Source organism: Streptomyces sp. NPDC048650 (genome assembly GCF_043199095.1).
In the GTDB taxonomy this organism is placed as follows: domain Bacteria; phylum Actinomycetota; class Actinomycetes; order Streptomycetales; family Streptomycetaceae; genus Streptomyces.
Genome location: NZ_JBICVM010000003.1, coordinates 57,672 through 169,149 on the forward strand (window position 1 = coordinate 57,672; position 111,478 = coordinate 169,149).

The window sequence follows — 111,478 nt, forward strand, 5'->3', positions numbered from 1 at the left end:
GTGCCGGTGGCGTCGTAGCGCCCTAGGGCTGTGCGGGCCGGGTGCGGGAGGCGGCCAGTTCGGCGTAGCGCTCCGCCAGCGGGTGGGCGTTGCGGGCGGGCAGGGCGAGATGGACGGGCACGGGCGGCGCGTTCTTCAGCCGTACGTAGCGGATCCCGGGGTGGGTGTGCCGCTGGGCCACCGTCTCGGGGGCGACGCCGACCCCGTGCCCGGCGGCGACCGCCTCCAGCCACTCGTCGAAGTTCCCCGCCGTGCAGGCGAGTTGCGGGCGCCGGCCCTCGGGCCACAGCTCGGGCCGGGTGCTGCCGGTGACGGTGTTGACCACCAGCGGCAGCTCCGCGAGCTCCGCCCAGTCCAGTACCCGGCGTCGGGCCACGGCCCGGACGGCGGCGGCGTCCGCCGCGGCGAGGCCCGTCCCGTGGCCCGAGGTGCGCGGAACGGCGCGGCCCCCCGGGCCGGTGCGGCCGGCCGTGCCGGCGGGCGTGCGGGGCAGGGCGGCGACCCGCGGCTCGTGCAGCAGGAGCAGGGTGCGCAGCCCGGCGTCCCGGGGGACGTCGCCGCGCAGCACCACCACGTCCGATGCGCCCCGCTCCAGCCCGGCGAGCGGCGAGTCCCGGCGCACCAGCCGGACCCCGGCGCCGGTCGCCGCCTCGAAGTCCGCGGTGAGTGCGGTGCAGGCGGCGGGCAGCAGCGAGGCGAAACCCAGCCGCAGGACCGCGGGCCCGGCGGGGGAGCGCAGTGCGGCGGCCAGCCGGGGCAGCAGCGGGGCGAGGTCGTCGTAGAGCCGGCGGCCCGCCTCGGTGAGCTCGACGCGGCGGGTCGTACGGTCCAGCAGCCGGGCGCCGAGGGCGGTTTCCAGCGCGCGGACGGTGCGGGTCAGGGCGGGCTGGCCGATCCGCAGCCGGTCGGCGGCGTGGGTGAAGCTGCGCTCCTCGGCGACGGCGAGGAAGCCGCGCAGATGGCGCAGCTCGACTCCGTCGAGGGCGAGGCCCGAGCCGCCGCCGTCCCTCCCGTCGTTCGTGCCGTCATCCACGCCGTCGTCCACGCCGTCACTCGTGCCGTCACTCGTGCCGTCATTCATGCCGACCGAGCATAAGTGGCGTGGCCCCGGCATTTCCGTGGCGGTCCGGAGACTGCCTACGTTTCCCCCGTCGGTTCACCCCGGAGCCCCCGCATTCCACGCCCGGCGCTCCGGACGATCACGGGAGTTGAGCACGGTGGGCAAGGTCTGGCTGCTGACCCTGGGGGCGTTCACCCTCGGTCTGGACGCGTACGTGATGGCCGGGTTGCTGCCGGTCCTCGCGGACGACATCGGCACCCGGGTGTCCCTGGCGGGCCAACTGGTCACCGTCTTCACGCTCGCCTACGCGATCTCCGCGCCGCTGGTCGCCGGACTCCTCTCCGGCGTGCGTCCGCGGGTGCTGATCATCGCCGCGCTCGCGGTCTTCGCCCTCGGCAACGGCGCGACGGCTCTCGCTCCCTCGCTGGGCGCGCTGCTCGCCGCCCGGGTCGTGGCGGGTGCCGGAGCGGGCGTCTACTCGGCGCTGTCCACGGCGGCCGCCGCCGCGCTGGCCCCGGACGGCCGGCGCGGGAGGGCGCTGGCCCTGGTGATGGGCGGGATGAGCGCGGGCACCGTACTCGGGGTGCCGATCGGGGTGCTGCTGGCCGAGCACACCGGTTGGCGGGCCACGATGTGGCTGGTGACCGGGCTCGGCGCGGTGGCGCTCGGTGGACTGGTGGCGCTGTTGCCGCAGCTGCCGGCCGGGCCCGCGGTGCCCGCCAGGGCGCGGCTGGCCGCGATCGCGGACCGTGCGGTGGCGCCGATCGTCACGGTGTCGTTCCTGGCCGCGGTCGCCAGCCTCGGGCTGTACACGTATCTCGCGCCGGTGCTGGCCGCCGCGGGCGGGGTGGACCGAGTGGCGCCGTATCTGTGGGCCTGGGGCGCCGGCGGGGTGCTGGGCAGCGTGCTGGCCGGGCCGCTGGTGGACCGCACGGGCCGGGCCCGGACGCTGGTCGGCGTGGTCCTGGCGGTGATCGTCGCGGCGCAGGCGCTGCTGTCCGCGCTCGCCTCGGCGGCGCTGCCCGGTGCGGTGGTCGCGCTGGTGGCGTGGGGCGCGGCGGGCTGGGCCCTCCAGGTCCCCCAGCAGCACCGGCTGCTGGCCCTGCGCGCGGACCGCGGCACCGTCGCCCTCGCCCTGAACAGCTCGGCCCTCTATCTGGGCAGCGCGGTCGGCTCCGCACTCGGCGGTCTGGCGCTGGCGTCCGGCACCGCGGCCGAAGCGCTGCCCTGGGTCGCGGCCGGCGTGGCGGCCGCCGCACTCGTCCTCCACACGGCGACGGGCCGACGCTCCCGGGTTGCCTCGCGCGTGAGTACCCTTGGCAGTTATGAGCACTGTTGAGCCCGAGCGCGGGGCAGGTACGGGGACCCTCGTAGAGCCGACACCGCAGGTGTCGCACGGCGACGGCGACCACGAGCGCTTCGCCCACTACGTCCAGAAGGACAAGATCATGGCGAGCGCGCTCGACGGCACCCCCGTCGTCGCGCTGTGCGGCAAGGTCTGGGTACCGGGGCGCGACCCCAAGAAGTATCCGGTCTGCCCCATGTGCAAGGAGATCTTCGAGTCCATGGGCGCCGGTGGCGACAAGGACAAGGGCGGCAAGGACGGCGGCAAGAAGTAGCCGGCCGCCGGGGGTGCCCCCCACCGCGCGTACGGGCCCGGGTCCTTCACGGACCCGGGCCCGTCGCCGTCGGCGGCCGCGCGCCGCCGGCCACGGACTGAGAGGCCGTCATGCCCGACTCCCGTCCCTGCCTGATCCCGGCCGCCCGCACCTTCCGGTGGGCGCCGCCCGGTCGCGCGCTCACCGTCCTCGACGAGGAGACCCTCGTCGAGGCCCTGCCCGGCACCGAAGGCGTCGCCCGCTGGCTGCGCGGCACCGTCGGCGCCGCCACCGGACTCCCGCTCGCCCCGGGAAACGACGACGACAACCGCATCGTGCTGCGCATCAGCCCCGACGTCCGGCGCGAGAGCGGCCCCGAGGGCTACCGCTACGCCGACGACGGCCACGGCATCCGGATCGACGGCGGCAGCGCGGCCGGAGTGTTCTGGGGTGCGCAGACCCTCCGCCAGCTGCTGGGCCCCGACGCCTTCCGGCGCGCCCCGCTGGACGCGGCCCGGCGCGCATGGCACCTGCCGACGGTGGTCGTCGAGGACGCGCCCCGCTTCGGCTGGCGCGGCATGATGCTCGACGTCGCCCGGCACTTCCTGCCCAAGGACGGGGTGCTGCGCTGCATCGACCTGCTCGCCGCCCACAAGCTCAACGTCCTGCACCTGCACCTCACCGACGACCAGGGCTGGCGCATCGAGATCCGCCGCTACCCGGAACTGACCCGGACCGGCGGCTGGCGCGAACGCACCAAACTCGGCCACCGGGCCTCCCCGCTGTGGGACGAGCGCCCGCACGGCGGCTGGTACACCCAGGACGACATCCGCGAGATCGTCGCCTACGCCGCCGCGCGCCACATCACCGTCGTCCCCGAGATCGACCTCCCCGGACACTCACAGGCCGCCATCGCCGCCTACCCGGAACTCGGCAACGCCGACGCCGTCGACACCGCCGCCCTGAAGGTCTGGGACACCTGGGGCATCAACCCCAACGTGCTCGCCCCCACCGACGCCACCCTCCGCTTCTACGAGCACGTCCTGGCGGAGGTCCTCGCGCTCTTCCCCTCCCCGTTCGTGCACATCGGCGGCGACGAGTGCCCCACGGACCAGTGGCGGGCGTCGGCCACCGCCCGGGCCCGCACCGCCGAACTCGGTCTGCCCGACGAGGGCGCGCTGCACGGCTGGTTCGTCCGGCACTTCGACCGCTGGCTGGCCGCGCGCGGCAGACGGCTGATCGGGTGGGACGAAATCCTGGACCAAAACCCCGAACCGGGCACCGGGCCGCCCGAAGGCGGGACGGCACCGGGCCTGACGGAGGGCGCGGCCGTCTCCTCCTGGCGCGGCTACGCGGGCGGCATCGCGGCCGCCCGCGCCGGCCGTGACGTCGTCATGTGCCCCGAGCAGCAGGTCTACCTGGACCACCGGCAGGGCCCGTCCCCCGACGAGCCGGTACCGCTCGGCTTCGTGCGCACCCTGGAGGACGTCTACCGCTTCGAGCCCCTGCCGCCGCAGCTGACGGACGAGCAGGCCGCCCACGTCCTGGGCACCCAGGCCAACGTCTGGACCGAGGCCATGGACAGTCAGCAGCGCCTCGACTACCAGGTCTTCCCGCGCCTCGCGGCCTTCGCCGAGGTCGCCTGGGCGCGGCTGCCGCGCCCCGCCGACCGCGACTTCGACGACTTCACCCGCCGGATGACCGCGCACTACGCCCGCCTCGACGCCCTCGGCGTCGACTACCGCCCACCCGGCGGCCCGCTTCCCCGGCAGCGCCGCCCCGGTCTGCTCGGACGCCCGATCGACGGGGCGCCCCCAAACGTGTGAGCCCGTGGGCAAGGGGGCCGCCCGCGGGGCCGGACCCTGGGACGGTGGTTGCCCCGCACCGCCGTACGGGCGATGAGCGCCCACGAGGTGCGCACCGTTCGCCGACCCGCGCGGGCCCGCCGCGCCCCCGGCAACCGGCGGGCACGGCCGGACCGGAACGCCGCACACGGGCCGGACACCGCATCGCGGACCCTGGCGCCGGGGGGCCGGGAAGATGTGCCAGAGTTGCCACGTCCGGGCCGTGAACACGTACCGTACGGCGGAGCGGAACAGCCGGGACACCGGGGAAGGGGCAGCTGGCTTGACCACCCACGCACCGCAGGCGTCACAAACGGTGACATTGCCGGCCTCGCTCGACGAGGCGGTGGCGGCGCTCACCGCCATGCCCGCCGCCGTCCCGGTCGCGGGCGGTACGGACCTCATGGCGGCCGTCAACGCCGGACTCCTCAGACCCGCAGCCCTGGTGGGCCTCGCCCGGATCAGCGAGATCCGCGGCTGGCAGTACCTCGACGGCCACGCGCTGCTCGGCGCCGGACTCACCCTCGCCCGCATGGGGCGCCCCGACTTCGCCGCGCTCATCCCGGGACTGGCCGCCGCCGCCCGCGCCGCCGGCCCCCCGCAGATCCGCAACGCCGGCACGCTCGGCGGCAACATCGTCACCTCCGCCCCCACCGGCGACACCCTCCCCGTGCTCGCCGCGCTCGAAGCCACGGTGATCATCGCCGGGCCCGGCGGCGCGCGCCGCGAGATCCCGGTCAGCCACCTCCTGGCGGGCCGCGAGATGCTGCACCCCGGTGAACTCGTCGGCTTCGTACGGGTGCCGCTGCTGCACGCCCCGCAGACCTTCCTCAAGGCGACCGGCCGCACCGGCCCCGGCCGGGCCACCGCCTCCGTGGCGCTGGTCCTGGACCCGGCCCGGCGCGGGGTGCGCTGCGCGGTGGGCGCGGTCGCCGCGATGCCGCTGCGCCCCCTGGAGGCCGAACAGTGGGTGGCCTCGCTCATCGACTGGGACGGCGAACGCGCTCTGGTGCCCGAGGCCCTGACGGCCTTCGGCGACTACGTGGCCGCCGCGTGCATCCCCGACCCGGCACCGCCCCAGGACGGCTCAGAGCCGGCGACCCTGCCACCCGCCGCGCTGCACCTGCGCCGTACGGTGGCGGCCCTGGCCCGCCGCGCACTTGGGAGGGCGCTCTCGTGAGTGAGCGCAGCGAACAAGTATTCAGGAGGTGCGCGCCTCGCGAGTGCGAGGACGAGCGAAGCGAGGTCTCGGCATGAGCGACGACAACCACCCCCCGCAGCAGCCGCACCCCGACCAGGGCTGGCAACCGCTGCCGCAGGGCGGCGAGTACGAGTCGGAGGCGACGGCCTTCGTCCAGCTCCCCGAGGGCTTCACCACCGGCGTGTACGGCAACGTACCCGGCCGCTACAACGCCCCCGGCGCCGACCCGCTCGCCGCCCCCGGCCACGGCTACACCCCGCCGTCCTCCTTCACCCAGCACGCCGCCACGCCCCCGGTCGCGGATGCCGGCACCGACCCGGCGTCGACGGGGCAGTGGACGATGCCCTTCGCGGACCCGTCGGTGGGATACGCCGACCCGTCCGCCGGATACCCGGCCCACCAGGGCCACGCCGGCCACCAGGACCCGGCCGCGCACTACCAGGGCGGTGCGCCCGGCACGGCGCAGCCGTGGGGCGGCGACCACGTGGACTGGCCGGTCGCGGGCAGCGCGGAGGCAGCGGGCGCGGCCGGCACCTGGTCGGTTCCCGCAGCGGCGGACGACGGCCTGGAGGAGTCCGGCGAGTACCTGGTCGGCGACGACGGCCCGATGGGCTACCAGGGGCAGGCGCCCCACCAGGAGCCCGTTGCCGCCGACTACCAGGGCGGCGGATACCACGACACCTACGGCGGCGGAGCCCCCGCGGACCACGGCGGGGCCGCAGGCACCGGGCACTGGAACTTCGCGGCCGGGCCGGGCGCCCCCGCCGGCGGCCACGAGCACGGTGGAGCCGCCGTCCACGACCCCTTCGGCGCTCCCGCCCCCGCCTACCCGGCGGCGGACGGCGCCCCGGCGGACGGCGGCACCCCGGTCGCCGGCGACCTGTACGCGACGGGAGTGGTCCCGACGGACGCCCCCGCCGCCGGCGCCACCGGGCACTGGTCCCTGCCCGCCGACGCCCTGGCCCAGTGGCCGCCCGCCCCGCAGGAGGACGCCCACCGCCCGGAGACCGCGGCGCCCGGCCCGGACTCCGGCGCCGGCCAGTGGGCGGCCCCGGCAGTCGAGGGCGAACAGCCCGGCCAACCCCGGGAGTTCGCGGTTCCCCGGGAGGCCGACACGGGCGCCGTACCCGCCGGCGGGTACGGCGCGTACGAGACGTACGAGGAGGCCCCGGTCCCGGCCGCCGAGGAGCGTCCCGCGGGCGGCGCCGAGCACCCGGCCCAGGAGGCCGATGCCCACGCGCCGGCCGGCCCGGACCCGGTGGCCGCCCCGGAGCCCGACGGCGCGGCCGGAAGCGGCACCACGCCCGCCCCGGAACCCGCCGAAGCCCCGCACGCGCCCCTCGCCACACCGGGGACGGCTGCCGCCGAACCGGTCGCTGCCGCCGAACCGGCCGGCCACACCGGCGAGGTCGCCGCCCCCGACGGCCCCCCGGCCGTCCCCGCCGTCACCCCCGAGCCCACCGCCCCCGCCGCCGACGAGCACCCGCACGACGAGCACCCCGCCGCCTCCTACGTCCTGCGCGTCAACGGCACCGACCGCCCCGTCACGGACTCCTGGATCGGCGAGTCGCTGCTCTACGTCCTGCGCGAGCGCCTCGGCCTCGCCGGCGCCAAGGACGGCTGCTCACAAGGCGAGTGCGGGGCCTGTTCCGTCCAGGTGGACGGGCGGCTCGTCGCATCCTGCCTGGTGCCCGCGGCCACCGCGGCGGGCAGCGAGGTCCGCACGGTCGAGGGGCTCGCCCAGGACGGCGTCCCCTCCGACGTGCAGCGGGCGCTGGCCGCGTCCGGGGCCGTCCAATGCGGCTTCTGCGTACCGGGCATGGCGATGACCGTCCACGACCTCCTGGAGGGCAACCACGCCCCCAGCGAGATGGAGACCCGCAAGGCGCTGTGCGGCAACCTCTGCCGCTGCTCCGGCTACCGGGGCGTGCTGGACGCCGTCGAGGAGGTCGTCAAGGCCCGCACGGAGGCGGCCGAGGCGCCGGACGTCACGGACCGCACCCCGCCGGACGCGCCGCCGGAGACCCTCCGCATCCCCCACCAGGCGGGTCCCTCGGACCCCGTCGGGCACAGCCCGCACGACCAGGATTCCCCCGGCCACCACCCCGCGCAGGGGCCGGGCGCCGATCCGCAGACGGGAGGCACCGCATGAGTGGTACGACGGACGGCGCCGGCACTGCCACCGCGACCCCGGCGGCGGGTGTCCCGATCCCGCCCGTGGAGCCGCCGCCGCTCGGCCTGGGCGTCTCCCTGCCGCCCGCGGACGCGCCGGCCAAGACCCAGGGCACCTTCCCGTACGCCGCCGACCTGTGGGCCGAGGGGCTGCTGTGGGCCGCAGTGCTGCGCTCGCCGCACCCACGTGCGCGGATCGTGTCGATCGACACCAAGCCCGCGGCGGAGATGCCGGGTGTGCACGCCGTGGTCACCCACGAGGACGTCCCCGGCGACGCCGCGCACGGCCGGGGCGTCCCCGACCGCCCGGTCTTCGCCAAGGACGAGGTCCGCCACCACGGTGAGCCGATCGCCGCGGTGGCCGCCGACCACCCCGACACCGCGCGGCTGGCCGCCGCCGCCATCGCCGTCGAGTACGAGCTGCTGGACGCCGTCACCGACCCCCAGCTGGCCTTCGAGGCCGAGCCGTTGCACCCCGACGGCAACCTCATCCGGCACATCCCGCTCCGCTTCGGCGACGCCGACGCGATGGGCGAGGTGATGGTCGAGGGCCTCTACCGCATCGGCCGCCAGGACCCCGCCCCCATCGGGGCCGAGGCCGGACTCGCGGTGCCGCGCCCCGACGGCGGCGTGGAGATCTACACCGCCTCCACCGACCCGCACACCGACCGCGATCTGGCCGCCGCCTCCTTCGGCCTCGACCCCGAGCGCGTCAAGGTCGTGGTCACCGGCGTCCCCGGTGCCACCGCCGACCGCGAGGACCCCGGCATCCAGCTCTCGCTCGGCCTGCTGGCGCTGCGCACCGGCTGCCCCGTGAAGCTCGCCGCCACCCGTGAGGAGTCCTTCCTCGCACACGCCCACCGCCACCCCACACTGCTGCGCTACCGCCACCACGCCGACGCCGAGGGCAGGCTGGTCAAGGTGGAGGCGCAAATCCTGATGGACGCCGGTGCCTACGCGGACACCTCCGCCCAGGCGCTGGCCGCCGCCGTCTCCTTCGCCTGCGGCCCGTACGTCGTGCCGCACGCCGTGGTCGAGGGCTGGGCGGTACGCACCAACAACCCGCCCTCCGGCCATATGCGCGGCGAGGGCGCGATGCAGGTCTGCGCGGCCTACGAGGGCCAGATGGACAAGCTCGCCGCCCAGCTGGGGCTGGAGCCGGACGAGATCCGGATGCGCAACGTGCTGGCCACCGGCGATCTGCTGCCCACCGGGCAGACCGTCACCTGCCCGGCCCCGGTCGCCGAACTCCTGCGCGCCGTCAAGGAGGCGCCGCTGCCCGAGCTGCCCAAGGACGCCCCCGAGGCCGAATGGCTGCTGCCGGGCGGACCCGAGGGAGCGGGCGAGCCGGGCGCGGTACGCCGCGGCGTCGGCTACGCCCTGGGCATGGTGCACATGCTCGGCGCGGAGGGCACCGACGAGGTGTCCACCGCCACCGTCAAGGTCAGCGGTTCGGTCGCCACCGTCATCTGCGCCGCCGTCGAGACCGGTTCCGGGTTCTCCACGCTGGCGCGGCAGATCGTCCAGGAGACGCTGGGCGTCGAGGAGGTGCACGTCGCGGGCGTCGACACCGACCAGCCGCCGGCCGGACCGGCCTGCCACGGCCGCCACACCTGGGTCTCCGGCGGCGCCGTCGAACGCGCCGCCAAGATGGTCCGCACCCAGCTGCTTCAGCCACTGGCCCACAAGTTCGGTATGTCCACCGAGCTGCTCTCCATCACCGACGGCAAGATCACCTCGTACGACGGGGTGCTCAGCACGACCGTCGCGGAAGCCCTGGACGGCAAGGAACTCTGGGCCACCGCCCAGTGCCGGCCGCACCCCACCGAGCCGCTGGACGACGGCGGGCAGGGCGACGCCTTCGTCGGCCTCGCCTTCGCGGCCATCCGCTGCGTCGCCGACGTCGACATCGAGCTGGGCACCATCCGGGTCGTGGAGATGACCGTCGCGCAGGACGTGGGCCGGGTGCTCAACCCGCGCCAGCTGCGCGCCCGTATCGAGGCCGGCGTCACACAGGGCCTGGGCGCCGCCCTGATGGAGAACCTGCGCACCACCCGCGGCCAGGTACGCCACCCCGATCTGACCGGCTACGCACTGCCGACCGCGCTCGACGCGCCGGACATCCGCATCGTCGAACTCGTCGAGGAACGCGACGTGGTGGCCCCGTTCGGCGCGAAGCCCGCCAGCGCCGTTCCGGTGGTCACCTCCCCGGCGGCCGTCGCCTCCGCGGTCCGCGCCGCCACCGGCCGCCCCATCGGCCGCCTCCCGATCCGCCCGCAGGCGGCGGTGGCACAGGCGGTACAGGCATAGGGCCACCGGGGCGGTTGCCTCGGCTCGGTTCGACTTGGGGCGACTGCGACTGCGACTGCGACGGCGACGGCGACGGCGACTGCGGCTGCGGCTCGGCCGTCCCGGCTCGGGTTCTTCCGGCCCCTACGCCCTGGTGGAACCGCTGCGGCCTCCAGGCAGGGGAGAGCTGCGCGTGCTCGGACCCGGTCGCTCTGCTGTCCGTGGCATCGACTACGTTCGCACCCGCCCGGATTGCCCAGCCAGGGAGACACTCGGACAGTGCCCACGCCCACCGGCCCCCGAAGCGCACCCGACCGATTTCGCGTCGGCACCACGCTGGGGGCGTTCCTGCTGGTCGCGATGGAGGCACCACTGGCCTTCGTCACCCTGGTCCAGCTCATGCCCCGCGAAGGGCCTCACGAGTTCGACGCGGCCGTGGAGTTCGCGCTGCTCACCAAGCTAGGCATCGGCTGGGCCGTCCTTGTGGTCGCCCTCGCCCTGCCCTTCGTGAGGACGCGAAGGCTGCGCCCGTGGTGGTACGCACCACCCCTCGCCATGCTCGCGGCGCTGGCCGTCCGCCTTCTGGTCTTCCCGCCCTACGGGAGCTGATGGAGGCCGTGGCGGGATTCGAACCCACGTAACTCGCTTTGCAGGTTTGTCCGTGCTGGTCAGAGCGTGATCCGCGGCCGTTCAGCCTCGTTCATCCCCGTACTCCTGTCCGTGGCGTGAACCCTCATGAACGGCATCGAACGGCGGTGAATGAGACGGAAACTGAGACGGTGCCGAGACCACTGACCAGGCAAGTCAGTCCGTTCTAGGCGCGCGGCTTCGGGCTCGATGCCAGAGTGTCGGCCACAGTGGTCATGTCGGCGACCACTGCATCGGCTCCTGCCTCAGCCAAGGCGATGCCCTTGTGCGACTTGTTGGCGAAGCCGATGGACATCGCTCCAGCGGCACGAGCGGCTTCGACGTCTGTCACTGAGTCCCCGATGAGTGTGCACTTGTAGGGGTGCACGCGAAGTTGCGCGGCGGCGAGCAGCAGCGAATGGGGGTCGGGCTTCATCAGATCCGGCCGGTAGGCGGCGCGTCCAATGACCTCATGCACCAGGTGGCGAAGGCCGTGCAGCATCAGGAACGCCCGTACGCAGGCCGTGGAATTGTTACTGACAATGGCGACCTTCCGCCCGGATGAGTGCGCCGCTTCGAGGGCGGCGACCGCACCGGGGACGGGCGGCCCCGCGACCTTGACGGCCGACACTTCGGCTTTGGTCAGTGATTCTTCGATTGCCCGGATGACCGGCTCGCCGCCCTGGTCGGCAAGACGCAGGATCTCCATCGGGTCGTCGACACCGTGCGCCTTACCGCCAAGTGTCGCGTCGTGCTTGGCGACAATCTCCGTGAGTTCCCGCGCGACGCCGGGGGCGGGCCGACCCGCGAACACGTCGCAGATCGGCCCGTCGAAGTCGAACAGGACTCCGCTGGTGGCTCCGGCGATCTCGGCGAGCTTGCTACTTCCCATCAGGGTCGAGGTCCCTTCCGATGGTGTTCCAGACGCTGTCGAACCACATGCGGGCCTGCTCAACCTGCTGAGCCCCACTCGACGACTCGCCCTCGTTCACGGAGTGGTGGAACAACGTGGCGTCGGCTCCCACCAGGTCGTAGATCTCTATGGCCTCTCCCTCGGCCACCACCTTGTTGGGCCGGATGGGGTAGTACCCGAAGAATGCGTCTTCCTTGTTGATCACGTACAGCTTGAAGAACTGCGTGCCGCCGTGGACCCGCACGCTCACGTTGGTTTCCGCCACCAGCCCGAGAACGCTTAGCTCGTGGATCGAGTTGGCGATGCTGCGGGTGAAGCCGACCATCATGTCGTGCATGCGACGGCGTAGGCGCGGGTCGTCCGCTCCGTCTTCGCGACGCACTGGCGCGGCGTGCGGCACCGACATGTCCGGCACCAGGATGCGGATGTTGATGTTCGACGGTGTCAGCCGGCCGACGCGGATCTTGTCGATGGGCTCCTGAAGCGCACTGTGCAGCGTCTCGCTGGAGAACCCGGCGAAGTCGATCGAGACCTCCGAGCTGGCAAACGCCTGCTCGACGTATGGGCGGAGACCGGCCGGCCGTTCGGTGCGGTTACGGACGTACACGCCGCTGCCCTTGCGGGATACAACGAGGCCCTCGTCCTCCAGGTCGCGGAGCGCTCGCTGGATCGTGGCGCGGGCGAATCCGTACAGCTCGGTCAGCTTGTTGTGCGACGGGAGCTTAGCCCCGGGGCCTAGCTTCCTGGTCCGAATGGCGGCGCCAAGACTGCTCGCCACCTGCTCATACGGCGGCCGGTCGTCGTCCGGATCCAGAGGTTCGGGCGTGAAGGTCATGCCCCGATGCTACGTCCTCCTCCCTTGATCAGGACAGCCAGGCTAGTCAGGTGTTGACGTGACTAGCCAAGCTGGCTACGTTGTACTCATCTCAACCAGGCTAGCCAAGTTGGTCAGGATGAGGTGGCCTCCTTGGCCTGCACAAACGCGTGGTCTACGCCGCCCGGACGGCCCCGTGAAACGGGTCGAAAGGAAGCGGTCGTTGCTTGTGAACTGAACAGCGTGATCCACCACCGCAGTACCGGCCGTGATGTCACCGGCTGGAGGTGAGTGGAGACCCGTCGTGTGGCGCCATCACCTCTGTTGGTGGCAGTCGGCACGTGCGATGACCCGTCAGACGCCCAGCACTTCGGGGTGGCCCGGTGCAGTACCAACCGGGCGCTCATTGCTGATGGCAAGTACGGATGGCCGGCACCCCACGACGCAAAAGAACGACGCGGCACCAACCTTTCGTCGCCATGACGTCCGGGAGGGGACTCCCCGGACCGAGCACGGCCCGCGTCCATGCGAGACCCGCGGCCCCTGGTAGGGCCACCGCGTTCGACCAACTCCGCAGCGCTTGGCGCTGCGGCCGGTTGCCTCCTCCGCCCGTCCAGCCCACGGCTGTACGGGCGGGGCTGAGGGGAGCCGCGACGCTCCAACGGCGAATGCGCCGCCCGGGGGGCCACCCGGACGGCGCGCGCCACAGGCACCCGTAGAGAGGAACTGCCCGTGATCGCCAACAGCATGACACCCCGCACCCCGGGGACGCACTCCTCCGCCCCCGACCCGGACACGGGCGAGGCCCTCCGCTTCGTCCTGGCGGGAGGTGAGCGGTGATGAACGAGAACCCCGAGCAGCAGGCCGCCGAGCCCGCGTGGCAGCACCACATGGAAGAGGCCAACCGCGCCGCCGCCGCAGCCGAAGCTGCTGCCGACGCGGCCGCGGCCCTTCAGGGCGGTGAGCGATGAAGGAGCCCGAGCCCCAGCACGAGCGTCTGCCGGACACCGCCGAGCCGATGCCGCCGTTGCCGCAGCGTGAGCCCGGCAAATCGCTCTGACCCACGCACCTGTCTCCAGCCGGGCGTCCGCGCACCACACCGACCGCGGGTGCCCGGCCCTTTCGATCTGCATCCGAGGAGAGCTCATGAAGTCGCGCAAGGGATACCAGGCCATCGACGCCGACGGATTCACGTGGCTGGGCGACTGCTCCCAGTGGGCCGACCAGGCCCGTGCCGCCGGCCTGACGGTTCGGCCGATCCGCATCTACGGCACGCGCCGCTGGCAGTGCTCGGCGTGCGAGCACCGCCAGCCGCACTGACCAGCTGCCGCCCTGATGGTCGCAGGCCGGGTTCGACTCCTGGCTGGGGCACTTCGGCCGCCACTCGGCGGCTGCGCCGGCGCCTTTGGCGTGCGGCTTCCACTCTGCAACGGCGCGCGGCTCCGGGATGCACCCCGGAGCCGCTGGTGGGCCGTTCCATTCGAGAGGAGCACGACCCGTGACCGACCTTACTTCCAGGCCCGTCCTTGACTCGTACATCCGGGTTTCGACGACGGAGACCTACCGTGCCGGCGTTGATCTGATCGCGGTGGAGCGGGCCGTCAACGACGTGCCGCCGGCCGGGATGACCGAGGACGAGAGGGCCATGGCTGCCCGGATCCTCGCCGAGCACGGCGTCTCCCAGGCCGCGATCGCCCGCCGTCTTCCCCGCCCTCCGGCCCGGCGAGCCGCCACCGGACGCCAGCCCAAGCATCCGGGGTGTGGCACCAACGGTGGATACGGACGGCACCGGCGGCGCGACGAGATTCCGTGCACGGCTTGCCGAGCGGCTCGTGCGGCGGCGGCTCGTCGCTACCGGCAGACCGGAACCGCGAAGGAGCAGGCGGCATGAACGAGTCCCTGAGCCCCGCCGAACACCTGCAGGCCGCATCCGAGGCGGTGCGCCGGCACAACCACGCCGCCATGGACGGCGGATACGACAGCACGCCCGAGGCCAGCCGCGCCGTGATCGCCCTAGTGGAGATGTGCGCGCGGCTGCAGCAAGCAATCGACCACATGGACGGGCGCGTGATGCGCGACCTGACCGCTGGAACTCTCGCCCCGGACGACGGGACCGTGCCCGGGATTCACGCGTACGGCGCCGAGATGGCGTTCGCGGATGCACGCGTCGCCCTGGACGATCTGCGCGGCTACCTCCAGGAGGCCAGCGGCCATCTCTGCCACTTGGGCATGGTCCACGAGCCCGAGGAGACCGAGGCATGAGCGACGAAGTCTCCGCCGCCGAAGCTGGTGCATCGAAGCGCGTCGACGGCCGGTCGACGGGCGTCAACGGCCCTTCGACGCCCGTCGACATCGGCTATGTCATCGCCGTGCTGGCGGGCGTCCTGACCGTTGTTTTGACGGCTGCGGCGTTCTGGCTGTCCTACGAGCATCTGCAGGAGGTCGCCGCCCGTCATGGCATGGCCGACGCGCAGGCCCGATCGTGGGCCTGGCCCGCCACCGTCGACCTGTTCATCGTCATCGGTGAACTGCTCATCCTGCGGGCTTCCCTGGCCCACCGGGTCGACGGATGGGCAATCCTGCTGGCTGCAGCAGGGTCCGGCGGCTCCATCGCCCTGAACGTGGCGGGCGTCGGCGACCACGCTAAGGGCCTCGATTATGTGGTCGCGGCCGTTCCGCCCGTCGCTGCGCTCCTCGCGTTCGGTGCGCTGATGCGGCAGGTCCACGCCTATCTCGCCGCCCGCATCTCGACGCCCGTCGAGGCGAACGCCGACGCCGTCGACCGCCCGTCGACGCCCGTCGAAGAAGACACCGTCCTGACCGACAAGCCGGTCACCGTCTCCGCCCCGCCCCTGGCCGTCCCGCTCCCCGAACCTCTTCCAGGCGCGACGGATACCGAGGCGCCGTCGACGCCCGTCGATGCACTGGTCGACCCCGTCGAGGAGACCTCGACGCCCGTCGACCTGTGCATGCCGGTGATCTACCCCAACCGCGTCGACCAACTGATCCGCGCCCTGTACGGCACGGACTTCACCCAGCCGAACACCGCCCGGATGACCGAAGCGATGGCCGCGGCTGGCCTCGGCACCTCCGAGTCCACCGCCCGCACCGCCCGCGCCCGAGTTCGCGCTCGCGAGCCCCAGCTCGCCGACTTCCCCACCGCCATCGCCATCTGAACCACCACGCCACCTCACCGAGAGGTTCTGCGGTGCTCCCGGCCTGCTTTCCAGGGCCTGACCGGGAGCGCCGCCTTTCCGACCGGGGTGCCGGCTGCTTTCCAGGGCCTGCCGGCACCCGGTCATCTCCCCATGACAAGGAGCTGTACCAGCATGGCATTGCGCCGTATCTCCATCGCGCCCGAAAGCCACCCCGACCCCCGCCACGAGACGACCTACCAGGCCTCCCGCGGCGGCTGGGTCAAGACCGAGCCCAAGCCCGTCCCCGCCACCCCCAAGACCAAGAAGGGGGAGCGGTGATGGCGTTCTTCGGACTGTTCGGCAACGACCGCGCCATGGCCGACACCGCCTACAGCGGCCGCGAGTCGGCCTCCGAGAAGACCGCGCGCAAACGTCGCGAGGCCCACCACCGCAATGCACGGGCCGCCGATCGGCAGGGCCAGGCATGGGAGGACGCCGAGCGCGCCCGCCAGGACCGCCGGAGCAGGTGGGGCCGGTGAACCGCACCCTGCACGCTCTCCTGCGCCACCGGCGCAAGGTCCGGTGCCTTGCACGCAGGACCGCCGCCGGTGGCCCCGTCACCCGCACCCGCCTGCCCGGTCACCCCGCCGAGCTCAGCGCGGCGATGCCGGCCACCCTGCCCCCCGGCTACGTCGCCGCCCGGCCCCCGGTCATCGCCGGGCCGGACGGTGACGAACTGCGAGTGCGGGCCTGGCTGCACCACCGCATCGGGGGTGCGGCATGACGACGCCGCCAACCAACCACCCCGAGGCCGAGGCGGACACCACGCCCGAAGCCGAGGCCGAAGCCGAGGCGACGACGGCCCCGACGAATCGGCTGCGCTGGCTGGCGTTCAACGCCGCGGCGGCCGCGGCCGGCCACCTGGCCATCTGGTCGGTGACCGGCGACCCGATGGGCGGTGCTCACCTCGTGGCCCGCATGTCCGCCTCCATCCCGCAGTTGGGTCGCTTCGCCCTGACCGGCGTCGCGGCCTGGGCCGGGTGGAAGGCCGCCCGGCTGGTGCGCCTCCACCGCCTGCCGGGAGGACCGGCGCTCTGCACGGCCGCCGCGCTCGGAGCCGCCTCGTGGGGGCAGGGCACCGCCCCGCTCATCGCGGACGTCATGACCATCACGCACCCGTGGTCCACCCTCCTGGCGCCCTTGCTGGCCGTTGCCCCGCTCGGTGCCGCCTGTTGGTGGCTGCTGGACCGCAACGCCTCCAACTTCTGGCCGCCGCTTCGCTGGGTCGCCCGCATCCCCCTCGCCACCGTCGTCCTCTCCTCCGCCCTCTACGCCCCAGGAGCCCTCACGTGATGACCACCGAGACCACCACCGTCGTTCTGGCCGCCGGCCCGGTCCTGGGCAGCGTCGGGATGTCCGGCCTGACCCTGACCACCGGCATCACCCTGCTCGCCGGTCTGCGCGGCAGCGACCGCATCAGCCTCGACCGCGACAAGGCCGGCGGAATCGGCATCGCCTTCGGCACGCTGGCCATCGCCGCCGGCTCCATGTGGGGCGACGTCGCCAAAGGTGTCGCTCAGGTCCCGACGTCCCTGATCCAGGGGAGCGCGGCCGGTGACGTCGGCCTGGGCGGCGTCGCCCTGGCCCTGACCGCCTGCACGTTCGTCTTCAAGTGGAAGCGTCTGGTGTGGCCGTCCTTTCTGGGCATTTCCGCCGGGGTCATCTACGCGCAGGCGGGCGGTATCTGGGCCATCGGCTCGACCCTGGCCGTCAAGCTCGCCGGTGTCCTGGGGGCGATGTGAGCGCGCTGACCGAAGTCCAGGCCCTCACCCGGGGGAGCAGCGTCGCCCTGACGGCGCTGATGTCCGGCTCCATGGTCCTGGCAGGCCGGATCTGCCGGTGCGCAGGCCGGGGGGTGGCCTGGGCCTGGGACCAGGCCAGCATCGACGGGTCGGCCACAGCCGCGGCCCAGGCCAAGGCCGACAAGACCGCCCAGGCCGCCAAGACCCGGACGAGCAAGTCGAAGAAGGCCGGCGCCGACGAGCACCAGGGCGAGGACGAGCCGGAGGAGCCGGAGGAGGTGAAGGCGCCGCCGGTGGCGCCGGTGCGCCGTCCTGCCCTGGAGACGCTCGCGATGCTCGCCCTGGGCGGCCTCCTGGCCGCCGGGGCGGTCGGCACCCTCGGAACGGTCGCCGCGCCCTACCTCCACCACCTGACCTCATGGCGCGGACTGATCGCCGGTGTCGGGGGACTGGCCTGGATGGTGGCGGCCTGGATGGTCGCTCCTCCCCCGGCACCCGCCGAGGACGAGGACCAGGAGCACGAGGATGTCCAAGACGGCGCTGAGGACAAGGACGAGGGCCTGTCCCTTGGTGACCTGCTGGGCCGTCACGTTCTGGAGCAGCTCGTCGAGCTCGAGGAGCAGGGTCGGCCCGGCCTTCACGTGACCGCGCTCCTCACCTCCGCCGTGGACGTCGGCCTCCTCGCCCCCGACGCGATGGACAAGACCGCGATGCGCACCTGGCTGGAGGCGACCGGGCTGCCCGTCACCAAGTCCGTGAAAGTGGCTGGAGCGGTCGATTACGGAGTGCGTCTCGACCGGGTGAGGGAGGCCCTGGGCATGGGCCCCGCCGAGGCCCTGGAGAAGGCCTTCGGGGGAGCCCCCGTCGGCACCGCCCCGGCCACCCCCGCCGAGGCCGTCATCGAGGTCCCCGCCGAGCCCGCTGTCGAGCCCGTCCAGGCCCCCCGACTGACGCTGCTCAAGCCCCTCCCCGACAGCCGCTCCCAAGAGTCGGCCCAAGGAGCGGCGTAGCCCCGTCTACCCGCTCGTCTACCTGCGGTTTCTACCACCCAGCTACCGCCCATCTACCGGGCCCGCTACCCCCGAATCTCCCCGCCCCGAGAGGGGCTGGAGCCAGACCGAGGAGCCGCGCAAGCGGCACCACGACCACTACCGCTGAGGAGCATCCGTGTACGAGGACGACGACTTCAACGACTGCGAACTGTGCGCGATGGAGGACGAGACCTACGCCTATCCGCACTGCTGCGGCTGCGGCGCCGACGGCTCCAGCGAACGCCCCGACTGCAACTGCGAGTAGCAACAGCCAGGGCGGCCGCTGATCTTTGGCGAGAGAGCGGCCGCCCTGATCTCCAACTCCAGCATGAAGAGGAGACACCCAGAATGACCCAACCCACCGACATTCGGCGAGTAGCCCTCGCCCTGGCCGCCGCCGACATTCCGGCGCTGCCTTTGCGGGCCGAGAAATTGCCCTTCGGAAACTGCCGGGCCTGCAAGAAGAGCACCTGCGGGGACCGGCCCCACATGAAGGCCGCCGGCCCCTGCCGGTGCCCCCGGCCCTGCCACGGCTGGGCCGCCGCCACCACCGACCCCCGCGTTCTCACCTCATCGGCCTGGGCGTCCGCGTGGCGTGAGGCGGCGGCCGTCGCCTATCACCCCGGCGGGGCCGGACTGACGGTGCTCGACCTGGACGACGCGGCGGCCGTCGCATGGGCCCGTGAGGCCCTGCCCGCCACCCGCAAAGTGCTGACGACGCGGGGTGAGCACTGGATCTACCGGGGTGAGATGCCCTCCGCGAACGCTGTACGGCCCGGCGTCGACATCAAGTCGACCATGTCCTACGCCCGGTGGCTCGGGCCCGGCAACGGCACCATGACCGCCCTGCCGGACACCGTGCGCGCCGTGATCGTCAAGGAGCCGTCGCCGGTCCGGCCCGCACGCGGCGCCATCACCGTGCCCGGATCGGTCGGGGGCGGGCCGTGCCCTCACCGCACGCCCACCTACCTGGAGCGTGGCATCGCCATGGCAGAGCAGCGCATCACTAATGCGTGCAGTGAGGTCCACACGACCGTCTTCCGCACGTTCCTCGCCGTGCTCTCCACGCACGGCCGGTGTGGCTGCCTGACCGCGACCCACGTCGCGCGGCTGTTCACCGCCGCTCAGGCCAAGGGCGAATCGCCCCGGCACTGCACCGACGCCTGGACCAACGCCCACAGCCGGCTGGGACTGTGACCGTGGCCGACGACGAAAAGAACCCCGCCCGCGAGGTCATCACCGACTACGCGCAGGCGCACTTCCGGTACTTCCGCACCGCCGACGGAACCGTGTACGCGCAGAAGAACGGCCACCCCGTCGCCCGCCCGATCCGTTCCCAGGGCACGACGGGAAGCCACCGCCAGGAACTCATGGTCGGCCTGTACAAGGACGGGCGCGGTGTATTCAACGGGACCGCCATGAAGGAGGCGTTGGACTTGATCGAAGCACTCGCGCTGGAAGAGGACGTGCAGCCCGTCCACATCCGCGTCGCCCCCGGCTTCGACGGAGCAACCTGGCTGGACCTGGGCCGCAACGACGGACAGTCCGTACGCATCCACCCCACCGGCTGGGACATCCTCACCCCCGACCCGCAGGAGGTCCGCTGGCGGCGCACCCAGCTCACCGGGGAACTGCCCCTCCCGGCCAAGGACACCGACGGCAAGGGCATCGACCTCCTCATGCGGCTGTGCAACTTCGCCACCGCCGAGACCGAGGTCTTGGCCCTCGCCTGGCTCGTCGGCTGTCTCAGCCCGTCCGTGCCTGTCCCCGCCCCGTTTCTCACCGGTCCCCAGGGCGCGGGCAAGTCCACCGGGGGGCGGATGCTCCTGCGGATCATCGAGGGCATGAGCGGCGACCTGCGGCGCGCCCCGAAGGACGAGGAGAACCTCCTCGCGGCGGTGGCGGCCGGATGGATCACTGCTCTGGACAACCTCTCCCACATGACCCCGGACCTGTCCGATGCCATGTGCTGCATCGTCACCGGTGCCGAAAACGTCAAGCGCGCTCTTTTCACTGACGGGGACGTGTTCCGCGTCGGCTACCGCCGGCCCCTGCTGCTGACGGGCATCGATGTGGGTGTCATCCGGCCCGACCTCGCCGAACGGCTCCTGCCGCTGCGGCTGGAGCGGCCGAAGGTCCGGCGCACGGAGGCGGAGCTGTGGGCGGAGTACGCGGAGGTTCTGCCCGTGGTGTTCGGGTCTCTTCTGGACTTGGCGGTCCAGGTTCGCGCCGCCGAGGCGGAGACCCCCACCGATCTGCGGATGGCGGACTTCGCGCACGTGTGCGCGCAGATCGACGCGGCAAAAGGTCTGGGGGCGCTGAGGGCTTACCGGGCCAGCCTGGATGACCTGAACGACGACGTCATTGAGGGAGACCTCCTTGCGCAGACCGTGCTCAAGCACGCCGACGGCCTTACCGCGGGCGAGGAGGCGCGGCTGACGTCGTCCGGGTGGCTGTACTGCCTCACCGGCCTCTACGCAGGGGACGAGTGCCGTCCTCTGCCCAAGGGCTGGCCCACCACGGGCAAGGTCCTCTCCGACCGCCTCAAGCGGCTTCAACCGACCCTCGCCGCCCGGGGTGTCCTGATCGACTGGGGCCGCACCAAAGAGGGCCGCTACATCGAGATGACCCGCCGCCCCACCCCACCGCCACACCAGCAAGACCCGATGCTCTGACCAGCGCACCACAATCGCGGAAACAAGCAAGAAGAGCACCACCTCGCACCACGCCGGGGGTGCTCTTCTTGCTGTTCGGCGCCATGCGCCGCCCGATGGTCGCGCCGCGCAGCGGCTCCTTCTTCAGGCCTTGAGCCGCAGAGACCACAACAGACACCCCCTTCTTTTTCCTAAGAGAAGAGACGCTGCGTCACCCGCGTCACCCAAGACCAGAAACCGGCCCCTGACCAGCCGCAACAGCGGTGACGCAGAACGGCCGGGCCTGCGTCATCCTGCGTCACCTGCGTCACCTGCGTCACCCGGCGACGAAAGCCAGCGTCACCCGATGACGCACCCCAGAACCCCTACGTCACCCAAAACCGCAGGCCAGAAGCCTGAATGACGCAGATGACGCGGTGACGCAGAAATCCGTACCTCGGACAGCCAGCCCTGATCGAAGGGGATCTCGACATGGACACGTCCAACATCGCTGCTGTTGATTCCACCCTCGTCCTGCTCACTGTCGAAGAGGCCGCCCGCCGACTCTCCATCGGTAGGACCACCTGCTTCGCCCTCATCCGCACCGGCGCGCTGGAGTCGCTGCTGGTCGGCCACCTCCGCCGCGTCCCCGCCGACGCGCCGGCCGCATACCTCGCCCGCCGACGCGCTGAGCGGCACGCGGCCTGACCCACCCCTCACCGGAGCGCCACCCCACAACCGGGGTGGCGCTCCGGTCGTTTCTCCACAACCTGAAGGAGCCCCGCCCGTGGCGGACGACAAGAAGCGCACCCGGCGCGCCAACGGTGAATCCTCCATCTACCTGGGCAAGGACGGGAAATGGCACGGCCGCGTCACCGTCGGAGTACGGGACGACGGCACGCCCGACCGCCGCCACGTCGAGCGCAAGACCCGAACCGAGGTGGTGAAGGCTGTCCGGAAACTGGAACGGGATCGCGACGCCAAGACCATCCGCAAGGCGGGCCGGCCCTGGACGGTCAAGACGTGGCTGACGCACTGGATCGAGAACGTCGCGCCCCTCGCGGTCAACGACAACACGATGGTGGGGTACGGCGTCGCCGTGCGGAAGCACCTCACCCCCGGTCTGGGCGCTCACCGCCTCGACAGGCTCAAGCCCGAGCACATCGAGGCGTTCTACTCGAAGATGCAGGCCAACGGCAGCAAGCCCGCGACTGCTCACCAGGCGCATCGCACACTGCGGGTCGCACTGAATGAGGCCGTCCGGCGCGGACACCTTGGCAAGAACCCTGTTGAGCTGGCCAAGGCGCCGAAGGTGGGGGAGTACGAAGTGGAGCCCTACAGCGTGGAAGAGGTGCAGCGCCTGCTGAAGGCTGCCGATCGGCACCGCAACTCTGCGCGCTGGGCCGTTGCTCTCGCTCTCGGGCTGCGGCAGGGAGAAGTGTTGGGACTGAAGTGGGAGGACGTAGACCTTGACGGCGGATTCCTGGTGGTCCGTCGCAGCCGTCACCGCCCTCAGTATGCCCACGGATGCGAGGAGCCCTGCGGACGCAAGGCCGCCGGGTACTGTCCACAGCGGCGGCGCACCAACCCGGAGACATCCACCACCAAATCGCGGGCCGGCCGCCGGGCGGTCGGTCTCCCCGAACAGCTCGTAGACCTGCTGCGGGCCCATCGCGTGGCGCAGGACGCCGAGCGTGAAGCCGCCGGGAAGCGCTGGGATGAGGGCGGTTGGGTGTTCCCCAACGAGCACGGCCGCGTCCCCTCCCACCGTGAGGATTGGGCCGCGTGGAAGGCTCTGCTGACTGAGGAGAAGGTGCGTAACGGGCGCTTGCACGACGCTCGCCACACGGCCGCGACGGTTCTGCTCATCCTCGGTGTGCCTGAGCGGGCCGTCATGGGCCTCATGGGATGGTCGACTACGGCCATGGCCGCCCGGTATCAGCACATGGTCAACGAGGTACGGGTCGACATCGCGAGGCAGGTCGACGGTCTGATCTGGAAGCCCGAGACGGACAGGCCGGACGATGACGACGACGGCGCGGCCGGCGCCCTCGTACCGGCCAACTGAGACGGCAACTGAGACGGACGGCCAATAGGGTGGCACCCCGCTTGGGGTGCCGCCCTTTCGTTTTGCCTGGTCAAGCCACCAGAGGCCGTGGCGGGATTCGAACCCACGTAACTCGCTTTGCAGGCGAGCCCCTGAACCACTCGGGCACACGGCCGGGTCGTGCTGCGGTGTTGCGGTGTTGCGGTGTTGCGGTGTTGCTGTCGACACTACGGCGCCGGGCGGGGGGCGGGGCAAGGGCTTGCGGCGGGCTGCCATGAGGCTGCAACACGGGGTTCATGGAGGGGGCGGCGCCCCCTCCATGAACCGGCCGGGCGGGGTCAGTCCTGCGGTGCGTCGTCCCGTACCGCGACCAGGCCGTTGAAGACGCCGGAGTAGGCCGTGCCGTCCGGGCCCAGTGTGATCGGGGCCCAGTTGTTGTCGTAGAGCGGTCCGGTGCCGGTCAGGCGCTTGAAGCGGGTGCGGCCGGTGCGGAAGTCGACGGCGGTCAGATACCAGGCGTCGATGCCCAGCCGGTTGGGCTCCTTTGTGCAGAAGTACAGCAGCCCGTTGGCGGTGGAGAGCTTGGCGACGCTGGAGGGGGCGCGTTCGCCGCTCTCCCACACGGTGTCGCAGCCGCTGCCGTCGGGGCGGATGTCGATCCTGCTGACGCCGCCGACCACCGACTTGCCCAGCAGCAGCGACGTGACGTTCTCGTAGCCGTAGTTGTTCTCGACGACGAGGCTGTTGCCGTAACCGATGAGGGAGTTGTCGGTGGTGGATGCGCCGGAGCCGAAGACCGGCACCCTGCAGACCAGGCGGCCGGCGTCCGGGCCGGTGCGGTGGAGGACCAGGACGTTCATCCGGTCGTCGGCGTTGTCGGTGATCGCCACATAGGGATGGGCGGCGTCGCCGAGGAGGGTGGGCGTGGTGCCGGAACCCTGGTTGACGGAGCCGGGCTTGCTGCCGGTGCCGCGGTCGTAGGCCCGCCGCCACTGCACACGCGGAGTGCCGTCGTCGTCCGCGCGCAGGCTGTAGAGGGCGTGGTCGGAGACGATGGAGACCCCGTCCTCGGCCGCCGAGAAGCTGTTCTGGATCTCCTCGCCGGGCAGCCGCACGCTGCGCACCGCGCCGCTGCCCGGTGCGATGGTGCCGATCCGGCCCTTCCGGGTGACCCACCAGATCCGGCCGTCCCAGTCGGGCTGGACGGACGTGACCGGATCGCAGTCACCGCGCGGATGGAGGTTGGTCCAGCCGATGCAGTCGTGCGGGACGTAGGGGGTGAGATCCCAGTCGTCGTCGACCGTGAAGTGCCAGGAGCCGTCGGCCGCCCGGGAGTGGGACAGTCGCAGGACGTGCTGGCGGGAGTCGGCGAGGACGACCCGGTCCTGACGGTCGAGGAAGAAGTAGGCACCGCCCGAGGTGTCCTTGAAGATCTTGGAGAAGTCCAGGCGGGTCAGGGCCTCGACGGTGGACGGGCGCTGCGGCAGCCGGTACTCCGCCAGGGTGTCCAGGCTCCTGGGGTCCAGCAGCTTGAGCCGGAAGCCCCGGAAGGTGCCGCAGACGGTCAGTAGGCGGCCGCCGCGGTCGAAGGCGACGGTCGCGCATTCGCCGCCGAGTGCCGCCATCCGCCGGCTGCTGACGGCGGGGTGGTCGCCCAGCGGTCCGGGGAAGGGGTGGGTGTCGCTGCTCGCGCCGTCGCCGTGCATCCCGGCCCGCCCGTTGGGCGCGAGGTAGGGGTGCTGCGGCGGGGCCTGGTCCGCGGGGAGCGGGTCGGCGGTGGCCGGCGCGCCCTCGTATCCGGGTACCAGCCGGTGACCGGGTGCGGGCGGTATGCCCGCCGCCTGCGCGGCCGGGGCGAGCGCCACGGTGGCGGGGAGGGCCAGGACCAGGGCGGCCAGAGCCGCCCCGGCGCGCGCCCCGGGCCATCGTCCGCGCCGCCCGCCGTGCCCCTCACGAACCCCAAAGAGCCTTGTCTGCATGCGAGTTCCTTCATCCGTCGGCAACGGCGGACGAGGCTAAGGCGGGGGAGGCGAGGAGTCCATGGCTTCCGGCGCCCTGGCACGGAGCGTTCATACGCCCGCCATCGGCGCAGGTGCGTACGCGGGCACGGTGGGCCGGCCGGGCGCCCGGCCCGGGGCGCGCTCACGCCGTCCGCAGGAAGTCCTCCACCACCGACCCGAACAGCTCCGGCTCGTCCACCCACGGGTAGTGCCCCACCCCGTGGAGCGGCCGCACCGTCGCGCCGGGCAGCGACGACGCCACCAGCTCGCCCGCCCGCATACCGGTCACCGCGTCCCGGTCCCCGGTCACCACCAGCACCGGGCACGTCACCCGCGCCAGCCCCGCCAACAACGCGAGCCGGGCCTGCTCGTCCACGCCCTGCCAGAACCCGGCCCGCGGCACCGGCCCCAACTGCGCGCCCTCCGCGGCCGCATGGGCCCGCTGCGGCTCCTCCCACCGCCCGTAGGCCAGCGGCGCCGCGGCGAACAGCAGCTCCCGCACCTCGCTCAGATCGGACGCCTCGGCCAGCTGCTGCACCGCCGCCGAAGCGGCCGGCCACCACTCCTCGTCCGCCCGCGCCTCGAAGATCTCCCGCGCGTCGTCGGTGAGTTCGCCCTGCAGCCGGGAGCCGGGGCACACCAGCACCAGCCGGGTCGGCCGCTGCGGGTACATCGCCGCGTACGCCTGCGCCAGCGTGGCCCCCGCGTCGTGCCCGAGCAGCGCGAACCGCTCCAGGCCCAGATGTGCGCGGAGCGCCTCCAGGTCCTCGGCGAGCCGGGGGAAGGCGTACCGGGAGGGATCGGCGGCGGGCGGCGAATCGCCGGTGCCGCGGCTGTCCGGGATGATCAGCTGCCGGTGCGCGGCCATCTCGCCGAGGTCGCCCAGATAGGCGGCGTCCCGGCCGGGCCCGCCGGCCAGGCACACCAGCGGCGGCAGCGCGGCGTCGGCCGGGCCGAGCACGCGGTAGTGGAGCTCGGCATCGTCGTACGTACGGAAGTGCGGCATAAGGACAGCTTGCCCGATACGGATCGCGCCCCGACGGGCTCGGCGCCCGACCGCGGCGTAGGACCCATGACCGAGGGGATCCCCACCCCCGGACAGGGGTGCAGCCGCAGTACGGCCCTTACCCTGGCCCGATGACCGCTGACCACCCCCACCCGGGCGACACCGGAGTCGCCGCCCCCGACGACCGCCCCGCCCCACCGGGTCCACCCCGGGCCCCGGCGGCGGACGGCACCGACGGGGTCCTCGCCGGCCCGTACCGCGCGCTGACCCTGGGCATCGTCTCCGTCATCTCGCTGGTCGCCTTCGAGGCGAGCGCCGTGAACACCGCGATGCCCGTCGCCGCCCGCGCCCTGGACGGCATCGGGCTCTACGCCTTGGCCTTCTCCGCCTTCTTCACGGCGAGCCTGTTCGCCATGGCGCTGTCGGGCGAGTGGAGCGACCGGCGCGGGCCGCTCGCGCCGCTGTTCACGGGGATCGCCGCGTTCGGGGCCGGGCTGCTGATCGCCGGCGGCGCGGGGACCATGGGGATGTTCGTCGCGGGCCGCGGGGTGCAGGGCATCGGCGGCGGACTGGTCATCGTCTCCCTCTACGTCGTGGTCGGCCGCGCCTACCCCGAGCGGCTGCGCCCGTCGATCATGGCGTCCTTCTCCGCGGCCTGGGTGGTGCCGGTGATCGTCGGCCCGCTGGTCTCCGGCACCGTCACCGAACACCTCGGCTGGCGCTGGGTCTTCCTCTCCATCCCCGCCCTGATACTGCTGCCGCTCGCGGTGATGCTCCCGGCGCTGCGCAAGCTGCCGCACACCGACCCCGGCGACGCCGCCGGCGCGCGGCACATCCTCGGCAGCCGGCGCTGTCTGCTCGCGCTGGCCGTCGCGGCCGGCGCCGGTCTGCTCCAGTACGCGGGCCAACACCCCACCTGGCCGGCGCTGCTGCCCGCGGCCGCCGGGGCCGCGCTGCTGGTGCCGGCCATCGTGCGGCTGCTGCCGCGCGGCACGTTCCGGGCGGCGCGCGGCCTGCCGTCCGTGATCCTGATCCGCGGCCTGGCCACGGGAGCGCTGGTGGCCGCGGAGAGCTTCATCCCGCTGATGCTGGTCACCCAGCGCGGCCTGTCCGCGACCCTCGCCGGCCTCTCCCTCACCGGCGGCGGCCTGACCTGGGCGCTCGGCTCGTACGTCCAGAGCCGCCCCCGCTTCGAGGCGCACCGCGAGCGGCTGATGGGCCTGGGCATGGTCTTCCTGGCCGCCGCCGTCGCCGCGGTCCCGCTGGCGCTGGTCGACGGGGTCCCGGCCGCGATCGTCGCGGCGGCGTGGACGCTCGGCGGCTTCGGCATGGGCCTGAACATCTCCAGCGGCGGCGTCCTGCTGCTGAAGCTGTCCCGGCCGGCGGAGGCGGGCAGCAACTCCGCGTCCCTCCAGATGTCGGACGCCCTGGGCAATGTCACGTGCGTGGGGGCGAGCGGTGCGCTGTTCGTGGCGTTCGGCGGCAACGCCGGAGCCGCCGGAGCCGCCGGCGCTGCGGACGCGGTCCCGCCGACGGCCTTCGTGGCGGTGTTCGCGGCGATGGCACTGGTCGCGCTCGCGGGCGCCGCCGTCGCGGGCCGGCTGCGCCCGAAGTCCTGAGGGGCGCGCTGCACTTCCAGGGCGCAGGGGCCCTGCGGCGAGCGTCACGGGTCCGGCACTGTGACCGGATCCACACGGTGCGCCCGACCGCTCGCGTACGTCCCACCGGCCTTCCCCACCCCTCCGACCGAAGGGACCGGGACCGCAGGACGGAGTCCCAAGATCCGGTCCCGCAGCTGATCAGCCCCGCGCAGCGGCACCGCCCGCCGCGGCCCCCCACGGCGATCAGCCCCCCACGACGGGACGGTCGGGCACGTGGGCCGGCGGCACAACGCAGCGGATAGGCTGACGCGGTTGCCGATCGCCGACTCAGCCCGACGGAGACCGTGACTACCACCACCAGCGCCACCAACAACCACCACCTGTCCCCGGCCTTCCCGGGACGGGCACCCTGGGGTACCGCGAACAAGCTGCGCGCCTGGCAGCAGGCGGCCATGGACCGGTACATCGAGACCCAGCCCAGAGACTTCCTCGCCGTCGCCACACCCGGCGCCGGCAAGACGACCTTCGCACTCACCCTCGCCTCCTGGCTGCTGCACCACCACGTCGTGCAGCAGGTGACGGTCGTCGCACCGACCGAACACCTCAAGAAGCAGTGGGCGGAGGCGGCGGCCCGGATAGGGATCAAGCTCGACCCCGAGTACAGCGCGGGCCCGCTGGGCCGCGAGTACCACGGCATCGCGATCACCTATGCGGGCGTCGGCGTCCGGCCGATGCTGCACCGCAACCGCATCGAGCAGCGCAAGACCCTGGTCATCCTGGACGAGATCCACCACGCCGGTGACTCCAAGTCGTGGGGTGAGGCGTGCCTGGAGGCGTTCGAGCCGGCCACCCGGCGGCTCGCGCTGACCGGTACGCCCTTCCGGTCCGACACCAACCCGATCCCGTTCGTGACGTACGAGGAGGGCAACGACGGAATCCGTCGCTCCTCGGCCGACTACACCTACGGCTACGGCAACGCGTTGGGGGACGGCGTCGTCCGGCCCGTCATCTTCCTCTCCTACAGCGGCAACATGCGCTGGCGGACCAAGGCGGGTGACGAGATCGCGGCCCGGCTCGGCGAGCCGATGACGAAGGACGCCGTCTCGCAGGCGTGGCGGACCGCCCTGGACCCGCGCGGCGACTGGATGCCCAACGTCCTGCGCGCCGCCGACCAGCGGCTGTCCGAGGTCCGCAAGTCCATTCCGGACGCGGGCGCCCTGGTGATCGCCTCCGACCAGGAACAGGCCCGCGCCTACGCCAAGCTGATCCGCGAGATCACCGGGCGCGGCGCCACCCTCGTCCTGTCCGACGACTCCGGCGCCTCCCAGCGCATCGACGACTTCGCGGCGTCCGACGACCGGTGGATGGTCGCGGTGCGGATGGTGTCGGAAGGCGTCGACGTGCCGCGCCTCGCGGTCGGGGTCTATGCGACGACCATCTCCACACCGCTGTTCTTCGCCCAGGCCGTGGGCCGCTTCGTACGGTCGAGGCGGCGCGGCGAGACGGCCTCCGTCTTCCTGCCCACCGTCCCCATGCTGCTCGGCTTCGCCAACGAGATGGAGGTCGAGCGCGATCATGTGCTCGACAAGCCGAAGAAGGACGGGGAGGAAGACCCCTACGCCGAGTCCGAGCAGGAGATGGACGAGGCGAACAAGGAGCAGGACGAGGACACCGGGGAGCAGGAGCAGTTCTCCTTCGAGGCACTGGAGTCGGAGGCGGTCTTCGACCGGGTCCTCTACGACGGCGCCGAATTCGGCATGCAGGCCCATGCGGGCAGCGAGGAGGAGCAGGACTACCTCGGCATCCCCGGGCTGCTGGAGCCGGACCAGGTGCAGATGCTGCTGCAGAAGCGGCAGGCCCGGCAGATCGCGCACAGCAAGAAGCGGCCGGACGCCGAGGCCGATCTGCTGGAGCTGCCCGCCGAGCGGCGGCCGGTGGTCTCGCACAAGGAGATGCTGGAGCTGCGCAAGCAGCTGAACACGCTGGTCGGCGCGTATGTGCACCAGAGCGGGAAGCCGCACGGTGTGATCCACACCGAGCTGCGGCGGGTGTGCGGCGGCCCGCCGAGCGCGGAGGCCACCGCCGGCCAGCTCAACGAGCGGATCAAGAAGGTCCGGGAGTGGGCCACGCGGATGCACTGACCTGCCGGGACGAGCCCCTCGGGCGACCCCCGCCGGCAGCCTCTCCGGGACCAGCGGCCCGAACCGGACGCCGCGTCCCACCCCTTGGGCGGCGCACCTTTCAGGGTGCGCCGCCCTCCGCCATTCCTGGGACCATCCCGGATAATCCGGGCGCGAAAGCCCGGATTCTGGACGGACTCTTCCGCTGACCGGACTTGCTCGCTACTGTCCCGGTCACGCACACGCCCCGTGGCAGCGCCGCCGCGGAGCGCAGCCGGTGCCATGTGGCCGGCGGCCTCTTGCGCGCGCTGCAGCGGGACCTGCAGCGCGTCGCGCCCGAGCGCCGCCACTCAAACCAGGAGGGGGCGTCGTGACAGCGGAGACCTCCCAGACGCTCGACCGGGGACTGCGGGTCCTCAAGCTGCTCGCCGACACCGACCACGGGCTGACCGTCACCGAGCTCTCCAACAAGCTCGGCGTCAACCGCACCGTGGTCTACCGGCTGCTGGCGACCCTGGAGCAGCACGCTCTGGTGCGCCGCGACATCGGTGGCCGGGCCCGAGTCGGCCTCGGCGTACTGCGCCTGGGCCGTCAGGTGCACCCGCTGGTCAGAGAGGCGGCGCTGCCCGCGCTGCGCTCGCTCGCCGAGGACGTCGGGGCCACCGCCCACCTCACCCTCGTCGACGGCGCCGAAGCGCTCGCCGTCGCCGTGGTGGAGCCCACCTGGACCGACTACCACGTCGCCTACCGCGCCGGGTTCCGCCATCCGCTGGACCGCGGGGCCGCCGGCCGCGCCATCCTCAAGGCCCGCCAGGGCCGCATCCAGGACGCCGGACTCGCCCTGACCCACGGGGAGTTGGAGGCCGGCGCCAGCGGCGCAGCGGCGCCGCTGCTGGGGGTGAGCGGCATCGAGGGCAGCGTGGGCGTGGTGATGCTCGCGGACACCGTCTCCGACCGGATCGGGACACGGGTCGTCGAGGCGGCCCAGGAGGTCGCCGAAGCGCTGCGCTGAGGCCGCGGACCGCCCCGGCGCCGGGGCCCGTACCCCGGTGCCGTCCCCGGTGCGCATCCCGCCTCCGGTGCCGCGCCCCGCCGTGCGTCCCGGCACCATGTCCTGTGAAGGCGCCGTGGCCGTGTGGTGAGGCCGCAGCGCCTTGAGGGGCTGGTGGTGCGGGGGTCATCTAGGCTGGCGGGGTGTCTGCACGCACCCGCACCCTGGCGGTCTGCACCGCCCTCGTCCTCGCCCTCCTCGTCGCCGTGGCCCTCGTGCCGCTGCCGTACTCCGTCGCCTATCCCGGAATGACGGCGAACGTGCTCGGCCGCGACAAGGGCAAGCCGGTGATCACCATCACCGGCGCCGGCACCCGCAGGACGGCCGGGCAGCTGCGGATGACCTCCATCGTCGCCACCGGCCCGGACGCCTCGGTCCACCTGTCGGACATCCTGCGGGCCTGGTTCCGCACGGACGAGGCGGCGATGCCGCGCGAGGCGGTCTATCCGGTGGGCGGCAGCACCGAGGAGATCGCGGAGCACAACGCCCGGCAGATGCGGCAGTCCCAGGACAGCGCCACGGCCGCCGCGCTGGACCGGCTGGGCAGGTCGCCCAAGGACATCAAGGTCAAGCTGAGCCTCGCGGACGTCGGCGGGCCCAGCGCCGGGCTGATGTTCGCCCTCGGCATCGTCGACAAGCTCTCCGGCAGCGGCAAGGGCGGCGATCTGACCGGCGGCCGGACCATCGCGGGCACCGGCACCATCGCCGCGGACGGCAAGGTCGGCGCGGTCGGCGGCGTCGCGCTCAAGACCCAGGCCGCGCACCGCGACGGCGCCACCGTCTTCCTGGTCCCCAAAGCGGAGTGCGCGGACGCCCGCGCGGAGCTCCCCAAGGGCATGCGGCTGGTCCCCGTCACCACGCTCGACGGCGCCGTCAAGGCCCTGACCGCCCTCCAGACCAAGGGCGCCCCGGTCCCGAGCTGCTGACCGGCCCGTTGCGTTGCGGCACCGGACGGCCAGGTTGTCACGGCCCGGCGGCATGGGCTTGGATCATGGCCTGTGAGTACCTTCCAGCCGCCACCCGGCCCTCCCGGCCCTGGCTACGGCCCCACGCAGCCGCAGTACGGACCTCCGCAGGGCATACCGCCCCAGCCCTTCGCGCCCCAGCCCGCGGCGCCCTTCCACGCCCCTCCGCAGTCCGTGCCGCCGCAGCCGGGACAGCCGCAGGGCCCGCCCCCGCAGGCACTCGCGGACCCCGGGATGCGCCTGCTCGCCCGCTTCATCGACCAGCTGATCCTCAGTGTGCTGCTGTCGTTCGGCGTGCTGCCGGTGCTCATTTTCAGCCGCAAGATCGGCCTCGTCTACGACGAGGAGGTCCCCCTGTATCTCGGAGCCCTCGCCTGGGTGCTCCTCATCGGCCTCCTCTACGAACCACTGACGACGGCGAGGGGCGGCGGCCCCGGCAAGGCCATCTGCGGCCTGCGCGTCGTCCGCCTCGAGACCGGTCGGAAGATCGGATTCGGCACCGCCCTGGGCCGTTGGCTCGCCTACCTGGGCCTGGGCATGGTGCCGATCCTGGGACTGGTCAATGTGCTGTCCTGCACCTGGAACGCACCGTTCCGCCAGTGCTTCCACGACAAGGCGGCCAAAACGGTGGTCCTCAAGCGTCAGTGGCAGTGACGCGGCAGGGACGCGGAAAGGCGGCGGAAAGGCGGCGGTGACGAAGCGGAACCGCCGTCATCCGACCTTGATGAACCCCTCCTTGACCAGCCAGTCCCTGGCGACGTCGTGCGGGTCCTGGCCGTCCACGTCCACCTTGCGGTTGAGCTCCTGGGCGACGCGGTTGTTCAGTGCCCTGGTGACCGGCGCCAGCAGCGGCGCGATCTGCGGGTACTTCTTCATCGTCGCGGCGTTCATCTCGGGCGCCGCGTTGTAGTTCGGGAAGAAGTGCTTGTCGTCGGCGAGGACCTTCAGGCCCATGACCTTGATCCGGCCGTCGGTGGTGAAGACCTCGCCGAAGGTGCAGGACTTGCCCTGCGCGGCCTCGGTGTAGACCACGCCGCCGGTCATCTTGCGGATGTTGCCGGAGGGGATGTTCATGCCGTACGTCTTCGCCATCCCGGGCAGACCGTCGTTGCGGGTGGCGAATTCGTTCTCCACGCACAAGGTGACCGCGCCGGGGTTCTTCTTCAGCAGCGCCGCGACGTCCGAGAGTTTCTTGACCGGGTACTTCTTGAGGTTCTCGGCGTTCAGTGCCAGCGCGTAGGTGTTGTTGAGGCTGGACTGCGGCAGCCACACGATGCCGTTCTTGCGGTCCGCGTCGCGCACCGCCACCCACTGCTTGTGGATGTCGGGGATCGGCTTCACATGGCCGAGGTGGGTGATCCAGCCGGTACCGGTGTACTCGTACATGCCGTCCGCGGTGCCGGTGCGGACCGCTTCCCGGGCGCCGATGGTGCCCTGGATGTTGGTCTTGTCGATGACGGTGGCGCCGGCCGCCTTGAAGACCAGGCCCATGATCTGGCCGAGGACGATGTTCTCGGTGAACTCCTTGGACGTCACGGTGAGGGTGGCGCCCTTGAGCGGCAGGCCCCGGCCGACCGTGCCGGGCTTCACGTCGTCGGACATCGGGCTGCCGCTGACCAGCCCGCAGCCGCTCAGGACGGCCGCGGCGAGCAGCAGGCCGGACAGGGCGACGGCGGTGGTGCGCGGGCGGGTGCGTCGGGTCGCTCGGCGGTGCGCCATCAGTTCGTCCCCTCCAGGCCGCGCGGCCGCAGCAGCAGTTCGACCAGCGAGGCCAGCCATTCGACGAGCAGCGCCAGCGCCACGGTCAGCACCGAGCCGAGGATCAGTACGGGCATCCGCTGGGTGATGATGCCCGCCGAGATCAGGTCGCCCAGACCGCCGCCCCCGCCGAAGGTCGCCAGCGTCGCGGTGCCGACGTTCAGCACCAGCGCGGTGCGCACGCCCGCCAGGATCAGCGGCACGGCCAGGGGGAGTTCGACCTTGGTCAGCACGCCCATGGGGGACATGCCGATGCCGCGGGCCGCCTCCGTCAGCGTCGGGTCGATGCCGCGCAGCCCGGCGATGGTGTTGGCCAGCACCGGCAGCACGGCGTAGATCACCATGCCGACGATGGCCGAGCGGGCGCCGATGCCCAGCCAGATGACCAGCAGGATCAGCAGACCCAGGGCGGGAATGGCCTGGCCGAGGTTGGCGAAGGCCATCGCGACGGGGGCGGCCTTGCGCAGCTTGGCGCGGGTCAGCGCGATACCCAGCGGGATCGCGATGATCAGTACGAAGAAGGTGGAGACGGCGGTCAGCTGGATGTGCTGGCGCAGCGCCAGCCACACCTTGCCGTTGTCCACCGCCTGGTGGGCGATGGAGTCCAACCTGGCGCCGCGGAACCACAGCCAGGTGGTGAGCAGCGCCGCCACCAGGAAGACCGGCATGAAGGTCCACTTCTGCCAGCTGATCCGGCGGGTGCCGGGGCGCGGGGCGCGGGCCGGGGTCTCGCCGGCGGCCGACTCCCGCTCCGCCATGTCGGTGTCGTCCAGGTGGGCCAGCCCGTCCACGCGGTGCTCGCCCGGTGGCCGCTCCCCGCCGGGCGAGCCGCCGCTGCCGCGTGAGGTCATGCCTTGACCCCCGTGGCGCCGTCCGCACCGCCGTCCAGGCCCTCCTGGGCCAGTTGTGTCTGGCGTTGACGCTGTTCCTGGAGTTCGTGCTGGTGGCCCAGGGCCTCCAGCCGGTCCGCCTCCAGCAGTTCGTGGACGTTGTTCATCAGCGTCTCCATGTCGACCACACCGGTGTACTCGCCGCGCCGCCCGGTGACCGGGACCCGCCCGGCGTTGTCGGTGAGCACCGCCTCCAGCGCGTCGCGCAGCGTGGCGTCGCGGGTGACCGTGTCGGTCACCAGCGTCCCGGCGCGCGCCAGCGATCCCTTGGCGCGCGCGAGGTCGCTGCGGCGCAGCCATTTGTACGGGCGGCGGTTGCGGTCGAGCAGCAGGACTTCGTTGGTGGAGCCGGAGCGCAGCAGGTCGAAGATGTCCTGGAGGGGGTCGTCGATGCCCGCGGTCGGGAAGTCGACCACGCCGACGTCCCGTACGCGGGTGAGATTGAGCCGCTTGAGGGCGGCGCCGGCGCCGACGAACCCGGAGACGAAGTCGTCGGCGGGGTTGGTGAGGATGGCTTCGGGGGTGTCGAACTGCGCGATGTGCGAGTGCTCGCGCAGCACCGCGATGCGGTCGCCGATCTTGATGGCCTCGTCGAAGTCGTGGGTGACGAAGCAGATGGTCTTGTGGAGCTCGTGCTGAAGCCGGATCAGCTCGTCCTGCAGGTGGTCGCGGGTGATCGGGTCGACGGCGCCGAACGGCTCGTCCATCAGCAGGACGGGCGGGTCGGCGGCGAGCGCGCGGGCGACGCCGACGCGCTGCTGCTGGCCGCCGGAGAGCTGCCGGGGGTAGCGGTCGTGGAACTCGCCCGGGTCCAGGCCGACGAGGTCGAGCATCTCCGCCACCCGGTTCTTGGTCCTCGACCTGGACCAGCCGATCATCTTCGGTACCAGCGCGATGTTCTGGGCGACCGTCATGTGCGGGAAGAGGCCGGAGGCCTGGATGGCGTAGCCGACCTTGCGGCGCAGTCTGACCGGGTCGATGTCGGTGACGTCCTCGTCGCCGATCCGGATCCGCCCGGAGCTCGGCTCGATCAGCCGGTTGATCATCTTCAGGGTGGTGGACTTGCCGCAGCCGGAAGGGCCGACGAAGATCACGATCTCGCCGGCCTTGATCTCCATGTTGACGTTGTCGACCGCGGGTCCGGGGCTGCCCGGATAGATCTTCGTCAGGTTCTCCAGCCGGATGCTCGCGCCGGTGGTCTCGGACGCTTGCGCGGTGCTCTCGGTGCTGGTCCCGGACGGCTCAGGCACGGATCCCCCTGGAGATGGTCAGACGTCCGATCAGGACGTACGCGGCGTCGAAGAGGAGAGCGAGGATGACGATCCCGACGGTGCCGGAGAGCACCTGGTTGAGTGAGTTGGCGCTGCCCAGCGAGGCGATGCCGCGGAAGATCTCGTTGCCCAGGCCGGGCCCGGAGGCGAAGGCGGCGATGGCGGCGATCCCCATCAGCATCTGGGTCGCCACCCGGATGCCGGTCAGGATCGGCGGCCAGGCCAGCGGCAGTTCCACGCGCAGCAGCCGGGCGATCCGCGACATCCCGATGCCCTTGGCCGCGTCGACCAGCGCCGGATCCACCCCGCGCAGCCCGACGATGGCGTTCCGCACCACCGGCAGCAGCCCGTACAGGGTCAGGGCGATGACCGTCGGGGGGACGCCGAGGCCCACGATCGGGATCAGCAGACCGATCAGGGCCAGCGAGGGAATCGTCAGGATGGTGGCGGTCGATGTGGTGGCGAGGCTGCCCGCCCATTCGCTGCGGTACGTCACGACGCCGATGAGCACTCCCAGCAGGGTGGCGAGCACCATGCACTGGAAGACCGCGCTGGCGTGCTGATACGTATCCGTCAGCAGCTGGGCGTGCCGGGTGCCGACGTACTCCCAGAAGCTCACTCGGCGATCTCCTCGGTCAGTCCCCCGATGCTTGCTTCACCAGGGGGATGATGCGCAACGGAACCGGATTTTCCATGACGATCGCCGTTGACGCCCGCACAATGCCATCAAAACCCACGACACGGTCGATCACACGCTGCAGATCTGCGTTGGAGCGCGCGACCAGCCTGCACAGCATGTCCCCATGTCCCGTCGTTGTATGCAGTTCCAGCACTTCGGGAACGGTCGCCAAATGGGCGCGGATGGCGCTTCCTTGCCCCTGTTTGATCTCCAGGGTCGCGAAGGCGGTCACCGGATAGCCGAGCGCCGCCGGGTCCACATCGGGTCCGAAACCCCTGATCACGCCATTCGACTGAAGCCGGTCCAGGCGTGCCTGCACCGTCCCGCGCGCCACTCCCAGCCGCCGCGACGCCTCCAGTACGCCGATCCGCGGCTCGCGCGCCAGCAGTTCCAGCAGCGCGCCGTCCAAATGATCGATCGCCATCGCCGCATCCTCCGAATTCAATGGTCATCATGTACAGATAGCCCGGCGAAACCGCCCTACCGCTATACGTAATGCCCAGTGGATACGGAAACTATTGCGCACCTTGTGGATCGGAGGGACTCTGCCGCCATGGCAGACACCACGATGCACACCCAGCCCACCACCCCCGGCACGGCCCGGCAGGCGGACCCCTTCCCGGTCAAGGGGATGGACGCGGTCGTCTTCGCCGTGGGCAATGCCAAGCAGGCCGCCCACTACTACTCCACCGCCTTCGGCATGACCCGCGTCGCCTACCGCGGACCGGAGACCGGCAGCCGCGAGACCGCCAGCTACGTCCTCGAATCCGGCGGCGCCCGCTTCGTGTTCACCTCCGTCGTCAAGCCGACCACCGACTGGGGCCGCTTCCTCGCCGACCACGTCGCCGCACACGGCGACGGCGTCATCGACCTCGCCATCGAGGTCCCCGACGCCCACGCCGCCTACGCCTACGCCCTCGAGCACGGCGCCACCGGCCTGACCGAGCCCTACGAGACCAAGGACGAGCACGGCACCGTCGTCCGCGCCGTCATCGCCACCTACGGCCAGACCCGCCACACCCTCGTCGAGCGCACCGGCTACGCCGGCCCCTACCTGCCCGGCTTCGTCAGCGCCGACCCGATCGTCGAACCGGGCCGGCGCCGCTTCCAGGCCATCGACCACTGCGTCGGCAACGTCGAACTCGGCAAGATGAACGAGTGGGTCGCCTTCTACAACAACGTCATGGGCTTCACCAACATGAAGGAGTTCGTCGGCGACGACATCGCCACCGAATACTCCGCCCTGATGTCGAAGGTCGTCGCCGACGGCACCCGCAAGGTGAAGTTCCCGCTCAACGAGCCGGCCATCGCCAAGAAGAAGTCCCAGATCGACGAGTACCTGGAGTTCTACGGCGGCCCCGGCGTCCAGCACATCGCCCTGGCGACCAACGACATCGTCGCCTCGGTGCGCGCCATGCGCGCGGCCGGCGTCCAGTTCCTCGACACCCCCGACTCGTACTACGACACCCTCGGCGAATGGGCGGGCGAGACCCGGGTGCCCATCGAGACGCTGCGCGAGCTGAAGATCCTCGTCGACCGCGACGAGGACGGCTACCTGCTCCAGATCTTCACCAAGCCGGTCCAGGACCGCCCGACCGTCTTCTTCGAGATGATCGAACGCCACGGCTCCATGGGCTTCGGCAAGGGCAACTTCAAGGCCCTCTTCGAGGCCATCGAGCGCGAGCAGGAGCGCCGCGGCAACCTCTGAGACACCACGGGCCCGTCGGGGCCGCCCAGGGCCCCACCCGCCCTGCCGCGGCCCCGGCGACCCCACCGCCCGCACACCGGCCCGCCCGCGGCCCTTCACCGGCCTCCGCGATCTTCCGTGTACGGCCCACGGATGCGACGCTGACCGTATGGACCTCACGGAGCTCACGACACGACTGCGCGCCGGCCTGCCCGCGGACGCCGTGCTCACCGACCCCGACGTCACCGGCGCCTACGCCAACGACATGGCCAACTTCTGCGAGGCCGGCACGCCCGCCGTCGTCGTGCTGCCGCGCACCGTCGAACAGGTCCAGCACGTCATGCGCACGGCGACCGGGCTACGGGTCCCCGTCGTCCCGCAAGGAGCGCGGACGGGAGTGTCGGGCGCCGCCAACGCCACCGACGGCTGCATCGTCCTCTCCCTGGTCAAGATGGACCGCATCCTGGAGATCAACCCCGTCGACCGGCTCGCGGTCGTCGAGCCCGGCGTCATCAACGCCGTCCTCTCCCGCGCCGTCAACGAACACGGCCTCTACTACCCGCCGGACCCCTCCAGCTGGGAGATGTGCACCATCGGCGGCAACATCGGCACCGCGGCCGGCGGCCTGTGCTGCGTGAAGTACGGCGTCACCGCCGAATACGTCCTCGGCCTGGACGTCGTCCTCGCCGACGGCCGCCTCCTGACGACCGGCCGCCGCACCGCCAAGGGCGTGGCCGGCTACGACCTCACCCGCCTCTTCGTGGGCTCCGAGGGCAGCCTCGGCGTCGTCGTACGCGCCACCCTCGCCCTCAAGCCCAACCCGCCCCAGCAGCTCGCCCTCGTCGCGGAGTTCGCCTCCGTGGCCGCGGCCGGCCGGGCCGTCTGCGAGATCATGGCCCGCGGCCACGCCCCCTCGCTCCTGGAACTGATGGACCGCACCAGCATCCGCGCCGTCAACGCCCTGGCCCGGATGGGCCTGCCCGAGACCACCGAAGCCCTCCTCCTCGCCGCCTTCGACACCCCCGACCCCACCGCCGACCTCGCCGCCGTCGGCGCGCTGTGCGAGGAGGCCGGAGCCACCCAGGTCGTGCCCGCCGAGGACGCCACCGAGTCCGACCTGCTCCTCCACGCCCGGCGGCTGACCTTCACGGCCCTGGAACGGATCAAGCCCGCCATGCTCATCGACGACGTCTGCGTCCCCCGCTCCCAGCTCGCCGCCATGCTCGAAGGCACCACCGTCATCGCCGAGAAGTACGACCTGACCATCGGCGTCTGCGCACACGCCGGGGACGGCAACACCCACCCCCTGGTCTGCTTCGACCCCGCCGACGCGGACGAGGAGCGCCGCGCCCGCGAATCCTTCGACGAGATCATGGCCCTGGGCCTCTCCCTCGGCGGCACCATCACCGGCGAACACGGCGTCGGCGTCCTCAAGAGGGACTGGCTGGCCCGCGAACTGGGCCCGGTCGGGCTGGAGTTGCACCGCGGCATCAAGGACGTCTTCGACCCGCTGGGCATCCTCAACCCGGGCAAGGTGTTCCAGTGACCCGCGGCAGAGCCTCCTCGCCGGCCCGACACCCCTCGTCACCGCCGCCCAGGACGGGGAGTTCCCCGTCCGCGCACCCGTCGCGAGAAGATCAGTAGGCTTCCCGGCATGGACACCACACTCACCTCCATAGCGCTCGTCGTGCTCGCCGTCGGCGTACTCGCGTCCTCCGTGGACCGCCGCTCCAAGCCACTGGAGCGCCGCCTGGCACGCCTGGAGCAGAAGGTGGACCGTCTCCTGGCCCACATCGGCGCGGAAGAGCCCGAGGACCCCCGTATGGCCGAACTCGACGGGCTGCTCGTGGCGGGCAGGAAGATCCAGGCGATCAAGATGTACCGCGAACTGACCGGCGCCGGACTCGCCGAGGCCAAGGAGGCGGTCGACCGCCGGATGCGTTGAGCGCGCCCCGGGACCAGGATGTCCGGAAGGGCCCCCTGCCCACCCGATGCCGACCAGGGAGCGAGCGCCGATGGCTGCGACCGAAGCGAACCACGCCACCGAGACCGCCGAGGCCACCCACGACGTCCTGGTGCTGGGCGCCGGACCCACCGGCGAGAACGTCGCCGACCGCGCACACGCCGCCGGACTGAGCGTGGCCATCGTGGAGAGCGAACTGGTCGGCGGCGAATGCTCCTACTGGGCCTGCATGCCCAGCAAGGCCCTGCTACGCCCCGTCACCGCCCGCTCCGAGGCGCGGCGCGCCCCCGGCCTCGCCGACGCAGCGGCCGGCCCGCTCGACGCCCCCACCGTCCTCGCCCACCGCGACGCCGTCGCCTCCTACTGGAAGGACGACGGCCAGGTGCGCTGGCTGGACTCGGCCGGCATCGAACTCGTCCGCGGCCACGGCCGACTCGCCGGACCCCGCCGGATCTCCGTCGACGGCCGGACGCTCACCGCCCGGCACGCCGTCGCGGTCTGCACCGGCAGCCGCGCGGTGCTCCCCACCGTCCCCGGCCTGGCCGCCGCCAAGCCCTGGACCAGCCGGGACGCCACCAGCGCCAAGACCGTGCCGGGCCGCCTCGTCGTCGTCGGCGGCGGCGTCGTCGGCGTCGAAATGGCCACCGCCTGGCGCGCCCTGGGCGCCTCGGTCACCCTCCTCGTCCGCGGCGACGGACTGCTGCCCCGGATGGAGCCCTTCGCCGGACACCTCGTCGCCGAATCCCTCGCCGAGGCCGGCGTGTTCCTGCGCACCGGCGTCGAGGTCGCCGAGGTGCGCCGGGAGGCGCCCGGCGGCCCGGTGACCGTCGCCCTCGACTCCGGCGACGAGATCGTCGCCGACGAACTGCTCATCGCCACCGGCCGCGCCCCCCGCACCGACGACCTCGGCCTGGAGACCGTCGGCCTGGAACCCGGCTCCTGGCTCCCGGTCGACGACACCTGCAAGGTGACCGCGGTGCCCGGCGACTGGCTCTACGGCGTCGGCGACGTCAACCACCGCGCCCTCCTCACCCACCAGGGCAAGTACCAGGCCCGCATCGCCGGCGCCGCGATCGCCGCCCGCGCCCGGCAGGTCCCCATCCTGGCCACCGACCGCTGGGGCGCACACGCCGCCACCGCCGACACCGCCGCCGTCCCCCAGGTCGTCTTCAGCGACCCCGAGGCCGCCTCGGTCGGCCTGACCGCCGCCGAGGCCGAACGCGCCGGCCACCGCATCCGCGTCGTCGACCAGAACCTGGGCGAGGTCGCCGGGGCGTTCCTCTACGCCGACGGCTACCGCGGCCGCGCCCGCATGATCGTCGACCTGGACCGTGACGTCCTCCTCGGCGCCACCTTCGTGGGCCCCGGCGTCGCCGAACTGCTGCACTCGGCAACGGTCGCGATCGTGGGCGAGGTGCCCATCGAGCGACTGTGGCACGCGGTGCCGTCCTACCCGACGATCAGCGAGGTGTGGCTGCGGCTCCTGGAGGCGTACCGGGGCTGACGCCCCATCCGCCCACCGCACCCCTACGCCCCGGCCTCGGGAAAGTCGTCCGGCACCCGGGGACCGCCGCCCCCCGTCTCGTCGCGCGGCGCCAGCGCCAGCAGATCGCTCAGCCCTTTGTCGATGCCCAGATGCCCCTGCTCCGACCCCGGCGGCACCACCCGCAGCGTCCGCTCCAGCCAGGCCGAGACCGCCGACGCCGGCGCCTCCAGCAACGCGTCGCCGTCCGGCGAGGTCAGCGCCATGCAGACCAGGCTGCGGCCGTCCAGCTTCGTCGGCCACACCCGCACGTCCCCCTCGCCGCACGGCCGGAACACCCCCTCGATGAGCAGTTCGCGGGCGAACGTCCAGTGGACGGGGGAGTCCGAACCGATATGAAACGCGACATGGACGGCATAGGGGTCCTCCGTCCGGTACGTCAGCCGGGCCGGGACCGGAATGCTGTGCTCCGGTGACAGGACCAGGCCCAGTTCGAGTTCTCGCTCCACCACGGTGTGCATCGCGTCCGCCTTTCCTTCGCTCTCTGTGTACGCGCCCGTGACGGGCCCGTACACAGAGAGAGCCGCCACCCGCCGGACCCTTACGCGACTTCGCACAACTTTTTTCCCGGGCCTCTTCCAGGTGTTCGTGGCCGGGCATCCGTACGGATGCGGCCCGGGGTCTGATAGATGTGGACGCCGCGTTGCGGCAGACTGCATCCCACACCCACAGGCCGAGTACAGATACGGGACTTCGGACATGAGCGCCCCTACCTCAGGATCCGCCGGCGACAGCCCCACGCCAGGCTTCTACCCGGACCCGTCCATCCCCGGCTACATCCGGTACTGGAACGGCGCCGCATGGGTGCCGGGCACCAGCCGCCCGGCCCCGGCCGACGGCGAGGCGATGCCCGCCCCGCCGCCCGGCGCGGCCCCGGCCCCCGCACCGTCCGCCCTCGAGGAGACCGGCCCGGTCTTCTTCGACGAGGACACCGGCGGCGCCTCGACACCGGCCGTACGCCACAGTGGCGAGACCGCGCCCGCCGTAGCCGACTGGGACGACCCGGCCCGGCTGCACGGCACCAGCCCCGAACCCGCCGCCGCCTGGCAGGCCGACGCCTCCCGGCAGGCCGGCTTCGGCGGCGAGGGCGGGTCCCGGATCTCCTGGGGCTCACCCGAGCCCGGCCAGGCACCGCCCGGCACCCCCTCCGGCGCGGCCTCCTGGGGCGCGGTGCCGCCGCAGCGCGACGACCGCGCCGCCCCGGAGCCCGGCGACGCGACCGGCACCCCCGCGCCCCGCCGGCCCCAGGTCCCCGCCGACGGGACGGTCGCCATCCGCGCCGTCGACCCGAACCGGGACGCCGGGCGCGGAGCCACCGACCAGGGCACCACCGCGATCCGCGCCGTCAAGCCCGGCCGCGGGGCCACCCCCGGCCAGGGCACCACCCCCGACCACGGCACCACCGCCTTCCGCGCGGTACGCCCCGAGCAGGGCGAGCCCGCCAAGGGCAACGCGACGATGGCGTTCCGGCTGCCGCCCGGCGGCGCGGCCGGGCAGCCCGCCGGGCAGCCCGCCGCCGGTGACGCGGGCCCGCAGGCCCTGCCGTCCGTCGGCGGCCGCCAGCAGCCGGCCGGGCAGCAGCCCGGCGGGCAGGGCCCCGTTCCCGCCCAGCAGGGCTTCCCGGGCCAGGCGGCCCGGCCCCCGCAGGCATCCGCCCCGCCCGCCGGCTTCACGCCGCAGGGCGGCGCCGCGCCCGGTGCGGGTGCCGCCCCCGGCGCCGACGGCGTCATCCCGTGGAAGCCGCCGACGGCCGACGTCTTCTTCGCGGCCGCGCAGGCCGCCCAGGGGCACCCGGCCGGCCTCGGCCGCCGCCTCGCCGCCCGGCTGATCGACTCCGTGGTGCTGGGCGCCGTCACCGCCGCGGTCGCCGTCCCCCTGTGGGGCACCGTCACGGACCACATCGACGCCAAGGTGGAGGCGGCCAAGCAGTCCGGCCGCCAGGTGACGGTCTATCTGCTGGACGGCACCACCACCCCGGTCTTCGCCGTCATCCTGGCCGTCCTGCTGATCGGCGGTGGCCTCTACGAGATCCTGCCGACCCTCAAGTGGGGCCGCACCCTCGGCAAGAAGCTGTGCGGGGTGCGGGTGCTGGACATCGAGAGCCACGACACCCCGATGCTCGGCGCGGCCGTCAAGCGCTGGCTGCTCTACAGCGTGCTCGGCATCCTGGCCGTCGGGATCGTCAACGCCGTGTGGTGTGTCTTCGACCAGCCGTGGCGCCAGTGCTGGCACGACAAGCTCGCCCGCACGTTCGTGGCCTCGGACACGGCGGCCGACTCGGACTGACGGCCCCTCACCCGCCCGCGGGCCGGGGGCGTGTCCGGCGAACGGACGCGCCCCGTGGCCCGTCCGAGGCCCCCTCACCCCCCGAACGGACTTCGCCGGATGCGGGGGGCCGCCCGAGGCGGTCGACTCGGGCCATGAGCAGCGATCAGCCTCCCGGCCCCGCCTCCGGTGAACCGCCGGAGAACGATCCGTTCCGCAAGAACCCACCCCCGCCACCGGACGGCGGCGGCCCCTACAACGGCGCGCCCCGCCAGGACGGCACGGGCGGCCAGGGCGCCGGCCCGGGTTCCGAGCAGCCGTACGGTGGCGGCCCCTACGCCGACAACCCCTACGCCGACAACCCCTACGGCGGGCAGTACGGCGCGGCCGATCCGCTGGCGGGGATGCCGCCACTGGCGAACCGCGGCCGCCGGCTCGTCGCGCGGATCATCGACGCGATCATCATCGGCGTCCCGGTCACCCTGATCATGAACGCGATCGTCGGCTGGGTGAACTACACCAGCACCAGCAGCGTCGAGACCAGCAAGCAGGCGACCGTCTCCGGCGTGACCATGCTGGCGTATCTCCTCTACGAGGGGCTGATGCTCACCAGCCGGGGCCAGACCGTCGGCAAGATGGCGATGAAGATCCGGGTCGCGATGCTCTCGAACGGCGCGATCCCGGCCGGCCAGGCGGGCTGGATCCGGGCCGCGGTCTACACGCTGCCGGAGATCGTGCCGTGCTGCGGCTTCGTCTTCTGGCTGGTCAACGTCCTGTGGTGCACCTGGGACAAGCCGTATCAGCAGTGCCTGCACGACAAGGCCGCCAAGACGGTGGTCGTCTCGACGGCCTGATGAACCCGGTGGCTCAGCGCGAGTGTTCGCGCACCCGGGCCTCGGCCGACGCCGGTACGGCACGCAACGGAGCGGGCGCGGACGGCGACGTGGCCCGTACGGCACGCCGGCGCACCGCCCGAGGCAGCCCCGGCATCGGAGCCGTCATGGCGACCAGCAGCCCGAGCCCGAGCCCGGCGAGGGCGATGACCGCGACCCCGATCCCGGTCTGCGTCTGTGAGAGCAGCAGCATCGCGAGCGTGGAGAGAAAGACGGTGGCCGAACCGTAGACGAGCTGTGTGGCGGTCGGACGAGGCATGGCGGAATCCGTCCTCGGAAGGGTCGGCAGCGGGAGCAGGGTCAAGGGCGCGCCATCAAACGAGCCTACGGTCCTTACTGCCCGAGCGGAACGCCAGGTAAGCGTGACCTAACCCACGGTCCCGGTGCACAGGGGGCGCACGGTGCCTGCCGGGATCCGTACGACGAGGAACAACGTGGGGCGCACGGCCTGTTGGGGCGGGGGCGCATGCCAAAGCGGCATATGCATCGGCGATCAGAGGAGAGATGAAGGATGATGCGAACCGCTCCCCGTACGGCCGTGTGGCTCCGCCGTCCGGTGTCCGATAGCCGTAACTCGCGGGCCGAGTAACGTACTTCCCTGAACATGTCAAAGTCAAGATCTGTCTTTTTCACCGCGCTTCCGGTCGAATGCCGTCGAACAGTGACCGCTCGAAGGGGAGGACAGCGCCAAGTGAGACACCACAGAAGGGTGTTCAGACCGGCCGCCCTGGCCACGGCAATCGCCGCGATCGGGGCGGCCGCTCTGTCTTCGGGAATCGCCACGGCCGACACCCAGGGGCCGCCGCCCGTCGCGAAGAGCCATGACCCGGCCCCGGAACGGGCCGTCGACCACGACCTCAAGGGCCCGTTCAGCGACCGCCAGGCAACCCGCCGCAAAGAGGCGCTCGAACAGGTCATCTCCGGAGACGCACGCCCCACCGAGCGTGGCGGGTCGCAGATCGTCAAGCTGGACTCCGGCAAGTACGTGGAAATGGCCCGCCAGAAGACCGACAAGATCTTCACGATCCTCGTCGACTTCGGCGACAAGGTCGACGACACCACGATGTTCGACCCGGACGGCGACGGCCCCCAGCCGCCGGTCAAGAAGTACGGCGGCGACCCCGGACCCGCGCACAACCGGATAGCCGAGCCGGACCGCAAGAAGGACAACAGCACGGCCTGGCAGAAGGACTTCGACCAGCGGCACTTCCAGGACCTCTACTTCTCGCACGACAAGAAGAAGCAGTCCCTGGCCAAGTACTACGAGAAGCAGTCCTCGGGCCGCTACTCCGTCGCGGGCGAGGTCTCCGACTGGGTCAAGGTCGACTCCAACGAGGCCCGCTACGGCTCCAACTACTGCGGCCAGACCAACTGCGCCAACGCCTGGGACCTGATCCGCGACGGCGTCAACCAGTGGGCCAAGGACCAGAAGTCCAAGGGCCGCACCGACGCCCAGATCAAGACCGACCTGGCCAAGTACGACCTGTGGGACCGCTACGACCACGACGGCGACGGCAACTTCAACGAGCCCGACGGCTACATCGACCACTTCCAGATCGTGCACGCCGGCGAGGACGAGTCCGCGGGCGGCGGCGTCCAGAAGACCAACGCCATCTGGGCCCACCGCTGGTACGCCTACGGCTCCGACGCCGGCCGGACCGGCCCCGGCAGCAACAAGGCGGGCGGCACCCAGATCGGCGACACCGGCATCTGGGTCGGCGACTACACCATGCAGCCGGAGAACGGCGGACTCGGCGTCTTCGCCCACGAATACGGCCATGACCTGGGCCTGCCGGACGAGTACGACACCACCGGCGCCGGGGAGTCCTCCGTCGACTTCTGGTCGCTGATGTCGGCAGGCTCCTGGCTGGGCTCCGGCAAGAACGCCATCGGCGACCTGCCCGGTGACATGAGCGCCTGGGACAAGCTCCAGCTGGGCTGGCTCAACTACGGCAAGGCGAAGGCCGCCACCAAGTCCGTCCACAAGCTGGGCGTCGCCGAGTACAACACCGGCGACAAGCAGGCGGTGGTCGTCGAACTGCCCGCCAAGCCCGTGACGACGGAGATCGTCAAGCCCGCGGAAGGCACCCGGCAGTGGTGGAGCGGGATGGGCAACGACCTCAAGAACACCCTGTCGCGGCCGGTGGACCTGACCGGCAGGTCCAAGGCGTCCCTGAACCTCAAGGGCTGGTGGGACATCGAGAAGGACTACGACTACCTCTACGCCGAGGTCTCCACCGACGGTGGCGCCAACTGGACGCCGGTCGACGGCACCGCCAACGGCAAGGCCATCCCGCGTGACGGCGGCGACAAGCCCGCCCTGACCGGCACCGTCGAGTCCCACCAGGACCTCGTCTACCCGCTCGACGCCTATGCCGGCAAGAAGGTCGACGTCCGGTTCCGCTACCAGACCGACGGCGGCGCGGCCCAGAAGGGCTTCACGGCCGACACCCTCAGCGTGGTCGCCGACGGCAAGCCGCTGTTCACCGACAACGCCGAGGACGGCGACAACGGTTGGACCAGCAACGGCTTCTCCCGCGTCGGCGCGTCCTTCACCAAGGACTACCCGCAGTACTACATCGCCGAGAACCGCCAGTACGTCTCGTACGACAAGACCCTCAAGGCCGGCCCGTACAACTTCGGCTGGACGACGGCCAAGCCCTCCTGGGTGGAGCACTTCCCGTACCAGAACGGTGTGCTGATCTGGCTGTGGGACACCTCGCAGCCGGACAACAACGTCGGCAAGCACCCCGGCTACGGGCAGATCCTCCCCGTCGACGCACACCCCACGGCCTTGAAGTGGGCCGACGGCAAGCTCATGCGCAACCGCTTCCAGTCCTACGACTCGACCTTCACCCGGCACCGCACGGACGCCCTCAGGCTCCACAAGGACGGCAAGCGGGTCAAGATCAAGTCTCAGCGCGGCGTGACGCTCTTCGACGACCGGCACGGCGTCTACTACGACAAGTCGAACCCGACGGGCGGCGTGATCGTTCCTGACACCAACACCCGGATCAAGGTCGCCGAGGAGTCGTGGAACGGCCACTGGGTGTCCCTCGTGGTGGGCCCCGCAGGTAAGTAAAACTTAAAATCGCAGGTCAGAGGCGAATCGGCCGTTACCCCTTGGCGGGTGGCGGCCGTTCGCGTTTAGATGCGTCCTACGAGTTCCTTGTTGACGCGAAGTCTCACGGGGGAGATATGACAATGACCGGCGGCGGCTTCATCAGGCTTCCTGGCGGAAGCGTGGTGGTCGCCCTCTCGCTGCCCAGACCGCCCCACGGCGCCCGCCTGGGCCCGTACGACTGCGACTGCCGCGTACGGGTCCTGGTCCACGCCGCAAACCGCCAGCGCGCCCTGACCAGGCTGCGCAACCACGGACTGCGGGCCGTCTACCTGCGCGGCAATTCCGAGCCGCCGACACCGGACGAGGTGACGGCCGTGCTGCACCATCCCGACGGCCTCGTCTGGCGCGAGGCTCCCGACGACGACACCGAGTCCTGGCACCCGATACGCGCCCTGCTCCGGGCCCCGGTGCGGGCGGCCGGCTGAAGCGCGCACGGCGCACGGGCGCCGAGCGCCACGGGGCGGCCGGCCACAGACCACGCGGGCGGGCCGACAGCACATGGCCGGTCGAAGTTCCGGTCAAATTTCCGGTCGAAGTTCCATAGGAGGCCGATCCCGGCCTGCCTCCCGCCTCCTGCCCCGCCTCCCGCCTCCCGTCCGCCCCGCGGGCGGTCGGCCGCCTGCCGGCCGCCCGTCGGGCCCGGCCGCCGCGGTCCGTCGGGCTCAGCCGCCGACGACCACCGGCTTGCCGGTCAGCTCCGCACCCGCGGCGCGCAGCTCCTCCAGCGCCCGCTCGGTGGTCTCCGCGGCCACCCCCGCGGTCAGGTCCAGCAGGACGTGGGTGCGCAGCCCGGCCCGCAGCGCGTCCAGCGCGGTGGCGCGGACGCAGTGGTCGGTGGCGATGCCGACCACGTCGACCTCGGTGACCTCGCGCTCCCGCAGCCAGTCCGCGAGCGAGCTGCCGCTCTCGTCCGCGCCCTCGAAACCGCTGTACGCGGCGGAGTGGGCGCCCTTGTCGAAGACTGCGTCGATGGCGCCGGAGGCGACGGCCGGCGCGAAGTTCGGATGGAAGCTGCTGCCCTCGGTGCCCGCCACGCAGTGCACCGGCCAGGTGTGCTCGTAGTCCGGAGTGTCGGAGAAGTGGTCGCCGGGGTCGATGTGGTGATCGCGAGTGGCCACCACATGGCGGTAGCAGCCGCCGGCCGCCTGGCCCACGAGATCGGTGATGGCCGACGCGACATCCGCACCTCCCGCCACCGCGAGGCTGCCGCCCTCACAGAAGTCGTTCTGCACGTCAACGACGATTAATGCCCGGTGCATGGTGCGTGCCTTCCCGCTGGAAATCGGATGAGGGGCGCGGAGCGCTGGTGTGACCGAGGGTAGCCACTCGATGGGGATAGCGGGAGTGGCTACCCGCACCCCGCTGAGGCGCGGACGCTCGACGAGAGGCCCGCACGGAGGAATGCATCCCTACAGAGAGTGATGCATTCCGGGAATCAATCACTCTTAGTAATCGTTGCCGAAGATATGAGGTGCTCCACGAGGCAGCCGGGAGGCGGGGAGACAGAGGTAGACGGGAATCGCGGAGGCGGAGGTAGACGGGAATCGCGGAGGCAGGTGGGGAGGCGGGGGGCGGACGGGAGACGGGGGCGCGGCTGAGGGGCACGGAGACCCACTCCCGCCTCCTCCCGCCTCGCCGGCTGCCTGAGGGGCACGGAGGTCCATGCCTGGGGCCGTCGGAGAGGCGGCGGGGGCGGGGACGCCCACGAGCCACAGTTCGCCGCGCACACCCCGCACGCCTGGGGGCGGCGTGGCGCGCACCCCCGGCCGGCTGGTCCGTGCCCCGGCGCCCCGCCCTGGCGGGCCGGGCCGGCCGGCCGGCCGGCTCCCCCCGTCCGGGCCCGGCCCGCCCAGCGCTCACGCACTCCGCCCCCGCGCGGCTCACACGTACTCCGCCCCCGCCCGGGCTCACACGTACTCGGTGGGGATGACCGGCTCGCCCCGCGAGAGCTGGCTCGCGGAGAGCGGCAGTCCGGCGCGGGCGGCGATGTGCCGCGCGCGGGCGGCGTCGAGCGGCTCGCGGGCCACGACCTCGCCGCCGCGCACCAGCGGCACCAGCAGCTGCCGGTCGGCCAGGTCGTCCGGCACCGGTCCGGTGCCGAGGACCTCGGCCTCCGCCACCCCGTCCTCGTCCAGCCGCCGGGCCGCCCACTTGCGGCCACCCACGGACGTCTTGCCGCCCAAGGACTTCTTCGCCACCGGCCGCAGCGGCGCATCCGGCGCGTTGTCGTCGGCGCGGGCGACGAGCTTGTAGACCATCGAGCAGGTGGGGTGGCCGCTGCCGGTCACCAGCTGGGTGCCGACGCCGTACGCGTCCACCGGGGCGGCGGCCAGCGAGGCGATGGCGTACTCGTCCAGGTCGCTGGTCACCACGATCTTCGTCTTCTTGGCGCCCAGCTCGTCCAGCTGCTGCCGCACCCGGTGGGCGACCAGCAGCAGGTCCCCGGAGTCGATCCGTACGGCGCCGAGGCCGGGCCCCGCCACCTCCACGGCCGTGCGGACCGCCTCGGTGACGTCGAAGGTGTCCACCAGCAGCGTGGTGCCGCCGCCCAGCGTTTCGACCTGGGCGGTGAAGGCGTCCCGCTCGGTGTCGTGCAGCAGGGTGAAGGCGTGTGCGCTGGTGCCGACGGTGGGGATGTTGTAGCGGAAGCCGGCCGCCAGGTCGGAGGTGGAGTGGAAGCCGCCCAGGTACGCGGCGCGCGACGCGGCCACCGCCGACAACTCGTGGGTGCGCCGGGCGCCCATCTCCATCAGCGGTCGGCCGCCGGCCGCCACCGACATCCGGGACGCCGCCGCGGCCACCGCCGAGTCGTGGTTGAGGATCGAGAGGATCACCGTCTCCAACACCACCGCCTCGGCGAAGGTGCCCTCGACCCGGATGAGGGGCGAGCCGGGGAAGTAGACCTCGCCCTCCGGGTAGCCCCAGATGTCCCCGCGGAAGCGGTAGTCGGCCAGCCATTCCAGCGTCGGCTCGTCGAGGATGCCGCGGTCGCGCAGGAAGTCGAGGATGGTCGAGTCGAAGCGGAAGTTCTCCACCGCGTCCAGGACCCGTCCGGTGCCGGCGACCACGCCGTAGCGGCGGCCCTCGGGGAGCCGGCGGGTGAAGACCTCGAAGACGGAGCGCCGGTCCGCGGTCGCGGAGCGCAACGCGGCCTGCAGCATGGTGAGTTCGTACTGATCGGTGAAGAGCGCAGTCGACGGCACGGCCACCGGCAGCCCCAGGTCTGCTGTGTTCATGGGAGCGATGCTACCCCCATTACTCGTCACTTTGACGATTTCCGGTCCGGATGCCCCGACACGACCCGCGCGAGGGGCGTTTGTGCGCTGCCCGCCCCCGGGTGGCAGCATGGGGCGTGTGAGTGTCCCAGTGGAGATCGAGCGTCCTGAGTCGAGCGAGGCACCGTTCGAGGTTCCCGAACCCGATGTTCCATGGGTGACGATGGTTCACAACGACCCCGTGAACCTCATGAGCTATGTCAGTTACGTCTTCCAGTCGTACTTCGGCTACTCCAAGGACAAGGCCCATCAGCTGATGCTCGACGTCCACCACAAGGGCCGCGCGATCGTCTCCAGCGGCAGCCGCGAGGAAATGGAGCGCGACGTGCAGGCCATGCACGGCTACGGCCTGTGGGCGACCCTTCAGCAGGACCGCTGATGGCCGGCCACTTCGAGCCCCTGCCCGACGGCGGCGCCGCCGTCGCCCTCGACGAGGTCGAGATCTCCATCCTGCGCAGCCTCGCCGTACAGCTGATGGAGCTGATCGGCCCGGGGGAGGAGAACGACGAGGACGGCGACCTGCTCGCCTCGATCTTCAACGACGGCCCCAGTGAACCGCCCGCCGACCCGGTCCTGGCCCGCCTCTTCCCCGACGCGTACGGCGGCCCCGACCTCGTTCCCGACGACGACGTACGCGCCGCGGCCGCCGAATTCCGCCGCTACACCGAGAACGACCTGCGCGCCCGCAAGCGCGAGGACGCTCTCGGGCTGGTCCGTGCGCTGGACGCGCTGAGTCCCGGCATCGACCAGGGGGCGGTGCTGCGCCTGAAGCCCGACGAGTGCCGCCAGTGGCTCGGCGCCCTCAACGACCTCCGGCTCGCCATCGGTACCCGTCTGGAGGTCACGGACGAGGAGGACGGCGGCGAACTGCTGAGGCTGCCCGACACCGACCCGCGCAAGCCGATGGTGATGGCGTACCTCTGGCTCGGCGGCCTGCAGGAGACACTCGTCGAGTCGATGATGGGCTGAATCCGCGGGAGGTCCGGGCATTCGGCCCGGTCGGTTTTTGCGGAACATCTCACTCCGGTTCCGTCGGAGTTCCCTTGATGTTCGCTCAGCGGATGCTCAAATCCGGATAACGATCGCGTCACCGGGGTCGTGCGTCTTGCCGCCCCTCTTGGCTTTTGTCCGGATTTTTATGTGAGCTGGGGCACGCCCACACTAGTTGATCTCCGTACGGCCGTGATAAATGTTCACGACCTGCCGCGCGTGACGCCACCCCTGTCGCCGCGGGAGCGCTAGCCGGCCGACCGTCGGCGTACAGGAACTCCATCCGGGGGGATCGGGACCCGATCCGGACATGCCGGGTCGGTATGGAGAAAGGCGCACCACTCATGACCTCTGTGCAGGTCGGCAAGCAACACGACGGCAATGAGGCCGCTGGGAAGGCTCCCGAAGAGGGCTACCAGCGGGGTCTGGGAAACCGCCAGATCCAGATGATCGCCATTGGTGGCGCCATCGGTACCGGCCTGTTCCTCGGAGCGGGCAAGGCGATCTCCAAAGCCGGGCCGAGCATCATCCTGGCCTACGCGATCGTCGGTCTGGTCATCTTCTTCATCATGCGGGCCCTGGGCGAACTGCTCATGTACCGGCCCGTTTCCGGCTCCTTCTCCGAGTACGGCCGTGAATTCCTCGGCCCGTTCATCGGCTTTGTGACCGGCTGGACGTACTGGCTCTTCTGGGTCGTCACCGGCATCACGGAAGTGACCGCCGCGGCCACCTATATCCAGTACTGGAACAAAGGCATACCGCAATGGGCCTCGGCGCTGGTCTTCACCGTCGCGCTCTTCGGTATCAACCTGATCTCCGTAAAAATCTTCGGTGAGCTGGAATTCTGGTTCTCGATGGTCAAGGTCACCGCGATCATCGGCATGATCCTGATCGGTCTCGGCGTCATCATCCTCGGCTTCTCCGACGCCGGTGACACCGCCTCCTTCACGCTTCTGTGGTCGCACGGCGGGTTCTTCCCCAAGGGAATCGGCGGCACGCTGATGACCCTGCAGATCGTGATGTTCGCCTTCCTCGCCGTCGAACTCGTCGGCGTCACCGCGGGCGAGGCCACCAACCCGAAGAAGGTCCTGCCCCAGGCGATCAACACCGTGCCGTGGCGGATCGGCCTCTTCTACATCGGTGCGCTCATCATCATCCTGTCCGTCGTCAGCTGGACGGTCTTCGAGCCTGGCGTCAGTCCGTTCGTCCGCGCCTTCCAGGAGATCGGCCTGCCGGCCGGCGCCGGCATCGTCAACTTCGTCGTGCTGACCGCGGCGCTCTCCTCGGCCAACTCCGGCATGTACTCCACCGGCCGGATGCTGCGCGACCTCGCGCTCAACGGCCAGGGCCCGAAGCTCTTCACCAGGCTCAGCAAGAACGGCCTGCCCACCTGGGGCACCGGCGTCTCGGTCGCGATGATGCTGGCCGGGGTCTGGATCAACTACCAGTGGCCCGGCGAGGCGTTCAACTACGTCGTCTCCTTCGCCACCATTTCCGGTATGTGGGCCTGGATCGTCATCCTGCTCTCCCAGCTCCGCTACCGCGCCAAGGCGAACCGCGGCGAACTGCCGCAGTCCGAGTTCAAGGCGCCCGGCGCCCCGTACACCTCGATCTTCGCGCTGGCCTTCATCGGCATGGTCATCGTGATGATGGGGGTCGACCCGGACGCCCGGATCTCGCTCTACGCGGCCCCGGTGTGGGCGGTCATCCTGACCGTCGGCTACCTGGCCATCAAGCGCCGGGAGGCGGCGGCCGCCGTCCCGGCGAAGCAGGACTGACCTGGCTCTGTCCAGCATGCGGGCCCGTACGTACCACTCTTCGGTACGTACGGGCCCTTCTGCTTATTCTTGGCGCCATGCTGACCCTCACCAAAGCCCTCTACGACCAGATCGTCGAGCACTCCCGCAAGGACCACCCCGACGAGGCCTGCGGCGTGGTCGCGGGCCCGGCCGGCAGTGGGCGCCCCGAGCGGTTCGTCCCGATGCTCAATGCCGCCCGCTCACCCACCTTCTACGAGTTCGACTCCGCCGACCTGCTCCGGCTCTACCGCGAGATGGACGACCGGGACGAGGAGCCGGTGATCATCTACCACTCGCACACCGCCACCGAGGCCTACCCCTCGCGCACCGACATCTCGTACGCCAACGAGCCCGGTGCCCACTATGTCCTGGTATCCACCGCGGACACCGACGACGCCGGCCCCTTCCAGTTCCGCTCGTTCCGGATCGTCGAAGGTCAGGTCACCGAGGAAGACGTCGAGGTCGTAGCGGCGTACTCCTGAGGCGGCGGTGATCGCGTCCCACCTGCCGTACACCGACCGTCCGCATCATGGGACGAGGTTCCAATACCCGGACCGGGAATCGATACGATGACCGCATGGTTGACCACGACGTGAGCGAGAAGAGGCCGGGCATGCTGCTGCTCGCTCCGCTCGCCATACGTCGCTCCGCATCTGCCCTGCTGGGCGCCTTCGGCTGCGGAGCCGCACGGCTGCACATCGATCTGTGCCGCCTGTCCAGCGCCATCTGTCCGCGCTGCGCCGCCGCCTGACCCGGCCCACACCGGTCCCCGCGGCGCGCGCCGCCCCGGCACCCCGCACCTCCCGCGTCCCCGACGCCCCCGGAACGCCGTACGGCCACCGTGCCGCCCGCACCCGGACGCACCGCACCCGCCCGTCACCCACTCCGACAGGAGCACTTCCATGGCCATCGAGGTCCGCATCCCGACCATCCTGCGCACCTACACCGACGGCGAGAAGGCCGTCGCGGGCAGCGGCGAGACCCTCGCCGACCTCTTCACCGACCTGGACACCCGGCACACCGGCATCCGCGCCCGCCTGGTCGACGACTCCGCGGAGCTGCGCCGGTTCGTGAACGTCTATCTCAACGACGAGGACGTCCGCTTCCTCGACGGCATCTCCACCAAGCTGGCCGACGGCGACAGCGTCACGATCCTCCCGGCCGTCGCCGGCGGAATGGTCTGACGTGCGCTACGACTCCCCGCTGGCGGCGGTCGGGAACACTCCTCTCGTCCGCCTCCCGCGCCTTTCCCCCTCCGACGACGTCCGCATCTGGGCGAAGCTGGAGGACCGCAACCCCACGGGCTCGGTCAAGGACCGCCCGGCGCTCCACATGATCGAACAGGCCGAGAAGGACGGCCGGCTCACCCCCGGCTGCACGATCCTCGAGCCCACCAGCGGCAACACCGGCATCTCGCTCGCCATGGCGGCCAAGCTCAAGGGCTACCGCATGGTGTGCGTCATGCCGGAGAACACCTCCTCCGAGCGCCGCGAACTGCTCGCCATGTGGGGCGCCGAGATCATCCCCTCGCCCGCGGCCGGCGGCTCCAACACCGCCGTGCGCGTCGCCAAGGAGCTGTCCGCCGAGCACCCCGACTGGGTGATGCTCTACCAGTACGGCAACCCCGACAACGCCGGTGCGCACTACGCCACCACCGGCCCCGAGATCCTCGCGGACCTCCCCTCCGTCACCCACTTCGTGGCGGGCCTGGGCACCACCGGCACCCTGATGGGCGTCGGCCGCTATCTGCGCGAGCAGGTGCCCGGCGTCCAGATCGTCGCCGCCGAGCCCCGCTACGACGACATCGTCTACGGTCTGCGCAACCTCGACGAGGGCTTCATCCCGGAGCTCTACGACGAGTCCGTGCTCACCACCCGCTTCTCGGTCGGCTCCGAGGACGCGGTCCGCCGCACCCGCGAACTCCTCGCCGAGGAGGGTATCTTCGCGGGCATCTCCACCGGCGCGGCACTGCACGCCGCGATCGGCGTCGGAAAGAAGGCGCTGCGCGCCGGGCAGAGCGCCGACATCGCCTTCGTCGTCGCCGACGGCGGCTGGAAGTACCTCTCGACCGGCGTCTACACCGCCGAGTCGACCGAGGCGGCGGTCGCCACGCTGCACGGTCAGCTCTGGGCATAGGGCGTGTCCGCGAAGTCCCGCCTGCCGCCCCACCCGGTCGGCCCCCCGCCGCCGTGGCACTCCGCCACGGCGGCGGATCTCTTTCGCGCCGCGGGCGCGCCGGGCCGCGGGCCCGGCGGATTCGAAGACGGCCGCATCCCGGACGTACGGCCCCACCCGGACTGGTGATTCCGCCCACAGCTCGCCCCGCTGGAGGCGCCACAGGACCTTTCGCGCCTTACGCTCGTGGGCACCGCACAGACCATCCAGGACCCGGCACACACCGGCAAGGACCCGTCGAGAAACCCGCATGGACCCTTCCCCAAGCTCTCAACGGCTCCCCAAGCTCTCGGCTCCGCTCGAGCAGGGGGGACCCCATGCGCAGGGGAGCCCCCCGGCCCGCCGCCCACGCCCACGGAGGTTCACGCCCGCATGAAGCTCACCGTCGTCGGATGCTCGGGGTCGTTCCCTTCCACGGAATCGGCCTGCTCGAGCTACCTCCTGGAGGCCGACGGCTTCAGGCTGCTCATCGACATGGGCAATGGCGCCCTCGGCGAGATGCAGCGCCACATCGGTCTCTACGACCTGGACGCCGTACTCCTGTCGCATCTGCACGCCGACCACTGCATCGACCTGTGCGGCTATTTCGTGGTGCGCTACTACCGCCCCGACGGCGGCCGTTGCGCGCCGATGCCGGTCCACGGCCCGGCCGGTACCGAGCGCCGGCTGACCGTCGCCCACGCCGATCTGCCGTACGACGGGGCGATGAGCGAGGTCTTCGACTTCCGCACCCTGACCCCCGGCACCCAGACCATCGGCCCCTTCACGGTCCGTACGGAACACGTCAGCCACCCGGTGGAGGCGTTCGGCTTCCGTATCGAGCACGGCGGCCGGACCCTGACGTACTCCGGCGACACCGGCCCGTGCAAGGCGCTGGACACCCTCGCGGCGGACGCCGACTTCTTCCTGTGCGAGGCGTCCTTCACGTACGGCAAGGAAGACATCCCGGACCTGCACCTCAACGGCCGAGAGGCGGGCGAGGTGGCCCGGCGTGCCGGTGTCCGCCGTCTGGTGCTGACCCATATCCCGCCGTGGACCGACCCGGACATCAGCATCCGCGACGCGCAGAAGGTCTACGACGGCCCGGTCGAGGTCGCCAAGGCCGGCGCGGCCTACGAGATCTGAGCCCCCGGCCGGCCGCCGCCGGTGATGCGCTCCAGGCCGGCGATGTGCTCCGGACCGGCGGTGCGCTCACGACGGCGACGTGCTCCGGACCGGCGACGTGCTCGAGAAGAGACGAAAGCGGCCGCCCTCGTCCTGCGAGGGCGGCCGCCGCTGTCCGGCGAAGGCGGCTCGTTACGCCGTCACCTTCTCCTTCTCCTTTTCCTGCACTTCCTCGTCCGGTTCGCGTCCCGGCGTCGGCAGGTTGAACTTGATGATGGCGAACCGGAAGATCACGTAGTAGAGGACGCCGAAGCCCAGGCCCACCAGCGCCAGCAGCCACGGCTTGGTGGCGATCCCGAGGTTGAGGACGTAGTCGATCGCGCCGGCCGAGAAGCCGAACCCGTCCTTCATGCCCAGCGCCCAGGTCAGGGCCATGGACACACCGGTGAGCACCGCGTGGATCGCGTACAGCACGGGCGCGATGAACATGAACGTGAACTCGATGGGCTCGGTAACGCCGGTCACGAAGGCGGTGAGCGCGAGCGAGAGCATCATGCCGCCCACGACCTTGCGCCGCTCGGGGCGGGCGCAGTGCGTGATGGCCAGGCAGGCGGCGGGCAGCGCGAACATCATGATCGGGAAGAAGCCGGTGAGGAACTGCCCGGCGCTCGGGTCCTTGGCCAGGAAGCGCGCGATGTCGCCGTGCTTGCCCGCGAAGTCGCCCGCCTGGAACCACGGGAACGAGTTGAGCAGGTGGTGCATGCCGACCGGGATCAGCGCCCGGTTGGCCACGCCGAAGATGCCGGCGCCCACGGCGCCCGAACCGACCAGCCACTCACCGAAGTTGTGCAGGACCGTACCGAGGACCGGCCAGACGTACCCGAAGGCGATGCCGATGAGCAGGCCGGCGAACGAGGCGAGGATGGGCACCAGGCGTCGGCCGCTGAAGAAGCCGAGCCAGTCCGGCAGCTTCTTGCGGCTGTAGCGCTGGTAGAGCAGGGCGACCACGATGCCGATCACCACGCCGCCGAGGACGCCGGAGTTCACCGGCGGCGCCACCTGGGCTATCTTCCCGTCGACGACCTGCGGGACCTTGGGCAGGTTGCCGTCGGTGAAGGTGCCCAGCACCTTGCTGAAGACCAGGTAGCCGACGACGGCGGCGAGCGCCGTCGAGCCGTCCGCCTTCTTGGCGAAGCCGATGGCGATGCCGACCGCGAACAGCAGGGGCATGTTGTCGAGCAGGGCGCCGCCGCCCGCCGCCATGAATTCGGCGAGCTTGTTCAGGAAAGCGGGAAAGCCCTCCCGGCCGAGCATGTCCGGCTGGCCCAGGCGGACCATCAGTGCGGCGGCGGGCAGTGTGGCGATCGGCAGCATGAGGCTGCGGCCGATGCGCTGACCCACTGCCATGGCCGCGGAGCCGCGGCTCTTCTTGCCGGGATCCGCCTTCGCGGTGGCCGAACTCATCGGATTCCTCCTGGTGAGGCGGGCACTCGGAAGAGGGGGACGGCCCGCTTGTTGGTCTACCCTGGTATTGGTCTGCACCTTGGTCTACACCACTGGTGGTTTAGACCATTCTTAGCATGCCGTCCCGGTACAAAGGAATCCGTTCTCCGAAGTGGCGTGGACCACACGGCGAAGGCCCCCGGATCCAAGGACCCGGGGACCTCGCGAAAGGGCGCAGCCCGCCCTATTTGATGTTCTCCTCCTCCATGGCGTCGCCCACCTCGTCCGGCTCGCGCCCCGGCGTCTGCAGATCGAATTTCGTGATCACGAACCGGAAGACGGCGTAGTAGACGACCGCGAAGCACGCCCCGATCGGCAGGATCAGCCACGGCTTCGTCGCCAGCCCCCAGTTGATGACGTAGTCGATCAGCCCCGCCGAGAAGCTGAAGCTGTCGTGCACCCCCAGCGCCCAGCTCACCGCCATCGACACGCCGGTCAGCAGCGCATGGAAGACGTACAGCAACGGCGCGACGAAGAGGAACGAGTACTCGAGGGGCTCGGTCACCCCCGTCACGAACGACGTGAGCCCGACCGACAGCATCATCCCGGAGATCTCTTTGCGGCGGTGCGGCTTGGCGCAGTGCGCGATGGCCAGCGCCGCGGCCGGCAGCGCGAACATCATGATCGGGAAGAACCCGGTGGTGAACTGACCCGCGGTCGGATCGCCCGCCAGGAACCGGTTGATGTCGCCGTGCACGACCGTGCCGTCCGGCTCCGTGAAACTGCCGAACTGGAACCATACGAAGGTGTTCAGGAACTGGTGCAGGCCGATCACCAGCAGCGCACGGTTGGCGACACCGAAGAGACCGGACCCCAGCCAGTCCAGATCCGTCAGCCACTTGCTGAAGGCGGTCAGCGCGTCACCGATCGGCGGCCAGACCCACAGACAGGCCACCGCGAAGAGCAGGCCGACGAAGGCCATCACGATCGGCACCAGCCGGCGGCCGTTGAAGAAGCCCAGCCAGTCCACCAGCCTCACCCGGTGCAGCCGCTGCCAGAACCAGGCACTGAGGAAGCCCATGACGATGCCGCCGAAGACCCCCGGATTCTGGAACGTCGCCTGCGCCGCCGTCCCCTTCCCGTCGACGCACACCCCGCCCCACGGCCCCGCCTGCGCAAACGTCTGCCCCGGCGCACAGATGTCCGGGAACTGGTGCAGCACCGAGAAGTAGACGAGGAAGCCCGCCACCGCGGCCAGCGCCGTCGAACCGTCCGCCTTCTTCGCCATCCCGATCGCGACGCCGATGCAGAACAGCAGCGGCAGCCCCAGCCCGGAATCCAGCAGCGCGCCACCCGCCCCCATGAACACCTTGGCGACGTCGTCCCAGCCCAGCCCCTGTGCGCCGAACACGTCAGGCTGGCCCAGGCGGTTGAGGATGCCGGCGGCGGGCAGCACGGCGATCGGCAACTGGAGACTGCGCCCCAACTTCTGCATGCTCTGGAAGAGCACCGACGCCCATTTCTTCGCCGCCGGCTTCCCCGGCTCCGCTGCCGCTGCGTTCGCGCTCATCTCCGCCCTCCCGGCGGTCGGCCCGCGGACGCCCCGGCCGGGCCGTCCGTCGACAACCGCCCCGGTGCTTGCCGCATACTGGTGGTGTAGACCACTCGGAGTACGCGCCGACTGCCCGGCACGCACTCCGAGTGATCGCCATCTTTCGCCAGATGGCACACAACCGCCCACATAGTTGGGCTGAACGTGCACAACCGCCCAGAGACGCTCAGGTACGTGCACTACGGTGGAAAAACCGCTCGGCGGAGCCGCCGGCGGCCGAGACAAGCAGGAGTGGACATGGCCAGCAAGGCTGAGAAGATCGTCGCCGGGCTCGGCGGACTCGACAACATCGAAGAGGTCGAGGGCTGCATCACCCGCCTCCGCACCGAAGTCGCGGACGCCTCCCTCGTCGACGAGGCCGCCCTCAAGGCCGCCGGCGCCCACGGCGTCGTCAAGATGGGCACCGCGATCCAGGTCGTCATCGGCACCGACGCCGACCCCATCGCCGCCGAGATCGAAGACATGATGTGAGCCCCGCCCCCCAGCTCACCCCAGCCCACCCCGGCTGATCACAGGGCCCCGATCCGGCCGCATCACCGCCACCGGACCGGGGCCCTCGCCATTGCCGATAGGGTCTACGCCATGTCTCGCATCGACGGCCGCACCCCCGAACAGCTCCGCCCCGTCACCATCGAACGCGGCTGGAGCAAGCATGCCGAGGGCTCCGTCCTCATCTCCTTCGGCGACACCAAGGTCTTCTGCACCGCATCCGTCACCGAAGGCGTCCCGCGCTGGCGCAAGGGCAGCGGAGAAGGCTGGGTCACCGCCGAATACTCGATGCTGCCCCGCTCCACCAACACCCGCGGCGACCGCGAAGCCGTACGCGGCAAGATCGGCGGCCGCACCCACGAGATCAGCCGCCTCATCGGCCGCTCGCTGCGCGCCGTCATCGACTTCAAGGCCCTCGGCGAGAACACCGTCGTCCTCGACTGCGACGTCCTCCAGGCCGACGGCGGCACCCGCACCGCCGCCATCACCGGCGCCTACGTCGCCCTCGCCGACGCCATCGCCTGGGCCCAGGGCAAGAAGCTCGTCAAGCACGGCCGCAAGCCCCTCACCGGCACCGTCTCCGCCGTCAGCGTCGGCATCGTCGACGGCACCCCCCTCCTCGACCTCTGCTACGAGGAAGACGTCCGCGCCGAAACCGACATGAACGTCGTCTGCACCGGCGACGGCCGCTTCGTCGAGGTCCAGGGCACCGCCGAGGCCGAGCCCTTCACCCGCGACGAGCTCAACGCCCTCCTCGACCTCGCCGTCACCGGCTGCGCCGACCTCGACGCCGCCCAGCAGGAAGCCCTGGCGAGGACGCTCTGACCCCACGGGGCCCGCCCGGCCGGTCCGGGTCCCCGCCCCTCCCGCCGCTCTCCCCCTGGCGCCCCGTCAACCAAAACGGGGCGCCAGGCGTTTCTTCCTTTGCCCGCTCATGACCCGAGGAAGGACCCGCCCCATGTCCCCGCGCAATCCCCGCCCCACCCGCCGGCCCGCCGCCCTCGCCGCGCTCACCGCGGCCGCCCTCGCGATACCCCTGCTCTCCGCCTGCAGCGCGGTCAACAAGGCCATGGACTGCGCCAACACCGCCACCGCCGTCGTCGACGGCGTCGACAAGCTCCAGAAGGCCGTCGGCAACTCACTCGACGACCCCCAGCAGGCCGAACAGGCCCTCGACGACATCGACCGGCGCCTGAAGAAGGTCCGCGACTCCGCCGGCGACGCCGAACTCGCCAAGGCCGTCGACCGGATGAACACCGGCATCACCAAGGCCCGCAAGGACATCAAGAGCGACCGGGCGCCCGACCTGACGCCCCTCACCGACGCGGCCGGCGACATGACCCGGATCTGCACCCCGGGATGAGAGCCCCGCCCCGGCTGCGCCGACGCCCCGGCCCGCACCGGTCCCCGAGGCGCCGCCCGCCCGCAGTCCGCCGCCCGGGATAATCAACTCCCATGCAGCCTGGAACCACGCCCCGCACCCGCCTCATCCTCGCCACCCGCAACGCCGGCAAGATCACCGAACTCCGGGCGATCCTCGACGCCGCCGATCTCGGCGTCGAGCTCGTCGGGGCCGACGCCTACCCCGACGTCCCCGACGTCAAGGAAACCGGCGTCACCTTCGCCGAGAATGCCCTCCTCAAGGCCCACGCCCTCGCCCGGGCCACCGGCCACCCGGCCGTCGCCGACGACTCCGGCCTCTGCGTCGACGTCCTCGGCGGCGCCCCCGGCATCTTCTCCGCCCGCTGGGCCGGCCGCCACGGCGACGACCAGGCCAACCTCGACCTCCTCCTGGCCCAGCTCGGCGACATCTCCGACGACCACCGCGCCGCCCACTTCGCCTGCGCCGCGGCCCTCGCCCTCCCCGACGGCACCGAACGCGTCGTCGAAGGCACCCTGGAGGGCACCCTCCGCCACGCCCCCTCCGGCACTGGCGGCTTCGGCTACGACCCCGTCCTCCAGCCCCTCGGCGACGCCCGGACCTGCGCGGAGTTGACCGCCGCCGAGAAGAACGCGATCAGCCACCGCGGCAAGGCGTTCCGGGCGTTGGTGCCGGTGGTGCGGGAGTTGTTGGGGTAAGGCCCCCTACGAGAACGGCCTGCGAACCGAGGTCTTCGGTTCGCAGGCCGATTTCCGTGCGGCGGAAGGGATTCGAACCCTCAAGCCCTTTCACAGGCCACAGATCCTAAGTCTGCTGCGTCGCCGTTGCGCCACCGCCGCTAGCCGCCAGCCATGATATCGGGCCCGCGGCGGAGATGAGGGGCGGGTGGCGTCCGGCTTCGGGGAGCGGTGGGCGCGCCTGGGTGAAGTGGCCGGTGTCCACGCCGAGTTCGGCGGCCGGTCGGCGCGGTGCGGCGAGGCTCCGGCTGTCGTCGGCGAGGCCGGGAAGGCGGGTCGCCGCCCACCGGCTCGTCGCCGACGCGGCGGCCGACCGGGACTCGTCCGGCGTGCGGGAAGGCACGGAGAGGGGCCCCGGGGAAGGCATTCCCCGGGGCCCCGACGAGCGGATCCGTCTCAGAAGCGCGGCTCCGCCGTCTGCGCCTCGATCAGCTCCACCGCTTCCTCCTTGGAGGCGACCGAGGGCGGCGAGCCCTCCAGCGGCTGCTGGGCCGTTTCCTTCATGCAGGCCACGGCGATGACGCCCACCAGGGCGGCGCCCATCGTGTAGTAGGCCGGGACCATGACGTTCTGGTCGAAGGCGTCCATCAGGGCGGTGATCACCAGGGGGGTGGTGCCGCCGAAGAGGGAGACGGCGAGGTTGTAGCCGATGGAGAGGGAGCCGTAGCGGACGTTGGTGGGGAAGAGGGCCGGCAGGGCGGCGGACATCGTGCCCAGCAGGCAGACCAGGCAGAGGCCCAGGAGAACCATGCCGCCGATGACGGCGGCCATGCTGCCCTGCTTGACCAGCAGGAAGGCGGGGATGGCGGTGATGAAGAAGCCGAGCATGCCGGCCATCAGCAGGGGCTTGCGGCCGTAGTGGTCGTTGAGCCTGCCGACGCTGCTGATGATGCACATGAGCACGATCATGGTGCCGAGCAGGATCAGCAGGCCGTGCGACTCCTGGTACTTGAGGGTCTCGGTCAAGTACGTCGGCATGTAGGACAGCAGCATGTAGTCGGTGATGTTGTAGGCACCGACCAGGGCGATACACAGGATGAGTGTCGGCCACTGCTGGGCGAAGATCTCGCCGAGCTTCTTCTTCGGGGCGTTCTCCGAGAGGTGCGAGAACTCGGATTCGGACTCGACGACGGAGCCGGAGGGGCTGTGGGTCTGGGAGGCCTCCAGCTTCTGGAAGGCCGGGGTCTCGTCGAGCTTGATCCGGAGGTAGAGGCCGACGAGGCCGAGCGGCCCGGCGATCAGGAACGGGATGCGCCAGCCCCAGTGGAGCATGGCGTCGGAGCCCAGGGTGGTGTTCAGGATCAGCACGATGCCGGCCGCGCCGGTGTAGCCGATGAGGGTGCCCATCTCCAGGAAGCTGCCGAAGAAGCCGCGCTTCTTGTCGGGGGCGTATTCGGCGATGAAGGTGGAGGCGCCGCCGTACTCGCCGCCCGTGGAGAAGCCCTGCACGAGGCGGAAGAGGATGAGCAGGGCCGGCGACCAGAAGCCGATGGTCGCGTAGGAGGGGATCAGGCCGATGGCCAGGGTGCCCAGCGCCATCATGATCATGGTGAGGGCGAGGACCTTCTTGCGGCCGATGCGGTCGCCGAGCGGGCCGAAGTAGGCGCCGCCGAGTGGCCGTACGAGGAAGGCCACGGCGAAGGTCGCGAACGACGACAGCAGGCTCGTGGTGTCGCTGCCGCCGGGGAAGAAGACCCGGCCGATGGTGACCGCGAGATAGCTGTAGATCCCGAAGTCGAACCATTCCATGGCGTTACCGAGTGCGGCCGCCTTCACCGCCCGCTTCACCACCTTCTCGTCGGTGATGGTGATGTCGGTGCGCCGCAGCTTGGGGTTTTTGCGCCGGGCGACGGCGCGGAAGAGGTTCCTGTGACGCCGGAGGGCCTCTCTGTCCTCGGGTGGCTGCTCTGCCGCGGTGCTCCCGTTCGTCACAGGGCGGTCCTCTCGGGTTCGGTCGGCGCACGAGGTGCGATGGATACGACAGGTGCGCCTGCACAGCGGAGCGCGGATCAAACCACTCTGGCCGAAATCCGCGAGATAGGTCACGTCTGGCGCGCGGGATGTTCACACCGTGGAGTCGGTGTGACGGCGGGCGGCGGGGGGCTGCTACGGGACTGGTACGTGCGCGCGGGGTTGTTGCAGCGTTCAAGTAATCAGCTTGTGCGGCGGACGGGGGAACGTGACGGGCGTGAAACCGCTCTTTTGTAGCGTGTGGCGCTTTTTGCCGGGGAGCCGTCCGGGCGGTGCGGGCGCGCCGCGGTGTCTGCTGGTGGGAGTACGGGGCGAGAGTCCCGGGAGGAGAACGTGATGACCGACCGCGCGTGGTCCCGATGGGCCCGTGGGCGCACCGCTCCGGCGGCGTGTGCCGTGGTGACGGTGCTGGCGGCCGGCGGGGTGTGGTTCAGCCAGGCGGCGGACGGTGCGACGGCGGTGGACGCCGCGCCGAAGACGGCGGCGGTGCAGGAGGTCAAGGAGGACGGCAAGCAGTCGGGGGATCTGCCGGGGGTGCGGGACTGCGGGATCGGTGATCCGGAGACCGAGCCGCAGGTGATCACGCTGACCTGCGCGGACGCGGGAATGGTGGCCACCGGGATCACCTGGGACCGCTATGGCGCGCGGGAGGCGGAGGGCACCGGTGTGGTGCAGGTGCAGAGGACGGCCGCGGGGGTGGGGGCGGATGCCGGGTTCCCGGCGACGTTCCGGCTGTACGGGGTGAAGACGATCGACGGCGCGCCGGCCTTCACGGGGCTGGAGGTGACGTACGAGGGCTCGACGCCGCTCGGGGACACGACGGAGATGTACAACCTCGCGTGATGGGGATTCGGGGCCGGATCGCTCTGGCCATTTCAGGGATGACGGCGCTGGCCGTGGTGGTGCTCGGTTTTGCCGTGCACCACATCGCGGATGCGGAGCGGGAGCGGTCGGCGCGGGCGTATCAGGACGACCGGCTGAGTTCGGCGCTCCAGTTCTACGAGCGGGACGGTTCGCTGGCGCTGGGTGCGCAGTTGGACGATGTGACGCTGCCGCAGCCGTTGCGGGAGGCGGTGTTCCGGAACCGGTCGGGGACGTACATCAGCGGCGGGGAGGATCCGCGGGTGTGGGCGGCGACCGGGGTCGGTGACGGCGGTGGGGGGCGTCCGCAGCGGTCGTTGTCGGTGTCGGCGGCGTATCCGGACGAGGATCCGGCGCGGGTGGCACTGGACCGGGCGCTGCTGATCGCGGGGTGCGGCACGGTCGTGCTGATGGCGGTGGTGTCGTGGTTCGTGGCGCAGCGGCTGTCGCGACGGCTGCGGTTGAGTGCGGCGGCGGCGCGGCGGATCGCGGCGGGTGCCGCGCCGGACGCGGACGCGCTGGCCAGCAACGGCCGTGACGAGGTGGCCGAACTGGGGCGCAGCGTCCATCACATGGCGATGTCGCTGGCGGCGCAGGCGCAGGCCGAGCGGGAGTTCACCGCGGATGTGGCGCACGAGTTGCGGACGCCGGTGGCCGGGCTGGTGGCGGCGGCGGAGTTGTTGCCGCAGCCGCGGGCGGTGGAGATGGTGCAGGACCGGGCGCAGGCGATGCGGCGGCTGGTGGAGGACCTGTTGGAGGTCTCGCGGTTGGACGCGGGGGTGGAGCGGGCGGACCTGGACGCGTGCGAGCTGCCGTCGCTGGTGCGCGGGATCGTGCGGCGGGCGGCGCGGCAGCGCGGGGTCGATGCGGTGTCGGTGTCCGTGGAGGGCGAGCCGGTGATCGTGGAGACGGACCGGCGGCGTGTGGAGCGGGTTCTGGTGAATCTGCTGGCGAACGCGGCGAAGCACGGCGAGCCGCCGATCGAGGTGGTGGTGCGGGGTACCCGGATCGTGGTGCGGGATCACGGTCCGGGGTATCCGGCGGAGCTGTGTGCGGAGGGGCCGCGGCGGTTTCGTACGGCGGCGCCGGAGCGGGGGACCGGGCACGGTCTGGGGCTGACGATCGCGGCGGGTCAGGCGGATGTGCTGGGGGCGCGGCTGGACTTCGGTGCGGCCGCCGGGGGCGGTGCGGAGGCGGTGCTGGAGCTGCCGGACCGGGTGGCCGTCGTCCCGGGCGCGTGAGCGGGGCCCGGCCGGGCCGTCGGTCCGGCGGCTCCGGCAGGTCAGAGCCCCAGATCCTTGATGATCTTGGCGACGTGGCCGGTGGCCTTGACGTTGTAGAGGGCGCGCTCGACCTTGCCGTCCTCGTCGAGGACGACGGTGGAGCGGATGACGCCGGTGACGGTCTTGCCGTAGAGCTTCTTCTCGCCGAAGGCGCCGTAGGACTCCAGGACGCTCTTGTCGGGGTCGCCGAGGAGGGTGACCCCGAGGTTCTCCTTCTCGCGGAACTTCGCGAGCTTTTCGGGCTTGTCGGGGGAGATGCCGATGACGTCGTAGCCGTGGCCGGCGAGGAAGTCGAGGTTGTCGGTGAAGTCGCAGGCCTGCTTGGTGCAGCCGGGGGTCAGGGCGGCCGGGTAGAAGTAGACGATGACCTTGCGGCCCTTGTGGTCGGCGAGCGAGACCTGCTTGCCGTCGGCGTCGGGCAGGGTGAAGGCGGGGGCGGTGTCGCCGGGCTGCAGTCGCTCGCTCATGGCTCTTCCTTCTACGGGCTCTACGGGGGGTTGCGTACGCCCCGACACTAACCAGCCGCGCCGCGCTCCGGCGCGCGGCTGCCCGAAACGGGGGTGCTGTGGGGCGCGGGCGGGGGTGAGCTGACAGACTGTCCATCACGAATCGGCATGGATCAAGCGGTCGATGGTGCGGGGGCTCGACCGGTCCCGTACGCATCGGCCCGAGACGACGGAGGCAGCGCGGTGTCGGAAGCCAGGACCCCTGCGCAGATCGAGGCGGACATCGCCGGCAGGCGGCGGGAGCTCGCCGTGACGCTCGACGAGATCGGTGTGCGGCTGCACCCGAGGACGATCATGGGCGATGCGCGGGCGGCGACGGCCGCGGCGGTGGACCGTACGGCGGGGCGAGCGTATGTGGCGGCGCACCGTGCGGTGTCGGATGTGCGCGCCCAGCTGGTGTCGGAGGACGGGGCGCCGCGGCTGGAGCGCATCGTTCCGGTGGCCATGGTCGGTGTGGCGGTGGTGGGTCTGCTGGCGCTGACCGCTAAGCGGCGCCGGTCCTGAAGGGGCGCGGGTCCGGTCCTGAAGGGGCGCGGGTCCGGCCGCTGGTGCGTGCCGTGCGCCGCCGGGCGGGTACGGTCGTGCCGTGAGCCCGAATAACGCCAAGGACACCCACGACAAGTTGCCGATCCGGATGCTGCACGACCGTGTGCTGGTCCGGACGGACATCCCCGAGGGCGAGCGCCGCTCGACCGGGGGCATCGTCATTCCGGCGACCGCGGCGGTCGGCCGCCGGCTGGCCTGGGCCGAGGTGGTCGCGGTCGGTCAGAACGTGCGGACCGTCGAGGTGGGGGACCGGGTGCTCTACGACCCGGAGGACCGTGCCGAGGTCGAGGTGCGCGGCGTGGCGTACGTGCTGATGCGGGAGCGCGATCTGCACGCGGTGGCCGCGGAGCGGCTGGAGGGCGCGGACGATTCGACCGGGCTGTATCTGTGACCCGGTGCTCCGGGTAGTTCTTCCCCCTGTTGTTCCTGCCGGGCGGTGACCGAGGTCACCGCCCGCTTCGTCGTGGGCTTGCTAGCCTCGGAAGCACCCGACGAGACGCGCCGTACCGGGTCACGACAAGACGACGCACCCCTGTTGAAGCGTTTTCACGGAGGTGCCGTCATGGCATGGATTCTGCTGCTCGTCGCCGGTCTGCTGGAGGTGGGCTGGTCGGTCGGGATGAAGTTCACCGAGGGTTTCACCCGGCTGTGGCCCAGTGTGTTCACCGGTGCGGGGATCGTCGCCAGCATGCTGCTGCTCTCGTACGCAGCCCGGACGCTGCCGATCGGTACGGCCTACGGCGTGTGGGTGGGCATCGGTGCCGCCGGTGCGGCGGTGGTGGGGATGGTGGTCCTGGGGGAGCCGATGACCGCCGCCCGGATCTTCTTCATCTGCCTGCTGCTGGTGGCGGTGGTGGGGCTCAAGGCGACGTCGGGTCACTGACCGCCGCCGTCGGCCTCCCACCAGCTCCGCCGCCCCGGGTAGGCCGCTCCCTGCGGACCCACGGTCGGGAAATCCTCGGTGGGCTCCTCGGTGGGCGTCGGTTCGCCGGGGACGGTGGGGCTGGGCGGTTCGTCGGTCGGTGGGGCGGTGCTGGGCGCTTCGGTCGGCGGCTCGGAGCTGGGCGGTGTGCTGGGCCCGGCCGTGGTGGGCGGCGCGGAGTCGCCGGTGGGTTCCGGGGACGCGCCCGACGGGGAGGGCGGCGGGGCGCCGGCGCCCGGTCCGGCCCGGAGGTCGAAGTCGGTGACGGGGCGGCCCTCCAGGGCGGCGGCGGTGTAGTCGGCCCAGATCTCGGCGGGGAAGCCGCCGCCGTTGATGCGCGGCAGGCCCGCCGCCCCGTAGAGCGGCTCCTGCGCGGCGCTCTGCGGGTTCTGGCCCAGCACGGCGACGACGGTGGCGAGTTCGGGGGTGTAGCCGGCGAACCAGGCGGCCTTGTCCGCTTCCGCGGTGCCGGTCTTGCCGGCCGCCGGGCGTCCGGCGGCCAGGGCTGCGGTGCCGGTGCCGCCGTCGACGACGCTGCGCAGGACGGAGGTGGTGGTGTCGGCGGCGCCGCGGTCGAGGGCGGTGTGCTCGGCGCGTTCGGGCAGCGGGAGGTCCTCGCCACTCTTGGTGATCTTGTCGACGAGGGTGTACGGGCGCTGTCTGCCGTGGTGGGCGAAGCCCGCGTACACCTGCGTCATCTCCAGCACGCTGGGGGTGGCGGTGCCGAGCGAGATGGCGCCCTCGGACGAGGAGAGGCTGGGGGTGTTGGCGGGGATGCCCAGGTCGACGGCGGTGTCCTTGACCTTGCGGGGGCCGACGTCGATGCCCATCTGGGCGTAGACGGCGTTGACGGACTTGTCGGTGGCCTCGGTGACGGTGATCGGGCCGTAGGAGCGGTCGTCCTCGTTGGCCGGGGCGAAGCCGGTGGAGCGGCCGTGGTTGACGGCCATGCGCTTGTTGGTGCCGTCGTAGACGGTGCCGGGGGTGATCGGGACGCCGTCCTGGGTGGTGGAGCGGTTCTGCACGGCCGAGGCGAGGACGATCGGCTTGAAGGTGGAGCCGACCTGGTAGTCGCGGCGGGTGGCGCCGTTGACGTACTGCTTGGCGTAGTCGATGCCGCCGTACATGGCGACGACGCGTCCGGTGGCGGGGTCGATGGAGGCGCCGCCCGCGCGGACGTAGGTGTCGACGGTGCGGGAGCGGTCGAGACGGTCCATCAGGCGGCTGTCGACGGCGTCGACGAAGGCGTCCTGACGGCTCTTCTCGAAGGTGGTGGTGATGCGGTAGCCGCCGGCCCGCAGGGTGTCCTCGTCGAGGATCTTGTGGCCGGTCAGGTAGTCCTTGACCGCTTCGACGAGATAGCCGCGCTGCCCGGAGAGCCCGGCGCCGGCCTTGACGGGGCCCGGCTCGGGGAACTTCATCCTCTCGCGTGCGTCCCGGTCGAGCCACTTCTTCTTGACCATGCCGTCCAGTACGTAGTTCCAGCGCGCCAGGGCCCGTCGTTTGTTCTCGGGGTGGGCGGTGACGTCGTACGCGCTGGGGGAGTTGAGAAGGGTCGCGAGGTAGGCGCCCTGGGCGGTGGTGAGCTGTTCGGAGTTCTTGCCGTAGTAGGCCTGGGCGGCGGCCTGGATGCCGTAGGCGTTGCGGCCGTAGTAGCTGGAGTTGAGGTAGCCCTCCAGGATGTCGTCCTTGCTCTCCTCGCGGTCCAGCTTGATGGCGATGAAGAACTCCTTGGCCTTGCGGGTGACGGTCTGTTCCTGGCCGAGGTAGTAGTTCTTGACGTACTGCTGGGTGATGGTCGAGCCGGACTGCTTGCCCTTGCCGGTGACGGTGTTCCAGCCGGCCCGGACCATGGCGGCCGGGTCGACGGCGGACTCGGAGTAGAAGTCGCGGTCCTCGGCGGCCAGTACGGCCTGCTGGGTGGTCTTGGGCACCTGGCTGAGGGAGACGTTCTCGCGGTTGACGTCGCCGTCGCGGGCCAGTTCGGAGCCGTCGGAGTAGAGATAGACGTTGCTCTGGGCCTTGGCGGCGCTGTTGGCGGGCGGGATGTCCACGAGGAGATATCCGGCGGCCAGGGCGCCCACGATCAGCAGCAGTAACAGCACCACGGTCGTCAGCACCGTGCGCCAGGTCGGGATGACGCGGCGCCAGCCCGTACGCCCGGGGCGCGCCGCGGTGTCCTGGGCGGTCCCGCCCGGCTCGTCGCTCATGACTGTATGGACTCCTCGGCGGCCGCCGATGGTTGTGCTGCGGCGGATCGGTGTGGTGTCGGGGAATCGCGCGCGATGCTCGAAAAGGCGTGCTCGCCCGGTAAGACCCTGTTGGATAACTGTCGCATCATCTGTCCCGGTCGCGAGGGGTGCGCGCACCGTGGACCGCTCCCTCACCGGCCGAATGGCGCCCGCGGCTCACCCGGACCGGTGAATAACCGATGGCACGGCCCACGTCCGCCCCACTAGGCTCCGATGCTTTGCCGCTCGATGACAAGAGGCTGGAGGCGTGGGAGGTGTGGTACACGGCCGTGGCGGCCGGCAGCTTCCGCAGGTACGCCACCTATCGGACCGCCACCGCGGCCGGCGTCTTCACCAACACCGTCTTCGGCTTCATCGTCTCCTACACCTACCTCGCCCTGTGGGCCGAGCGCCCGCACCTGGGCGGCTACGGCTCCGCGCAGGCGCTGACGTTCGCGTGGACCGCGCAGGCGCTGCTGGCGGCCTCGGCGCTGATGGTGGGCGGCGGCCTGGAGGAGCTCCAGGAGCGGATCCGCAGCGGTGACATCGCGGTGGACCTCTACCGCCCCGTCGATCTCCAGCTGTGGTGGCTGGCCGGGGACCTGGGGCGGGCCGCCCTGCAGCTGATCGCGCGCGGCGTGGTGCCGCTGGCGGTGGGTGCCGGCTGCTTCGAGCTGTCGCTGCCCGTGAATCCGTTGAGCTGGCTGTGCTTCCTGTTGTCGGTGGCGCTCGGCGTGGTGGTCGGCTTCGCGCTGCGCTATCTCGTCGCGCTGGCGTCCTTCTGGCTGCTCGACGGTTCCGGACTGGCCCTGGTGAGCGGCCTGGCCTGCATGTTCTTCTCGGGGATGGTGCTGCCGCTGCGGGCCTTCCCCGGCGGCCTCGCCGACGTCGCGCAGCTGCTGCCGTGGGCGGCGATCCTCCAGGTGCCGGCCGACGTGCTGATCGGCACCCGGAGCGGCCCGGCGGTCCTGCGGGGGCTGGCCTTCCAGGCGGCCTGGGGGCTGGCACTGCTCGCCCTGGGCCGGTTGGTGCAGGCGGCCGCCACCCGCAAGGTGGTGGTGCACGGTGGCTGACGGCGCCCTCGCGGACCGGACGGACCGGACGGGCCGGGCGGAATGGGCGGAGCGGACGGGGTGGGCGGCCGAGGCGGCGCACGGGCTGCGCGCCTACGGCCTGATCGTGCGGATGTGGATCCGCTCCACCCTCGCCTACCGGGCGTCGTTCGTGATGCTCGCGGTCGGCAACTTCGTCGCCAGCGGCCTGGACTTCGTCGCCATCATGCTGATGTTCTCCCAGGTCGACGCCCTGGGCGGCTTCTCGCTCCCCGAAATCGCCTTTCTCTACGGCACGTCCAGCGTCTCGCTGGGCCTGGCGGACCTGCTGTTCGGCAGCATGGACCGGCTCGGGCGGCGGGTGCGCGACGGCACCCTGGACACCCTGCTGCTGCGCCCCGTACCGGTCTTCGCGCAGGTCGCCGCGGACCGTTTCGCGCTGCGCCGACTGGGCCGGATCGGCCAGGCGGTGCTGGTGCTGGGCTGGTCGCTCGGAAGGCTGGACGTGGACTGGACGGTGGGCCGGGTGCTGCTGGTGCCGCTGATGACGCTGTGCGGCACGGCCATCTTCGCCGCCGTGTTCACGGCCGGCGCCGCCTTCCAGTTCTGGGCGCAGGACGCGGCCGAGGTGCAGAACTCCTTCACCTACGGCGGCAACGCCCTGCTCCAGTACCCGCCCACGGTCTTCGCGCGGGACCTGGTGCGCGGGGTCACCTTCGTCGTCCCGCTGGCCTTCGTGAACTGGCTGCCCGCGCTGCGCCTGCTGGGCCACCCGGACCCGCTGGGGCTGCCGGGCTGGGTGGATTTCCTGGGGCCCGAGGTGGCGGCGCTGATGTGCGTGGGCGCGGGCCTGGCGTGGCGGCGGGGGCTGCGCGCGTACCGGAGCACGGGGAGCTGAGGAGAGGCGTATGACGGGCGGTACGGCAGGGGCGCTGATCGAGGTGGACGGCGTAGAGAAGGTCTTCTCGGTACGGCGCAAGGCGGGCCGGCTGCGGCGGGTACGGCACGAGGTGCGGGCCGTGGACGGCATCACCTTCCGCGTGCCGCACGGCGAGATGGTCGGCTACATCGGGCCGAACGGCGCCGGGAAGTCCACCACCATCAAGATGCTGACGGGCATTCTGACGCCCAGCGGCGGCCGGCTGCGGGTCGCCGGAATCGACCCCGCCCGCGAGCGGACCCGGCTGGCCCGCCGCATCGGCGTGGTCTTCGGCCAGCGCACCACCCTGTGGTGGGACCTGCCGCTGAAGGACTCGTACGAACTGGTCCGGCGCATGTACCGCGTCCCCGACGCCGTCTACCGCGCCACTTTCGACCGCTGCGCCGAGCTGCTGGACCTGGGCCCGCTGCTCGATGTGCCGGTGCGTCAGCTGTCGCTGGGGCAGCGGATGCGCGGCGACATCGCGGCGGCACTGCTGCCCGGCCCGGAGGTGCTGTATCTGGACGAGCCGACCATCGGCCTCGACGTGGTCAGCAAGGCGAAGGTGCGCGGCTTCCTGCGCGAGGTGAACGCCGAGCGGGGCACCACCGTCCTGCTGACCACCCACGACCTGACCGACATCGAGCAGCTGTGCCGCCGGGTGATGGTCATCGACCACGGCCGGCTGGTCTACGACGGCGCTCTCGACGGGCTGCGCGCGGCCGGGGAGGGCGAGCGGACGCTGGTGGTGGACCTGGCGCGGGAACTGCCGCCGATCGAGGGCGTGCCCGGGGCCCGCACGGTCCGGGTGGACGGGCCCCGGCAGTGGCTGGCGTTCCCGGCGGCGCAGAGCGCGGCGCCGGTGGTCGCGGCCGTCGCCGAGCGCTATCCGCTGGTGGACCTGTCGGTGCGGGAGCCGGACATCGAAGAGGTGATCGCGAAACTCTACGCGGGGAACGGAAGGCACCCCGATCCGGCCGCGGCGCCGTAATCTGTTCGTATGACTGACAGACTCCCCGAGTTGCGGGCGGCCGACAGCGACCGCGAGCGGGTGGCCGAGATCCTGCGCGACGCCCTCGCCGAGGGACGGCTCGCCATGGAGGAGTTCGAGGAGCGGCTGGAGGCGGCGTACGCGGCGCGTACGTACGGGGAGTTGGCGCCGATCACCGCCGATCTGCCGGCCGGTGCGCCGGCACCGGGCGCCGCGGCCCCGCTGTCGCTGCGCAAGGACGGCGGCGAGGCGGCGGCCTGGTCCGAGCGGATCGTCAGCCATACGGACGGCTCCTCGGTGGGCGTGGCCGTCATGGGCGGCTTCCAGCGCAAGGGGCGCTGGACGATCGGGCGCCGCTTCACTGCCTGGTGCTGCATGGGCGGCGGCGAGATCGACCTGCGCGAGGCGAACTTCGCCGGTCCCGAGATCGTCATCAGCGTCTGGGCGCTGATGGGCGGTGTGAACGTCGTGGTGCCGCCCGGCGTCGAGGTCGATGTGCGCGGGTTCGGCATCATGGGCGGCTTCGACTCGCAGGAGGACGGCGTGGCCGGCGTGCCCGGGGCGCCGCGGGTGGTCGTCAGGGGCGTGGCGCTGATGGGCGGCGTCGGGGTGGAGCGCAAGCTGCCCAAGGAGGAGCGGCTGCGCCTGAAGGAGGAGCGGCGCCGTCTCGAGGACGAGCGGCGCGGCCGCAGGCAGCCGGGCTGACGCGGGCCCCGGACCCACCGCCGGGCCGTCGGGCTCTACAGCTGTGCGGGTGCCCGGTGCTTGAGGCGGTCGAGGTCCAGTGCCCGGGCCATCGCCCGGAAGCCCTCGTCGCTCGGGTGCAGATGGTCACCGGAGTCGTACACGGGCCGGAGCCGCACCGGGGCCGCCGGGTCGCGCAGCGTCCTGTCCCAGTCCACGACCTCGTCGTAGACGGCTCCGGACCGGATGATGCGGTTGACCTGTTCGCGTACCTGGTTCATCCGCGTGGAGTAGCCGCGGTGCCCCCCGAACGGCGTCAGGGTGGAGCCGGTCACCCGCAGTCCGCGGGCGTGTGCCTCGCGCACGATCGCCCGCATCCCGGCGACGATCTTCTTCGGGTCCCACTGCCGCGGCGACTTGAACAGGTCGTTCAGCCCTATTTCGACCACGACCGCCTTCACACCGGGCCGCGAGAGTGCGTCGCGGTCCAGTCGGGACAGCACGCTGGGCCCGTTGTTGGGCGAGAAGCGGCTGCCGTTGACCAGCAGGCGGTTGCCGCTGATGCCCTGGTTGAGGACGCCGTACCGGGGCGCGCCGGGCTCGTCCCGCAGCCGCTCGGCGAGGAAGTCCGTCCAGCGGTGGTTGGCGCCCGCGGTCGAGGTGATGCCGTCGGTGATCGAGTCGCCGATGGCGACGACCGTGCCGTGGGCCTCGGTGCTCCACACGTCCACGCCGGTCAGGTAGCGCCAGTACGGGCTCTGCTCGGTGAAGGCGGCGCCGGTGGCGTCCTCGGCCCGGTCGCCGCGGGCCAGGTAGGAGGTCTGGCGGGCGTACGGGTGGTAGGTGGCCGGGCCCGAGGGCGACGGGGAGTAGGTGGTGACCAGGAGGTCCGCGTTGGCGGGGACCTTGAGCCGGACCGGGTCGCTGGTGACCGCGCCGCCCGCCGGGATGGTCACCGCGGGCTTGCCGCCGAAGGTCAGCCGCTGCATGGTGCCGGCCGCGGCCGTGGGGTTGCTCGGGGCGCTGGCCACCGCCAGCGAGGCGTGGCTGACGACCAGCGGCCGGGTGCCGTAGAGGTTGGAGAGCTGGATGCGGGCCCCGGAGCCGCCGACGCTGGAGTGCACGACGTTGCGTATGGACATCCCGGCGTAGCCGTCCAGGGTGCCGGGCTCGGCCGCCGCGGCCGCGGCGGACCAGGTGCCCACCCACTGCCCGGAGACGGCCGGGGACGCCGGGTCGCGCGGGGTGTGTCCGTCGCCGCCCAGGCCGCCGCCACCGCTCCCGAAGCCGATGAATATGGCGGTCGAGATCAGCACCACCAGTGCCGCCAGACCGGCGAGCAAGGCGTAACCCACACTTTTGTTCATGCGGGGGGTGTCTCCTGGGGAAGGCGGAGCGCGGCGCTCCGGGTGGGCAAGGGGCAGCGAGTGATCAGCGGCACCGTTGCGGTCCGATCGTTTCCTCATGATCCCACGGACCTCCGGGAGGCCGCCCGGCGCCCTGGCGATGCTCCCTCATGACGTGGACGCGGGGAACTCGTGGTTCGTTCCGTGAGTAGGTCACAGTTGGACCTACGGCCCGGGCCCGCGCGGCGGGTGCACGGACGGGCGTACGGATGGGGGCGGGGGCACGGTGGGAACGGTGGAGCGTATGGAACGGACAGAGGCGGACCCGGCGGGGACGGCCCGGTCGGCCGCGGCGGCACCGGCCGGTCGGGCCGGAGCCCTGGGCGGCTTCGCCGACAGCGCCGCCGACGAGGAGCGGCGGCGCGGCGTCCGGCGGATGAAGACGCTGGCCACCGGGCTGCTGCTGTTCGTGGCGATGGTCTATGTGCTGGCGAAATGGGCCGAGTCCTCCGGGGCGGGCGGCTGGACCGGCTTCGTCGCCGCGGCGGCCGAGGCCGGCATGGTCGGTGCGCTGGCCGACTGGTTCGCGGTGACCGCCCTGTTCAAGCGTCCGCTGGGCCTGCCGATCCCCCACACCGCCATCATTCCTACCAAAAAGGATCAACTGGGTCAGAGCTTGGGTGATTTCGTCGGTGAGAACTTCCTCTCCCCCGAAGTGGTCCGCACCCGGCTGCGCTCCTTCGGTATCGGCCGGCGACTCGGCGGCTGGCTCGCCGAACCCGCGAACACCGATCGCGTCACCGCCGAGCTGTCCACCGCGCTGCGCGGCGCGCTGACCGTCCTGCGCGACTCCGACGTCCAGGCCGTCGTCGGCGAGGCGATCACCCGGCGCGCCGACGCCCAGGAGATCGCGCCCGGCATCGGCGCCATGCTGGAGAAGGTCGTCGCCGAGGGCGGCCACGCCCGGGTGGTGGACCTGGTCTGCGCCCGCGCCCACGACTGGCTGGTCGAGCACGGCGACTCCGTCATGGCGGCCGTCTCCGGCGGCGCGCCCGGCTGGACCCCACGCTTCGTCGACCGCAAGGTGGGCGACCGCGTCTACCGGGAACTGCTCCGCTTCGTCACCGAAATGCGCGACATGCCCGGCCATCCCGCCCGCGGCGCCGTCGACCGCTTCCTGACCGACTTCGCGGCCGATCTGCAGACCGACCCGGACACCCGCGCCAAGGTGGAGCGCCTCAAGTCCGAGGTGCTGGGCCGCGGCGAAGTACAGGACCTGATCGCCTCGGCCTGGGGCTCGGTCCGCGCCATGATCGTGGCCGCCGCGGAGGACGAGCGCAGCCAGTTGCGGCTGCGGGTACGGGCCTCGCTGCTGTCCCTGGGCCGGCGGCTGACCGCCGACGAGCGGCTGCAGGGCAAGGTGGACGGCTGGCTGGAGGGCGCCGCCGGCTATCTGGTGACGACCTATCAGGGCGAGATCACCTCCCTGATCACCGACACCGTCGCCGGCTGGGACGCCACCCACACCTCCCGGAAGATCGAGGCGCACATCGGCCGCGACCTGCAGTTCATCCGGATCAACGGCACGGTCGTCGGCGCGCTGGCCGGACTCTGCATCTACGCCGTCTCCCAGGCGTTCGGCGGCTGATCCGCCCCTGCCTCTTCAGATCGCCGCCCCCAGGGCCTACGGTGCCGCCCGTGCACAAGCGGATACCGGTGGTCGTACAGGGGCGGCGCACCCGCCGCCGCCTCGCCGCACGCGCCCTGTGGACGGGCGCGGAACTGGCCGTCACGCTCGGCGCCGTGGCGCTGCTGCTCGTCGTCCACCAGCTGTGGTGGACCAACCGCCAGGCGCAGCACGCGGCCCGCGACCAGGTGACGCGGCTGGAGCGGCAGTGGGACGCGCGGCCGGCGACACCGCCGCCGCCCGGGCCGTCCGCCGCCCCGGCGCCCGCCGGCGACCGCGCCCGCCGCCCGCCGCCGTCCGACCGGGCCGCCGCCGACGCCGCCCCGCCGCGGCACGATCGGGCCTACGCCGTCCTGCGCATCCCCCGCATCGGCCTCACCGTCCCCGTCGCCCAGGGCGTCGGCCGCTCGGCCGTCCTCAACAAGGGCTATGTGGGCCACTATCCGGGCACCGCACAGCCGGGCGCCACCGGCAACGCCGCGCTGGCCGGGCACCGCAACACCCACGGCGAACCGTTCCGCCACCTCGACCGGCTGCGCCCCGGCGACACCGTCACCGTCGACACCGCCGGCGCCCGCTACACCTACGCCGTCCGCCGCACCCTGGCCCGCACCACTCCCGGCGACGCCACCGTCCTCGCCGCCGTCCCCTACAGCAGCGTCCACCCCGCCTACCGCTTCACCGCACCCGACGCCTATCTGACCCTGACGACCTGTACGCCGCAGTACACCTCCACCTACCGGCTGGTGGTCTGGGCGGTGCTGCAATCGGCACGGTCGCGGTGAGCCGGACCCGGCGTCACCTGGATGAGTGAGTCAGAAGTCATCTAGTCTCTTCCGACGTGCGAAACCAGACCCCCGGCGGCCGGCCCCCGGGTTCGAGAAGGCGGCCCGCTCTGCTGTGGCTGCTGCTGCCCTATGTGCTGTTCCTGGCGGTGCTGCCGCTGGTCAACCGGGTGCGGCCGACCGTGTTCGGGCTGCCGTTCCTGTTCTTCTGGATGCTGGTGGCGACCCTGGCCACGCCCCTGGCGGTGTGGCTGGCACGCCGCGGCGACCTCGAGCGGGGGCAGGGATGAACGCCGCCGTCGCCACCACGATCTTCGCCGTCTTCATGGTGCTCACCGTCGCCCTGGGCCTGCTCGCGGTCCGCGGTGGCGGGCGCCGGGCGAGCGGCGGCGGCCTCGCCGAGTGGTCGGTGGGTGGCCGCAGTCTGGGCACCGTCTTCATCTGGGTGCTGATGGCCGGTGAGAGCTACACGAGCTTCAGCTACCTCGGCGCGGCCGGCTGGGGCTACAACTTCGGCGCCCCGGTGCTCTACGTCCTGGCCTACATGTCCTGCGGCTACGCGATCGGTTACGTCGTCGGCCCGATGCTGTGGGCCTACGCCCGCCGGCACGGCCTGGTCGGCATCACCGACATGATCGCCCACCGCTTCCGCCGGCCCTGGCTGGGCGCCGCCGTCGCCGTCCTCGCCACCGTCTGCCTGCTGCCGTACATCCAGCTCCAGATCACCGGCATGGGCGTGGTCGTCTCCACGATCTCCTACGGCGCCATCAGCCTCGACTGGGCCTACTTCCTCAGCTTCGCGGTCACCACCGCCTTCGTCGTCGTCAGCGGACTGCGCGGCAGCGCCTGGGTCTCGGTCCTGAAGGACATCCTCGTCATCGGCACCCTCGGCTTCCTCGCCGTCTACGTCCCGCTGCACTACTTCGACGGCTACGGGCCCTTCCTGCACCGGATAGTCGCCGAGAAGCCGCAGTGGCTGACCTTCCCCGGACACGCGTCCGGCGGTCTGGGCCAGGTCTGGTTCCTCACCACCACCCTCGTCAACTCCCTCACCGTGGTGATCTTTCCGACGACCGTGGCCGGCTACCTCGGTGCCCGCAACGCCGACGTGCTGCGCCGCAACGCCCTGTACCTCCCCTTCTACAACGTGCTGCTGTATGTGCCGATGCTGCTGGGCCTGGCCGCGCTGTTCGTGGTGCCGCACCTGGCCGGCGCGGACTCCAACCTCGCACTGTTCACACTGGTCGTGGACTCCCTCCCGGCCTGGGCGGTCGGCCTGACCGGTGTCGCCGCCGCCCTCTCCTCCATCGTGCCGATGGCCGTGTTCATGCTGGTCATCGGCACGATGTGGGGGAGGAGCGTGCTGGGCGCCGTGCCCCGGCTGGCGCACCGCCAGAAACTGTCGTCGCAGCTGGTGGTGGTGGCCTCCGGAGCGCTCGCCCTCGTGCTGACCTACACCGCCCCCAACACCCTCGTCCGGCTGTCCCTGATTTCGTACGAGGGCATGGCGCAGCTCGTGCCGATGCTGCTGCTGGGGCTGGTGTGGCGGCGGCTGACGGTGCACGCCGCGGTGAGCGGCCTGGTGGCGGGCTTCACGCTGGTCTGTGTGCTGGTGTTCACCGGGCACGACCCGGTGTGGGGGATGAACGCGGGGCTCGTCGGACTCGCCGTGAACGTGGCGCTGGCGCTGCTGGTCACCTGGCTGGGGCCGCGGGAGGCGGACGAGCGGCCGGACGCCGAGGTGCTGGCGCTGGACGACGAGTTCCCCCGCCGGGAGGCGGTCAGCCCGCCGGCGTCGTCGTGATCTTCTTGCCGTCCTTGGAGACGGCGAACCACAGGCCCATCTTGCCCTGGCCGTTGATGTCACCGGGCTGCTTGTCGCCGGTGAACCAGTAGACCGGCCAGCAGTCCACGGCCAACTGACGGGTGCCGTCGGGGCGGGTGACGGTGGAGATCAGCTTGGGGGCGATACCGGCGAGCTTGGAGCGGTCGGCCGGCTTGGCGGGCTTCCAGGTGTCCAGGCAGGCGTCGTTGCAGCCGAACTTCATCGGCCAGGCGCTGTCCTTGTTGAAGCGGTAGAGGGTGCGGCCCTTGCCGTCGACCAGGATCTGACCGAGCTCGGGCTGGTTGAACACCGCGACATCGCCGCTCTGCTGGGCGGCGGCCTTCTTGCCGTCGGCGGCCAGCGCGTTCCAGGTGCCGCCGACACCCTGCCCGTTGGTGTCCCCGGCCTTGGTGTCCTTGGCGTAGCGGTAGGCGGGCCAGCCGCCGATGGTGAGCTGCTTGGTGCCGTCGGCCCGGGTGACCGAGCCCAGCGCGCTCTTGGCGATGCCGGCCGGAGCGGCCGCACCGTCGGCGGGGACCGGCGGCCAGGTGGTCGCGCAGGAGCCCGAGCAGTTGGACTTGGGCGGTTTCGCGGTGTCCTTGTCGAAGCGGTACAGGGTCATCCCCTTGGCATCGGTCACCACGGGGCCGAGTTCGGCGGCCTCCCGCAGCGCGAGCGTGCCCGCCTTCGGCCCCGCCTTCGCCGCCGCGCCGTCGTCCCCGCCGGCCTGGCCGCCGTAGCCGTCGTCGCCCTGGCCGGAGCCGGACGAGCCGTAGCCGTAGTCGCTGGTGCCCTGGCCCGCGGGCTGCACGGTGTCGGTGGTGGGGGTGCCGGCGCTCTGGTTGCCACCGCTGCCGCAGGCGGCGGTGAGCGCCAGCGTGGCGAGTGCGGTGGCCGCGAGTCCGGCACGACGTCGGGTGATGGCCATGTTCTCTCCTCTGTCGGTGGCGTTGCTCGGTTGCTGTTGTGGGGAGGGATACGGGGATCGGGCGGCGCGGCGTTCAACGGCCGCGGAAATTGGCCCCGGATGACAAAAGCCGTACGGGACGGATCAGTTGGACTCCTGGACGCGCAGTGCCAGGGCCGGGCAGCGCCGCACCGCGAGCTGTGCCCGGCGCCGCATCCGGGCCGGCATCGGCATGCTGGCCTGCTGCGGATAGCCGTCCGGGCCGAGCTTGACGATGCCGGGCACGACATCGGCGCACAGGCCGTGGCCGCGGCACAGCGTCCAGTCCACCGTCAGCCGCTCCTTCGGCGGCGACGGTGCCCGCGGCGGCTCGGGTTCGGTGAACGGCGGCGGCTGGTGCCCGGTGACCGGCAGCGCCCCGGTCACCGGGCGACCGCACCCGAACCCGCGGGCATGGCGCTCGAACTCCTCGGGGAAGGCGGCGAGAGCCGAGGCCACGAAGCGTGCGGTGCCGTCCGGGTGGCTGCAGGCGCCGCGCTTCTCCACGGCGCGCATCCGGGCCCGCACCGCGTCGAGGGCCTCGCCCCCGCCGCCGCGTACGGCCCGGTCGAGCTGGTCGGCGAGGGCCGGCAGGCCCAGGAAGCACGGCCCGCACTGGCCCGCCGTCTCGCCCGCCATGTAGCGCGCGACGCGCACCGTCTCGCCCGCCGGACAGGTGTCGTGGGGCAGCGGCAGCACGGCGCCCGCGCCGAGCACGGCGTTGCCGGTGGCCAGTGCGGCCCGGGAGAGCGTCGCGGTCCGCGCGTCGGCCGGGGAGATGAACGTCCCGTGGTAGCCGCCGATCAGTACGCCCTGGCCCTCGTCCAGCCCGCACAGCGCGAGGACCCGGGAGAGCGGGATGCCGTACGGGGCCTCCACGACGCGATGGCCGGCGACGGTGAGCAGCAGCGTGCCGGGCTCGGCGGGCAGGCCGGTGGTGCGGTAGCCGAGCGCGCCGAGCCGGGCGGCCACCGCGAGCTGGGCGTAGGTCTCGGTGTTCGAGAGCAGCGTCGGCACACCGTTCAGGCCGCGCTCGCTGGAGCGGATCTTGCGGCCCGAGGGCAGGCCGGGGCCGCCCCCCAGTCCGTTCGTCATGGCGGACCCCTCGCCGGTGACGAACCGCTCCGTCAGCAGCGTGACCCGTAACGCCGGTCGCACCGGGCCGCGTTCGTCGATGGCGCGCTGCACCGAGTCCAGCACGTCGGTCCGGGTCACCCCGATCGCCACCTCCTGCGCACCGAGCGCCTCGGCCGCCAGCAGCGCGCCGTCCAGCACCAGGTGCGGCACGTGCAGCAGCAGCGCGGTGTCCTTGAGGCAACTCGGCTCGCCCTCACTGCCGTTGACGACGACGGCCGCCTTCCCGTCCGCGCGCATCATCCCGTCCAGGACGGCGGTCAGCTTGCGGGCGAAGGGGAAGCCGGCGCCGCCGCGGCCGCGCAGGTCGGTGTCCTCGGCCAGTGCCACCAGCTCCGTCGAGTCGAGCCGCGGCATACCGCCGTGCCGGGCCAGATGGGCGACCCGGTCCAGGCGCGGGGCCCGGTCGAGCCCGGCCAGCAGCCGCGGCGGTCCCAGGGACGCCAGCGTCGGCACGGGATCGGGGTCGAGGCCGGGGCCGGGGACGACCGGCAGCGGACGGGTGGGTGCGGGGGCGGTCATGGGTATCTCCTGAGTTCCTGCTCTTGCGTGCCTGTGTGCCGGGTGCCTCAGCCGCGTCGCGCGGCGCGCATCCGCAGGGCCAGCCGTACGGCCACCGCGGTCAGACACAGGACGTATCCGGCGGTCGCCCAGCCGGCGGCCTGGCGGCCGGACTTGAGGCCGTGGACGAGTGCCAGCGCCCAGGCGGCGTACGCACTCATGTGCAGCGCCCGCCACCAGCGGGAGCCGGTGATGCCGGTGAACGCGCCGCGCGCGGCGCCGGTCACCGCGACGGCGAGGAAGATGTAGGCGGCGAGCGTGCCCAGGCCGACGAGGAAGGGGCGGGCGCCGTCGGTGAACGGCACCGCGGCGGCCAGCGCTCCGGTGTGCCCCTCGGCGATCTTCACCCAGATGTGCAGACCGAGGAAGCCGAGCCCGGCGACGGCGGTGCCACGGTGCACGGCCTGCGCGAGCAGCCGGTGACCGGAGTGCAGCACCATCCGGTCGGTGGCCGCAAGTCCCCACAGCACGGTGACGGACAGCGAGACCAGGGCGAGGACGCCGGCCCCGAAATCCAGGAAACGCATGGCGGTGTCCATCGCGCCGGCGTGCACGGTGACCGCGAGGAAGAGCAGTAGCGCGGCCGGAAGTGCCGGGCGCAGTACGGCGGTTGTGCCGGCGGTCGTGGTGAGGCGCCCGCCGCCGGGGCGCTCCGGCCCCGGCCCGGGTTCTCGGGGCGGGCGGCGGGGGCGGGGCGGGGATGGCGAGGACCGCGCACGGTGCGCATGCCGGCTCGTGCGGCCCTGTCGGCTCTGCAGGTGAGGGACGGGCATCGGGCCTCCCGGTGTCAGGGCATGGTTGCGGGTGCAAATTAAGGCGAAATCTCCCGACGGTGGTAATGCTGCGGTATTTGCGTCGGGACATTTGTTCCAGTGACCCCCGGTAACACCTTCACGTAACCCCGGGTAACACTAAGCATTCCGTAACCGGGTGAATACGCAGTGCCGTAATCCGGATGTGCAAAAGCATCTACGAACGCCGTTCGGATTTCGTAAGGTTTAGCGCGCTGTGACAAATTCCTGCATCGGCATCGCGGTCACACCGGCGGACTCCGGATGATGCCGACTCAGGCGTACGGGGGAGTTCAGCGCCTTGCCCAGCCGCATCCCCGCCAGGATCGAGGTAGCGATGTGTGATCTCCTGAACCGCATCTGGTCGCGCCCCCGCGGCGAGTGGACCCGTGTAGTGAGAATGGAAATCCCGGACTTCACGGAGAAGGTCGTAGCGGAGCTGCAGCGCGGTTTTCCCGCATTGTCGGCGCTTCTGGGAAATACCCCCATAGAGGAGGCGCAATGGGCACTGGAACAGGCCCTGCTGACATGTCTTGGGTACCAAAAAGAGTCGCAAAGTAAACGTCCGGCCGTATCGTCCGTGGTCACGCCCATGCCTGTCGCAAAGGCAAGGCAGGAACTGTTCGACGTGCTCGCCGGACAGCGGGACGTGCCGGAGAAGGGTCTGGACGAGCTGGCCCGCGCGGCCGGCTGGCCGGTACCCGAGACCGTCCAGGCCGTCGTCCTCGCCACGCCCGCCGAGGCGCCCCAGTTGGCCGCAGCCCTGGGACACGCCCTGATAGGCAGCGTCGAGGGCGACACCTGCCTGTTCGTCCCCGACCCGGCCACCCAGACCAGGTCCCGCCTGGAGGCGGCGCTCAAGGGACGGGCCGCGGCCGTCGGCCACGTCGTACCGGCCACCGACACGGCGTCCTCGCTGCGTTGGGCCCGCTATCTGCTGACGCTGGGGCCCGGCAGGGTCGGCCCCGAAGCGCGGCCCGCGTTCGTCGACGACCACCTCTCGGCGCTGCTGCTCCTCCAGGACGAATCGCTCGCCGACGCCCTGACCTCCCGCTGGCTCGGCCCGCTGGACGAGTTGACGCCACGCCAGAGCGAGCGACTGGAAGTGACGTTGCTGGCGTGGTTGGAGGGAGGCGGGGCGCCGGAAGCGGCCAAACTGCTCCATGTGCACCCGCAGACGGTGCGCTACCGCCTGCGCCAGATCGAAAAGCTCTTCGGCCCGGTGCTCCGCGATCCGCGCAGCCGCTTCGAGCTGGAGATGGCGCTGCGCAGCCGCCGCCTGATGGCCCACGTCCGCAGTTACCGGGCCCGCGCGGGCCGGCGGGCACGGGCCGTCGCCTCGACCATCCGACCACTGGGGATGGCACGGGAGGCCCGGGTGAACGGGCTCTGATGCGCGCGGGGTAATCGGTTCCACGGCCGCGACGAGGCCGCGACGAGGCCGCGACGAGCCCGCGAAATGGCCGCCGGAGCGGCAGTCGACCGATCGGTCGACTGCCGCTCCGGCGGAAGAACGTTTCCGTGCGACGCCCCCCTCGTGGCCACAACCAGGGGCCCCGGGCTCGGTGTTCCCCCTCCGCAGAACGAAAAGGAGGGGAATGCCGGCCCGGGGCCGCCGCGTGGTGGTTCCCGTGGGCGCATCAGGGGCGAGCCCGCTCGCCCACGCGTCCGCTACTGCGAACTCTCCTCCTGGCAGGGGGCGTTCTTCCTCGCCCCACCGGAGACCCGGTGCGTCGCCGCCTTCGGGGGACGCCGGCCGGCGGCCCGCCATCCAACGGTCGGCCTGCATCGGTCCACATCGGACAGGAGTGCGCACCGGCAGTCGACCAGGGGGGACCTCAGCCGTGTCCGCACCGCCGCAGGTCGGCGACTGCGTCGACCTCCTGGACCCGGCGGCAGACGCGCTGACGGACGCGGTCGACTCTGCGTCCGCCGAAGCCGAGTACCGGACGAGCGAAAGCCCGACCGGCGCCGACGCGACGTGCGGGTCGCACGTCGACGACAGCTTTCACATCCCGCCCGGCCGGGGCGTCGGCTCTGCGGTGTGCTTCGCCGAGCTCTGACCGTCGACCCGTCTTCCGGCCGTCGCCCGCAGCAGCGGGTGACGGCCGGCCGGTCATGCGTACGACCCCACCGAGCAGGCGACGACGCGCTGCCCCGAGGGGCGTGCCCGGCGTACGGGACGCGCCGCCCGCCCTCGGGGAGGCTTTCGCTCTCCCCGAGGGCGGGCGGCCACCGCCCGTGGCCGCGTCGGCGGCCACGGCGGATCAGCCGGGCTCAGGTGCATTCCTGCCCGTTGTTGATGCAGTCGACGGCCTTGTTCATCAGGTCCTGCGGCATCACGTTGATGAAGTCGCCGTGGTCGGTCACCGGCTTGTGCAGCTGCTCGGGGAAGCTGTCCACCGCGAAGCTGTTGCCCTCCGGCACGTCGTAGGTGATCCGCTCCACCAGCTGAGGGATCGCCGTGAAGCCCTGCGGGCACCTGCCGTCCCGGTCCGAGAAGGACACATGCGTACGGTGGTTCGCGCTGTCGGTGCTCCGGCCGTCCCAGCAGTTCTGGAAGGCGAAGGTACGGACCACCTGCGAACCCTGGGGGCACAGCGGGTACTTGTCCTTCAGCTGCCGGTTCTCGAAACCGGTGCAGCTCCACGACGCGTTGGCGTTGTCCGTGCCGTTGGTGAACGCCTTGGCGTCGCCGGTGATGATCCGCAGGTTCTGCGGCATCGCCCGTACACCGCCGGCCTGGCTGCCGCGGAACTGCAGGGTGACCGAGGCCGGCGTCAGCACCGAGCCGTTGTTGCCGTCGTGCCCGGCACCCGGCTTGTGCTCCGAGGTCCCGTCCAGCTTCCGCAGCACCGGCCAGTAGTACGTGGACAGGTCGCCGTTGGTGCAGGTGGTGTCGGAGGCGGCCAGGCTCCGGTCGTTGGAGAAGGCGTCGGTGGTCTTGTTGCCGACGTAGTCGTGGGTGTGGTGGGCGCCGTTGCTCACGCCCGGCGTCACGATGACGTTGTCGGAGTTGAAGTGACCGTCCTCGTTGCGGCCGCACTCGCTGGTGAAGGTGCCCGTGGAGGCGCCGTTGCCCTGCGGAGCGGCGAACGGCGGCTCACCGGCGTTCGGCTGGACGGCGGTGATGTCCGCGAAGTCGTCGGGGGAGGGGCCGCCCTGCTGGCCCTGCTGCCCGCCTTGGTCCTGGCCGCCTTGGTCCTGGCCGCCTTGGTCCTGCCCGCCCTGGTTCTGGTCCTGGCCGCCTTGGTCCTGGCCGGGGAACTGCCCCTGGCCCGAGCCGTCCTGCGTGGACTTCGTGCCGTACCCGGCGCCGGAGTCCTGTGCCGCACCCGTCGGCTTGGCGGTGCAGCCGCTCATCTTCATCAGATAGGCCGGCCGCTTGGCGTCCCGGGCGATCGCGTCCGCCATCGTCCCGATGGTTTTGCTCCGCTGCCGCTTGAGATGGCCGAGCACATCGTCGCCGCGGCCGTCCGTCATCTGCTCGTATGCGGTGGCCACCTGCCGATCCAGTGCGGCGAGCCCCTTGGAGACCGTCAGGCGGGCGCCGCGCGGCACCTGCCGCAGCCGGTCGCCCACGTCGGGGCAGGAGACCGTGGTGGCGACGACGGTGTGGCCGTGGCCGGCCGCCGTGTCCGGGGTGGAGTTCCCGGCCAGTGCGGTGGTGGCGACCGCCGCCAGGCCACCGCCGCCCAGCAGCAGGGCGGCCGCGGCAATGACCATTCTGTTGGTCAAACGCGAGCGTTTGTGCGCCTGTTGGCGTTGTCCTTGCCTCATGGGATCACTTCGCTTCGTCCGGTGTTCAGCTGGTGTGGAGGGTGTTGAAGTCGACCTGGCCGGTCTTCTCCAGGACCGTGATGTGGTCGAGGACGACGGCGTTGGTACGGTTCGCCAGCGCGCGCACGATCGAGTTGCGGGTCTGGTCCCGGACCAGCGCGATCAGGCCGAAGACCTTGCCGTGCGCCCGGCGCAACAGCTCCGCGAAGACCGGGGGGAAGTCGTCGCCCTGGGCGGCGTTCATCTGGGCGAGCCAGCTCTGCTGGTCGGGGTTGGGCTGGTTGGGCAGCGCAATGCCCAGCGCCCGCCCCGCCTCCACCGCCCGCCGGTCCAACTCGGTGTGACCGGCGACGAGATGGTCGCCCGCCGTGCGCACCGCGGCAGTCTTGCCGCGTTCCTGTGCCTGGCGGCCGGCCGGCATCTCCCACAGTCCGGCCAGCCTGACCTTGCGTACGAAATCCCGGTCCAGTGGGGTCAGCGGCCCGAAGCGGGTGTTCACCGTGCCGCCGCCGTCGTCGTCGAACGAGACGGTGTTCGTTGCCGCTGCCGCGGTCTCGCCGAACAGCTGGACCGGCAGCAGCAGCGCCGCCAGCGTGGCGACGAGGGCACAGACCACCAGGCCGGTGGCGATGGTGCGTCCGGAGACTGTGGAGTTGCCGGACAGTGGGGAGTTGCGGACGATCGACCGCACGTGACCCTCCCGGTTCGTGCCGTGGCGGGCCCCCTGATGGGGTCCACCGGAATGCCACCGGACGCTAAGCGCCGGGCCCGGCCCGTGGCTCGGGGTCCTCACCCCTGGACAAATAACGGTCCGGCCCGGCCCGGCGCTGCTACGGTTCCGCGTGCGGGGGCGCCCGGCCGGACGGCGGGGTTCAGCGCGCGTACGGCGCCGCGGCCGCCGCCCGCCGCCGCTCCGCACGGGATTCGCGCAGATCGCGCGCGCCCTGCGCGTACATGTCGTCGATCTCCGCGGCACAGGCCCGCACGATCGCCGCGCGGCGCAGCTTCAGCGACGGCGTCATCAGCCCGGACTCCTGACTGAACTCGCTCGGCAGGATGCGGAACGCGCGGATCGACTCGCCGCGCGAGACCGCGCTGTTGGCCCGTGCCACCGCCCGCCGCACCTCGGTGTGCACCTGCTCCTCCGGTGACGGGTCCCGGCCGTCCGCCGTCTCGCCGCCGTCGTCGTCGGGGCCGGCCCCCAGGCGCCGCCAGTGCGCCAGCGCCTCCGGATCGAGTGTGACCAGCGCCGTCACATACGGCCGGTTGTCGCCGACCACCACGCACTGCGAGATCAGGGGATGGGCGCGCAGCCGCTCCTCCAGTGCCTGTGGGGCCACGCTGTTGCCGCCGCTGGTGATGATGATGTCCTTCTTGCGGCCGGTGATGACGAGATAGCCGTCGTCGTCCAGATGCCCCAGGTCGCCGGTCGGCAGCCAGCCGTCGTACAGCCCGCGGCCCGGCGCGCCCTGCTCGTCCAGATACCCGGCGAACACCGCCGGGCCGCGCACCCACACCTCACCGTCCAGCGCCATGTGCACCGCGTTCCCCGGCAGCGGCATCCCCACCGTCCCGAACCGGACCCGCCCCGGCGGCTGCACGGTGATCGCACCGGTGGTCTCCGTCAGGCCGTAGCCGTCGTAGACGGTGATCCCCGCCCCGGCGTAGAGCAGGCCCAACTCCCGCAGCAGCGGCGAGCCGCCGGAGACCCCGGTGCGCACCCGGCCGCCCAGCAGCTCCCGGATCCGGGAGTACACCAGCCGGTCGTAGACCGCGTGCCGGGCCCGCAGAAACGGATCGGGGCCGCGCCCGGCGCCCTGGGCCTGGGCCGCGAGCGCCTCGGCGTGGCGCACCGCCACCGTCATCGCCGCGTCGAACATCCGCCGCCGGCCGGCCTGTTCGGCGGCCCGGCGGGCGTGGTCGCAGATCTTCTCGTAGACGTACGGCACCGCGAACAGGAACGTCGGTCGGAACGACGCCAGCGCCGGCAGCAGCTCGTCCGACGCCGGGTCCGGCTGGTGGCCCAGCAGGACCCCGCCGCGCAGGCACGCCACCTGCACCATCAGCCCGTAGATATGGGCGAAGGGCAGGAAGGCCAGCAGGGAGGGGCGCTCCCCGGGGGCCGCGAGCAGGCTGCCCCAGCCCGCGTAGAGGGTGTCGCACTCGGCGGCGAGGTTGGCGTGTGTGATCACGCAGCCGCGGGGGACGCCCGTGGTCCCCGAGGTGTGCACGATGGCGGCGACGGAGGAAGGGGACACCGCGCGGCGCAGCCGGTGCACGTCTGCGTCGGTCAGCCGGGTGCCCTCCTCGGCCAGCCGCCGGACGCAGTCCCGGTCCAGCTGCCACAGCCGCCGCAGCTCGGTCGCCTCGTCGCACGCCGCGGCCACGGTCATGGCCTGCGCCTCGTTCTCGACGAGGACGGCGGCGACGCGGGCCCCGGAGAGGATGCAGCGCAGCTGCTCGGTGGAGGCGCTCGGATAGACCGGCACGAGGTGCGCGCCGATCGTCCAGAGGGCGTAGCTGAACAGCGTCCACTCGTAGCGGGTACGGGACATCAGGGCGACCCGGGTCCCGGGCCGGATCCCGTCCGTGAGCAGTCCCCTGGCCAGCGCCATGACCTCGTCGCGGAACTCCGCCGCGGTCACGTTCCGCCAGGTCCCGGGGGATCTGGCGTCGCGGCGGGCGAGCTGGGCGAAGTCCGGCTGATAGGCAGCGGTGTCGAAGACGGAGTCGGCCAGGCCGCCGGTCCGCAACGGTGCCGTCAGGGCCGGAACGCTGATGTCGCGCACAGCACCTCCTTGGTGGTCCCCCTGGATTTCCCCCGGTCCGCCACCCGTCCCCGGTGGCAGGGAGGGCAAGTTACCCGTCGGTCCCCCGGCTGCCCAGATCTGTGGCTACTCTTGAGCGGAAGACGACAAGTCCTGCGCGGAACGAGCGAAGAGGAGGGCGCCGGATGTACCGCATCGTCGACGCCTGGCGGCTCTGGGCCTCCGCGCTCCTCTTCCTCCTGGCCGGCGTGCTGCTCGCCCAGAGCGGTCTGGCGCCGGCCCTGACAGCCGTCGCGACCACCGCCGCGGTCCTGCTGCTGTGCAGCGCCTTCCTCGTGGCCGTCTGCTCCCGCGCGGTACCACCGGGCCGGATCCGCACGGCCATCCGCGACCGTGAGCGGCGTACCGCCTTCCTGCCGCAACGCGATCCGGACGCCGCGGGCCGCCCGCGTCCCCGGGCACCGGGCCGTCCCCTCCCGACGGCCGCGTAGACGCACCGGATCCGCACCACACCTCCGCGCGTCCGCGTGGTTCGTCATGCCGCATTCCCCTGTATCCGGCACGACGAGACCCGTGGAGGGCTCATCCATGTCCGTTTTCGGCATTCTCGGTGAGGGGCTGGCGCGCGGCGCCGACGCTCTCACCCCGCTCTTCGGCGCCGCGGCCACCGCCGCCGCCATTGTGCTGTGCACCCTCGCGGTACGCGCCGCGCTGCACCCGCTCGCCCGTGCGGCGGCCCGCGGCGAGAAGGCCCGCGCCGCGCTCGCCCCGCAGCTCGCCGCGCTCCAGCGCAAGCACCGCGGCAACCCGGAGCGGTTGCAGAAGGCGACGTCCGACCTCTACGCCCGGACCGGCTCCTCGCCGCTGGCCGGCTGCCTGCCGGCCCTGCTCCAGCTGCCCGTCTTCTTCGTCATGTACCACCTCTTCTCCACCGGGAGCGGCGGCCTGCTCGGCCACACGCTGCTGGGCGCGCCACTCGGCGGCAGCTGGCGCCGGGCGCTCGCCGACGGCGGGGTGTTCGGGCCGCACGGACTCGTCTATCTCGTCCTGTTCGCCCTGGTCGCCGCCGTCGCCACCTGGAACTTCCGCCGGGCGCGGGCCACGGCGGCCGCCGCCCCCGCGCCGGGTGCGGTCGGCGGATCCACGCTGCCCGGTCCGGGCGGGATGGCGAAGCTGATGCCGCTGCTGTCGTTCGGCACGCTGATCACCGTGGCCGTGGTGCCGCTGGCGGCCGGGCTCTACATGGTGACGACCACCGTGTGGACGGCGTGCGAGCGGGCGTTGCTGCACCGCGACCGGACGCCGGACGGTGCCCAGGGGCAGGGGCAGGGGCAGGGGCAGGGGCAGGGGCAGGTGGCCGAGGGCGCCCCGGTGAAGGACCCCGCCGTCGCGGCGGAGGAGCAGTCGGCCGCGCCGCCGAACCCCCCGGCGCAGCGCCGCGCTCCCCAGACCCGTGCGGCCCGGCAGCGGGCGGCACGGGCGAGGGCCAACTCCCGGCGGGCCGAGGCCGCCAAGACCGTTACTACCCCTCAGTAACGGTCCACTCCCTGAACGGGGTCTTGCGGACTGGATCGCGTTCTTGGACGATCGACCAAATCGCTCGATGGCCGTCCCCCATCGGCCGGCCCGGAAGAACCCTTCCAGGGCCGACCCTTCGACCACTGGAGTGGTACCGATGAAGCTGCTGCGTGTCGGAACGGTGGGGGCGGAACGCCCGGCGCTGCTCGACGAGGCCGGGGTTCTGCGGGACGTTTCGGCCCTGGTGACGGATATCGACGGGGCGCTGCTCGCGGACGACGAGGCGCTGGCGCGTCTGCGCGCCGCCGCCGCGTCCGGCCGGCTGCCCGCGCTGGACGCCGGGCTGCGCACCGGCGCTCCGGTGGCCGGTATCGGCAAGGTCGTGTGCATCGGGCTGAACTACCACGACCATGCCCGGGAGACGGGGGCCGCGACCCCCGAGGAGCCGATCATCTTCATGAAGGCCCCGGATACCGTCGTCGGCCCCGACGACACGGTCCTGGTGCCCCGGGGCAGTGTGAAGACCGACTGGGAGGTGGAGTTGGCGGTCGTGATCGGCCGCACGGCCCGCTACCTGGAGAGCGACGAGCAGGCCCTGGCGGCGGTCGCCGGATACGCGGTGGCGCACGACGTCTCCGAGCGCGCGTTCCAGATAGAGCGCGGCGGCCAGTGGGACAAGGGCAAGAACTGCGAGACGTTCAACCCGCTGGGCCCCTGGCTGGTGACCGCGGACGAGGTGCCCGACCCGCAGCGCCTCGGCGTCCGCCTGTGGGTCAACGGCGAACTCAAGCAGGACGGCACCACCGCCGAGCAGATCTTCCCGGTGGCCGAAGTGGTGCGCTACGTCAGCCAGTTCATGACCCTCTACCCCGGCGACGTCATCAACACCGGCACCCCGGCCGGCGTGGCCATGGGGCAGCCCGAGCCCAAGCCGTATCTGCGGGCCGGTGACGTGGTCGAGCTGGAGATCGACGGCCTGGGCCGCCAGCGCCAGGAGCTCAAGGACGCCTGAGCGCGGGCGGCCCGGCGGCCCTCGGCCGGCCAGGCCCCCGAGCGCTCAGGCGGCAGGGGGGTGCCCCCATCGCTCCAGGGCCTCGACCACCAGCGCGTGGTCGTCGCCCTGGGGCAGCCCGGAGACCGCCACCACCCCGACGACTCCCGTGCCGCGCAGGCGCACCGGGAACGCGCCGCCGTGCGCGGCATAGCGGTCCGCGTCCAGCCGGGAGGACTCCTCGAAGGTGCGGCCCTTGGCGCGGAACCGGGCGCCGACCAGATACGAGGACTCCGCGTAGCGTTCGACGACGGCGCACTTGCGCCGCAGCCAGGCGTCGTTGTCGGCAGAGGTGCCGGGCAGGGCGAAGTGGAACAGCTGCTGGGCGCCGCGGCGGATCTCGATGGCCACCGGGGCGCGGCGCTCGCGGGCCAGCTCCACCAGCAGTGAGCCCAGGCGCCAGGCGTCGTCGTTGCCGAAGGCGTCGAACTGGAGGCGTTCCTCCTGGGCGACGAGGCGGGCGACCTCGTCGTCCGGCGTGGCGGTCGGGCCGTCGGCGGCGCTCATGCGCCGGCCTCGATCCGGACCGTGCGGCCCTCCGCGGCCGACAGCTTCGCCGCCTCCAGGACGCGCAGCGTGGCCGCGGCCTCGGTGGCCGTCACCGGCGGCTCGCCGCCGTCGCGCAGCGCCCGCGCGATCGCGGCGTAGTAGGCGGGATAGTCGCCCGGCAGGGTCGGCACCGGCTCGGTCCCGCCGCTCTGCGGGGACGCGCCGGCCCCGAGCCGGCCCCAGTGGGACGAGGGCTCCACGCCCCACTCCGCGCCGTCGTCGCCCGGGCGGCGGCCCTCGCGCAGCGCCGCCTCCTGCGGATCCAGGCCGTGCTTGACGTATCCGGCCCGGCTGCCCAGCACCCGCAGGCGCGGCCCGAGCAGGGCGGCGGTGGCGCTCACCCACAGGTGGGAGCGGACGCCGCTCGCGTGGGTGAGCGCGATGAAGGTGTCGTCGTCGGCCTCCGCGCCGGGCCGTCGGACGTCGGACTCGGCGTAGACGCTGACGGCCGGGCCGAAGAGGGTCAGCGCCTGGTCGGCGAGGTGGCTGCCGAGGTCGTAGAGCAGCCCGCCGATCTCCTCCGGGTCGCCCGACTCGCGCCAGCCGCCCTTGGGCTGCGGCCGCCAGCGCTCGAAGCGGGACTCGAAGCGCTGGACCTCGCCGAGCGCGCCCTCCTCGATGAGCTTGCGCAGGGTGCGGAAGTCGTTGTCCCAGCGGCGGTTCTGGAAGACGGAGAGCAGCAGGCCGCGGTCGGCCGCGAGGGCGGCGAGCTCTTCGGCCTCGGCCGCCGTCCCGGCGAGCGGCTTGTCCACGACCACGGGCAGTCCGGCCTTCAGGGCGGCGGTGGCGAGCGGGACATGCGTTTTGTTCGGGCTCGCCAGGACGACCAGGTCGAGGTCGTCGGCGCGGTCGAGGACGGCCCCGGGGGTGTCGACCGTACGCACCTGTGGGTGTTCGGTGCGGGCCTGCGCCTGCCGCTCGGGGTCACCGGTCGAGACGGTGTCCAGGACCAGGCCGTCGGTGGCGGCGATCAGCGGGGCGTGGAAGACCGAGCCGGCCAGGCCGTAGCCGATGAGGCCGACGCGGAGCGGGGCGTGCGGGGTGCCGGGGGTGCCGGGGGTGCTCTCGCTCATGACTCCACTTAAGCAACGCTGTTGCCAAAGTGCAAGCGGTGGGGACAATGGACGGGTGACGCGTACAGATTCCGAGGACTCCGCCGGCCCCGAAGGCGAGGGCGGCCTCGCCGTATCCGGCGGCCGGCCGGGAGCCAACCTCCCCGCGCTGCGCGGGCACAACGCCGCCTTGGTGCTGGGCCTGCTCCGGGCGGCGGGGGAGCAGGGCGTGAGCCGCCTGGAGCTCGCCGCCGCCACGGGCCTGACCCCGCAGGCCGTCAGCAAGATCACCGCCCGGCTGCGGGCCGACGGACTGGCGGGAGAGGCCGGGCGTCGCGCCTCCACGGGCGGCAAGCCCCGTACGGTCCTGCGGCTGGTCCCCGGCGCCCGGCACGCCGTCGGACTGCACCTGGACCGCGACGAACTCACCGCCGTGCTCGCCGACCTCGCCGGCGAGCCGGTCGCGGTGCGGCGCGCCCCGCTCGCCTTCGAGGCGGGTGCCGAGCGGGTGCTCACCACCGTCGAGCGGGAGGTCGCGGCGCTGCGGGAGCAGGCCGGCGGGCCGCTCGTGCTGGGGGTGGGGGCCGCCTGCCCCGGCCCGCTGGATCATGTGGCCGGCGTCCTCCACCGGGTCACCGGCGCACCCCAGTGGGACGGCTTCCCCCTGCGGGACGCGCTCGCCGAGCGGCTCGGCCTGCCCGTCGTCCTCGACAAGGACACCAACGCGGCGGCCCTCGGCCTCGCCCAGGGGGCAGCAGAGGGGGCCGGCTCGTTCGCGTATCTGCATCTGGGCACCGGGCTCGGCGCCGGGCTGGTGCTGGGCGGCGGCCTCTACCGCGGGACGCGCACCGGAGCCGGCGAATTCGGCCACCAGGTCGTGCAGTTGGACGGCCCGCCGTGCGGATGCGGCAAGCGCGGCTGCATCGAGGCGCTGTGCCTGGCGGCGGTGGCGCGCGGCGACCTGGCACAGGCGGCCCGGGTGCTGGGCGCGGGCGCGGCCAACCTGGTGGAACTCCTGGACATCGACCGCGTACTCCTCGGCGGCCGCACCGTACTCGACCGCCCCGAGGAATTCGTCGGCGGCGTGGCCCGAGTGCTCGCCGGCCAGGCCCGGACGCGCGGCGGGGCCGGGGCCGCGGTGCCGGTGGCGCTCGCCCCGGGCGGCGCGCGGGCGGTCGCGGACGGGGCGGCACAGCTGGTGCTGGCGCCGCTCTTCGGGCCGCGCCACCCTGCCCTGGCGGAGCGCCGGGACCCGCCCTGAACCGCGGCGGACCGCACCGGGCCCGCCGCGCACGCTCGCCGCGACCGCCGCGGCCCCGCTCGTCGCCGGCGCCGTCCTGTCGCCGGCGCCCTCCTGTCGGCCGGGGCCCGCCGCCTGCGCCGCTGGTCCCGCGTGATGCGAGGATCACGAGGTGGAGTTCTCCTACGGCCAGGAACCTGGCGCACCCGTCCGGTCCGGCATCCCCGAGCACGGACGCATTCCCAAGTACTACGCGGCGAAGGTCGAAATCGCCGAACTGCTCGAGGAGTTGGGGGAGGGCGAGCCGCTGCCCGCGGAGCGGGACCTGGCGCTGCGCTTCGAGGTGTCCCGCGAGACGCTGCGTCAGGCGCTGCGCGAGCTGGTCCTGGAGGGACGGCTGCGCCGGCTGGGACGCGGCACGGTCGTCGCCGGCCCCAAGATGGAGCAACCCCTCTCTCTCGCCAGCTACACCGAGGGCGTCCGCCGTCAGGGCCGCACCCCCGGCCGCCGCCTCGTCGGCCTCGACCGCTTCCCGTGCTCGGCGCCGCTCGCCGCCGATCTCGGGCTCGGCACGGGCGATCCCGTCTGGCACATGGAGCGGGTGCTGCTCGCCGACGACGAGCGGGTCGGCCTGGAGAGCACCTATGTCGCGGCGGGACTGGCCCCGGACCTGGACACCGACTTCACCCCCGACTCCTCCTTCTACGCCTACCTCCACGAGCGCCTGGGCATCGGCTTCGGCGACGCGGACGAACGCCTGGAGACCGTGCTGGCGACCCCGCGCGAGGCCCTGCTGATCGGCACGCCGGGCGCCCTGCCGATGCTGCTGATCCATCGACTGTCGCGGGACACCCGGGGCCGCCCGCTGGAGCGGGTGCGCTCGCTCTTCCGCGGGGACCGGTTCTCGTTCACCACACAGCTGGGGACGCCGGGCGGAGAGCCCGCGGGGCGCGTCCCATCGCAGTGAACCGCCCATAACGCACCGCTCATACGGCGCATCCCATGGATTTATATCACGAACAGATAACGGGTCTAGGCCAAACTTGAGTCCGTGTTCACCGTCGCGTCGCCGGGCGGACGGTCGCGGGCCACCCGTCGCCAGGACCGTCTGGGGCATGCGAGTCATAGTTGTCGGAGCCGGCGTGCTGGGGACCATGCACGCCTGGCACGCAGTCGAACGGGGCCATGAGGTCCTCCACCTGGAACGGGAGGCCGAGGCCCGCGGCGCCTCGGTCCGCAACTTCGGGCAGATCTGGATCAGCGGCCGGGCCGGCGGCGAGGAGTTGGCCACCGCGCTGCGCGCCCGCGAACTGTGGGAGGGCATCGGGGCCCGGGTCCCGTCGCTCGGCTTCCGGGCCGTCGGTTCGCTGACCCTGGTCAGGAACCCGGCGGAGGCCGCCGTCGCCGAGGCCGCCACCCGCCGCCCCGACGCCGCCGACCGCGGCTACCGGCTGCTGACCGCCGACGAGGCCCGCGCGATCAACCCCGCCCTGCGCGGCGCGTTCACCGGCGCCCTGTGGTGCGAACGCGACGCCGCCGTGGAACCACGGGTCGCCCAACGCGCCCTCAAGGCGGAGCTCTTGGCGTCCGGCCGGTACACCTACCTCGGCGGGCGCGAGGTCCGCGAGGTGGTGGGCGAGCGCGCGGTCCGCGACGACCACGGCGCCACCCACCACGGCGACGCGGTCGTCCTGTGCACCGGCGCCTGGCTCGGCGGCCTGGTCCGCGACCTGGCCGGGGACCTGCCGGTGCGCCGCGTCCGCCTCCAGATGATGCAGACCGACCCGCTGGGCGAGCCGCTCACCACGTCCGTCGCCGACGCCGACAGCTTCCGCTACTACCCGGCCTACCGGAGCGACGCCCTGGACACGCTCAACACCGTCCAGACCCAGGCGCCGACCGCCGCCGAGCACCGGATGCAGCTGCTGATGGTCCAGCGCGCCGACGGCGGACTGACGATCGGCGACACGCACGAGTACGAGACACCGTTCGCCTTCGACACCGTCGAGGAGCCGTACGAGCATCTGGCCGGCGTCGTCGAGTCGTTCCTGGGCCGCCCGCTGCCACGCATCCGCCACCGCTGGGCCGGGGTGTACGCGCAGTGCACCGACACCTCGAAGGTGGTCCACCGCCGACAGGTCCGCGACGGCGTGTGGCTGGTCACCGGCCCCGGCGGCCGCGGTATGACCTGCTCCCCGGCCATCGCCGAGACCACCGCGAACGAACAGGGATGGTGACCAGGTTGACGAACTCCGACCGCACCCCGAACTCCGACCGCGCCCCGAACACCGACCGCACCTCGCAGGAGTACCGCGCCCCGGACGCCGACGCCGTCCGGCTGGTCGTCCTGGACATGGCCGGCACCACCGTCGCCGACGGCGGCCTCGTCGAGGAGGCGTTCGGCGCCGCGGCGCTGCGCCTGGGCGTCACACCGGGCAGCGACGAGCACGCCGCACAACTCGCCCATGTGCGCGCCACCATGGGCGAGTCCAAGATCTCCGTGTTCCGCCGGCTGTACGGCGACGAGGACGCGGCCCAGCTCGCCAACCGGGCCTTCGAGGAGGCGTACGGGGAGCTGGTGGACGGCGGGCGGATCGCCCCCGTCCCGGGCGCCCGGGAGGCCATCGAATCGCTCCGGGCAGCCGGCCGCACCGTCGTGCTCACCACCGGCTTCGCCCGCATCACCCAGGACGCCCTCCTCGACGCGCTCGGCTGGCGCGGCCTGGTGGACCTCACGCTCTGCCCGGCCGACGCGGGCGGCCGCGGCCGCCCCTACCCCGACATGGTGCTGGCCGCCCTGCTGCGCACCGGCGCCGCCGACGACGTGCGGCAGATCGCGGTCGCCGGCGACACCTCGTACGACATGCTGACCGGCCGGCGGGCGGGCGCCTCGATCGTGGCCGGTGTGCTCACCGGGGCGCACGGAGCGACGCAGCTGACCGCGGCGGGCGCCACCCACGTCCTCGGCTCGGTCGCCGAACTCCCCGCCCTGCTCGGTGGGGCCTGACATGGCCGCCGCCGCGGAGGCCGGGATCCGCTTCGACGAGGTGTCCGTCGCCTACGGGAAGCACGGCGAGCACACCGTCCTGGACTCCTTCTCGCTGGCCGTCGAGCCGGGCGAGGTGATGGCCCTGCTCGGCCCGTCCGGCTCCGGCAAGACCACCGCGCTGCGCACCGTCGCCGGCTTCGTCCGGCCGGCCGCCGGGCGGGTGCTGATCGACGGCCGGGACGTCACCGGGCTGCCGCCGTACCGGCGCGGCATCGGCATGGTCGTTCAGCAGTACGCGCTCTTCCCGCACATGAAGGTCGCCGCGAACGTCGCCTTCGGCCTCAAGGCGCAGAAGGTGCCGCGCGCCGAGATCGCCGGCCGGGTCGCCGAGGCGCTGGAGATGACCGGCATGGCCGCCTACGCCGGCCGACACCCCCGGGAGCTGTCCGGCGGCCAGCAACAGCGCGTCGCCATCGCCCGCGCCCTGGCCATCCGCCCCGGCGTCCTGCTCCTCGACGAGCCGCTCTCCGCCCTGGACGCCCGGCTCCGCTCCGGCATGCTCGCCGAACTCGCGCGGTTGCACCGCGAGTTGCCGGACGTGACCATCCTCTACGTCACCCACGACCAGGTCGAGGCGCTGACGCTGGCCGACCGGATCGCCGTCATGGACAAGGCCCGTCTGCGGGACTGCGGCACCCCGCAGCAGCTCTACCGGCGCCCTCGGACCGAGTTCACCGCCTCGTTCGTCGGCACCGCGAACCTGCTGCCGGTCACGGTGACCGGCGACGGGGCCCGCTTCGCCGGCCGCACCCTGGACGTCCCGCGGACCGGCCTGGCCGACGGCGTCGCCGCCACGCTCTGCGTACGCCCCCATCTCGTCCAGCTCGGCGCGGCAACGGAGGCTCCCGGCAACACGCTCCACGGCACGGTCACCGAGGTGCAGTGGCGCGGCGCGACGCACCGCCTGTACGCGGACGTCGACGGCCACCGCGTCATGGCCGACCTGCGCGAACTGCGCGATCCCCCGGCCTTGGGCGACCCGGTCGCGCTGCACTTCGCCGCCGAGGACGGCGTCCTCGTCCCGGCGGGAATCGGCGGGGACGGTGGCCACGATGGCTGATACGCACACCGCCCGGTCCGACGCCGCGCGGTCCGACGCCGCTCACGCCGACCCGGCCCGGTCCGACGCCGCTCACGCCGACCCGGCCCGGTCCGACGCCGCTCACACCGATGCCGCCCGATCCGCGGCGCCGGTGAAGGCACCGGTGAAGACACCTGTGGAGGCACCGGCCCGGCCCGCCCGCGGCAGGGCCGCCCTGTGGACGCTGCCGCCCGTCGCCGCCCTGGCCCTGGTCTTCCTCTACCCCCTGGCCCTGCTGGTGTGGCAGTCCGTCAGCCCGGACGGCGGCGGCCACTCCACCGCCCCCTACGCCACCGTCCTCGCCGAGACGTCGTTCCGCGACGCCCTCGCCCACACCGTCCTGATCGCCGTGGGCGCGACCCTCGGCGCCCTGCTCCTGGGCCTGGCGCTCGCCCTGGTGATTGCTTTCGTGCCGTTCCCCGGGGGCCGGGCCCTCGCCCGCTTCATCGACCTCTTCCTCGCCTTCCCGTCCTTCCTGATCACCCTGGCGCTGCTGTTCCTCTACGGCACCGTCGGCGTGGCCAACGGCCTGTGGACGGACGTCACGGGCGCCACGAGCGGACCGCTGAACTTTCTGCACACCCCCTGGGGCGTCCTGCTGGCCGAGGTCACCTACTTCACCCCGTTCGTGATGCGGCCCCTGCTCGCCGCCTTCTCGCAGGTGGAGACCGGCCAGCTGGAGGCCGCCGCGTCCCTGGGCGCGCGGCCCTGGCGCACCGTGCGCACGGTGATCCTGCCCGAGGCGCTGCCCTCGCTGGCGGCGGGCGGTGCGCTCGTCCTCGTGCTGTGCCTCAACGAGTTCGGGATCGTGCTGTTCACCGGCGCCAAGGACGTCGTCACCCTGCCGGTGCTCGTCTACACCAAGGCCATCCTCGACGGCGACTACACCGGCGCCTGCGCCGTCGCCGTCATCAACATCGCCCTCTCCGTCACGCTCTACGCCCTCTACCGGGTCGTGGCGTCGCGCACGGGCGCCCGTACCGGAGGTGAGCCGCGTCGTGCTGGTGCATAGCAAAGCCGCCCGCCGGGTCGTCCACACCCTCTTCTTCCTGCTCTTCGTCCCCGTCTTCGCACTGCCCCTGCTCGTCATCGCCGCCGCGTCCCTCACCACCGGCTGGAGCGGCGCGCTGCCCTCGGGCGCGACCCTGGCGCACTACCGCGACATCGCGCGGGGCGACGCGTCCGCCGCCCTGGTCACCAGCGTGCTGACCGCGCTGGCCGCCAGTACGGCCGCGCTGGCCGCCGGTACCTGGGCCGCGCTGGCCGCCCAGCGGCTCGGCCGCCGTGCCCGCCGCCTCCTCGACGCGCTGTTCCTCCTCCCCGTCGCGGTCCCCTCGGTCGTGGTGGGCCTCTCGCTCCTCGTCGCCTTCTCGCAGCCGCCGTTCCTCCTCAACGGCACCCCGCAGATCGTGATCATCGCCCACGCGGTCCTGGTCACGGCCTTCGCCCACCAGTCCGTCACGGCCGCGCTGGCCCGCCTCGATCCGGCCTACGAACAGAGCGCCGCCGGCCTCGGCGCCCGCCCCGCGTACGTCCTGTGGCGCATCAAGATCCCCCTGCTGCTGCCGTCCCTGACCGCCGCCTTCGGGCTGTGCTTCGCCCTCTCCATGGGCGAACTGAGCGCCACGATGATGATCTACCCCCCGGACTGGATGCCCCTGCCGGTCCAGATCTTCGCCGCCACCGACCGCGGCTCCCTCTTCACCGGCGCCGCCCTCGCCGTGGCCCTGATGGCCACCACCCTCGCCGTCCTCCTGGTCGTCTCCCGCATCCGCACCAAGGCCGCCTACCGCTGAACCCGCCCCCTTGCCCCCCTGAGGAGTCACCCCGCATGCGTACCCTCCGCCCGGCCCTCGTGCCGCTCACCGCCGCCCTCACCACCCTCGGCCTCGCCGCATCCCTCACCGCCTGCGGCGGCGCCTCGACCGCCGACCCCGACGCCAAGGAGATCACCGTCTACAGTGCCGACGGCCTCAAGAGCGAGAAGGGCGACGGCTTCTACGACAAGGTCTTCAAGGACTTCGAGAAGAAGACCGGTATCAAGGTCAACTACGTGGAGAGCGGCTCCGGCGCCGCCGTCCAGCGTCTGGCCCGCGAACGCGCCAACACCAAGGCGGACGTGGTCGTCACGCTGCCGCCCTTCATCCAGCAGGCCGACGGCAAGGGCCTGCTGGACACCTACCGCCCCAAGGGCTCGGACCGGGTCGCGGCCGCCGACAAGGACCCGAACGGCAAGTGGACCTCCGTCGTCAACAACTACTTCTGCTTCATCTACAACAAGAAGGGAATGCCCCGGCCCCCGCAGGCCTGGAGCGACCTGACGGACGGCAGGTTCCGGGGCAAGCTGCAGTACTCGACGCCGGGTGTCGCCGGCGACGGCACCGCCGTCCTGATCAAGGCCATGCACGACCTCGGCGGCCAGGCACCCGCCATGGCCTTCCTGAAGAAGCTCCAGGCCAACAACGTCGGCCCGTCGTCCTCCACCGGCCAGCTCGCACCCAAGACCGACAAGGGCGAACTCCTGATCGCCAACGGCGACGTCCAGATGAACTACGCCAACCTGGCGTCCATGCCCCACCAGGGCATCTTCTTCCCCGCCGCGAAGCCCGGCGGCAAGCCCTCCACCTTCGCGCTCCCGTACGCCGCGGGCCTGGTCAAGAACGCCCCGCACCGCGCCAACGCCGAGAAGTTCCTCGACCATCTGCTCTCCGCACAGGTCCAGAAGCAGGTCTCCTCGGTCGGCGGCGGTTTCGCCGCCCGCAAGGACGTCAAGGCCACCGACGCCAACGCCGCCGCCCTCGCCGAGATCATGAAGGGGGTCGAGGTCTTCCGCCCCGACTGGAACGACATCGACAAGAACCTCGACACCTACATCGACGCCTGGAGGACGGCCACGGGCAGCTGAGCGGGGCCGGCCGCCCGCACATGCGGGTCTTCTGCCGTCCGGCAATCGCCGTGCCGCGCGCGACCTCCAGCGAACCGGAGGAACCGACGAGCTCCGCCGGCGCGTGTGCGCCCCGCTCCGCCCCCGGCCGGCTTCCCGGTGATCGACAGGGTCACCTCCCCACCCCCCTGACTTAGGGTGGGTCCGTCGGCCGTGTGTACGAGCCGTGGGGCACCGGGTGCCCCAGCGGCAGGCGGCCGGGAATCGGGTCCAGACGTACGGCAGGAGTCCGGCAGTGGCAGAGCGCAAGCCGATCGAGTCATGGCTCACCGATATGGACGGGGTCCTGATGCACGAGGGCATCCCCGTCCCGGGGGCGGACGCCTTCATCAAGCGGCTGCGCGAGTCGGGCAAGCCCTTCCTCGTGCTGACCAACAACTCCATCTACACCCCGCGCGACCTGCACGCCCGGCTGAGCCGGATCGGGCTGGACGTGCCCTGGGAGTCGATCTGGACATCCGCGCTGGCCACCGCGCAGTTCCTGGACGACCAGCGGCCCGGCGGCACGGCGTACTGCATCGGGGAGGCGGGACTGACCACCGCCCTGCACGACATCGGCTATGTGCTGACCGACCACGCCCCCGACTACGTCGTGCTCGGAGAGACTCGGACCTATAGCTTCGAGGCCCTGACCAAGGCGATCCGGCTGATCAACGACGGCGCCCGGTTCATCGCCACGAACCCGGACGAGACCGGGCCGTCGGCGGAGGGGGCGCTGCCCGCGACCGGGTCGGTGGCCGCGCTGATCACCAAGGCGACGGGCGTCGAGCCGTACTTCGTCGGCAAGCCCAACCCGCTGATGATGCGGCACGGACTGAACGCCATCGGAGCGCACTCCGAGAGCTCCGCGATGATCGGCGACCGGATGGACACCGATGTCGTGGCGGGCCTGGAGGCGGGGATGGAAACCTTCCTGGTGCTGACCGGCCTGACCCGTCCCGAAGAGGTCGAACGGCATCCGTACCGGCCCTCCCGGGTCGTCGACTCCATCGCCGACCTGGTGGATCTGGTCTGAGCGGCCCGCCCGCCCGGCCCCTCACTTGAACGGTGCAGTGCCGGGCCGTACCGGATGCGAACTGCCGCGCACAGGCGGACCTTCGAAGTATTCGGAGGTTCACCATGGGCTCACCGCAACTGACTCTCTGCGCCGCCGTCGCGGCCTGCGTGATGGCAACGGCGCCCGCCCACTCCACGGACGAGCGCGCCGACGGGACCACAGCGGTCTCGGTGGCCCCCGCCGTGATCACCGATGCCGCGGTCACCGACGCCGCGGTCACCCCCGCCCCCGCGGCGGCCGGCCCCGCCACCCGGGGCGCCCTCGCCCAAGGGGAGGCCGAGGACGTGCCTTCCGAACGCGACGCCGCCAACCGCGAACTGAGCAGCACCTCGGCCGTGGGCCTGGTGCTGGCCGGGGGCGCCCTCCTGGTGGTCGCGGGGCAATTGCTGCGCCTCCGGCTACGGCTCCGACGCGAACGGGAAGGCGGGGGTAGCGGGGATGAGAGCTGAGGAGGGACGGGAGGCGGCACCGCGCGCCGTCGCCCGGATCGCCGGGTCCGCCCGGCTGCTGACCGGTGTGGCCTGGGCGCTCCTGCTGCTGGGGCTGTGGCTCTGGGGGTGGGGGATGCCGGGCGACGGCGCCGAGCACCCGCCGGCCACGGGGGACATCGCCGCCGTCGGCCGCCCCCCGGGCCGGTTGTCCCCGCGCGTCCACGACCCGGTCGCCGCCTCCGTCGCCGCCCGCCCCACCCGCATCGCCATCCCCGCCCTCGGCGTACATGCCGTCGTCGCACGCCGCCTCGCCGGGGAGACGCCGGCCACCGCGTCGCCGTGCGACGCCGCGGAGGCGGCCGGCTGGTACGCCGACGGCCCCGCTCCGGGCGCTCCGGGTGTGGCGCTGCTGGCCGGCCCGCCCGGCGGCGGCCACCGCGCCGCGCTCCACGGCCTGGCCGGCATCGAGTTGGGGGAGCGGGTCGACGTGGGGCGCTCGGACGGCGGCACCGCACAGTTCACCGTCGAGGACGTCCGGTTCTACGACCGGGACGATCTCGATGCACATGAGGTGTACGGCGCCCACGAGCGAGGCCGTTCCGAGCTGCGTCTGGTCTCCTGCGACGGCGCCTTCGAACCCGCGCGGCACACCCGCCGCGCGCACGTGGTGGTCTCGGCCTACCTGACGGGATACCGGGAGGCGCCCCCGGTGGCCGGCTGACGGGACGGCTCGCCCGGTGGAACACGACTGAGGCCCCTCGCCATGGCGAGGGGCCTCAGTGCTACGTGCGCCGCCAGGGACTCGAACCCCGGACCCGCTGATTAAGAGTCAGCTGCTCTAACCAACTGAGCTAGCGGCGCGCGCTGACCTGAAGAACTTTACACGAACTTCGAGCGTGCTCCGTACCCACGTCCGAACCACCCACACGCGCGACGCATGTGACCCGCGCCACTTCGTCGTCCCGAAGTGCGCTCGGGGTGGCCGAAGGTCCCGCGCTCTCGGGACCTTCGGCCACCCCATCGTCCGTATTCGACTGTGAAGACTGGTTGATGGCGGCAGATCGTGATGTGTCAGGTCAACATGCGCTATCTACCGCCGGTTGAGAGGCTGAGGCCAACGCCGAGGCGAGCGGTTCGACGCCGACGCGGGAGCTGTACGGGAAGCCGGAACGAGGCCGGAAGGAACGGGCATGGCAGCACGGGGTCGGGTCATAGGCAGCCGCACCGGCGGCCACCGGTGCGGTCGCGCCACGCGGTCCCCGGAGTCCGGCGCCACGCCCACTTCCGGCGGAATCACCCGGGCCGATTTCAGCGGCCCCGAATGCACCGGCCCCGATTGCGCCGGCCCCGACATCACCGGGCCGGATCCCGCCGGCCCGGGAGTCACCTGCGCCCCGCTTCCGGCCCCGCCTTCCGCCGGATACCCGCCGGCTTCCCCGCCGGGCGGCCGGCCGCGGCGGCGGTGCCGCCGTCCCGCCGGGCCCGCCGCCACGTTCCGGCCGGTCGCGGCCGTCACGGAGGCCGCCTCCCCGGATGGCGTCCGTCACTCCTCCTTCTCCATCGCAACCCCGTCGCGCGCGTCGACGTCTGCTAGGACGCGCGCCCCGGAATCGGGTCTCCCGGGACTCGCCCCTCTTCGGAAAGGTTGACCGTCGTGGTGTCGACAGCCAAGCGCACCCTTGAGATGCAGCTCCTCATAGGACCGCACGACGCGGTCCCGGTGTCCGGCCGGTTCAGCTACCGCAGTGACCGCCCGTACGAGGTCGAGGTCGACTTCATAACCCGCGGCCGGTCGGTCGCCACCTGGGTGTTCGCCCGCGAACTGCTGCTGGGCGGCCTGCGCGACGAGACCGGAGAAGGAGATGTGCGGGTGTGGCCGTTCCGTGAGCCGGGCGGGCCGCGCCGAATCCACATCGAACTGTCCACCGATGACAGCGTCTGCGAGCTGTCGGTACGTGCAACGGAGCTGACCGCGTGGCTGGAGCAGACGGCGGCCGTCGTGCCGCCCGGCCGGGAGAACGCATACCTCGACATGGACACCCATCTGGCCCGGCTCCTCGCGGAAAGGCGCTGATGCCGATCATGCCGATCATGCCGACCTCGACCGGCCTCGACGGCGCGGCCCTGTCCGACCTCGGTATGCCGCCCGCGCAGCGCACCGCGGTACGACGCCCCGCGGACGGAGCGGACGGAGCGGGCGCCGCCTCCTCCCTCCCGTCGCCGTCGCCGTCGTGCGCCTCGCCGCAGGACGCCCGCCCGCACGGCTTCCTGCCCGAGCGGCCCCCGGTCCGTTCCATGATCGGGACGTGGACCCGGCTGGACGCCATGGCCCGGGCCGCGGCGCACGCCCCCGACCGCGAGGCCGCCGTCGCCGTCGTGGAACGGGCCCACCGCGCCGATGAGTTGAGCGCCCTGCGGCAACGCGTCTCCCGGCTGTCCCCGCGCAACGCGGAGGCCGCGGCGATGCGCGTCGCGGTGATCGCGGTCTCCTGCGGCTGGAACGGGCTCGACCCGCAGGCTCCGGCCGCCCGCCGGGCCGCCGACGAGGGGTTCCTCGACCTGTGGGCGGCCGTCGCCCACCGCATCGACCACGACCAGTTCGTCGCGCTGCCCACCCTCGCGCTCCACAACTGGGCCCCCGAACGCAAGCCCCGCAAGCACCTCCCCATCGACCAACTGGCCCGCACGGAAACGCTCGTCCCCATCGTCCGCTGGGCCCCCGAGGGACAGCCGCTCAGCCGCCTCGACCGGCTGATGCTGGCCGCGACCCGCCTGGAGGCGCACGGGATCTGGCTGTTCCGGCTCGCCGAAACCCTCGCGGGCCGGTCACCGGACGACTCCTCCACCCCGACGGCGCTGCGCCGCCTCGTCCGCGTCCAGCACGCCCTGCGCACCCAACTGCGCGCCGAGGCGGCGGAACTGGCAGCCGCCCCGACGACCCCGCAGCAGCGCGCGGTCCTCGGCGCCCTCGCCGAACAGGGCGCTCTGGAACCCCCGGTCCTCCAGGCCGCGGATGCGGTTCTCGGCGTCGGCGGGCGACGGCCGGGTGACGGCAGGCGGCAGCTCCAGCGGCGCCATCTCCCGGCGTCCCACCGCGCCTGGCTGAGCGCCATGGACCGCCACTGCGCCCCGGTCCGCACGCTCGCCCACCGGGGCGGTCCCGATGCCGCCGTCTACCGGGAGGCCCAGGAATCCCTCATCGCCCTGCGCCGCACCTACACCTCCCTGGTCCACGCCGCCGCCCGGCCCGCCGCCGCCCCCCTCCCGGCCGCGGCCTGACCCCGGGGCCGCACCCCGCACCCGCACGCGAGAGGAAGTGAGCGCCGGCGCGCCGGGCCGCACCGCCGGTCGCCGGCGGTGCGGCCCGGCCGGTCGCCGGTGCGGCCCGGCGCAGGTCAGAGCCGCGAGAGAGGCCGCCCCCCCGACGCCCCCCCCGACGCGCCTCCGGAGCAGCATCCGGCGGCGCCGTTACGGCCGAGGGAGGCCGTGCTCGCCCCGACACACACAGCCGAGGGAGCCGTGCTCGCCCCGTAACGCCGCAGTTGTAGCGGTCATTGGTCTGGACATGTCCAACGTCCCTCATTAGTCTGCCGTTTGGTCTAGACCGCACATCGTCGGCTCACGGAACTCCCCCCACGTTCTTCAGGAGCGAAGCATGCGCAAACGGATCAGTGCTGTCGTGGTCGGGCTCGGTATCGCCGGTGCCTCCCTGCTCGCGACGGGCAGCGCCGCAAGTCACGGCTACAGCGACGCACCCCCCAGCCGGCAGGCGCTCTGTGCCGCCGGGACGGTCAAGGACTGCGGCGCGATCCAGTACGAACCGCAGAGCGTCGAGGCGCCCAAGGGCTTCCCGGCCGCCGGGCCGGCGGACGGAAAGATCTGCTCCGGCGGGCACGACAACTTCGCCGAACTCGACGACCCCCGCGGCGGCAAGTGGCCGGGCACCAAGCTCTCCCCGGGGCAGGGCTACACCTTCACCTGGCGGCTGACCGCACGTCACTCCACCACGGACTTCGAGTACTTCATCACCAAGGACGGCTACGACCCCACCAAGCCCCTCACCCGGGCCGATCTGGAGCCGGAGCCCTTCATGACGGTCCCGATGGGCGGCGCCCAGCCCGGCGCGACGGTGCAGCACCAGGGCACCGTGCCCACCCAGAAGTCGGGACGCCACATCATCCTGGGCGTCTGGAACATCGCCGACACCGGCAACGCGTTCTATGCCTGCTCGGACGTGGACCTCTCCTGACCCGCGCCCCGGCGCCCGGGCCCTGACGCCCGCCGCGCCCCTCCTGCCCCACCCCTCTCCCGTCCCTCCTCCCGCCCCTCCTCCTCCTGGCATCGGGCCCGGCGGCGCCGGCCGCCCCATGTCCCGCCGGGCCCTCCCGTCTTCCCCCGGGAGGGCCCGCGGCCGTTTCCGGCCCGGACGGGACTCCACATCTGACGCCCCGTCAACTACCCTCCGGCGCCATGGCAGCCCACCGCACCCCCGACGACGACACCCCAGGCAACCGCATCCCAGGCAACCCCATCCCGGGCAAGCGCATCCCAGGCAACCGCACCCCCGGCAGCAGCGCCGCCCCGGCGACCGTCGCGGAACTGGTCCGGGCGCAGTGGGGCGATCACCGCACCGGCCTGCTGTCCGCCCAGGGGGTGCGCACGCACCACGAGACGGCCGCCGGGGCGCTCGCGCGGGCGGCGCTGTTCCGGGATCTGCTGCCGCGCGGCGCCGAGCCGCACATCGGGGTGCTGCTCGACAACGTCCCCGAGTACCCGCTGTGGCTCGGCGCCGCCGCCCTCGCCGGAGCCGCCGTCGCCGGTATCAACCCCACCCGCCGCGGTCCCGAGCTCGCCCGCGACATCACCCACACCGACTGCGCGCTGCTGATCACCGAACGCGCCCACCTCCCCCTGCTGGCGGACGTGGCGCTGCCGCTCCCGCCCGGGCGCGTCCTGGTCGTGGACGACCCGGCCTACCTCGAGCTCCTGAGGCCCTACGCGCGGGCCCGGCCCGACGACATCCCCGACGCCGCCGCCACCCCCGCCTCCCGGATGTTGCTGTACTTCACCTCCGGCTCCACCGGCGCACCCAAGGCCGCGATCTGCACGCAGGGCCGGCTGGCCGCCGCCGGGCGCTCGCTGGCCGGGTACTTCGCGGTGCGGCCGGACGATGTGCACTACCTCTGCATGCCGATGTTCCACGGGAACGCCGTGATCGCCGGCTGGGCCCCGGCGCTGGCCGGCTCCGCGGCCGTCGCGCTGCGCCGTCGCTTTTCGGCCTCCGCCTTCCTCCCGGACGTCCGCCGCTTCGGCGCCACGTATTTCACCTATGTGGGCCGCGCCGTCCAGTACCTGCTCGCCACGCCGCCGGCTCCCGACGACCGCGACAACCCGCTGCGTGCGGGGTTCGGGACCGAGGCGGGCGCGGTCGACGCCGAGCGCTTCGCGGACCGCTTCGGGGTCCGCCTGACGGAGGGGTACGGCTCGTCCGAGGGCGGCGCCGCGCTCCAACGCTCCCCGGACACCCCGCCCGGCGCCATCGGCCGGCCCGCCCCCGGTGACGATCTCGCCGTCGTCGACCCGGAGACCGGAGCCGAGCTGCCGCGCGCCCGGCTCGACGCCGACGGCCGGCTGCTGAACGGCGACCGGGCCATAGGGGAGCTGGTCAACCGCGGCCGCAGCTCCTTCGAGGGGTACTGGCGCAACCCGGAGGCCACCGCCGCGCGCACCCGCGGCCGACGGGGCGGGCGGGTCGGCGCCGGCTGGTACTGGACCGGGGACCTCTTCTTCCGCGACGCCGAGGGGTTCTTCCACTTCGCGGGCCGCACGGACGACAGGCTGCGCGTCGACAGCGAGAACGTCGCCGCCGCGATGATCGAGAACATCCTGGCCCGCTACGCACCGGCCACCGGTGTCGCCGTCTATGCCGTACCCGACCCCGTCGCCGGCGACCAGGTCATGGCGGCCCTCGCGATGCGAACCGGCACGGCGTTCGACCCGGCGGGGTTCGCGGCCTTTCTCGCCGCCCAGCCCGACCTCGGGACGAAGATGGCGCCGCGCTTCGTCCGGCTCCTGGAGACGCTCCCGGTGACCGCCACCAACAAGGTGCACCGGGTCGCCCTCCGGCGGGCCGGATTCCGCTGCCCCGAACCGGTCTGGTGGACGCCGACGACTCCCGGCCCCGGGGGAGCACCCGCGGGAAGCACGTACCGCCGCTTCACCGCCGCCGACCGCGCCGCGCTCCTGGCCCACTACCGCGAGCACGCTCGGGCCCCTCTTCTGGAGAGGTGAGAACGCCGAAATGGGCGCTCCCGGATAACCGGGAACGCCCATTTCACAGGTGCGCCGCCAGGGACTCGAACCCCGGACCCGCTGATTAAGAGTCAGCTGCTCTAACCAACTGAGCTAGCGGCGCGCGCTGACGAAAGAAATACTACCTGGTCCTCAAGGGTGCTTCCGACCACGTCCGGGCGGCCCGTCCGCGCCGTCAGATCGCCAGCGACAGCAGTACCGGAGCGGCCCGGCGGTTGAGGGCGTCGGCGGCCTGGCGCAGACGGTGGGCGTGCTCCAGGGGCATGGACAGGGCGAGGCAGCCGACCGTCGAACCGGCGGTGATCGGTACGGCCGCGCAGACCGTGCCGACGGCGTACTCCTGGAGGTCCAGCACCGGGACGGTCGGCGGCTGGCTGTCGAGCTTGTGGAAGAGGATCTTCTCGTTGGTGATCGTCCGGGAGGTGAGCCGGGCGGTCTTGTGGCGAGAGATGTGGTCCTTGCGCCCGTCGTGGTCCAGCTGTGCGAGCAGGCACTTGCCCACCGCACTGGCGTGCGCCGTGCGGTGGAACTCGGCCCATTCGTTGACCTTGGGCGCCAGCGGCCCGTCGGCGTAGTGCAGGATCTTCACCTCGCCGTCGATGTAGCGGCTGATGTA

Annotated in this window: 111 protein-coding genes, 4 tRNA genes and 1 riboswitch (2 of these 116 only partly in view); of the genes, 82 read left to right on the forward strand and 33 right to left on the reverse strand. The window is 72.2% G+C overall.

Annotated elements, in window-relative coordinates; translation table 11 throughout:
• Positions 1-18 carry the final stretch of a hypothetical protein gene (locus ACGFML_RS09555; protein WP_393541768.1) on the forward strand. It extends 663 nt beyond the left edge of the window, so the window shows 18 of its 681 coding nt (coding positions 664-681); the start codon falls outside the window, past its left edge; it ends in the stop codon at positions 16-18.
• A gap of 4 nt (positions 19-22) precedes the next feature.
• Here ACGFML_RS09555 and ACGFML_RS09560 read toward each other — a convergent pair whose 3' ends face one another.
• On the reverse strand, positions 23-1,081 hold the full coding sequence (locus ACGFML_RS09560; protein WP_393541770.1) for a LysR family transcriptional regulator: 1,059 nt from the start codon (positions 1,079-1,081) through the stop codon (positions 23-25).
• A 136-nt stretch (positions 1,082-1,217) separates the two neighbouring features.
• Here ACGFML_RS09560 and ACGFML_RS09565 point away from each other — a divergent pair, with 136 nt between their 5' ends.
• The 7 genes from ACGFML_RS09565 to ACGFML_RS09595 all read left to right on the forward strand — a co-directional run bounded on the left by ACGFML_RS09565 (position 1,218) and on the right by ACGFML_RS09595 (position 10,773).
• Positions 1,218-2,399, forward strand: coding sequence for an MFS transporter (locus tag ACGFML_RS09565; RefSeq protein ID WP_393542710.1), 1,182 nt, complete (start codon positions 1,218-1,220; stop codon positions 2,397-2,399).
• On the forward strand, positions 2,386-2,679 hold the full coding sequence (locus tag ACGFML_RS09570) for a DUF3039 domain-containing protein (protein ID WP_078568732.1): 294 nt from the start codon (positions 2,386-2,388) through the stop codon (positions 2,677-2,679). Before ACGFML_RS09565 ends, ACGFML_RS09570 begins: the two co-directional genes overlap by 14 nt.
• Positions 2,680-2,789: 110 nt before the next feature.
• Positions 2,790-4,484, forward strand: coding sequence for a beta-N-acetylhexosaminidase (locus ACGFML_RS09575; RefSeq protein ID WP_393541772.1), 1,695 nt, complete (start codon positions 2,790-2,792; stop codon positions 4,482-4,484).
• Positions 4,485-4,785: 301 nt separating this feature from the next.
• Positions 4,786-5,682, forward strand: a complete 897-nt coding sequence (locus ACGFML_RS09580) for an FAD binding domain-containing protein (protein ID WP_393541774.1) — start codon at positions 4,786-4,788, stop codon at positions 5,680-5,682.
• A gap of 73 nt (positions 5,683-5,755) precedes the next feature.
• Positions 5,756-7,855 carry a 2Fe-2S iron-sulfur cluster-binding protein gene (locus tag ACGFML_RS09585; protein WP_393541775.1) on the forward strand — a complete coding sequence of 700 codons (2,100 nt, stop codon included), beginning with the start codon at positions 5,756-5,758 and terminating at the stop codon, positions 7,853-7,855.
• On the forward strand, positions 7,852-10,185 hold the full coding sequence (locus ACGFML_RS09590; RefSeq protein ID WP_393541777.1) for a xanthine dehydrogenase family protein molybdopterin-binding subunit: 2,334 nt from the start codon (positions 7,852-7,854) through the stop codon (positions 10,183-10,185). The genes ACGFML_RS09585 and ACGFML_RS09590 overlap by 4 nt, the downstream gene beginning before the upstream one ends.
• Positions 10,186-10,443: 258 nt before the next feature.
• Positions 10,444-10,773, forward strand: coding sequence for a hypothetical protein (locus tag ACGFML_RS09595; protein ID WP_393541779.1), 330 nt, complete (start codon positions 10,444-10,446; stop codon positions 10,771-10,773).
• 205 nt (positions 10,774-10,978) lie between these two features.
• Here the strand turns inward: ACGFML_RS09595 and ACGFML_RS09600 are convergent, their stop codons facing one another.
• On the reverse strand, positions 10,979-11,683 hold the full coding sequence (locus tag ACGFML_RS09600; RefSeq protein ID WP_393541781.1) for an HAD family hydrolase: 705 nt from the start codon (positions 11,681-11,683) through the stop codon (positions 10,979-10,981).
• Positions 11,673-12,539: a GntR family transcriptional regulator gene (locus tag ACGFML_RS09605; protein ID WP_393541783.1), complete on the reverse strand. Its 867-nt coding sequence runs from the start codon at positions 12,537-12,539 to the stop codon at positions 11,673-11,675. The genes ACGFML_RS09600 and ACGFML_RS09605 overlap by 11 nt, the downstream gene beginning before the upstream one ends.
• 818 nt (positions 12,540-13,357) lie before the next feature.
• On the opposite strand from ACGFML_RS09605, the gene ACGFML_RS09610 reads away from it, so the two are divergent.
• The 16 genes from ACGFML_RS09610 (at position 13,358) to ACGFML_RS09685 (ending at position 23,189) form a co-directional block, all read left to right on the forward strand.
• Positions 13,358-13,489, forward strand: coding sequence for a hypothetical protein (locus tag ACGFML_RS09610; RefSeq protein ID WP_393541785.1), 132 nt, complete (start codon positions 13,358-13,360; stop codon positions 13,487-13,489).
• A 175-nt stretch (positions 13,490-13,664) separates the two neighbouring features.
• Positions 13,665-13,838 carry a hypothetical protein gene (locus ACGFML_RS09615; protein WP_393541786.1) on the forward strand — a complete coding sequence of 58 codons (174 nt, stop codon included), beginning with the start codon at positions 13,665-13,667 and terminating at the stop codon, positions 13,836-13,838.
• Between the two features lie 178 nt (positions 13,839-14,016).
• Positions 14,017-14,409 (forward strand): hypothetical protein, encoded by a 393-nt coding sequence (locus tag ACGFML_RS09620; protein ID WP_393541788.1) that lies wholly within the window; start codon positions 14,017-14,019, stop codon positions 14,407-14,409.
• Positions 14,406-14,780, forward strand: coding sequence for a hypothetical protein (locus tag ACGFML_RS09625; protein WP_393541790.1), 375 nt, complete (start codon positions 14,406-14,408; stop codon positions 14,778-14,780). The genes ACGFML_RS09620 and ACGFML_RS09625 overlap by 4 nt, the downstream gene beginning before the upstream one ends.
• On the forward strand, positions 14,777-15,694 hold the full coding sequence (locus ACGFML_RS09630) for a DUF2637 domain-containing protein (RefSeq protein WP_393541791.1): 918 nt from the start codon (positions 14,777-14,779) through the stop codon (positions 15,692-15,694). Before ACGFML_RS09625 ends, ACGFML_RS09630 begins: the two co-directional genes overlap by 4 nt.
• Before the next feature lie 153 nt (positions 15,695-15,847).
• On the forward strand, positions 15,848-15,994 hold the full coding sequence (locus ACGFML_RS09635) for a hypothetical protein (RefSeq protein WP_393541793.1): 147 nt from the start codon (positions 15,848-15,850) through the stop codon (positions 15,992-15,994).
• Positions 15,994-16,194 carry a hypothetical protein gene (locus tag ACGFML_RS09640; protein WP_393541795.1) on the forward strand — a complete coding sequence of 67 codons (201 nt, stop codon included), beginning with the start codon at positions 15,994-15,996 and terminating at the stop codon, positions 16,192-16,194. Before ACGFML_RS09635 ends, ACGFML_RS09640 begins: the two co-directional genes overlap by 1 nt.
• Positions 16,191-16,439 (forward strand): hypothetical protein, encoded by a 249-nt coding sequence (locus ACGFML_RS09645; protein ID WP_393541797.1) that lies wholly within the window; start codon positions 16,191-16,193, stop codon positions 16,437-16,439. Before ACGFML_RS09640 ends, ACGFML_RS09645 begins: the two co-directional genes overlap by 4 nt.
• A complete protein-coding gene (locus ACGFML_RS09650; RefSeq protein WP_393541798.1) occupies positions 16,436-17,008 on the forward strand; it encodes a hypothetical protein in 573 nt (190 codons plus the stop codon). The genes ACGFML_RS09645 and ACGFML_RS09650 overlap by 4 nt, the downstream gene beginning before the upstream one ends.
• Complete coding sequence (locus tag ACGFML_RS09655) at positions 17,008-17,457, forward strand: hypothetical protein (protein WP_393541800.1); 450 nt, start codon at positions 17,008-17,010, stop codon at positions 17,455-17,457. The genes ACGFML_RS09650 and ACGFML_RS09655 overlap by 1 nt, the downstream gene beginning before the upstream one ends.
• Positions 17,454-18,467 (forward strand): hypothetical protein, encoded by a 1,014-nt coding sequence (locus ACGFML_RS09660; RefSeq protein WP_393541802.1) that lies wholly within the window; start codon positions 17,454-17,456, stop codon positions 18,465-18,467. Before ACGFML_RS09655 ends, ACGFML_RS09660 begins: the two co-directional genes overlap by 4 nt.
• A gap of 157 nt (positions 18,468-18,624) precedes the next feature.
• Positions 18,625-18,753 (forward strand): hypothetical protein, encoded by a 129-nt coding sequence (locus ACGFML_RS09665; RefSeq protein WP_393541804.1) that lies wholly within the window; start codon positions 18,625-18,627, stop codon positions 18,751-18,753.
• A gap of 83 nt (positions 18,754-18,836) precedes the next feature.
• Positions 18,837-19,685, forward strand: a complete 849-nt coding sequence (locus tag ACGFML_RS09670) for a bifunctional DNA primase/polymerase (RefSeq protein WP_393541806.1) — start codon at positions 18,837-18,839, stop codon at positions 19,683-19,685.
• Between the two features lie 2 nt (positions 19,686-19,687).
• Positions 19,688-21,163, forward strand: coding sequence for an ATP-binding protein (locus ACGFML_RS09675; RefSeq protein ID WP_393541808.1), 1,476 nt, complete (start codon positions 19,688-19,690; stop codon positions 21,161-21,163).
• 450 nt (positions 21,164-21,613) lie between these two features.
• Positions 21,614-21,829 (forward strand): excisionase family DNA-binding protein, encoded by a 216-nt coding sequence (locus ACGFML_RS09680; RefSeq protein ID WP_393541810.1) that lies wholly within the window; start codon positions 21,614-21,616, stop codon positions 21,827-21,829.
• A gap of 79 nt (positions 21,830-21,908) precedes the next feature.
• Entirely contained in the window at positions 21,909-23,189 is a 1,281-nt protein-coding gene (locus ACGFML_RS09685) for a tyrosine-type recombinase/integrase (RefSeq protein ID WP_393541811.1), read from the forward strand.
• 82 nt (positions 23,190-23,271) lie between these two features.
• Here ACGFML_RS09685 and ACGFML_RS09690 read toward each other — a convergent pair.
• From ACGFML_RS09690 to ACGFML_RS09700, 3 genes are all read right to left on the reverse strand, one after another.
• A tRNA-Cys gene (locus tag ACGFML_RS09690) sits at positions 23,272-23,343 on the reverse strand.
• Between the two features lie 163 nt (positions 23,344-23,506).
• Positions 23,507-25,147 carry a hypothetical protein gene (locus ACGFML_RS09695; protein WP_393541813.1) on the reverse strand — a complete coding sequence of 547 codons (1,641 nt, stop codon included), beginning with the start codon at positions 25,145-25,147 and terminating at the stop codon, positions 23,507-23,509.
• Positions 25,148-25,310: 163 nt separating this feature from the next.
• A complete protein-coding gene (locus tag ACGFML_RS09700; protein ID WP_393541814.1) occupies positions 25,311-26,174 on the reverse strand; it encodes an alpha/beta fold hydrolase in 864 nt (287 codons plus the stop codon).
• 131 nt (positions 26,175-26,305) lie between these two features.
• Between ACGFML_RS09700 and ACGFML_RS09705 the strand changes: the two genes are divergently transcribed.
• The 5 genes from ACGFML_RS09705 to ACGFML_RS09725 all read left to right on the forward strand — a co-directional run bounded on the left by ACGFML_RS09705 (position 26,306) and on the right by ACGFML_RS09725 (position 32,565).
• The gene (locus ACGFML_RS09705) at positions 26,306-27,793 is read left to right on the forward strand and encodes an MFS transporter (RefSeq protein WP_393541816.1); all 1,488 of its coding nucleotides are present in this window, start codon (positions 26,306-26,308) and stop codon (positions 27,791-27,793) included.
• A gap of 326 nt (positions 27,794-28,119) precedes the next feature.
• Positions 28,120-29,916, forward strand: a complete 1,797-nt coding sequence (locus ACGFML_RS09710; protein WP_393541818.1) for a DEAD/DEAH box helicase — start codon at positions 28,120-28,122, stop codon at positions 29,914-29,916.
• Between the two features lie 349 nt (positions 29,917-30,265).
• Positions 30,266-30,907, forward strand: a complete 642-nt coding sequence (locus ACGFML_RS09715) for an IclR family transcriptional regulator (protein ID WP_393541820.1) — start codon at positions 30,266-30,268, stop codon at positions 30,905-30,907.
• Between the two features lie 182 nt (positions 30,908-31,089).
• Positions 31,090-31,872, forward strand: coding sequence for a S16 family serine protease (locus ACGFML_RS09720; protein ID WP_393541821.1), 783 nt, complete (start codon positions 31,090-31,092; stop codon positions 31,870-31,872).
• 72 nt (positions 31,873-31,944) lie between these two features.
• Positions 31,945-32,565 carry an RDD family protein gene (locus tag ACGFML_RS09725; protein WP_393541823.1) on the forward strand — a complete coding sequence of 207 codons (621 nt, stop codon included), beginning with the start codon at positions 31,945-31,947 and terminating at the stop codon, positions 32,563-32,565.
• A 57-nt stretch (positions 32,566-32,622) separates the two neighbouring features.
• On the opposite strand, the gene ACGFML_RS09730 is transcribed toward ACGFML_RS09725, so the two are convergent.
• Genes ACGFML_RS09730 through ACGFML_RS09750 form a run of 5 tightly spaced genes read right to left on the reverse strand, consistent with a single transcriptional unit; the run spans position 32,623 to position 36,933 of the window.
• Positions 32,623-33,630, reverse strand: a complete 1,008-nt coding sequence (locus ACGFML_RS09730) for a glycine betaine ABC transporter substrate-binding protein (RefSeq protein ID WP_393541825.1) — start codon at positions 33,628-33,630, stop codon at positions 32,623-32,625.
• Positions 33,630-34,520: an ABC transporter permease gene (locus ACGFML_RS09735; RefSeq protein ID WP_393541827.1), complete on the reverse strand. Its 891-nt coding sequence runs from the start codon at positions 34,518-34,520 to the stop codon at positions 33,630-33,632. Before ACGFML_RS09735 ends, ACGFML_RS09730 begins: the two co-directional genes overlap by 1 nt.
• Complete coding sequence (locus tag ACGFML_RS09740; RefSeq protein ID WP_393541828.1) at positions 34,517-35,809, reverse strand: betaine/proline/choline family ABC transporter ATP-binding protein; 1,293 nt, start codon at positions 35,807-35,809, stop codon at positions 34,517-34,519. Before ACGFML_RS09740 ends, ACGFML_RS09735 begins: the two co-directional genes overlap by 4 nt.
• On the reverse strand, positions 35,802-36,449 hold the full coding sequence (locus tag ACGFML_RS09745) for an ABC transporter permease (protein ID WP_393541830.1): 648 nt from the start codon (positions 36,447-36,449) through the stop codon (positions 35,802-35,804). Before ACGFML_RS09745 ends, ACGFML_RS09740 begins: the two co-directional genes overlap by 8 nt.
• 16 nt (positions 36,450-36,465) lie before the next feature.
• The gene (locus ACGFML_RS09750) at positions 36,466-36,933 is read right to left on the reverse strand and encodes an Lrp/AsnC family transcriptional regulator (protein ID WP_393541832.1); all 468 of its coding nucleotides are present in this window, start codon (positions 36,931-36,933) and stop codon (positions 36,466-36,468) included.
• 129 nt (positions 36,934-37,062) lie between these two features.
• Here ACGFML_RS09750 and hppD point away from each other — a divergent pair, with 129 nt between their 5' ends.
• From hppD to ACGFML_RS09770, 4 genes are all read left to right on the forward strand, one after another.
• Entirely contained in the window at positions 37,063-38,217 is a 1,155-nt protein-coding gene (gene hppD, locus ACGFML_RS09755; RefSeq protein WP_393541834.1) for a 4-hydroxyphenylpyruvate dioxygenase, read from the forward strand.
• Positions 38,218-38,365: 148 nt separating this feature from the next.
• Positions 38,366-39,742 carry an FAD-binding oxidoreductase gene (locus ACGFML_RS09760; protein ID WP_393541836.1) on the forward strand — a complete coding sequence of 459 codons (1,377 nt, stop codon included), beginning with the start codon at positions 38,366-38,368 and terminating at the stop codon, positions 39,740-39,742.
• Between the two features lie 108 nt (positions 39,743-39,850).
• A complete protein-coding gene (locus tag ACGFML_RS09765; RefSeq protein WP_393541838.1) occupies positions 39,851-40,141 on the forward strand; it encodes a ribosomal protein L7/L12 in 291 nt (96 codons plus the stop codon).
• 70 nt (positions 40,142-40,211) lie between these two features.
• Positions 40,212-41,663, forward strand: coding sequence for a dihydrolipoyl dehydrogenase family protein (locus tag ACGFML_RS09770; RefSeq protein ID WP_393541840.1), 1,452 nt, complete (start codon positions 40,212-40,214; stop codon positions 41,661-41,663).
• Positions 41,664-41,686: 23 nt separating this feature from the next.
• Here the strand turns inward: ACGFML_RS09770 and ACGFML_RS09775 are convergent, their stop codons facing one another.
• Positions 41,687-42,163 carry an SsgA family sporulation/cell division regulator gene (locus ACGFML_RS09775; RefSeq protein WP_393541842.1) on the reverse strand — a complete coding sequence of 159 codons (477 nt, stop codon included), beginning with the start codon at positions 42,161-42,163 and terminating at the stop codon, positions 41,687-41,689.
• A gap of 238 nt (positions 42,164-42,401) precedes the next feature.
• Here ACGFML_RS09775 and ACGFML_RS09780 point away from each other — a divergent pair, with 238 nt between their 5' ends.
• Both ACGFML_RS09780 and ACGFML_RS09785 read left to right on the forward strand, forming a co-directional pair.
• Positions 42,402-43,988, forward strand: a complete 1,587-nt coding sequence (locus ACGFML_RS09780) for an RDD family protein (protein ID WP_393541844.1) — start codon at positions 42,402-42,404, stop codon at positions 43,986-43,988.
• A gap of 134 nt (positions 43,989-44,122) precedes the next feature.
• A complete protein-coding gene (locus ACGFML_RS09785) occupies positions 44,123-44,821 on the forward strand; it encodes an RDD family protein (protein ID WP_393541846.1) in 699 nt (232 codons plus the stop codon).
• A gap of 13 nt (positions 44,822-44,834) precedes the next feature.
• On the opposite strand, the gene ACGFML_RS09790 is transcribed toward ACGFML_RS09785, so the two are convergent.
• On the reverse strand, positions 44,835-45,119 hold the full coding sequence (locus ACGFML_RS09790) for a hypothetical protein (RefSeq protein WP_393541848.1): 285 nt from the start codon (positions 45,117-45,119) through the stop codon (positions 44,835-44,837).
• A 432-nt stretch (positions 45,120-45,551) separates the two neighbouring features.
• Between ACGFML_RS09790 and ACGFML_RS09795 the strand changes: the two genes are divergently transcribed.
• Together ACGFML_RS09795 and ACGFML_RS09800 are read left to right on the forward strand one after the other, a co-directional pair.
• Positions 45,552-47,942 (forward strand): immune inhibitor A domain-containing protein, encoded by a 2,391-nt coding sequence (locus tag ACGFML_RS09795; RefSeq protein ID WP_393541850.1) that lies wholly within the window; start codon positions 45,552-45,554, stop codon positions 47,940-47,942.
• A gap of 116 nt (positions 47,943-48,058) precedes the next feature.
• Entirely contained in the window at positions 48,059-48,409 is a 351-nt protein-coding gene (locus ACGFML_RS09800) for a hypothetical protein (protein ID WP_393541852.1), read from the forward strand.
• 237 nt (positions 48,410-48,646) lie between these two features.
• On the opposite strand, the gene ACGFML_RS09805 is transcribed toward ACGFML_RS09800, so the two are convergent.
• Positions 48,647-49,243: a nicotinamidase gene (locus ACGFML_RS09805; protein ID WP_393541853.1), complete on the reverse strand. Its 597-nt coding sequence runs from the start codon at positions 49,241-49,243 to the stop codon at positions 48,647-48,649.
• A gap of 648 nt (positions 49,244-49,891) precedes the next feature.
• A complete protein-coding gene (locus ACGFML_RS09810; RefSeq protein ID WP_393541855.1) occupies positions 49,892-51,220 on the reverse strand; it encodes a nicotinate phosphoribosyltransferase in 1,329 nt (442 codons plus the stop codon).
• Between the two features lie 109 nt (positions 51,221-51,329).
• On the opposite strand from ACGFML_RS09810, the gene clpS reads away from it, so the two are divergent.
• The 8 genes from clpS (at position 51,330) to ACGFML_RS09850 (ending at position 57,348) form a co-directional block, all read left to right on the forward strand.
• Positions 51,330-51,638, forward strand: a complete 309-nt coding sequence (gene clpS / locus ACGFML_RS09815) for an ATP-dependent Clp protease adapter ClpS (protein ID WP_393541857.1) — start codon at positions 51,330-51,332, stop codon at positions 51,636-51,638.
• Positions 51,638-52,228 carry a DUF2017 domain-containing protein gene (locus tag ACGFML_RS09820; protein ID WP_393541858.1) on the forward strand — a complete coding sequence of 197 codons (591 nt, stop codon included), beginning with the start codon at positions 51,638-51,640 and terminating at the stop codon, positions 52,226-52,228. The genes clpS and ACGFML_RS09820 overlap by 1 nt, the downstream gene beginning before the upstream one ends.
• A 365-nt stretch (positions 52,229-52,593) precedes the next feature.
• Positions 52,594-54,027 (forward strand): amino acid permease, encoded by a 1,434-nt coding sequence (locus ACGFML_RS09825; RefSeq protein WP_393541860.1) that lies wholly within the window; start codon positions 52,594-52,596, stop codon positions 54,025-54,027.
• A 77-nt stretch (positions 54,028-54,104) separates the two neighbouring features.
• Complete coding sequence (locus ACGFML_RS09830) at positions 54,105-54,530, forward strand: Mov34/MPN/PAD-1 family protein (RefSeq protein WP_393541861.1); 426 nt, start codon at positions 54,105-54,107, stop codon at positions 54,528-54,530.
• Positions 54,531-54,625: 95 nt separating this feature from the next.
• Positions 54,626-54,799, forward strand: coding sequence for a putative leader peptide (locus ACGFML_RS09835; RefSeq protein ID WP_393541863.1), 174 nt, complete (start codon positions 54,626-54,628; stop codon positions 54,797-54,799).
• 151 nt (positions 54,800-54,950) lie between these two features.
• Positions 54,951-55,232 (forward strand): MoaD/ThiS family protein, encoded by a 282-nt coding sequence (locus ACGFML_RS09840; RefSeq protein WP_393541865.1) that lies wholly within the window; start codon positions 54,951-54,953, stop codon positions 55,230-55,232.
• Between the two features lies 1 nt (position 55,233).
• The gene (locus ACGFML_RS09845) at positions 55,234-56,184 is read left to right on the forward strand and encodes a PLP-dependent cysteine synthase family protein (protein WP_393541867.1); all 951 of its coding nucleotides are present in this window, start codon (positions 55,234-55,236) and stop codon (positions 56,182-56,184) included.
• Positions 56,185-56,595: 411 nt separating this feature from the next.
• The gene (locus ACGFML_RS09850; RefSeq protein ID WP_393541869.1) at positions 56,596-57,348 is read left to right on the forward strand and encodes an MBL fold metallo-hydrolase; all 753 of its coding nucleotides are present in this window, start codon (positions 56,596-56,598) and stop codon (positions 57,346-57,348) included.
• A gap of 171 nt (positions 57,349-57,519) precedes the next feature.
• On the opposite strand, the gene ACGFML_RS09855 is transcribed toward ACGFML_RS09850, so the two are convergent.
• Positions 57,520-58,791 (reverse strand): PTS transporter subunit EIIC, encoded by a 1,272-nt coding sequence (locus ACGFML_RS09855; protein ID WP_393541871.1) that lies wholly within the window; start codon positions 58,789-58,791, stop codon positions 57,520-57,522.
• A 223-nt stretch (positions 58,792-59,014) separates the two neighbouring features.
• The gene (locus ACGFML_RS09860) at positions 59,015-60,340 is read right to left on the reverse strand and encodes a PTS transporter subunit EIIC (protein ID WP_393541872.1); all 1,326 of its coding nucleotides are present in this window, start codon (positions 60,338-60,340) and stop codon (positions 59,015-59,017) included.
• A gap of 273 nt (positions 60,341-60,613) precedes the next feature.
• On the opposite strand from ACGFML_RS09860, the gene ACGFML_RS09865 reads away from it, so the two are divergent.
• From ACGFML_RS09865 to rdgB, 4 genes are all read left to right on the forward strand, one after another.
• Positions 60,614-60,853 (forward strand): glucose PTS transporter subunit EIIB, encoded by a 240-nt coding sequence (locus ACGFML_RS09865; RefSeq protein ID WP_393541874.1) that lies wholly within the window; start codon positions 60,614-60,616, stop codon positions 60,851-60,853.
• Positions 60,854-60,964: 111 nt separating this feature from the next.
• The gene (rph, locus tag ACGFML_RS09870; protein WP_393541875.1) at positions 60,965-61,696 is read left to right on the forward strand and encodes a ribonuclease PH; all 732 of its coding nucleotides are present in this window, start codon (positions 60,965-60,967) and stop codon (positions 61,694-61,696) included.
• Positions 61,697-61,829: 133 nt separating this feature from the next.
• Positions 61,830-62,234, forward strand: a complete 405-nt coding sequence (locus ACGFML_RS09875; protein ID WP_393541877.1) for a hypothetical protein — start codon at positions 61,830-61,832, stop codon at positions 62,232-62,234.
• A 92-nt stretch (positions 62,235-62,326) separates the two neighbouring features.
• The gene (gene rdgB / locus ACGFML_RS09880; RefSeq protein ID WP_393541879.1) at positions 62,327-62,950 is read left to right on the forward strand and encodes an RdgB/HAM1 family non-canonical purine NTP pyrophosphatase; all 624 of its coding nucleotides are present in this window, start codon (positions 62,327-62,329) and stop codon (positions 62,948-62,950) included.
• A gap of 57 nt (positions 62,951-63,007) precedes the next feature.
• Here rdgB and ACGFML_RS09885 read toward each other — a convergent pair.
• Positions 63,008-63,091 (reverse strand) — tRNA-Leu (locus tag ACGFML_RS09885).
• 294 nt (positions 63,092-63,385) lie between these two features.
• Complete coding sequence (locus ACGFML_RS09890; protein ID WP_393541881.1) at positions 63,386-64,921, reverse strand: MFS transporter; 1,536 nt, start codon at positions 64,919-64,921, stop codon at positions 63,386-63,388.
• Between the two features lie 375 nt (positions 64,922-65,296).
• Between ACGFML_RS09890 and ACGFML_RS09895 the strand changes: the two genes are divergently transcribed.
• Positions 65,297-65,803, forward strand: coding sequence for a hypothetical protein (locus ACGFML_RS09895; RefSeq protein WP_393541883.1), 507 nt, complete (start codon positions 65,297-65,299; stop codon positions 65,801-65,803).
• Positions 65,803-67,062 (forward strand): sensor histidine kinase, encoded by a 1,260-nt coding sequence (locus ACGFML_RS09900; protein WP_393541884.1) that lies wholly within the window; start codon positions 65,803-65,805, stop codon positions 67,060-67,062. The genes ACGFML_RS09895 and ACGFML_RS09900 overlap by 1 nt, the downstream gene beginning before the upstream one ends.
• Positions 67,063-67,103: 41 nt before the next feature.
• On the opposite strand, the gene bcp is transcribed toward ACGFML_RS09900, so the two are convergent.
• Entirely contained in the window at positions 67,104-67,571 is a 468-nt protein-coding gene (bcp, locus tag ACGFML_RS09905; protein WP_393541886.1) for a thioredoxin-dependent thiol peroxidase, read from the reverse strand.
• A 222-nt stretch (positions 67,572-67,793) separates the two neighbouring features.
• Here bcp and ACGFML_RS09910 point away from each other — a divergent pair, with 222 nt between their 5' ends.
• The 3 genes from ACGFML_RS09910 (at position 67,794) to ACGFML_RS09920 (ending at position 69,039) form a co-directional block, all read left to right on the forward strand.
• The gene (locus ACGFML_RS09910) at positions 67,794-68,114 is read left to right on the forward strand and encodes a DUF3618 domain-containing protein (RefSeq protein ID WP_393541888.1); all 321 of its coding nucleotides are present in this window, start codon (positions 67,794-67,796) and stop codon (positions 68,112-68,114) included.
• 130 nt (positions 68,115-68,244) lie between these two features.
• Positions 68,245-68,547, forward strand: a complete 303-nt coding sequence (locus tag ACGFML_RS09915) for a co-chaperone GroES (protein WP_362703681.1) — start codon at positions 68,245-68,247, stop codon at positions 68,545-68,547.
• 72 nt (positions 68,548-68,619) lie between these two features.
• A riboswitch (guanidine-III (ykkC-III) riboswitch) is annotated at positions 68,620-68,687 on the forward strand.
• Positions 68,688-68,718: 31 nt separating this feature from the next.
• Complete coding sequence (locus ACGFML_RS09920) at positions 68,719-69,039, forward strand: DMT family transporter (RefSeq protein WP_393541889.1); 321 nt, start codon at positions 68,719-68,721, stop codon at positions 69,037-69,039.
• On the opposite strand, the gene ACGFML_RS09925 is transcribed toward ACGFML_RS09920, so the two are convergent.
• On the reverse strand, positions 69,033-71,288 hold the full coding sequence (locus ACGFML_RS09925; protein ID WP_393541891.1) for a transglycosylase domain-containing protein: 2,256 nt from the start codon (positions 71,286-71,288) through the stop codon (positions 69,033-69,035). The genes ACGFML_RS09920 and ACGFML_RS09925 overlap by 7 nt on opposite strands.
• A 296-nt stretch (positions 71,289-71,584) precedes the next feature.
• Between ACGFML_RS09925 and ACGFML_RS09930 the strand changes: the two genes are divergently transcribed.
• The 4 genes from ACGFML_RS09930 to ACGFML_RS09945 all read left to right on the forward strand — a co-directional run bounded on the left by ACGFML_RS09930 (position 71,585) and on the right by ACGFML_RS09945 (position 74,976).
• Positions 71,585-72,382 carry an ABC transporter permease gene (locus ACGFML_RS09930; protein ID WP_393542712.1) on the forward strand — a complete coding sequence of 266 codons (798 nt, stop codon included), beginning with the start codon at positions 71,585-71,587 and terminating at the stop codon, positions 72,380-72,382.
• A gap of 112 nt (positions 72,383-72,494) precedes the next feature.
• Positions 72,495-73,259 carry an ABC transporter permease gene (locus ACGFML_RS09935; protein WP_393542714.1) on the forward strand — a complete coding sequence of 255 codons (765 nt, stop codon included), beginning with the start codon at positions 72,495-72,497 and terminating at the stop codon, positions 73,257-73,259.
• Between the two features lie 10 nt (positions 73,260-73,269).
• The gene (locus ACGFML_RS09940) at positions 73,270-74,271 is read left to right on the forward strand and encodes an ATP-binding cassette domain-containing protein (RefSeq protein WP_393541893.1); all 1,002 of its coding nucleotides are present in this window, start codon (positions 73,270-73,272) and stop codon (positions 74,269-74,271) included.
• Between the two features lie 9 nt (positions 74,272-74,280).
• Entirely contained in the window at positions 74,281-74,976 is a 696-nt protein-coding gene (locus tag ACGFML_RS09945) for a DUF1707 domain-containing protein (protein ID WP_393541895.1), read from the forward strand.
• Positions 74,977-75,011: 35 nt separating this feature from the next.
• Here ACGFML_RS09945 and ACGFML_RS09950 read toward each other — a convergent pair whose 3' ends face one another.
• Positions 75,012-76,322: an SGNH/GDSL hydrolase family protein gene (locus ACGFML_RS09950; protein ID WP_393541896.1), complete on the reverse strand. Its 1,311-nt coding sequence runs from the start codon at positions 76,320-76,322 to the stop codon at positions 75,012-75,014.
• 283 nt (positions 76,323-76,605) lie between these two features.
• Between ACGFML_RS09950 and ACGFML_RS09955 the strand changes: the two genes are divergently transcribed.
• From ACGFML_RS09955 to ACGFML_RS09970, 4 genes are read left to right on the forward strand one after another with little or no spacing between them, the layout of a single operon-like run.
• Positions 76,606-77,949 carry a DUF445 domain-containing protein gene (locus ACGFML_RS09955; RefSeq protein ID WP_393541898.1) on the forward strand — a complete coding sequence of 448 codons (1,344 nt, stop codon included), beginning with the start codon at positions 76,606-76,608 and terminating at the stop codon, positions 77,947-77,949.
• 50 nt (positions 77,950-77,999) lie between these two features.
• On the forward strand, positions 78,000-78,773 hold the full coding sequence (locus tag ACGFML_RS09960; RefSeq protein ID WP_393541900.1) for a class E sortase: 774 nt from the start codon (positions 78,000-78,002) through the stop codon (positions 78,771-78,773).
• Between the two features lie 56 nt (positions 78,774-78,829).
• A complete protein-coding gene (locus tag ACGFML_RS09965; RefSeq protein ID WP_393541902.1) occupies positions 78,830-79,063 on the forward strand; it encodes a DUF3311 domain-containing protein in 234 nt (77 codons plus the stop codon).
• Entirely contained in the window at positions 79,060-80,577 is a 1,518-nt protein-coding gene (locus tag ACGFML_RS09970) for a sodium:solute symporter (RefSeq protein ID WP_393541904.1), read from the forward strand. The genes ACGFML_RS09965 and ACGFML_RS09970 overlap by 4 nt, the downstream gene beginning before the upstream one ends.
• On the opposite strand, the gene ACGFML_RS09975 is transcribed toward ACGFML_RS09970, so the two are convergent.
• The 3 genes from ACGFML_RS09975 to ACGFML_RS09985 all read right to left on the reverse strand — a co-directional run bounded on the left by ACGFML_RS09975 (position 80,555) and on the right by ACGFML_RS09985 (position 84,012).
• Positions 80,555-81,526: an SCO0930 family lipoprotein gene (locus ACGFML_RS09975; protein WP_393541905.1), complete on the reverse strand. Its 972-nt coding sequence runs from the start codon at positions 81,524-81,526 to the stop codon at positions 80,555-80,557. The genes ACGFML_RS09970 and ACGFML_RS09975 overlap by 23 nt on opposite strands.
• 123 nt (positions 81,527-81,649) lie before the next feature.
• Entirely contained in the window at positions 81,650-83,200 is a 1,551-nt protein-coding gene (locus tag ACGFML_RS09980; RefSeq protein ID WP_393541907.1) for an NADH-ubiquinone oxidoreductase-F iron-sulfur binding region domain-containing protein, read from the reverse strand.
• Between the two features lie 47 nt (positions 83,201-83,247).
• Positions 83,248-84,012 carry a hypothetical protein gene (locus ACGFML_RS09985; protein WP_393541909.1) on the reverse strand — a complete coding sequence of 255 codons (765 nt, stop codon included), beginning with the start codon at positions 84,010-84,012 and terminating at the stop codon, positions 83,248-83,250.
• A gap of 610 nt (positions 84,013-84,622) precedes the next feature.
• On the opposite strand from ACGFML_RS09985, the gene ACGFML_RS09990 reads away from it, so the two are divergent.
• Entirely contained in the window at positions 84,623-85,423 is an 801-nt protein-coding gene (locus ACGFML_RS09990) for a PucR family transcriptional regulator (RefSeq protein WP_393541911.1), read from the forward strand.
• Between the two features lie 451 nt (positions 85,424-85,874).
• Positions 85,875-86,093, forward strand: coding sequence for a hypothetical protein (locus tag ACGFML_RS09995; RefSeq protein WP_393541913.1), 219 nt, complete (start codon positions 85,875-85,877; stop codon positions 86,091-86,093).
• 214 nt (positions 86,094-86,307) lie between these two features.
• Here the strand turns inward: ACGFML_RS09995 and ACGFML_RS10000 are convergent, their stop codons facing one another.
• The 3 genes from ACGFML_RS10000 to ACGFML_RS10010 all read right to left on the reverse strand — a co-directional run bounded on the left by ACGFML_RS10000 (position 86,308) and on the right by ACGFML_RS10010 (position 90,599).
• Positions 86,308-87,756, reverse strand: a complete 1,449-nt coding sequence (locus ACGFML_RS10000; protein WP_393542716.1) for a DUF1996 domain-containing protein — start codon at positions 87,754-87,756, stop codon at positions 86,308-86,310.
• A 79-nt stretch (positions 87,757-87,835) separates the two neighbouring features.
• Complete coding sequence (locus ACGFML_RS10005; RefSeq protein WP_393541915.1) at positions 87,836-88,501, reverse strand: DUF4142 domain-containing protein; 666 nt, start codon at positions 88,499-88,501, stop codon at positions 87,836-87,838.
• 181 nt (positions 88,502-88,682) lie between these two features.
• A complete protein-coding gene (locus ACGFML_RS10010; protein ID WP_393541917.1) occupies positions 88,683-90,599 on the reverse strand; it encodes an AMP-dependent synthetase/ligase in 1,917 nt (638 codons plus the stop codon).
• Positions 90,600-90,763: 164 nt separating this feature from the next.
• On the opposite strand from ACGFML_RS10010, the gene ACGFML_RS10015 reads away from it, so the two are divergent.
• The 3 genes from ACGFML_RS10015 (at position 90,764) to ACGFML_RS10025 (ending at position 93,108) form a co-directional block, all read left to right on the forward strand.
• Entirely contained in the window at positions 90,764-91,069 is a 306-nt protein-coding gene (locus ACGFML_RS10015) for a DUF6412 domain-containing protein (RefSeq protein ID WP_393541919.1), read from the forward strand.
• A 97-nt stretch (positions 91,070-91,166) separates the two neighbouring features.
• On the forward strand, positions 91,167-92,114 hold the full coding sequence (locus ACGFML_RS10020; RefSeq protein ID WP_393541921.1) for a YidC/Oxa1 family membrane protein insertase: 948 nt from the start codon (positions 91,167-91,169) through the stop codon (positions 92,112-92,114).
• 139 nt (positions 92,115-92,253) lie between these two features.
• The gene (locus ACGFML_RS10025) at positions 92,254-93,108 is read left to right on the forward strand and encodes a fumarylacetoacetate hydrolase family protein (RefSeq protein ID WP_393541923.1); all 855 of its coding nucleotides are present in this window, start codon (positions 92,254-92,256) and stop codon (positions 93,106-93,108) included.
• Positions 93,109-93,153: 45 nt separating this feature from the next.
• On the opposite strand, the gene ACGFML_RS10030 is transcribed toward ACGFML_RS10025, so the two are convergent.
• Together ACGFML_RS10030 and ACGFML_RS10035 are read right to left on the reverse strand one after the other, a co-directional pair.
• Positions 93,154-93,654 carry a heme-degrading domain-containing protein gene (locus ACGFML_RS10030; RefSeq protein ID WP_393541925.1) on the reverse strand — a complete coding sequence of 167 codons (501 nt, stop codon included), beginning with the start codon at positions 93,652-93,654 and terminating at the stop codon, positions 93,154-93,156.
• On the reverse strand, positions 93,651-94,769 hold the full coding sequence (locus ACGFML_RS10035; protein WP_393541927.1) for a Gfo/Idh/MocA family oxidoreductase: 1,119 nt from the start codon (positions 94,767-94,769) through the stop codon (positions 93,651-93,653). The genes ACGFML_RS10030 and ACGFML_RS10035 overlap by 4 nt, the downstream gene beginning before the upstream one ends.
• Positions 94,770-94,824: 55 nt before the next feature.
• On the opposite strand from ACGFML_RS10035, the gene ACGFML_RS10040 reads away from it, so the two are divergent.
• From ACGFML_RS10040 to ACGFML_RS10090, 11 genes are all read left to right on the forward strand, one after another.
• Entirely contained in the window at positions 94,825-96,009 is a 1,185-nt protein-coding gene (locus tag ACGFML_RS10040) for an ROK family protein (protein WP_393541929.1), read from the forward strand.
• A gap of 151 nt (positions 96,010-96,160) precedes the next feature.
• A complete protein-coding gene (locus ACGFML_RS10045; protein WP_393541930.1) occupies positions 96,161-96,955 on the forward strand; it encodes a GntR family transcriptional regulator in 795 nt (264 codons plus the stop codon).
• Positions 96,956-97,103: 148 nt separating this feature from the next.
• Entirely contained in the window at positions 97,104-98,225 is a 1,122-nt protein-coding gene (locus tag ACGFML_RS10050; protein WP_393541932.1) for a TIGR03364 family FAD-dependent oxidoreductase, read from the forward strand.
• A 5-nt stretch (positions 98,226-98,230) separates the two neighbouring features.
• A complete protein-coding gene (locus tag ACGFML_RS10055) occupies positions 98,231-98,995 on the forward strand; it encodes a phosphonatase-like hydrolase (RefSeq protein ID WP_393541934.1) in 765 nt (254 codons plus the stop codon).
• A 1-nt stretch (position 98,996) separates the two neighbouring features.
• Positions 98,997-100,097, forward strand: a complete 1,101-nt coding sequence (locus tag ACGFML_RS10060) for an ABC transporter ATP-binding protein (protein WP_393541936.1) — start codon at positions 98,997-98,999, stop codon at positions 100,095-100,097.
• Positions 100,090-101,130 carry a 2-aminoethylphosphonate ABC transporter permease subunit gene (locus ACGFML_RS10065; RefSeq protein ID WP_393541938.1) on the forward strand — a complete coding sequence of 347 codons (1,041 nt, stop codon included), beginning with the start codon at positions 100,090-100,092 and terminating at the stop codon, positions 101,128-101,130. The genes ACGFML_RS10060 and ACGFML_RS10065 overlap by 8 nt, the downstream gene beginning before the upstream one ends.
• Positions 101,117-101,914 (forward strand): ABC transporter permease, encoded by a 798-nt coding sequence (locus ACGFML_RS10070; RefSeq protein ID WP_393541940.1) that lies wholly within the window; start codon positions 101,117-101,119, stop codon positions 101,912-101,914. The genes ACGFML_RS10065 and ACGFML_RS10070 overlap by 14 nt, the downstream gene beginning before the upstream one ends.
• 35 nt (positions 101,915-101,949) lie before the next feature.
• Positions 101,950-103,023, forward strand: a complete 1,074-nt coding sequence (locus tag ACGFML_RS10075) for a 2-aminoethylphosphonate ABC transporter substrate-binding protein (protein ID WP_393541942.1) — start codon at positions 101,950-101,952, stop codon at positions 103,021-103,023.
• Positions 103,024-103,297: 274 nt separating this feature from the next.
• Entirely contained in the window at positions 103,298-104,077 is a 780-nt protein-coding gene (locus ACGFML_RS10080) for an HAD-IIA family hydrolase (RefSeq protein WP_393541943.1), read from the forward strand.
• Between the two features lie 104 nt (positions 104,078-104,181).
• Entirely contained in the window at positions 104,182-104,568 is a 387-nt protein-coding gene (locus ACGFML_RS10085; RefSeq protein WP_393541945.1) for a hypothetical protein, read from the forward strand.
• Positions 104,558-105,271, forward strand: coding sequence for a sortase domain-bontaining protein (locus ACGFML_RS10090; protein WP_393541947.1), 714 nt, complete (start codon positions 104,558-104,560; stop codon positions 105,269-105,271). The genes ACGFML_RS10085 and ACGFML_RS10090 overlap by 11 nt, the downstream gene beginning before the upstream one ends.
• 66 nt (positions 105,272-105,337) lie before the next feature.
• Here ACGFML_RS10090 and ACGFML_RS10095 read toward each other — a convergent pair.
• Positions 105,338-105,411: transfer RNA gene (locus ACGFML_RS10095), tRNA-Lys, on the reverse strand.
• Positions 105,412-106,204: 793 nt separating this feature from the next.
• On the opposite strand from ACGFML_RS10095, the gene ACGFML_RS10100 reads away from it, so the two are divergent.
• The 4 genes from ACGFML_RS10100 to ACGFML_RS10115 all read left to right on the forward strand — a co-directional run bounded on the left by ACGFML_RS10100 (position 106,205) and on the right by ACGFML_RS10115 (position 110,841).
• Positions 106,205-106,624: an SsgA family sporulation/cell division regulator gene (locus ACGFML_RS10100; RefSeq protein WP_393541949.1), complete on the forward strand. Its 420-nt coding sequence runs from the start codon at positions 106,205-106,207 to the stop codon at positions 106,622-106,624.
• A gap of 17 nt (positions 106,625-106,641) precedes the next feature.
• On the forward strand, positions 106,642-107,829 hold the full coding sequence (locus ACGFML_RS10105) for a hypothetical protein (protein ID WP_393541951.1): 1,188 nt from the start codon (positions 106,642-106,644) through the stop codon (positions 107,827-107,829).
• 376 nt (positions 107,830-108,205) lie between these two features.
• Positions 108,206-108,799, forward strand: a complete 594-nt coding sequence (locus ACGFML_RS10110) for a lytic polysaccharide monooxygenase (RefSeq protein WP_393541953.1) — start codon at positions 108,206-108,208, stop codon at positions 108,797-108,799.
• Between the two features lie 221 nt (positions 108,800-109,020).
• Positions 109,021-110,841 (forward strand): AMP-binding protein, encoded by a 1,821-nt coding sequence (locus tag ACGFML_RS10115; RefSeq protein WP_393541955.1) that lies wholly within the window; start codon positions 109,021-109,023, stop codon positions 110,839-110,841.
• A 50-nt stretch (positions 110,842-110,891) separates the two neighbouring features.
• Here ACGFML_RS10115 and ACGFML_RS10120 read toward each other — a convergent pair.
• Positions 110,892-110,965, reverse strand: a tRNA-Lys gene (locus ACGFML_RS10120).
• 72 nt (positions 110,966-111,037) lie between these two features.
• Positions 111,038-111,478, reverse strand: partial view of an IclR family transcriptional regulator gene (locus ACGFML_RS10125; protein ID WP_393541957.1) — the 3' portion only. 318 nt of this gene lie beyond the right edge of the window; only the last 441 of its 759 coding nucleotides appear in the window; its start codon lies beyond the right edge, outside the window; the stop codon is at positions 111,038-111,040.

Coding starts and splice junctions, on each gene's coding strand:
- ACGFML_RS09560 (WP_393541770.1), bottom strand. CDS start 1,081: ATGAATGACGGCACGAGTGACGGCACGAGTGACGGCGTGGACGACGGC.
- ACGFML_RS09570 (WP_078568732.1), top strand. CDS start 2,386: ATGAGCACTGTTGAGCCCGAGCGCGGGGCAGGTACGGGGACCCTCGTA.
- ACGFML_RS09575 (WP_393541772.1), top strand. CDS start 2,790: ATGCCCGACTCCCGTCCCTGCCTGATCCCGGCCGCCCGCACCTTCCGG.
- ACGFML_RS09585 (WP_393541775.1), top strand. CDS start 5,756: ATGAGCGACGACAACCACCCCCCGCAGCAGCCGCACCCCGACCAGGGC.
- ACGFML_RS09590 (WP_393541777.1), top strand. CDS start 7,852: ATGAGTGGTACGACGGACGGCGCCGGCACTGCCACCGCGACCCCGGCG.
- ACGFML_RS09600 (WP_393541781.1), bottom strand. CDS start 11,683: ATGGGAAGTAGCAAGCTCGCCGAGATCGCCGGAGCCACCAGCGGAGTC.
- ACGFML_RS09605 (WP_393541783.1), bottom strand. CDS start 12,539: ATGACCTTCACGCCCGAACCTCTGGATCCGGACGACGACCGGCCGCCG.
- ACGFML_RS09610 (WP_393541785.1), top strand. CDS start 13,358: ATGAACGAGAACCCCGAGCAGCAGGCCGCCGAGCCCGCGTGGCAGCAC.
- ACGFML_RS09615 (WP_393541786.1), top strand. CDS start 13,665: ATGAAGTCGCGCAAGGGATACCAGGCCATCGACGCCGACGGATTCACG.
- ACGFML_RS09625 (WP_393541790.1), top strand. CDS start 14,406: ATGAACGAGTCCCTGAGCCCCGCCGAACACCTGCAGGCCGCATCCGAG.
- ACGFML_RS09630 (WP_393541791.1), top strand. CDS start 14,777: ATGAGCGACGAAGTCTCCGCCGCCGAAGCTGGTGCATCGAAGCGCGTC.
- ACGFML_RS09635 (WP_393541793.1), top strand. CDS start 15,848: ATGGCATTGCGCCGTATCTCCATCGCGCCCGAAAGCCACCCCGACCCC.
- ACGFML_RS09640 (WP_393541795.1), top strand. CDS start 15,994: ATGGCGTTCTTCGGACTGTTCGGCAACGACCGCGCCATGGCCGACACC.
- ACGFML_RS09650 (WP_393541798.1), top strand. CDS start 16,436: ATGACGACGCCGCCAACCAACCACCCCGAGGCCGAGGCGGACACCACG.
- ACGFML_RS09655 (WP_393541800.1), top strand. CDS start 17,008: ATGACCACCGAGACCACCACCGTCGTTCTGGCCGCCGGCCCGGTCCTG.
- ACGFML_RS09670 (WP_393541806.1), top strand. CDS start 18,837: ATGACCCAACCCACCGACATTCGGCGAGTAGCCCTCGCCCTGGCCGCC.
- ACGFML_RS09680 (WP_393541810.1), top strand. CDS start 21,614: ATGGACACGTCCAACATCGCTGCTGTTGATTCCACCCTCGTCCTGCTC.
- ACGFML_RS09695 (WP_393541813.1), bottom strand. CDS start 25,147: ATGCAGACAAGGCTCTTTGGGGTTCGTGAGGGGCACGGCGGGCGGCGC.
- ACGFML_RS09700 (WP_393541814.1), bottom strand. CDS start 26,174: ATGCCGCACTTCCGTACGTACGACGATGCCGAGCTCCACTACCGCGTG.
- ACGFML_RS09705 (WP_393541816.1), top strand. CDS start 26,306: ATGACCGCTGACCACCCCCACCCGGGCGACACCGGAGTCGCCGCCCCC.
- ACGFML_RS09730 (WP_393541825.1), bottom strand. CDS start 33,630: ATGGCGCACCGCCGAGCGACCCGACGCACCCGCCCGCGCACCACCGCC.
- ACGFML_RS09735 (WP_393541827.1), bottom strand. CDS start 34,520: ATGACCTCACGCGGCAGCGGCGGCTCGCCCGGCGGGGAGCGGCCACCG.
- ACGFML_RS09750 (WP_393541832.1), bottom strand. CDS start 36,933: ATGGCGATCGATCATTTGGACGGCGCGCTGCTGGAACTGCTGGCGCGC.
- hppD (WP_393541834.1), top strand. CDS start 37,063: ATGGCAGACACCACGATGCACACCCAGCCCACCACCCCCGGCACGGCC.
- ACGFML_RS09760 (WP_393541836.1), top strand. CDS start 38,366: ATGGACCTCACGGAGCTCACGACACGACTGCGCGCCGGCCTGCCCGCG.
- ACGFML_RS09765 (WP_393541838.1), top strand. CDS start 39,851: ATGGACACCACACTCACCTCCATAGCGCTCGTCGTGCTCGCCGTCGGC.
- ACGFML_RS09770 (WP_393541840.1), top strand. CDS start 40,212: ATGGCTGCGACCGAAGCGAACCACGCCACCGAGACCGCCGAGGCCACC.
- ACGFML_RS09775 (WP_393541842.1), bottom strand. CDS start 42,163: ATGCACACCGTGGTGGAGCGAGAACTCGAACTGGGCCTGGTCCTGTCA.
- ACGFML_RS09780 (WP_393541844.1), top strand. CDS start 42,402: ATGAGCGCCCCTACCTCAGGATCCGCCGGCGACAGCCCCACGCCAGGC.
- ACGFML_RS09785 (WP_393541846.1), top strand. CDS start 44,123: ATGAGCAGCGATCAGCCTCCCGGCCCCGCCTCCGGTGAACCGCCGGAG.
- ACGFML_RS09790 (WP_393541848.1), bottom strand. CDS start 45,119: ATGCCTCGTCCGACCGCCACACAGCTCGTCTACGGTTCGGCCACCGTC.
- ACGFML_RS09800 (WP_393541852.1), top strand. CDS start 48,059: ATGACAATGACCGGCGGCGGCTTCATCAGGCTTCCTGGCGGAAGCGTG.
- ACGFML_RS09805 (WP_393541853.1), bottom strand. CDS start 49,243: ATGCACCGGGCATTAATCGTCGTTGACGTGCAGAACGACTTCTGTGAG.
- ACGFML_RS09810 (WP_393541855.1), bottom strand. CDS start 51,220: ATGAACACAGCAGACCTGGGGCTGCCGGTGGCCGTGCCGTCGACTGCG.
- clpS (WP_393541857.1), top strand. CDS start 51,330: ATGGGGCGTGTGAGTGTCCCAGTGGAGATCGAGCGTCCTGAGTCGAGC.
- ACGFML_RS09820 (WP_393541858.1), top strand. CDS start 51,638: ATGGCCGGCCACTTCGAGCCCCTGCCCGACGGCGGCGCCGCCGTCGCC.
- ACGFML_RS09825 (WP_393541860.1), top strand. CDS start 52,594: ATGACCTCTGTGCAGGTCGGCAAGCAACACGACGGCAATGAGGCCGCT.
- ACGFML_RS09830 (WP_393541861.1), top strand. CDS start 54,105: ATGCTGACCCTCACCAAAGCCCTCTACGACCAGATCGTCGAGCACTCC.
- ACGFML_RS09835 (WP_393541863.1), top strand. CDS start 54,626: ATGGTTGACCACGACGTGAGCGAGAAGAGGCCGGGCATGCTGCTGCTC.
- ACGFML_RS09840 (WP_393541865.1), top strand. CDS start 54,951: ATGGCCATCGAGGTCCGCATCCCGACCATCCTGCGCACCTACACCGAC.
- ACGFML_RS09850 (WP_393541869.1), top strand. CDS start 56,596: ATGAAGCTCACCGTCGTCGGATGCTCGGGGTCGTTCCCTTCCACGGAA.
- ACGFML_RS09855 (WP_393541871.1), bottom strand. CDS start 58,791: ATGAGTTCGGCCACCGCGAAGGCGGATCCCGGCAAGAAGAGCCGCGGC.
- ACGFML_RS09860 (WP_393541872.1), bottom strand. CDS start 60,340: ATGAGCGCGAACGCAGCGGCAGCGGAGCCGGGGAAGCCGGCGGCGAAG.
- rph (WP_393541875.1), top strand. CDS start 60,965: ATGTCTCGCATCGACGGCCGCACCCCCGAACAGCTCCGCCCCGTCACC.
- ACGFML_RS09875 (WP_393541877.1), top strand. CDS start 61,830: ATGTCCCCGCGCAATCCCCGCCCCACCCGCCGGCCCGCCGCCCTCGCC.
- rdgB (WP_393541879.1), top strand. CDS start 62,327: ATGCAGCCTGGAACCACGCCCCGCACCCGCCTCATCCTCGCCACCCGC.
- ACGFML_RS09895 (WP_393541883.1), top strand. CDS start 65,297: ATGACCGACCGCGCGTGGTCCCGATGGGCCCGTGGGCGCACCGCTCCG.
- ACGFML_RS09900 (WP_393541884.1), top strand. CDS start 65,803: ATGGGGATTCGGGGCCGGATCGCTCTGGCCATTTCAGGGATGACGGCG.
- bcp (WP_393541886.1), bottom strand. CDS start 67,571: ATGAGCGAGCGACTGCAGCCCGGCGACACCGCCCCCGCCTTCACCCTG.
- ACGFML_RS09915 (WP_362703681.1), top strand. CDS start 68,245: ATGCTGCACGACCGTGTGCTGGTCCGGACGGACATCCCCGAGGGCGAG.
- ACGFML_RS09920 (WP_393541889.1), top strand. CDS start 68,719: ATGGCATGGATTCTGCTGCTCGTCGCCGGTCTGCTGGAGGTGGGCTGG.
- ACGFML_RS09925 (WP_393541891.1), bottom strand. CDS start 71,288: ATGAGCGACGAGCCGGGCGGGACCGCCCAGGACACCGCGGCGCGCCCC.
- ACGFML_RS09935 (WP_393542714.1), top strand. CDS start 72,495: ATGTGGATCCGCTCCACCCTCGCCTACCGGGCGTCGTTCGTGATGCTC.
- ACGFML_RS09940 (WP_393541893.1), top strand. CDS start 73,270: ATGACGGGCGGTACGGCAGGGGCGCTGATCGAGGTGGACGGCGTAGAG.
- ACGFML_RS09945 (WP_393541895.1), top strand. CDS start 74,281: ATGACTGACAGACTCCCCGAGTTGCGGGCGGCCGACAGCGACCGCGAG.
- ACGFML_RS09950 (WP_393541896.1), bottom strand. CDS start 76,322: ATGAACAAAAGTGTGGGTTACGCCTTGCTCGCCGGTCTGGCGGCACTG.
- ACGFML_RS09955 (WP_393541898.1), top strand. CDS start 76,606: ATGGAACGGACAGAGGCGGACCCGGCGGGGACGGCCCGGTCGGCCGCG.
- ACGFML_RS09970 (WP_393541904.1), top strand. CDS start 79,060: ATGAACGCCGCCGTCGCCACCACGATCTTCGCCGTCTTCATGGTGCTC.
- ACGFML_RS09975 (WP_393541905.1), bottom strand. CDS start 81,526: ATGGCCATCACCCGACGTCGTGCCGGACTCGCGGCCACCGCACTCGCC.
- ACGFML_RS09980 (WP_393541907.1), bottom strand. CDS start 83,200: ATGACCGCCCCCGCACCCACCCGTCCGCTGCCGGTCGTCCCCGGCCCC.
- ACGFML_RS09985 (WP_393541909.1), bottom strand. CDS start 84,012: ATGCCCGTCCCTCACCTGCAGAGCCGACAGGGCCGCACGAGCCGGCAT.
- ACGFML_RS09990 (WP_393541911.1), top strand. CDS start 84,623: ATGCCTGTCGCAAAGGCAAGGCAGGAACTGTTCGACGTGCTCGCCGGA.
- ACGFML_RS10000 (WP_393542716.1), bottom strand. CDS start 87,756: ATGGTCATTGCCGCGGCCGCCCTGCTGCTGGGCGGCGGTGGCCTGGCG.
- ACGFML_RS10015 (WP_393541919.1), top strand. CDS start 90,764: ATGTACCGCATCGTCGACGCCTGGCGGCTCTGGGCCTCCGCGCTCCTC.
- ACGFML_RS10020 (WP_393541921.1), top strand. CDS start 91,167: ATGTCCGTTTTCGGCATTCTCGGTGAGGGGCTGGCGCGCGGCGCCGAC.
- ACGFML_RS10025 (WP_393541923.1), top strand. CDS start 92,254: ATGAAGCTGCTGCGTGTCGGAACGGTGGGGGCGGAACGCCCGGCGCTG.
- ACGFML_RS10030 (WP_393541925.1), bottom strand. CDS start 93,654: ATGAGCGCCGCCGACGGCCCGACCGCCACGCCGGACGACGAGGTCGCC.
- ACGFML_RS10035 (WP_393541927.1), bottom strand. CDS start 94,769: ATGAGCGAGAGCACCCCCGGCACCCCCGGCACCCCGCACGCCCCGCTC.
- ACGFML_RS10050 (WP_393541932.1), top strand. CDS start 97,104: ATGCGAGTCATAGTTGTCGGAGCCGGCGTGCTGGGGACCATGCACGCC.
- ACGFML_RS10060 (WP_393541936.1), top strand. CDS start 98,997: ATGGCCGCCGCCGCGGAGGCCGGGATCCGCTTCGACGAGGTGTCCGTC.
- ACGFML_RS10065 (WP_393541938.1), top strand. CDS start 100,090: ATGGCTGATACGCACACCGCCCGGTCCGACGCCGCGCGGTCCGACGCC.
- ACGFML_RS10075 (WP_393541942.1), top strand. CDS start 101,950: ATGCGTACCCTCCGCCCGGCCCTCGTGCCGCTCACCGCCGCCCTCACC.
- ACGFML_RS10085 (WP_393541945.1), top strand. CDS start 104,182: ATGGGCTCACCGCAACTGACTCTCTGCGCCGCCGTCGCGGCCTGCGTG.
- ACGFML_RS10090 (WP_393541947.1), top strand. CDS start 104,558: ATGAGAGCTGAGGAGGGACGGGAGGCGGCACCGCGCGCCGTCGCCCGG.
- ACGFML_RS10105 (WP_393541951.1), top strand. CDS start 106,642: ATGCCGACCTCGACCGGCCTCGACGGCGCGGCCCTGTCCGACCTCGGT.
- ACGFML_RS10110 (WP_393541953.1), top strand. CDS start 108,206: ATGCGCAAACGGATCAGTGCTGTCGTGGTCGGGCTCGGTATCGCCGGT.
- ACGFML_RS10115 (WP_393541955.1), top strand. CDS start 109,021: ATGGCAGCCCACCGCACCCCCGACGACGACACCCCAGGCAACCGCATC.